Consider the following 115,343-nt stretch of genomic DNA (forward strand, 5'->3'; position numbering starts at 1 on the left):
GTTCACGTGGCCACCGCGTCGCCCGGCGACATGCCGATCGTGATTACCGCGCTCGGCACCGTCACGCCGCTCGCCAACGTCACGGTGCGCACCCAGCTTTCGGGCACGCTCCAGTCGGTGAACTTCAAGGAAGGGCAGATGGTGAAGCAAGGCGACGTGCTCGCCCAGGTCGATCCGCGCCCTTATGAAATTTCACTCGCGAACGCCGAGGGCCAGCTGGCACGCGACGAAGCGCTGCTCGCCACGGCACGGCTCGACCTCAAGCGTTATCAGACACTGCTCTCGCAGGACTCGATCGCGAGCCAGCAGGTGGACACGCAGGCCTCGCTCGTCAAGCAGTACGAGGGCACCGTGAAGTCCGACCGCGCCAACGTCGCCACCTTCAAGCTGGATCTGGCCTACGCGCGCATCACGGCCCCCGTCTCGGGCCGCGTCGGCCTGCGCCAGGTGGATCCGGGCAACTACGTGACGCCCTCGGACACCAACGGCATCGTCGTGCTCACGCAGATCCAGCCCATCAGCGTGGTGTTCACCACTTCGGAGGACAACCTGCCCGCCATCATGAAGCAGCTGCACACGGGCACGAAGATGTCGGTCACGGCCTACGACCGCAGCAACACCACGTCGCTCGAAGGCGGCTACCTCGAAACCGTGGACAACCAGATCGACACCACCACGGGCACCGTGAAACTGCGCGCGCTGTTCCCGAACACTGGGCTCGGGCTCTTCCCGAACCAGTTCGTCAACGCGCGCCTGCTCGTGGACGTACTGAAAAATGCGGTCATCGTGCCAACCTCGGCCGTGCTGAATGGATCGATGGGCCAGTTCGTCTATGTCGTGAAGCCGGACAACACGGTCACGGTGCGTCCGGTCAAGGTGGGGCCGGTGGACGGCGAACGCTCGAGCATCAAGTCCGGCCTTGCCGCGGGCGAGCGCGTGGTGATCGACGGCTCCGACCGCCTGCGCGAAGGCGCGAAGATCACGATCCCGGCCGACATGCCGCGCGGCGCGTCGGGCGCGCGGGGTGCGTCAGGCGCCTACGCAGCATCGGGTGCCTCGGGTGCCTCGGGTGCATTCGGCGCTCACGGCCACCGCCGCCATGCCTCGCAAGCCGCCGCCAACCAGTAACGCCGCATGAATCCATCCCGCGCCTTTATCCTGCGCCCGGTCGGCACCGCCCTCTTGATGGCGGCGATCATGCTGGTCGGCCTCGTCGCGCTGCGCTTCTTGCCGCTCTCGGCGCTGCCCGAAGTGGATTACCCGACCATCCAGGTTCAAACGTTCTACCCGGGCGCGAGCCCCGAGGTCATGACGTCTTCGGTCACCGCGCCGCTCGAGCGGCAGTTCGGGCAGATGCCGTCGCTCAACCAGATGTCGTCGCAGAGTTCGGCGGGCTCGTCGGTCATCACGTTGCAGTTCAGCCTGGACTTGCCGCTCGACGTCGCCGAACAGGAGGTGCAGGCCGCCATCAACGCAGCCGGCAACCTGCTGCCCTCCGACCTGCCCGCGCCGCCCATCTACGCGAAGGTCAACCCGGCCGACGCGCCCATTCTCACGCTTGCCATCACCTCGAAGACGCTGCCGCTCACGCAGATCCAGGATCTCGCCGACACGCGGCTCGGCCAGAAAATCTCGCAGGTGGCGGGCGTCGGGCTCGTTTCGCTGTCGGGCGGGCAGCGTCCCGCCATCCGCATTCAGGCCAACCCGCGCGCGCTCGCGGCCTACGGACTCAATCTGGACGACCTGCGCACCACCATCGCGAACCTCAACGTGAACACGCCGAAGGGCAACTTCGACGGCCCCACGCGCAACTACACGATCAACGCGAACGATCAGCTGACCGACGCCGAGGCCTACAAGAGCGCCGTGGTCGCCTACCGCAGCGGCCGGCCCGTCATGCTCACGGATGTGGCCAACATCATCCAGGGCGCGGAAAACACCAAGCTCGGCGCGTGGGCGAACAACACGCAGGGCATCATTCTCAACGTGCAGCGCCAGCCCGGCGCGAACGTGATCCAGGTGGTGGACAGCATCAAGCGGCTCCTGCCCACGCTGCAGCAATCGCTGCCGGCCTCGCTCGACGTGAAGGTGGTCACGGACCGCACCACGACCATCCGCGCCTCGGTGCGCGACGTGCAGTTCGAGCTCTTGATGTCGGTGGTGCTCGTCGTGCTCGTGATGTACCTGTTCCTCGCCAACATCTACGCCACCATCATTCCGAGCCTTTCGGTGCCGCTCTCGCTGATCGGCACGCTCGCCGTGATGTACCTGTGCGGCTTCTCGCTCGACAATCTTTCGCTGATGGCGCTCACCATCGCCACGGGCTTCGTGGTGGACGACGCCATCGTGATGATCGAAAACATCGCGCGCTACGTGGAGGAAGGCGACACGCCGCTCGAAGCGGCGCTGAAGGGCTCGAAGCAGATCGGCTTCACGATCATTTCGCTCACGGTGTCGCTGATCGCGGTGCTGATTCCGCTGCTCTTCATGGGCGACGTGGTGGGGCGTCTCTTCCGCGAATTCGCCATTACGCTCGCGGTCACCATCGTGATTTCCGCGGTGGTGTCGCTCACGCTCGTGCCCATGATGTGCGCGAAGCTGCTGCGCCACACGCCGCCGAAAGAAAACGGCGGCTTCGAAGCACGCGCCCACGCGTTCATCGACTACGTGATCGAACGCTATTCGGTAGCGCTGCGCTGGGTGCTGGATCACCATCGCCTGACGCTCTTCGTGGCACTCGGCACGCTCGTGCTCACCGCCGTGCTGTACGTCTTCGTGCCGAAGGGCTTCTTCCCCGTGCAGGACACGGGCGTGATTCAGGCCATCACGCAGGCGCCGCAGTCGGTCTCGTACCAGTCGATGGCCGAGCGCCAGCAGGCGCTCGCCGCCGAAGTGCTGAAGAACCCGAACGTGGAAAGCCTCACTTCGTTCATCGGCGTGGACGGCACCAACATCACGCTCAACAGCGGCCGCATGCTCATCAACCTGAAGCCGCGCGACGAGCGCAGCGACACGGCAAGCGAAGTGATCCGCCAGATCCAGCAGCAGGTGGCGCATTTCCCGGGCGCCTCGCTCTACATGCAGCCCGTGCAGGACCTCACGATCGACTCGACGGTGAGCCCCACGCAATACCAGTTCATGCTCACCACGCCCAACATCGCGGAATTCGCGACGTGGGTGCCGAAGCTCGTGCGCCGTCTGCAGCAGTCGCCCGAACTCGCCGACGTCGCCACCGACCTTCAGCAGAACGGCCAGTCCGTCTACATCGAGATCGACCGCGCCACCGCCTCGCGCTACGGCATCACGCCGGCCACCGTGGATAACGCGCTCTACGACGCGTTCGGCCAGCGCATCATCTCGACCATCTTCACGCAGTCGAACCAGTACCGCGTGATTCTCGAGTCGCAGCCGGACATGCAGCACTACACGGACTCGCTCAACTCGATCTACCTGCCCTCTTCCACCGCCACCAACGGGCAGGTGCCGCTCTCGGCCATCGCGAGCTTCCACGAGCGTGCGGCGCCGCTGCTCGTCACGCACCTCTCGCAGTTCCCGGCCACCGTGGTGTCGTTCAACCTCGCGCCGGGCGCCTCGCTCGGTGCGGCGGTCAAGGCGATCGACCAGGCCGAGAAGGACATCGGCCTGCCCGCGTCGTTCCAGACGCGCTTCCAGGGCGCAGCGCTCGCGTTCCAGGCATCGCTCTCCAACGAACTGTTCCTGATTCTCGCGGCCATCGTGACGATGTACATCGTGCTGGGCGTGCTCTACGAGAGCTTCATCCATCCCATCACGATTCTCTCGACGCTGCCTTCGGCAGGCGTGGGCGCGCTGCTCGCACTGATGCTGACGGGCCATGACCTCGACATCATCGGCATCATCGGCATCGTGCTGCTGATCGGCATCGTGAAGAAGAACGCGATCATGATGATCGACTTCGCGCTGGAGGCCGAGCGCGTGGAAGGCAAGCCGCCGCGCGAGGCGATCTACCAGGCGTGTCTGCTGCGCTTCCGCCCCATCCTCATGACGACGATGGCGGCGCTGCTGGGCGCGCTGCCGCTCATGCTCGGCACAGGCGCGGGCTCGGAACTGCGCCGGCCGCTCGGTATCGCGATTGCGGGCGGGTTGATCGTGAGCCAGTTGCTCACGCTCTTCACGACGCCCGTGATCTATCTCGGCTTCGATTCGCTCGCGCGCCGGCTGCGTGAACGCTTCGGCATGGAAAGCGGCGGCAGTAGCGGCAAAAACAACGGCACGGGCGGCGGCACAGGCGGCAGCGCGTCCGCCACGACGCCCGAGGCATAAGCCATGAACCTCGCGCGCCCGTTCATCGCCCGGCCCGTCGCCACCACGCTGCTCGCCATCGGCATCGCACTCGCCGGCCTCTTCGCGTTCGCGCGGCTGCCGGTCGCGCCGCTGCCGCAGGTGGACTTCCCCACCATCTCCGTGCAGGCCACGCTGCCCGGCGCCAGTCCGGAGACCGTGGCCACCAGCGTGGCGAGCCCGCTGGAACGCCATCTGGGCACCATTGCCGACGTCACCGAGATGACCTCGATGAGTTCGGTCGGCAACACGCGCATCACGCTGCAGTTCGGCCTGAACCGCGATATCGACGGCGCCGCGCGCGACGTCCAGGCCGCCATCAACGCGGCGCGCGCGGATCTGCCGTCGAGCCTGCGCAGCAACCCGACCTATCACAAGGTCAATCCGGCCGACGCGCCCATTCTGATTCTCGCGCTCACGTCGAACACGCTCACGGCGGGCCAGCTCTACGATTCGGCGGCCACGGTGCTGCAGCAGTCGCTCTCGCAGGTGGACGGCGTGGGCGAAGTGGACGTGAGCGGTTCGGCGAACCCTGCCGTGCGCGTGGAGCTGAAACCGCAGGCGCTCTTTCACTACGGCATCGGGCTCGAAGACGTGCGCGCCGCGCTCGCCTCGGCCAACGCGAACAGTCCGAAAGGCGCCATCGAGTTCGGCCCGAACCACGTGCAGCTCTACACCAACGACCAGGCAAGCCACGCCGCGCAATACCGCGACCTCGTGATCGCGTATCGCAACGGTGCGGGCGTGCTGCTCTCGGATGTGGCCGACGTGGTGGATTCGGTGGAAGACCTGCGCAACCTCGGCCTCTCGAACGGCAAGCGCTCGGTGCTCGTGATCCTGTACCGGCAGCCGGGCGCGAACATCATCGAAACCGTGGACCGCGTGATCGCGATGCTGCCGCAACTGAAGGCGTCGCTGCCGGCGGACGTCGACGTCACACCCGCAGCGGACCGGTCGGTGACGATCCGCGCCTCGCTGAAAGACACCGAGCACACGTTGATGATCGCGGTGGCGCTCGTCGTGATGGTGGTGTTCCTGTTCCTGCGCAACTGGCGCGCCACGCTGATTCCGAGCGTGGCGGTGCCCATTTCGATTATCGGCACCTTCGCGGCGATGTACCTGATGGGCTTTTCCATCGACAACCTCTCGCTGATGGCGCTCACCATCGCGACCGGCTTCGTGGTGGACGACGCCATCGTGGTGCTCGAAAACATCCAGCGGCACATCGAGAAAGGCCTGCCGCGCATGCAGGCCGCGCTGCTCGGCGCGCGCGAGGTGGGCTTCACGGTGCTCTCCATCAGCGTATCGCTCGTCGCCGTGTTCCTGCCCATTCTGCTGATGGGCGGCATCGTGGGGCGGCTCTTTCGCGAGTTCGCGCTCACGCTGTCGCTGGCCATTGCGGTGTCGCTCGTGGTCTCGCTCACGCTCACGCCGATGATGTGCTCGCGGCTGCTCGCGCAACCGCACGATGCGCGCAAGGAAGGCCGCTTTTCGCGCTGGCTCGAAGCGGGCTTCGTCGCCATGCAGAACGGCTACGAACGCACGCTCGGCTGGTCGCTGCGCCATCCGCGAACGGTGCTCCTCATTCTGATTGCCGCCATCGGCCTCAACGTGTGGCTCTACATCATCGTGCCCAAGGGCTTTTTCCCGCAGCAGGACACGGGGCGGCTCATCGGCGGTATCCAGGCGGACCAGGCCACGTCGTTCCAGGCCATGAAGATCAAGTTCTCCGAGATGATGCGCATCGTGCAGGCCAATCCCAACGTCGATACGGTGGTGGGTTTCACGGGCGGCCGGCAGACCAACTCGGGCTTCATGTTCGTTTCGCTCAAGTCCAAGAGCGTGCGCAAGGCAACGGCCGACCAGGTGATCCAGCAGTTGCGCGGACCGCTCTCGCACGTGGCGGGCGCACGCACATTCCTGCAGGCCGTGCAGGACATTCGCGTGGGCGGACGCCAGTCGAATGCGCAGTATCAGTTCACGCTGCTCGCCGACAACACGAGCGACCTCTACACGTGGACGCCGAAGCTCACCGAGGCATTGCAGGCGCGCCCCGAACTCGCCGACGTGAATTCGGACCAGCAGCAAGGCGGTCTGGAAGCGATGGTGACCATCGACCGCGCCACCGCGGCACGCTTCGGCATCAAGCCCGCGCAGATCGACAACACGCTCTACGACGCGTTCGGCCAGCGTCAGGTATCGACCATCTACAACCCGCTCAACCAGTACCACGTGGTGATGGAAGTGGCACCCGAGTACTGGCAGAGCCCCGACATGCTCAAGCAGATCTACGTGAGCACCTCGGGCGGCAGCGCGAGCGGCGTGCAGACGACCAACGCCGCCGCGGGCACCGTGAGCGGCCCGAGCACGGCCGCCACCGCCACCACGTCAAGCGCTGCGGGCGGCACGGCGGGCACCACCGCGTCGAGCGCGGCCACCATCGCGGCCGATTCGGCGCGCAACCTCGCGATCAACTCGATTGCGTCGAGCGGCAAGTCGGGGGCGTCGTCAGGCGCGGCGGTCTCCACCTCGAAGGAAACGATGGTGCCGCTCTCGGCCATCGCGAAGTTCGGGCCGGGCAACACGCCGCTTTCCGTAAATCACCAGAGCCAGTTCGTAGCCTCCACGATCTCGTTCAATCTGCCGCCGGGGCGCTCGCTTTCGCAGGCGACCGCGATCATCTATGACACGATGGCGCGCATCGGCATGCCGGGCACGATCCACGGCAGCTTCGCGGGCACGGCCCAGGCGTTCCAGCAGTCGATGTCGGACCAGCCCATCCTGATTCTCGCGGCGCTCGCGGCCGTGTACATCGTGCTCGGCATTCTCTACGAGAGTTACATCCATCCGCTCACGATTCTCTCCACGCTGCCCTCGGCGGGCGTAGGCGCGCTGCTCGCGCTGCTGCTCTTCAATACGGAGTTCAGCATCATTGCGCTGATTGGCGTGATTCTGCTGATCGGCATCGTGAAGAAGAACGCGATCATGATGGTGGACTTCGCGATCCAGGCCTCGCGCGAGGGGCTCTCTTCACGCGACGCCATCTATCAGGCGTGCCTGCTGCGCTTCCGCCCGATCATGATGACGACCTGCGCCGCGCTGCTCGGCGCGCTGCCGCTTGCGTTCGGACGCGGCGAAGGCGCAGAGCTGCGCTCGCCGCTCGGCATCTCGATTGTGGGCGGGTTGATCGTGAGCCAGATGCTCACGCTCTACACGACGCCGGTGGTGTATCTCTACATGGATCGGCTGCGCGTGTGGTGGGACAGCAGGCGGAGGCCGGGGACGTTCGAAGCGGGAGCGGTGAAATAACTGGCTTGGGAAGCAGGTCAAACCCGCTGCCTCGCACCTCGCAGGATGCGCAATAAAGAGTGGGCCGCGCCTGCCCCGCGCGGCCCACTGCATGACACGCTGAGGGCTATATCTGCCCCAACACCACCAGCACGACGACGATCACCACGATCAGGCCGAGCGTGCCGGTAGGCGCATAGCCCCATCCCCGGCTGTAAGGCCAGGCGGGAAACGCGCCGACGAGCAATAGCAGCAGTACGACGATCAGAATGGTTCCAAGCATAGACGCCTCCATACGCGGGCCACGGCCGTGAAGCGACGCCGCAGGGTCGCCGCGTCGCTGTCCTCTCCCCTGCCGCACCCAACGAACAAGGTGAGTGCCCATCATTCAGCAAGCGATGTACCCGCGTATGAAGAACCCGCTTAAGAATCGCGCGCGGACTCGTCTGCCCTGAAATTTTTTTCGGCCGAACAACGGCCTCGCTAACGCCCGTTCGCTTAAAACGCCTGCTTCCGCAAAAACAGACCGTCTTGCCACACAAGCCGGCCGCGTCGACCTGATTTTCAAACGGCGCCGCAGCAGGAAATCGTTCCATCTTTCGCGCAAACGATTGCACGGCCTCTCTTTGCACCGCTAAAGATTCGCGTCGGTCCTCCGTTGACGCATCCACGCAGCATCGCGACGCACCCCGGCGACCCGCGCCGGCCCCGCCCATGTCTGCGCTTGCCGTCCGCCGTCTGCGGACACGATCTGTCAGTCAAAGGCGTATCGACGTCGAAGGAAATCAATTGAAGCCGAAGTCTTTTATGGGCATTGCCTGCGCAATGCTGGGGGCCGCTTTTGCCCTCGCCGGACCCGCTCATGCCACGCTCGGCGAAAGCGCGATCAGCGTGAGCCACGATGTAGCGAGCCTGCGCGCCGTCGCGCATGCCGCGGTTGTTCAAGCAGCCTATACCGTGCACGAGATCACGCTCGCCTCGGGCACCGTGGTGCGCGAATACGTGGCGCCGGGCGGCATCGTCTTCGGCGTGGCGTGGGAAGGCCCCACGCTGCCGGACCTCAAGGCGACGCTGGGCGCCGCGTTCGACCAGTACGTCGCGGCCAACGCAACGCGCAAGGCCACGCCGCTTGCCGTATCGAACAACGAACTCGTCGTTTATTCGGGCGGCCATCTGCGCGCCTTCGCGGGTCATGCGTGGCTGCCGAGAGCAGTGCCGGCCGGCGTCGACGTCGGCGTCATCCAGTAAGGGCTGGGGCGATCATGTTTGCTCAACGTTCATCGCGCAGCGCGCTCAGCGCGTCTTTCATCGTGCTCGTGCTCTCTTTGATTCTTGCCGCCTGCGGCGGCGGTGGCGGCGGATCGGGGGCGAGCGCCAACACCGGCAGCAGCACCAGCACGAACACCGCTGCGCCGGCGCAGCCCGTCACCAACACGACGTCGTCGCAGCCTGCGCTCGCCGCCAACGCCGCGGCCGTCACCGTGGACCCCGGCGTGAGCGGCGTGCCGAACATGCCGTTCGTCAGCGTGACCGTGTGTGCCCCGGGCACTGCGCAGTGCCAGACGATCGACCACGTGCTCGTGGATACCGGCTCGTGGGGGCTGCGCGTATTCGCCTCGCAACTGCCCGCGTCCGTTGCGCTCCCGCAGGAGCAGGACGCCTCCGGCAACAAGCTCGCCGAATGCATGCAGTTCTTCGACGGCTACACGTGGGGCCCCGTGCGCATCGCCGACGTGCAGATCGCCGGTGAAAAGGCCGCGTCGCTGCCCATCCAGGTGATCGACCCGTCGTACAACACCACGCCCACGGACTGCACCAACGTGGGCGCGTCGCGCAACACGCCGTCGGCGCTAGCTGCCAACGGCATACTGGGCATCGGCGTGTTCAAGCACGACTGCGGCTACAACTGCGTGAACCAGGCGGTACCGGCCACCTACTACGGCTGCACGAGTTCGGGCTGCACGTCGATCCCGCTTGCCGAAGCGTTCCAGGTGGCCAATCCCATTCCGTATTTCGCCACCGACAACAACGGCTCGCTGCTCGCGCTGCCTGCCGTCACGTCGGGCGGCGAGGCATCGCTCACGGGACAGCTGATTTTCGGCATCGGCACGCGCAGCAACAACGGGCTCGGCAACGCGCAGGTGATCGGCGTGAGCGCGAGCAACGGCACATTCACGACCACGCACAACGGCACCACGTACTCGCGCAGCATCGTCGACAGCGGCTCCACCGGCGTGTTCTTCCAGACCGGCGCGCTGCCCGTGTGCGCGAGTCCCAACAGCGCGTATTACTGCCCGCCGTCCACGCAGCAATTGAGCGCCGTGATGCAGGGGGCGAACGGCATCACCGCATCGGTCTCGTTCGACGTCGGCAACGCCAGCGCGCTTGCAGAGACCTACGCGGGCGACGCCGTGATGCCGTTGCTCGCCGGGCCGGCGTTCGTCACGTCGTCGATCTTCGATTGGGGACTGCCGTTCTTCTACGGACGCACGGTCTACGCGGCCATCGAGCAGCAATCCACGCCCGGCGGCAGCGGTCCGTACGTCGCGTATTGAGCGATTCGCCAGGGCAGGTAATGGCGTAATAGCGGGTGATAAAGCCGGATAATCCGTAAGATTTTGACGTGCTAGCATCCGTTGGCATTCCAATGCAATACGGGAACGCCAACGGCACGTCGAATCGCCGTGGCCGGAATGCATGCGGTGAATAATCAATGCGCGGCAAGCGCGTACGGCCAACAGGCTTCGGGGAATCAGACATGACGCAAAGCGCATGGACGGCCGCACTGGCCTCCACCACGAATGCGCCGGCCGCTGCGGCCGTGCCGCCCCAGAAGCCGCCCTCTCGCACGGGCAACCTTCCCACCGGCAACCCGAGCAACGGTCCGCTGCTGGCCGCCATCGAACAAAGCCTTCAGCAGCTCGGTATCGATCCCGCTACGGTCGCCACGTCGGCATCCAGCATCACGAGTACCGCGGGCGGCACGATAACGAGCACGAGCGGCGCTTCGGCCGAAGACACGCAGTCCGCGAAGGAACGCTTTCTCGTCGCGCTCTACCAGGCGCTGGTGCTGCAAAGCGCATTGGCGGCGCAAGCGGGATTGAGCAACCCGCAGACGGGCGGAACGAACGATACGAGCGCGAGCAGCATGGCGGGCGCGGTGCATGAAGCCGGCGCCATCGACGCCGCAACAGGCCCCTACCGTGACCTCGGCACCTCGCTCGCTGCGCTTGCGGCGTCGGCTCGCGCGAATCCAGGCGCGCTGACTACGCCCGCAACGAACAGCAGCAACAGCGACGACTGGGAATGGGGTCTCACGACCACCCCGACCGTCAGCACCGACACGTCCGCCTCCACCACCACGGAAAGCGGCACGATGACGGGCGCCATCGGCCAATTGAACGGCGCGCTCAACGATTACCTCTCCACGCTCGATACGGGCAGCGCCGGAAGCGCAAGCAGCGTGACCTTGCCCGCATTGCTCGAAGCTTTGGCCCAACGCACGCAGAACATGCACTGGCGTGCAGCGGGCGTGATCGTCGATCTCACGGCCTGAGCCGAAAGACGGGAAGACCTCCGCGGCACGCGCCTCGCCGGCTTTACTGCTGACTGTGCGCGGCGGCCCACTCCTTGACCGCGCGCAACGTGTTCGCCACGTGCTGGTCCGGCGAGAGACTCGTGTATTCGTAGAGCACCTTGCCGTTCGGCGCGATCACGTACGAGACGCGGTTGGCCATGGCCGAGTGCATCGGCATCGACGCGTCATAGGCCTTGATGATTTTCGAATCGGCGTCGGCGGCCACCGGGAATTTGCTGCGGCACTCGCTCACGGAAAATTTCGTGAGCGTGTCGATGTTGTCGTGCGATACACCGATGACGGTGGCGCCGTACTTCTTGTACTCGTCCACGGCCTCGGCGAATTCGTGGGCTTCGATCGTGCAGCCTTTCGTGAAGGCGGCCGGATAGAAGTACACCACCACCGGGCCCTTCTTGAGCGCATCGGCGAGCGAGTACGTGTAGGTCTTGCCGCCAAGCGATGCTTCGGTGGTGAAGTTCGGCGCGGCGTCGCCGGGTTTGAGCGTGGCGGATGCACTCGCCGCGTAGATCGACAGGCCTGCGCCGAACACGGCCGCAAGGGCCGCGCAAGTCGCGCTGCGCTTGATGGTGCCGCGCCTGATGCTGCGCTTCATGTCGCTGCGTTTCATCTCGAAATTCCTCGCGGGGTGGGCGAACGGTCATTGAACCACAATGCGCCGGCACGTGTTCGCCACCGCTTCAGTCGCCAGCGTGCGCCCCGAACCACGCCGCCGCGGAGAGGCTCAACTCGGCCAGCACCTCGGGCCCAAGCTCCGTGCCCGCCACCGTCACGCGCAAGCATTCGCCGCGTTCGGAGGCCTCGGCGAGCGCAAGCAACGCGCCCAGTTCGCCCGCGTAATCGACGATGGCATCGCGAATGGGACGTGCAAGGCCGAGCTTGTGGAGCGCCCGCTCGGGCGTCGCGCCAATCACCACGTGAGCGAGCGAAAAGATGCCGGTCATGAAGGCCTGGTCCGCGAAGTCTTCGTTCGACGGCTTGAGCCAGCGCGCCGCCAGTTCCATGAAGCGCGAGCGCGTGCCCGCCAGTTGCACGAGCGGGTCGGAGCGCCAGGGCATGTCGCGCCCGTTCGCGTAGAGCAGCAGTTGCGCCCAGCGCGCAATCTGGCGCGTGCCCACCGCGATCACGGCCTCGCGCAGCGACGAGATGGGCCGCCCCAAACCGAACGCGCTCGAATTGACGAGCCGCAGCAACTGCACGACCACCGTGGGGTGGCGCTTGAGTTCGACTTCGAGCTCCGCGATGCCCGCGTCGCGCGCCACGAGCGCGAGTAGCCGCAGCAGCGCTTCGCGCGACGAACGCACGCGGCGCGCACTCAGCACCTGCGGCCGCGCAAAGAAATACCCCTGGAACAGGTCGAAGCCGAGGTCGCGCGCCAGCTCGAAGTCCTCTTCCGTTTCCACCTTTTCGGCGAGCAGCGTCTTGCCTTCGCGGCGCAGCGCCGCGGCGAGCGCGGGCAGTGCGTCGCGGCCGGTCTCCAGAAAGTCCACCTTGACGATGTCCGCGTGAGGCAGCGCCGCGAGCACGCTCGGCGTGAGCGCGCAGACGTCGTCGAGCGCAATCAGAAAGCCGTTGCGGCGCAATTCGTCGACACGCCGGATCAGGCGCGCGTCGAACGTCACGGTTTCGAGAATCTCCAGCACGAAGCGGTCGGCCGACATCAGATGCACGATGTCGTCGAACAGCAGCTCGCGGCCAATGTTCACGTAGCCGCGATGCGAGCCCAGCACCGCCGACACGCCGATGCTGCCGATCGTACGCACCACGACCTGCGCCGTGGCGCGCGCCTCGTCGGTTACTTCCGCGTAGTTGTGAAGGCCCGAGCGGAACAGCAGTTCGTAGGCATGCAGCGCACCGCTGCGATCGAGAATCGGTTGACGGCCCACGTAGACGAACTGCGTGGAGACGGGCTCGGCAGTGGCGGCGCCTGCGGCCGCCTGGGCAACGCTGCAGCACGCGCTGGCGATACAGCCGTCGACGCGGCACTGCGTGGAGCCGCTATCATCGGAGCCGCTATTGGAGCCGCTATCGGAGCCGGCAGCGGTGGCCGCTGCGTCGTCCACGCCGTCGGACGGACCGGCGGCCTCGGCCTGCTGATACGGTGCATCGCCCGCCGGGGCGCATGCGCATGGCGAAGGCGGCACGCTCGCGGTGTCCAGCGACGATGATTCAGACATGCTCAGGCTCTCCATCCAGTCTGCATACTGCCCTTACCGCCCTTGCAGCGGCCTTCACGGACCGCCCCGTCACGCGTCTGATAACGCCGGGACCCATGTGAGCCGGTGCGCATGCGTTCGGGCGCGCATGTGACCGGCAACGACCGCGCCACTTTAACCGAATCCATGCGGCACCGCACCGGGCGTATGGCGCATAGTCGCAGCGCCCCAAAATGTTTAAATCGAGTCTAAAGATTTATGCTCGCCGGTCGATAACCTGCTCTGATGGGCGGTGTCAACACGTACCTCGGGTACGCCCCGGCTCCGCCTCGAAGCACATCACGCGCCCGCAGACCGGGCCGTGCGGGAAACAGGGTTGCCGACCATACATGGAAGCGAACAGGAACACCGCGCCACGCCAGAACATACTGAGCACGGTCGTCGAGCGCCTGCGTGCGCTCGTTCGGCGGCCCCACGGCCACGCCGCGGACCCAACCGATCAGCTGCGCGGTGCCGGGCAGGCCGGCCATACCCCGGGCGACCAGAGCGCCCGAAACAGCCAGGGCAATGACAACGGCGGCTACGAGAGCCACGGCGCCACGGCGCGGGCACGGGACATAGCCGCGCTTCCCCCGGCGCCCAATCCGTTCGAACAGGCTGCCGGCGCCGTGGACTTCCTCGCCCAGGTGGACCGCGAATTACGCTTTCTCTACATCTCCGACGCGAGCCTGCGCTTCGCCGGCTATCACCGCGAATACCTGGAGACGGCCACGCTGCACGACCTCGTGGCTGCGTCGGACATCGCCCGCGTCGATGCGCTGCTGGCGCGCGCAGCCCAAAGCGGTGTGGTGGAAAAAGACACGCTCAATCTCGTCAAGTCGCTCACCTACCCCGTGGCCGTCGAGCTGCGCGTCGTGAAGAATCCGCACGACGGCGTGGACGGCTACGCCATTGCCGGCTTCGACGTTTCGGCCTGGCAGGCCACGCAGGTCCAGCTGACCCACGCGCTCAATCACGACAAGCTCACGGGCCTGCCCAACGTGACCGCGCTCGCGCCGGCGCTCGCCGCGGCGCAGCGCACCGCCGACGAGACCGGCCTGCCCGCCGCCCTGCTGCTGCTCGACGTGGACGACTATCAGCGCATCAACCGGGCGCTCGGCTACGACGCGGGCGACGCCATGCTTTGCGATACCGCGCGCCGGCTCACGCACCTCGTGGGCGAGCACGAAACCGTGGCCCGCGTAGGCAGCGACGAGTTCGCGATCCTGATTCCCTCGAACGCCATGCGTCCCGACGCGACGGCCGTCTCGCTGCACGCGGAGTCGCTCGCGCGGCGCATGCTGACCTCGATCCTGCAGCCGTACGCGTACCGCGACCAGCCCGTGCATCTGTCGGCGAGCATCGGCATCGCGCTCTACCCGGACGCCCGGCACGCCTCCGATACGCCGGACAGCCCCGGCACCGCCGCGGGCGACACGCGGCTGCAGCGCTGGGCGGACCAGGCGCTGCAGCAGGCCAAGGCCGCGGGCGGCAACACGCTCGCCTTCCACGTGCCCGACAACGACCCGAGCGACGCCCAGCGCCTCAAGCTCGAATCGGACCTTTACGACGGCGTGCGCAACGGCGAGTTCTCGCTGCACTTCCAGCCCATCACGAGCAGCCAGACGCGCGGCGTGGTGGGCGTGGAAGCGCTGATCCGCTGGCAGCATCCGGTGCACGGGCTCGTGCCGCCTTCGATGTTCATTCCGCTCGCCGAGTCGGTGGGGCTCATCAACTATCTCGGCAACTGGGTGCTGCGGGCCGCCTGCATGCAGCTGATCCAGTGGGACGCCCAGGGCATCGCGCTGCAATACGTGGCCGTGAATGTTTCCGCGCAGCAGTTCCGCAATCCGCGCTTCACCGACAGCGTGCGCGAAGCCATTCGCCTCACCGGGCTCGACCCGTGCCGGCTCGTGTTCGAGATTACCGAAAGCCTGCTCATGCACGACCCGGCGCACGCAAAAGTGCTGCTCGAGGAATTAACGGCTATCGGCATCCGTTTTGCCGTGGACGACTTCGGCACCGGCTACTCGAGCCTTGCATACCTGCAACGGTTTCCCCTCGCCAAACTCAAGATCGACCGGAGCTTTGTCGAAAATCTGCTAACCTCGCGCAACGATCAGGCCATCGTCAACGCGGTGGTGGGGCTTGCGCGCACGCTGGACCTCGAACTCGTGGCCGAGGGCGTGGAGACCGAAGCCCAGCGCACATTGCTGACCGAGATGGGCTGCGACCACATACAGGGATGGCTGGTGTGCAAGGCGTTGCCCTCCGACGAGCTCGCGCAGCGCTTCGAAGCGCGCGAACTCCATCTCCATGCGGCGGCCTGATGCGTGCAGCACATCTTATCGACGGCCGGCGGCGGCGCCTCGTGGTGCAAGTGGCCGGACGAGGACTGGCAGGGTTTTCGCGGAATTGACATGGGGCAGACGGTAAAGGCGGCGGTACTCGACAGGCTATGGGCGCGCATGAACGAGCGCGGCGACTTCCCGATGCTGTCGCAGTCGCTGCGCACGACAGTGGCGGCGATGGGCAACGACGACCTCGACTTCGCCGCACTCGTGCAGGTGGTGCTCTCCGATTTCGCGCTCACGCAGAAAGTGCTGCGCCTCGCCAACTCGGCCATGTACATGGCCTTCGGCGGCAACATCACCACCGTCACGCGCGCGCTGATGGTGCTCGGCATGGACGCCGTTGGCCACCTCGTGGTGGGCCTCAAGCTGGTCGATCACTTCCATCATTCCGCGCCGCGCCGCATCGACGCCAAGCTCGAACTGAACCGCACCATGCTTTCGGGCTGCGTCGCGCGCAAGCTCACGGAGCACGGCGACCTGCGCGTGGGCGAAGAAGCCGTGGTCTGCACGCTGATGCGCCAGGTGGGCAAGCTGCTCGTCGTGTTCTATCTGGAAGCGGAGTGGGACCAGATTCGCCGGCGCTGCAACGACGGCGCCGACGAGAACGAAGCGAGCGTTGCCGTGCTCGGTGTCACCTTCGACGAACTCGGGCTCGAAGCCGCGTCGCGCTGGCGCCTGCCCGAAACGATCCGCGCGGGCATGAGCCATTACGACCCGCACGCCGCCGACGAACCACGCTCCATCCAGTGGCTGCGCGCCACCACCAACTATTCGACCGACGTGGCGAGCGTGCTGATCGCGCCCGACATCGACCCGCGCGAACGCGAGGCGCACATCACCGATCTCGCGCACCGCTACAGCCGCGCCCTCTCCACTGACCCCGAAGTGCTCGTGGAAATGAGCGTGGCGCTGGCCCGCGAGGAAGCCGGCGAAGGCGTGATGCGCGAAATCATGGAACTGCGGGCCAACGCCGATGCGATTGCCCGCGAAGCGCTCGACCCCGAAGCGCGCATTGCTGCCGGCGTCGCAGACCTGCGGGCCTTGCCGCCCGACAACTCGTTGCAGCCCGCGCTCGCACTGGCCTCCGAAACCGTGCTCGCCGGACTCGGCTTCACGCGCACCATCGTGTTCGTGCGGCGCGGCTCGAACGCCTTCGAGGCGAAGTTCGGCTTCGGCCCAGGCGTGGAGCAGGCGCTGCCGAAGCTCGCCTTCGACGCCGCGTTCCAGCCGGACGTATTCCATCTCGCGATTGCGAACGCGGTGGGCATCTATATCGAGAATGCGCGCGATCCGAAGATGGTAACGCGGCTGCCGGCGTGGTTCCGCCACGCCTTCGATGACGCACGCGCGTTCGTGCTGTTGCCCGTGGCCGCCGAAGGCGGCGCGCCCGTTGCCCTGCTCTACGGCGACTGGTCCGACGCGCACGAGCCGCGCAAGATCACGCCGCAGGCCATGAGCGCGCTCAATGAACTGGCGCGCGAGCTGGGGCGGTTCTTCGTGTCGGTGCCGGCGCGGGAAATCGAGGTGCAATAGCGGCGGCGCGCGAGCGGTGCTGCTTGAAGTGCCGTTTGATGGGCTATACGGCGCCGCGATTGCGGCGGCGCGCTTTCCTCTCAGTGACTCATTCCTTCCACGGATCGACCGATCAGTCTTCGATCCGCTCCAACCCTTCCGCTTCGGCATGATGGTCCGCCATGCCCGCCCATTCGCCGGCAGCAAGCGCCAGCGCGACAGCGTCGCGCGTCGTGAAAGGCGCAAGCTCCGCGCAGACGGCATCGACCTCGTCCCACGCCGCGCGCTCCAGCCGTTCCACCACCGTCAACAGGCGTCCCAGCGGGCCTTCGCGATGCAGAATGGCCTCGCGGATGGTGCGTGACATCGTGAGTGCGTCGAGCGTGCTTTCCAGCGTGCCGCCGAACACCGCATCGACGAACGAAAACACGCCCACGAGAAACGCCGCGTCGGCCTCGTCGCGGCCCGCATCGGGCAACTGACCCACCGCCAGCTCCATGAAACGCGCGCGCGTAGCGGCGAGTTGCAGGAGCGGATCGTCTTCGAGCGAGACCTTGCGGCCGTCGGCATAGAGCAGCAGCTGGGTCCAGCGCGCAATGCGATTCGTGCCCGTGGCGTTGATGGCCTCGCGCAACGTCGTGACCTTGTGGCCCAGACCGAATGCGCTCGAATTGGCGAGGCGCATCAGGTGCATGACGAGCACCGGGTTCAGCTTCAGTTCGGCTTCGAGCTGCGCGACCGTGGGGTCCGCTGACAGCAGCTTCAGCAGGTTGAGCAGCGCGTGACGCGGCGCGCTGGGCCGCCGCGTGCTGGACGCATGCGGCAGCGCGAAGAAATAGCCCTGGAAGCGGTCGAAGCCGAGGTCGCGTGCCAGTTCGAAGTCGGCCTGCGAGTCGACGCCGAGCGCAATGAGCAGCTTGCCCGCGGACTTGAGCACGCTCGCGAATTTCGGCAATAGCGCGCGCGAAATGAGCCGCAGATCGATCTTGACCGCCTCCGCGTAGGGCAGCAGCTTCGCAAGCGTTTCGTCAGCCTGGGTCACCGCGTCCAGCACGAAGCGATAGCGGCGCGCGTGCAGCGTGACGAGACGCGCGATGAGTTCGCTGTCCACTTCGATGTCGGGCGCGAGTTCGAACGTGAAGCGCTCGGGCGGAATGCGTTGCACCAGTTCGTCGAGCAGCATCGCGCGCGTTGCGTCGACATAACCCGCGTGGCCGGCGAGCGCACCGCGCACGTCGCGATGCGTGAGCGCCTCGATGAACGCGGCCGCCGCACGCCGTTCGCGGCGGGCGAGACGCAGCTCGGGGGTATCGTCATCGTCGTCGCTGTCGTCATGCTCGGGCGCGACGATGCGGCTCTTGAACTCGAACGCGCAGAGCATGCCGTCGCGATCGAGAATGGGCTGGCGCGCGAACTCCACTTCGTAGCCGCCGTGCTGCTTGCCCGGTTCGCGGCCCGATTCTTCGCCCGTCTCGGCCCCTGCCCTTGCGGCTGCTCTTGTCGTCATTGCGGTCCCCCGGGAAGCGCGTCGCGCCTTGGTGTTCGTGTGAGTCTTTGTGGTGGTGTGTGCGGCTTTTCTGTGTATCGCGGTGCTTGCGTGCTTGCTTCGATGCGGTGTGACACCGCTTGCGTGCGGGCCAGGTGTGAACCGTTTGCGGGCCGCGAAAACAAGGTCAAATTCTATCCTGGCGGGTTGGGTGCTGGCAGCGGATGGCTAGTGGTTTCGACCTGTTTTTCCATGCCGCTTTCGTCTCGTTACGTGCCTTCGATTCGCTTACGTTTGCGTGGATACATTGCGACATCACGTTCTGGATTACGGCACAGTGGGAGGGAGGTTGAGGGTGGGGATGGGTCTTTACGCGGTTGCAGGTCCAATGCGCCATACGCTTTCGTGTTCATCACAGTGTCTTCTTCAAAGGCATTGGATGAATGCCATGTAGAGCGCTACTTGCCATACAGAAAATACATCTGTGGTAGCGGCGGAATATCAAATTGTCATGTCGAATTGGGCGGCTGCTTTTCCTGCAGCAGTCCTGCCCGTATCTCTATGAATTGTTTTCCATCGCAGGAATAAAGCCTCGTGGGCCGTGTTCGCCCTGCAGCAACATCCACCCATGAGGAGATGATGAATGCGATCCCTTAGGCCATGGCCGCAGGCCGCGGCCCTTCTGCTGTTCACTGCGCTCCCTCAGATCGATCAGGCAGCGGGTCTGGTACCCGGGCCGGAGGCGGCCTATCTGAAGGAGAACGACGTCGCCATGACGAAGATGATGGACGCCATGACCGTCAATCCCACCGGCGACATCGACCGGGACTTCGTTGCGATGATGGCTCCGCACCATCAGGGCGCCATCGACATGGCGCAGGCCGAATTGCGCTACGGCAAGAACGAGCAGTTGCGCCGTATCGCGCAGGAGATCGTCGTCGAGCAACAGCAGGAAATCGTAGCGATGCGTATGGCGCTGGGGCAGACGCTTCCGCCATCGGTCCCGGCTCCTGACCAGATCGGCGCCACTCGCGCCGCGTCGACAGCAAGTGCTGCGCACAGCAATAGCGCAATGCACATGCAGATGAACCACTCAGGCCAGATGTCACCCACCAGGGAAAACTGATGAAACCTCGCTTTTTCCGGCTCGATACGCTCGCGGGCACAATCGCGCTTGCGCTGTCCACTGCCACATTCGCCGGCCAGGCACCCGGCGCAGCATCTGTGCCGGACGTGCCGGTAAGTCACCACGATCGCGTGTACGCGGCGGAGCAGTTTTCAAACACCGTCTCCGTAACCGACCCGGCCGACAACCGGCTGCTCGGCGTGATTCGCCTCGGCGACCCTTCGCCGGGTAATTTCAGTCCGCTCTATCGCGGCCAGGTGCTGGTGCACGGCATGGGCTTCTCGCCCGACCACAAAACGCTCGCTGTCGTGTCGATCGGGTCCAACTCCGTGTCGTTCATCGATACCGCAACAAATGCGGTCAAACACGTGACGTACGTAGGACGTTCGCCCCACGAAGCGTTCTTTACGCCGGATGGCAAGGAAGTCTGGGTTACGGTGCGCGGCGAGAACTACGTCGCGGTGCTCGACGGAAAGACATTCGAGGAAAAGACGAGGATCACGACCCCGGCCGGCCCCGGCATGCAGATCTTCTCGCCCGACGGCAAGTACGGCTATGTCTGCTCGTCGTTCAACCCGGAAACAGACGTCGTATCGGTTGCGGATCATCAGATCGTCGCCAGGGTGAAGCAGGACAGCCCGTTTTGCCCGAACATCGCGGCGACGCCGGACGGCAAGCAGGTCTGGTTCACCCTCAAGGACGTGGGCCGCACGCAGGTATTCGAAGCAAAGCCGCCGTTCAGGCTGCTCAAGACACTCGACACGGGTCCCATTACGAACCACGTGAATATCGTCAGGAACGCCAACGGTATGTTCGCGTACGTGACGGTGGGTGGCCTCAATGAGGTGAAGGTCTTCCGGACCGACAACTACGCCCAGGTCGCGACGATTCCCGTCGGCAACCTGCCGCACGGGCTCTGGCCATCGGGCGATGGTTCGCGTATCTACGTGGGACTGGAAAACGGCGATGCCCTCGCCGCAATCGATACGACCACCAACAAGGTGATCGCGCAGGTGCCGATTGGTCAGGCGCCGCAAGCCGTAACCTATGTGCCCGACGCGGTGCCGGATGGCGACGGTACGCAGAATCTGCAACCGCTGGGCGTTGCGGGCAAGACGGCGCACATTCAAATGGTTTCGGCAGGTTCGAAAGCGCAATCGTCCGGGCAGTCGCCGACCAGCGTGGCGCTGTTCGACCAGGGACTGCTCCAGGTTCTGCAGGCCTCTGTGACCGGCCTCAACCCTAAACAGCCCTACGTTTTGGGTCTATCGAACAATCCAGACGGCAGCGGTGCGATCGAGAGCCTCGCAAACTTCATGACGAACCCGGCCGGCTCCGCCATCGTGAATGCCATAGGGCAGATCCGCCAGGTGGTTTCGGTCAACGATGCGCAAACGGACGGCACGCGACGCTATCTGGTGATCGCACCTCAGGTGGCGGGCCAGCCAGGACAGGTGGTGCAGGTACAGGCGCTTTGATTCCATTGGGTTACGAGGCTGCCCAAAGAAGCGGAACAAGATGTAATGGGAGGCGAAGCGCACCAAGGCCCTTCCCTCCCATGATTCGCGACCGCTTTGCGGTACCGACCTTCGTTGTCCCGGCTACCGGCAACGCTGAGCTTTCAGCGCCAAAGGCGATATTAGTCTTCGGCACCGCCGCCGCACGGCGATCAACTACTCAGGGTCAAGCAATGAAGTGAAAGTGAAAGACCCGTGCGCAGATTGAATATGCTCACGGCCTGAACGGTACAGCCGCGAAGGCGGCGCCGGCAAAGCAAGCCAGGGCGTAAAGCGGTCGAAGACGTCCGTTACCCGCGCACGAGCCGTGATTAGCTTGCCGAGCCAACGGACATCTGCGAAGGGTCCGTTAAGGAGTCCGTTAAGGGGTCCGCCAAGCGTCCGTCAAGCGCCATTCCCCCAAAAAACGGCCGCGTTCCCGCGGCCATCCTCACTGCTCTTCAACCAACAGGCAAACCCTACTTCACCACCACCTTCACATCAAAATACTTCCCCGCCAGCCGATCGATCGTCCCATCGGCCTTCAGCTCCTTGAGCGCGCCGTTCAGCGCATCTTTGAGCACCTTGTCGCCCTTGCGCACGCCAAATCCCACGCCCGCGCCCAGCAGCTTTTCGTCGCTCACGGGCGGTCCGGCGAACTCGAAGCCTGCGCCCTGCGGACGCCTGAGGAACCCCTTCGATGCCGCCTCGGCGTCCTGGAACGAAGCATCCAGCCGGCCCGCCGCGAGGTCCGCGTAGATCTGGTCCTGCGTCTGGTAAGGCACGACGTCCACGCCTGCGGGCGCCCAGCGCGCTTTCGCGTATGTTTCCTGGATCGTGCCTTGCAGCACGCCCACGTGCTTGCCCTTCAGCGACGCCGCCGTGGGCTGCAAGCCGCTGCCCTTCTTCGCGATCATCTGGTTGGGGATGGTGTAGATGGGATCGGTGAAGTCGATCGCCTGGCGCCGCTGGTCGGTGATCGTCATGTCCGAGTTGATCGCGTTGAACTTGCGTGCCTCCAACGCGGGAATCAGGCCGTCGAACGAATTCTCGACCCACACGCATTTGGCCTTCAGCTTCGCGCACACGGCATTGCCAACATCGACGTCGAAGCCTTGCAGGTCACCCGCCGGCGTCTTCGACTCGAACGGCGCATACGACGCCTCCAGGCCGAAGCGGATTTCCTTGATCTCGGCGGCCATCGCGCCGCTCGTTGCCAGTGCTGCCGCGCCGAACAACGCGCCGGCGGCCATACTCTTCCAGTTCAATTTCGAGTTCAATTTCATGAAGGCGCCCTTTGCGGGGTCAATGGATACGAAAACACAAACGGTTCGTGCGGCCGGAAGCGGCACGAGCTGACATCGGCCGATTCCGGTAGCGCAGCATCGCAACGACAAAATGTCCGCTCAAATGCGGCACGCCATTGTGATGCGCCGCAACAGCGGCGAGCGCGTGATTCTACAGATGCGTGGTTCGTATCGGTGCCTGAGCCAGCAAAGGCGATGGCGCGGAATTCAAATCTGGCCGCCCGACTCAGCACTTCGAAGCGCGCAAGCACCGTCTCACGAAGATGCAATTTCGCGTCGCGCTCAGGCAAGGCTCTACAAGGCTTGTAACGGCACGATCCGCGTGAGGGCGAACGAGATCGATCGACGCTCAGCGACTGAAGTCCAGCGATGAAGGTCCAGCAATAGAAATCGAGCCAAAGAAGCGGACCGCCGAAGCCAATCGCCTCAACTCAGCGACGCCAGCGTCTCACGCGTCGTATCGACTACGAGCAATCCCGCGCGCAGCCCCGGTTTCACAGTGGGATTCGGAAACACGATGCGCTCTTCGTCGTGGCGCACCGCGTAGTGGTAATCGCCGTCGCGCGCGAGCAGCGTGCCCTTTTCGAACGGCGTGAAGTTGGGCACGTCGGGCGCGAGAAAGAGTTCGAACGCTTCGCTTTGCTTCGTGATCTGGTCGATCACGGTGAAGACGCGCGGCAGCGGTGCCGCAGCCTCGCCGGTCCTGCCACTCACCAGCCGCCGCAGCGCGAGGTCCGCGCCCGCGAAGCGCGTGAGATCGTTCGCACCGAAGGGCCGCACCTTGCCAAGTTCCAGCGTGCACGCTATCGCCCCGCAACGTTCGGCCGTGTAGTGCGAATAGGTCGCGCCCTTCGCCGTGTGAATGAGCACGGCGGCAATGCGCGCGTCGGCGAGCCATTCGAACATCGTGCGCGTGGGCGGCGCACCCGTGTAGGGCAGCAGCGCGAACTGCTCGAATACGGAGGCGCGAATCGCCGTGTGCATGTCGATGTGCCAACGCGCGCCCGGTGCGGTGGGCGCATCGTCGAAGAAGCGGTTTGCTGCACGTTCGAGCGCGGCGGCGCGCGGCGCCTCGCGGCTTGCTTCAAGTTGCGCGTGCCTCCCACTGAAGAGCCGGTTGAGATCGTCGTCGAGATAGCGGCACGAAGCACGCATTGCCGCAATGTTGCCCAGCACGACGAGGAGGCGACACGCCAGCGCGGCGCGCCCCGTTGCGATGTCGCTGACGAACCGCGACAGCAGTTCGATGGGCGCAGTCTCGTCGCCATGCACGCCCGCCGAGGCGACGACGCTGCGCCCGCTGCTCGCGTTGTCAGCGGGTTCGAGTTGCAGCACGCCTTCGTCGTGCCAGCGCCAGCGCACGCCGTGCGCAGTGGCTCCCTGCGCTTCATGCGACGCGAGACGCCGGCCCGCCAGCGTGAACGCGAGGAAGTCTCCGAGCATCTCGGCCGGCGTGCCCCCGTGCGTGCTCAAGTGAAGCCTCCCGCCCGGCTCAGCGCTGGAAGTCATACAGCGAACCGAGACCGAGAATCTGCGTGAGTTCGTCGAGCGCCGTGCGCGATTCCACCAGCAGATGCGGGTCGGCCAGATCCGTGGGCGCAAGCCGGTCGCGATAGTGCCGCTCGATCCACGCATCGAGCCGCCCGAACAGCGCGTCGTCGATCCACACGCCCGGCGCCACCGCCGCCCGCTCCGCTTCGTTGAGCACCACGCGCAGGCGCAGGCACGCGGGGCCGCCGCCGTTCTTCATGCTCTCGCGCAGATCGAAAACCAGCACGTCATCAATGGGACCGCTGCCTGCGGCAAGACCATCCAGATACGTCGCCACGCGCGCATTCTCGCGGCACTCCTGCGGCACGACGAGCACCTGACGGCCGTCCGCACGCGTGAGCAACTGGCTGTTGAACAGATACGACGACACGGCGTCTTCCACGCTCACCGCCGCTTCGGGTACCTCGATCACCTCGAACGGCGCACCGAGTTTCGCGAGCTTCTCGCGCAGCGTGTCGTACACCTGCTGCTGCTCGACAAACGCGCGCTGATGGCAGAACAACGTGTGGCGATTGCCCACGGCGATCACGTCGTTGTGGAACACGCCCGCGTCGATCACGTCCGGATTTTGCTGGGCGAAGACAGTCGCGTCTTCGTCTAGCCCGTGGCGATGCGCAACAGCGCGGCTCGCCTCGAAGCTCTGACGCGCCGGGTAACGCTTCGGCTCGCGCTCGCGCCGGTATTCGCTGCGGCCATAGACGAAAAACTCGACGCCGTGCGAGCCGTATTCGGCGCAAAAACGCGTATGGTTCGCCGCGCCCTCGTCGCCCAGCGCGGGCGTGCCCGGCAGCGCGTCGTGCACTTCGAAATGCGCCGGGTCCGCGAAAATGGCGCGCAGCGTGCGGCGCGTGGATTCGTGTTCGATGGCGCGATGCAGCTTGCTGCACAGGTTCGCGGGCGTGAAGTGCACGCGGCCGTCGTGCGTGTCAGCGGACGGGCTCACCGTCGCGGCGTTGGCGGTCCACATCGCCGAGGCCGAGCTGGCGGCGGCGAGCAATTCGGGCGCGTCTTTCGCGGCGCGCGCCATCATTGCGGCTTCGTTGCCCGAGAAACCCAGTTCGCGCAACAGGCGCACGGAAGGCCGCTCCTGCGGCGGCAGCACGCCCTGCTGGAAGCCAAGGTCCGCGAGCTGCTTTATCTTGCGCAGGCCCTGCTTCGCGGCGGCCTTCGGGTTGGCAACGGACTTCTCGTTGTTCTTCGACGCCACGTTGCCGAACGAGAGCCCGGCGTAGTTGTGGGTGGGCCCCACGAGTCCGTCGAAATTCGCTTCAAAGGCTTGCATCGCGTCGATCCTCAGAAATGAAGGCCCGGCGAAACGCTCGCGGGCATGTGCAGCTCGGCGCTTTCCACCGACGCCATCGGGTAGGCGCAGTAGTCCGCCGCGTAATACGCACTGGGCTGATGGTTGCCGGAGCGCCCGGTGCCGCCGAACGGCGCGGCGCTCGAGGCGCCATTGGTCGGCCGGTTCCAGTTGACGATGCCCGCGCGAATCTGGCCGCGAAAACGCGCCCAGAGCGCTTCGTCGTCGGCGAGCAGGCCGGCCGAGAGACCGTAGGCGGTATCGTTGGCGCGCTCCATCGCTTCCTCGAACGTCGCGTAGCGCACGATCTGTGCGAGCGGGCCGAAGTGCTCTTCGTCGGGCAGGTCGCTCGCGTTCGTTACGTCGAGAATCGCGGGGCTCACGAAGCCGAGCGACGGGTCGCGCTGTTCCATCTTCAGCAGCACCTTGGCGCCGTTCGCGAGCAGATGCGTCTGCGCCTCCACGAGCCGCGCCGCGGCGCGTGCGGAGATCACGGCGCCCATGAACGGTTGCGGGTCGGCGTTGTACTCGCCCACTTCGATGCGTGAGGTCACGTCGCGAAAGCGTTCGACGAAGCGGTCGCCGAACGCATCGCGCGGCACGAGAATGCGGCGCGCGCAGGTGCAGCGCTGCCCCGCCGAGAGAAACGCGGACTGAATCGTGTGATGCACGGCCGCGTCGAGATCGGCCACGGGCGCCACCACGAGCGGGTTGTTGCCGCCCATCTCCAGCGCGAGCACGATCTCGGGGCGCCCACCGAACTGGCGATGCAGCAGCGTGCCCGTGTTCGAGCTGCCCGTGAAAAACAGGCCGTCAATCTGCCGGTGACTCGCGAGCGCCACGCCGGTGTCCTTCTCGCCTTGCACGAGGTTGAGCACGCCCGCGGGCAAGCCCGCGGCCTGCCACACTTCGACCGTGGCCCGCGCCACATCGGGCGCGAGTTCCGAAGGCTTGAACACCACCGTATTGCCCGCGATCAGCGCCGGCACGATGTGCCCGTTCGGCAAATGCCCCGGGAAGTTGTACGGACCGAACACAGCCACGACGCCATGCGGACGATGCCGCAGCACGGCCACGCCGTCGGCCATCGGCGTGCGCTTTTCGCCGGTGCGCTCGTGGTAGGCCTGAATCGAGATCTCGACCTTGGCCGCCATGGACGCCACTTCCGTGCGCGCCTCCCAGAGCGGCTTGCCGGTTTCGCGGCCGATGGCTTCGGCAAGCGTTTCCTTGCGTTCGTTGATGAGCGCGGCGAACCGGCGCACGATCGCGCAACGCTCGTCGAGCGTCGTGTGCGACCACGCGGCGAACGCGCGGCGCGCGCTACGCACGGCATAGTCCACGTCTTCAGCCGATGCGCTGCGGCCTTCCCACACGGTCTGTCCGGTGCCGGGGTTGCGCGAGGCGAAGGCGGGGCCGCTGGCGGCGGCCCATTCGCCGTCGATGAAAAGCTCGTTCATAGTCATCCCTGTTTCTGTTTGAGCGGCAGCACGCGCACGGGGTCGCCCGCGGCCACGCGCAGCGCGGCGGCTTCGTCGGGCGAGAGGCGGAACACGCCGTCTTCCACGACGCCCGGCGCAACGCCCACGCGAAAGTCGGCAAGCGACGTGTTCGATACCAGCGAGCGGACCTCCGCGGCAGCGCTCGAAGGCTCATGTGCCGCGACGATCTCCACCGGCACGACCACGCTTTCGCGCACCGTGCGCAGGTCCGCGATATGGCATTCGAGCACCGGACCTGCATCGAAGATGTCGACGTGGTTCTCGTAGCGCAGCCCTTCGGCTTCGAGCATACGGCGCGCGGGCAGCGTGTCGCTGTGCGTGAGGCCCACGGCGCGTTGCGCCTCCTCGGGCAGCAGTTCGACGTAGACGGGATAGCGCGGCATCAGCTCCGCGAGAAACGCCTTGCGGCCATGCGAACTCAGATAGTCCGCGGCGTTGAAGTCGATCTGATAGAAGTGCGAGCCCACCGCGCGCCAGAACGGCGAGGTGCCGTCCGCATCGAAATGGCCGCGCAATTCGGCGCAGATGCGTTGCGGAAAGCGCTCGCGAAACTGCGCGATGAACATGAAGCGCGAACGCGAAAGCAGCCCGCCCACACCGCTCGTGCGATAGCGCGGCGAGAGGAACAGCGAGCAGACTTCGGCGTAGCCCGTGAGGTCGTGCGAGATGTTGAGCGCGCGCATGCGCGTCCAGATGCCGAGGTCCTGGCTCGCGTGCACCACCGTGCTCACGCGGTAGTTGTAGAACGGCTGCTGCAGGCCCACGGCGGTTTCGATGCCGCAGACCCCCGCCACGTCGCCCGTGGCCGTGTCTTCCATCACGAAGAAGTAGCCCTTCTCGTACGGCTCGGCGCGGTCTTCCATCGTGCGCAGAGCGCGCGCGATGCGCGCGGCGAGCGCCTCGCGGTCCGGCTTGAACGTGGTGAGGCCCGGCCCCGTTTCCTGGGCGAGCCCGACGAGCGCGTCCACATCGCCCGTCTGCACGACGCGAACGACGATCATGGTGCGTCTCCCATCGGTTCATCCCTGGTTGGGTAGGGGCCGCTGTCTTGTGTGTCTTGCGCATCTTCCGCGCCTTCTTCGTCGCGATGCAGGCGCACGCAGCGCACGGCGTCGCCTTCCTGCACGCCGAGTACCGCGCGCGCGGCGGCGGTGAGCGGTGCGTTTGCCTCCCCGCGGTGACGGCTCGTGCATGCATCGCTGCGGCTCGCGTGGCTGTGGGTTTCCACTGGCACCGGCAATTCGGCCAGCACGCAGCGGAAGTCGTCGGCATGGTTGCGGGCCACGAGGTACGCTGCGGTGCTCGCCGACGCTTCACCGTCTTCGCGCACCGCACGCGTTTCGTTGCTGCGCACCGACGCCGTGCGATCCACCTGCGCCGTAAGTACGGGGCCGGCGTCGAAGATATCGACGAAGCGGTCCGTCTCGAAGCCTTCCTCCAGATGAATCTCCCACGCGAGCAGCGCCTTCTCGTCGGGCTCGCCCAGCACGCGCTGCGCCGCTTCAGGCAGCAGCGGCACGTAGAGCGGATAGCTCGGCATGACTTCGGCGATGAAGGTGCGGCTGCGCCCGCCCGAGGCCACTTCGATCTCGCGGAAGTCGCGCCCGAAAAACTTGCGGCCCACCGCTTCCCAGAACGGCGACACGCCCGATTCGTCCGTTACGCCGAGCAGCAGCGAGAAGACCTCGGGCGTGAAGCGCTTGCGGTTCGCCGCGATGTACATCATGCGGGCGCGCGACATCAAATGCGCCGCCGCCGTTGCCCGCAGCGACGGCTCGATATAGAAGCCCGCCAGCCGGCTCCTGCCCGTCAGTTCGTGCGACATGGTGAGCGCGTGAATCTTGCGGTTCACGTGCAGTTCGCGCGACGCGTGAATCAGCGCGTCGTTGCGAAACGCGTAGAACGGTTCGGAGTAGCCTGCGGCCGCCACGATGCTCGCCGTGCCGAGCAGGCTGCCCGTTTCGCTGTCTTCGAGCACGAACAGGTAGAACTCTTCGCCGGGGAAATCGACGTCGGCGCGAAACGAATCTTCGGAGAGCGCGATGCGCGCCTCCAGCGCCTGCCGGTCGTGCGGCAGCGAATGCAGCACCGGCTGCGCGGTGCGTGCCATGTGGGCGATCGCGTCCAGATCAGCCAGTCGCGCGGGGCGTACGAATAGCATCGTCGTTCCAGTAGGTAGATGAATGCGCGAAGCGCACCGTTCGGCGTGCCGTTCAGCGCGCCGCGGCTTCGGCCGCAACGCTCGAAGCGGTGCCGACCACGTCTTCGATAGCCTGTTCGATGCGCGCGAAGCCTTCGTTCAGGTCGTCCATCGGCATGATGAGCGACGGCGCGAAGCGCAGCACGTCGGGGCCGGCAATCAGCATCATCACGCCGCGCTTCGCCGCAGCGGTGAGGAAGTCTTTCGCGCGGCCTTGCCACGCTTCGGTCAGTTCCGCGCCGATCAGCAGGCCCTTGCCGCGCACCTCCCGGAAGATGCCAAAGCGTGCGTTGAGCGCCGCGAGCTTCGCGCGAATCGCTTCGCCGCGCTCGTTCACGCCGGCGAGCACCGCGGGGTCGCTCACGATCTCCACCACCTTTTCCGCGATAGCCGCGCCGAGCGGATTGCCGCCGTACGTCGTGCCGTGCACGCCCACCTTGAAGTGCGCGGCGAGTTCGTTCGTGGTGAGCATCGCGCCGATCGGAAAGCCGTTGCCGAGCGCCTTCGCCGTGGTGAGGATGTCGGGCGTCACGCCCGTGCCCTGATACGCGTAGAAGTGGCCCGTGCGGCCCACGCCCGTTTGTACCTCGTCAAAAATCAGCACGGCGCCGTGCGCGTCGCACAGCTCGCGCAACGTGCGCAGAAACACGGGGTCAGCGGGAATCACGCCGCCCTCGCCCTGCACCGGCTCCACGATCACGGCGCACGTCTTCGCGCCGATCGCCTCTTTCGCCGCCTCGATGTCGTTGTACGGCAGATGGCGAATGCCCTCGGGCACCGGGCCGAAGCCCTCGGAATACTTGGGCTGGCCGCCCACGCTCACGGTGAAGAAGGTGCGGCCATGAAACGACTGCGTGAAGGACACGATCTCGTACTTGTCGGCGCCGAAGCGGTCGAACGCGACGCGGCGCGCGAGCTTGAGCGCGGCCTCGTTCGCTTCCGCGCCCGAGTTCGCGAAGAACGCGCGGTCGGCGAAGGTCAGCGCTTCCAGACGCTTCGCGAGGCGCAACACGGGCTCGTTGGTGTAGCCGTTGCCGATGTGCCAGAGCTTGCCGCCCTGCTCGCGCAGCACGTCGAGCAGGGCCGGATGTGCGTGGCCGAGCGCCGTGACCGCGATGCCGCCGGCGAAGTCGATGTAGTCGCGGCCTTCGGTGTCCCACACGCGCGAGCCCTCGCCGCGGTCCGGCACGAATGCCGCGGGCGAGAACACGGGCACCATCACTTCGTCGAAGGTCTGTCGGGTCACTGTCAGGTCGTTCATGGCCAATCCTGTGGGAAGTCGCGCGAGGCGCTAATGAAAGTAGTGTAGGAAACCCTGCCGGTACCGTCTTGCGTGAAGGCGACGCGTTCTATCGGGCTTGCCGTTCCTGCATGCCGCGATGCGCGATGCACCCTCAGCGCTCGAAGCCGTCTTCGTCGGGCCGTTCGATCAGCGCCGTGGCACGCGGCTCGTCGGCCGTCAACCGGGTTGGCCGGCCGCCCTCGCCCGCCGCCCCGCCGTGCTGCTTTTCGATCCAGTTGCGCCGGTCCTCGCGCGGCGTCACGCCGAAGCGCTCGCGGTACGCGTTCGAAAAATGCGCCGCCGACGAAAATCCGCACGCGAGACTGATCTGCACCACCGACTTGCTCGTGCGCTGCAACTGCGTGCGCGCCTTGGCGAGCCGCAAGCCCAGGTAGTACTTCGACGGCATGGACCCGAGGTACTGCCGGAAAAGCCGCTCCAGTTGCCGGCGCGATACGCCGACGAGATTCGCGATTTCGTCGGTGGTCAGCGGGTCTTCGATGTTCGCTTCCATGAGCAGCAGCGCGTCGTTCAGGCGCGGATGCCGCTCGCCGGGCGCCGTCACGAACGGAATGCGCTGACGCTCCTCGCCGCTGCGAATCGCGCCCGTGCCCATTGCGTCGGCAATGCGCTCGGCCAGCTCCGGGCCGTGGTCGCGGCCGATCATCGCGAGCATGAAGTCGAGCGTGGCCTGGCCGCCCGCGCAGGTGGCGCGATCGCGGTCGATCTCGAAGATCTGCTGGGTGACGATGGAGCGCTCGAACTGCTCGGCGAACTGCTGGTAGGCCTCCCAGTTCACGCTCACGCGGTAGCCCGACAGTTGCCCGGCCATGGCGAGCCACCAGACGCCGTGATGAATGCCCGACACGAGCGGCGTGCGCTGCCCCACGCGCGCAAGGCTCGCGAGAAAGAGGCGATAGTCGGCGAACTGCTGAAAGCGCTCGCTCACGACGATCAGCCAGTCGCACGCGAGCGCGTCGCCGAACGCGGCGTCCGCGGCCCAGTGCGCGCCGCCCGCAAGCGGCACGGGCCGGCCGTCCCACGAGCACACCTGCCAGCGGTACAGCGCGCGGCCGTCGATCTCGTTGGCAAGATTGAGCGTATCGACAATGGGCCCCACGCCCGACATCGACACGGGCGGCAAGGCCACGATAGCCACCTGTGTGGTGCGAGCGGGGCTGGACGTGCGGGCCATCGTGAAGTCAGCGCGAGTGCGGTGTGGAGTGGGAAAACAGCGATGGGGAATGCTGCTCAAAAGACAACAGCGGCGACGGTGGTAACGGTGGTAACGGCCACCGCCGCGCGCCCTTACTTGAGGCTGCCCGACAGGAACTGGCGCAGGCGCTCGCTCTTCGGCGCGCCGAGCACTTCGCCGGGCGTGCCCTCTTCTTCGGTGCGGCCCTGGTGCAGAAACATCACGTGATTCGAGACGTTGCGCGCAAAGCCCATCTCATGCGTCACGACGATCATCGTGCGGCCTTCCTCGGCAAGCTTCTGCATCACCTTGAGCACTTCGCCGACGAGTTCGGGGTCGAGCGCGGACGTCGGTTCGTCGAACAGCATCACGTCCGGATGCATGGCCAACGCCCGCGCAATCGCCACACGCTGCTGCTGGCCGCCCGAAAGATGCGACGGATACTGCTTCTCCACGCGCGGCGCGAGGCCCACTTTTTCGAGGTACTCGCGGGCGCGGTCTTCGGCTTCGCGGCGCGGCACGCCGAGCACGTGGATGGGCGCTTCCATCACGTTTTCCAGCACGTTCATGTGCGCCCAGAGGTTGAAGTGCTGAAACACCATGGCGAGCTTCGTGCGGATGCGCTGCAACTGCTTGTGGTCCGCCACTTCGAGGTTGCCGTAGCGGTCGGCCTTCGTGCGCACGGTCTCGCCGTCGACGACAATCTGCCCCGCGTTGGGCCGCTCCAGAAAATTGATGCAGCGCAGGAACGTGCTCTTGCCCGACCCGCTCGCGCCGATGATGCTGATCACGTCGCCCTTCTTCGCGTTGAGGGTGACGCCCTTGAGCACTTCGTTGTCGCCGTAGCGCTTGTGGATGTCCTGCGCGCTCAGCTTGCAGGTTTCGGTTTGCGTGGTTTGGGGCAAGATGCTCTCCCAGTCAGAATGCGGGCCGGCAGCCATATGGGCCGGCAGGGTCAACCCGTTGACTCACTGCTTCGGTGTCTTGAATCTCAATGCTGCCGCACGGCGAGATAGCCGAGCCAGCGGCGTTCGGCGCGGCGAAACGCCGCCACGAGCGCGAACGATACGGCGCAGTAGATCAAGGCCGCGAGCCCGAACGACTCGAACGAGGCGTAAGTGGCGGAGTTCGCGTCGCGCGCCACCTTGAGCACGTCCGGCACGGTGGCCGTGAACGCAACGGTGGTGGCATGCAGCATCAGGATCACCTCGTTACTGTACAGCGGCAGGGCGCGGCGCAGCGCGGACGGTAACACAATCCTCCGGTACATCGTGAGCCACGTCATGCCGTAGGCGCGCGCCGCTTCCACCTCGCCGTGCGAGGTGGCGCGAATGGCGCCCGCGAAGATCTCGGTCGTATAGGCACAGGTGTTGAGCGCGAACGCGAGAATGGCGCAGTGAAAGCCGCTGCGAAAGAACGCGTCGAGCACGGTGTGCGAGCGCACGAACTCGAGGCTGTAGAGCCCCGAGTAGATGAGCAGCAGTTGCACGTAGAGCGGCGTGCCGCGAAACACGTAGGTGTAGAGGCGCACCGGCGTGGAGACCCAGCGCTTTTTCGAGACGCGCGCCACGGCGAGCGGCACGGCCATCACGAAGCCGATGCCCACCGAAGCCACCAGCAGCCACAGCGTCACGGCAAGACCCGAGAGGCGCTGCCCGTCCCAGTAGAGAAACGCGCGCCCGAATTGCGTGAGGATTTCGATCATGGTCGCCTGAGCCTTTACAGTTCCGCGTGCCGCACGCCAGTCGAATAACGGCGTTCCAGCCACAGCAGCACGACGTTCGAAACCGTCGTGATGGCGAGATAGATGAGCGCCGCCACGAGAATGAAGAAGAACATGTTGAAGGTGCTCTTGCCCGCGTCCTGCGCGGCCTTCACGACGTCGGCGAGCCCGATGATGGAGACGAGCGCCGTGGCCTTCACGAGCACCTGCCAGTTGTTGCCGATGCCGGGCAGCGCGAAACGCATCATCTGTGGAAAGAGGATGCGCGCGAACACGCGCGCGCCGCTCATGCCGTAGGCGTAGCCCGCTTCGAGCTGGCCGCGCGGCACGGCGAGAAAGGCGCCGCGGAAGGTCTCGGTGAAGTACGCGCCGTAGATGAAGCCGAGCGTGAGCACGCCGGCCACGAACGGGTCGATGTCGATCTGGTCCCAGCCGAGCAGGTCCGTCACGTTGTTCACCGCGATCTGGATGCTGTAGAAGAGCAACAGCATCAGCACGAGGTCGGGCACCGAGCGGATCAGCGTGGTGTAGGCCGTGCCGGCCGCGGCGAGCGGCCGGTTCGACGAGAGCTTCGCCGCGGCGCCCACGAGGCCGAGCAACACGGCGGCGGCAAGCGAGAGCACGGAAAGCTCGATGGTCTGGACCGTGCCGGCAAGAAGTATCGGGCCGAAGCCGTACAGGAACACTGGGTTGTCTCCGTGGGTGTTTTGTTCGGGGCGGGTTGCGCAGGTCGGGCCACGCAGGCCGGGCCACGTAGGCCGTGTCGGCCTTGCCGCAACGGGCCGCCGTCCGGCATGGCGCGGATACTCGCAAGCGAAAATGAATTGCTCAATCGGACGCGGTTGCGATGCTGCAACGCAATAAGTTCGCTTGACGCGATCGCTGCTCGCCAGGCCGCGCCACGGCGGGCTTCACCGCGCCGTCAAGCGACTGCAGCCAGTGTCGGTGCGCCGCAAATTCGCAAGTTTGCGGTCGCTTTTTCGATAGACCGGGCAGCGGCTGCGGGCGCACTGGAGCGCCCACGCCGCCTTGTCTTCTTCCGGTTTCCTGGTTTCCTGGTCTGCTTGCTTTCCGGCTTCGGCTTCGGCCTTACCCGTCCAGCCCCAGCCGCGCGCGGATGGCCGGCATCATGTAGGCCACAGCGGCTTTGCCCTCTTCGATGGCAGGCGCCGCGCGGTGAAAGTCGAAGATGCCCATGCCGCCCAGGCGCGGCTGGATCATGATGTCCGCGGGCTCGCCCGCAAGGCGACTGCGCGTGATGCGCACCTGCATGATGTCGATGCTCTGCGCAATGGAGTTGAGCAGCGACGGCACGCGTGCGCCCGGCGCGGGCCGCACGCGCACATCAGTAGTCTGCGGCCCGGGCTGGAGCCAGCGCGGAAACGGCTTGCCGTTGCGGCGCAGCGCGACGGGCGGCGGCGCGTCGGGGTCGGGCACGGGCGTGTCGTCCACGGCGCCGCCCAGATCGCGGCCATTGAGGATGTCGTGATTGAGATCCACGCCGATCACGCAGTCGGCGCGCAGCGCGCGCGCCGCCGAAACCGGCACCGGATTCGAGAGCCCGCCGTCCACGAGCCAGGCGCCGTCATGCCAGATCGGCGTGAAGATGCCCGGAATCGCAATGGAAGCGCGCACCGCGTCCACCACGCTGCCCTCCTGGAGCCACACCTCGCGGCCCGTATCGAGTTCGGTGGCCACGGCCGTGAACGGCATCTTCAACTCGCCGATCAGACAGCCGTCGAAGCGGTTGGCGAAGAGATTGATGAGCTTGCGGCCGCCCAGCAGGCCGCCGCCCGTGAAGCGCGGGTCGAGCAGGCGCACCACGGCCTGCCACGTGAGCCGGCCCACCCATTCTTCGAGCCAGTCGAGGTCGCCGTTCGCGTACACGGCGCCCACCAGTGCGCCAATCGACGTGCCGCACACGACGTCGGGCTTGATGCCTGCCTCGTGCAGCGCGCGGATCACGCCAATATGAGCCCAGCCGCGTGCGGCGCCGCCGCCGAGCACGAGCGCGATGCGCGGAGGTCGAATTCTGCGTTGCATGAGTCTGTGTGGTCCTCTTCGATCAGGCGTAGGTCGCGGGTCTATCCCCACATGTCGCCGGTACGCTGCCAGTATCGCTAATGTCCGCGGATGATGTCGGAACGCGAGGTGGTCGAGACTCGGCCATCGGGCCCGAAGTGCACGTTGAAGAACGCTTCTTCGTTGACCCCGCCTTCGCGCCACTTCCAGCTCCACACCGTTTCGGGCTTGAGCGGATACACCGCGATCTCGCCGGGCTTGCCGAGCAGGCGGCGCACTTCGTCTTCGCTCATGCCGGGGCGAATCTTCGCGAAGTTTTCGGCCGTGAGCACCTGCGTGATGGCGCTGAGCTTGCCGTCGCGATCGATATCGACCATGTAGGTGTTGAGCCCTTGCGGGCCGCGCGGATATTCGAGGCGCTTCGAACCATCGGTAAACACGCGTTCGGTCTCGGGCCGGCCCATCTGGTCGCGCACCTGCTCTTCGGTGGAAACGCCGGGCGTGAGGCCGCGCAGCAACAGGAAGTCGGGCTTGATGGCGTTGAAGATTGCTTTGAGTTTCTGCACGAGCCGGTCGCCTTCGCGGCTATCGCAGCCGCCTAGCGTGACGCTGGCGGCCAGCGCGGTCATGAGCATCACGCGCGCGAACCGCCTGCGAGGGTGTGGGTTGAACATGGTCGAATGCATGCACGAACGGGCGTGCGCCAAACGCAATGTCCGACAGCATAACCGTGTGCGGGGGAAAACAGCGAGAACGGACGAAGGAGGGGCAAAGAAGCGACCAAGAAGCGACGAACGCTTCAGGCTCGCGACATGCGCGAACCCAGGCGGCGGAAAGCGGATGAGCGCAGATGACGCACACGGTCGGAGGCGAATGCCTCCGACCTGCGCGCCATCCCCGTGATTGATGAGCCGTCTCACGCGGCTTGCTGGTCCCTCGACTATTCGGTGTGTCTCGGTGCCCCACAATCTAGACTCAACACCGGCATTTATCGAGACCGCGTTTACACCAATTTCGCGCATCTCCCGCGTACACGCGTGCATGCGGACCCACACGCCGACCCCCGGCCGTTCGACACTCAGATCACGAAAAAACCATGTGTGCCGTCGCGTGCGAGCTGCGCGACGAGCCCGCACTCCCATTCGAGGTAGGCGTTCATCGTGTCGCGCGACACGTCGGTGCCTTCATAAGGACGGTGGTAATGGTCGATGCGCGGCGAAGCGAGCCGCGTCTCGCCCGCTTCCACCGGCAGATCCGCGTCGATCCACGCAGCCGTGCCGCCCGCGAGCACGTGCACGGGCTTGCCGTCCACGAGCGCCGCGAGTTCCGGCGCGGCGAAGCGCGCAAGCGTACTGGTGCCGCACGTGAGCACGTAGCGGCGCGCCTGCGGCAGCTGATGCACGGCATCGGCCAGCAGCGAGCGAATGGCGAACCAGGCGCCCGGAATGTGGCGCTTCACGTAGTTCGTACTCGTGGTCAGATCGATCACGACGGTGCCCGGCTCGTGTAACCACGACGCGAGTTCCGCGGGGGTCACCTCCTGAGCGACGGGGGCGGCGAGGGCATCGCGCACGGCGGTAGTGGGGCCCTCCTCGCTGAAATCGCCGCGCGTGAGACCATCCGCGACGTACACCTCCACGCCCATCTGCGCGAGCCACGACGCGGTCATGTTCGCGCGCACGCCGTCGTTGTCCGCGAGAATCACGCGCGCGCCGCGCACGGGCGCGAACGTGTCGGTCTCCTGCACGAGCTGCCCGCCGGGTGCATGGCGAAAGCCGGGCACGTGGCCCGCTTCGTACTCCTCCTGCGAGCGCACGTCGAAGCGATAGATCGTCCGCACGCGCTCGTCGGCCCAGCGGCGTGCCTCGTCGCGCGTCGTGCGGCCCACCCGGGCGCGGTCCGCGAGGGCGCGGGCGTGGTCCGCGGCTTCGAGGCGCAGCACGTCGTCGAGCGCTGCGTCATAGCGGCGCGCGCTGCCATGCGCGAGCGGCTGCCCCGCCAGGCTCCAGCCGATGGTACCGTTGCGCAGCGCGCTGACCGGATTCGGCACGCGGGCGTTGATGAGCGACTGCGCACCGATGATGCTGCGCGTGCGGCCCGCGCAGTTGACCACGATGTGCGTCGAAGGGTCGCGCGCAATCTGCCGCGCGCGCAGCACGAGTTCCGCACCGGGCACGCTGATGCTGCCCGGAATGTTCATGAGCTGGTATTCGTCGAAGCGGCGCGCGTCGAGTACGACGACGTTCTCTTCGCGGTCGAGCATGGCCTGCAGGGTGCGCGCATCGAGCGACGGCGTGCGGCGCTCCGTGCCCACGAGTTCGCCGAACGCCTTGCTCGGCACGTTGACGTCGCGAAAAAGTTCGCCGCCGGCGGCGGTCCAGCCCTTCAGGCCGCCTTCGAACAGCGCTACGTCGGTATAGCCGAGTTCGACGAAACGCTGCGCAGCGCGCGCGGCAAGTCCTTCGCCGCTGTCGAGCACGACGATGGGGACCGAGCGGCGCGGCAGGCGCACGGGTGCGTCGAGTTCGAGCCTCGACAACGGCAGATTGGCAGCGAAAAGCGGGTGGCCCTGTGCGTGCGGATGCTCCTCGCGCACGTCGAGCAACGCAATTTCGCGTCGTTCGATCAGTGTGCGGCGCACGTCCTGAAAAGAACGGGTGTTGAATCGGGTCATGACGCGGAAAGCTCCTTCGAAATGTTCCAGAGAGTCGGCAACACGTGCTTCGAAATAGCGGGAAACAAGGGTTCGGTCTGGCGTCTTGCCTCGGCCCGCCCAGCGGCACGGGCGCGGTACTGAGCAAGACACCGGCGAAACCCGCCGCGGCCACGTATGCACCATCAGCGTGAATGCGGACCGTGCGCGGTCACCCCAGAGCGTCGAACAGCCCTGTTCAGGCGTCGTATGTCACCGATGCGAGGCATTCAAGCATCGACCATGCCTGTTTAAAGGCGTTTTTGCGCACCGCTTTCGCGCGTGCTCCACACAGCGGCGCGGGGTCGGTGTGCGAGAGGCCGTCGCAATTTCCGCACCGCACGGCGCGGCGTGTGCAATGGGCTGCGCGCCGATATCGTTCCGGATCGCACGTCGTGTTTCAGGCGAGAGAGGGGCTGCCGCCGCCGAGGGCAACAAAGACGAGGACGATCACCGCACGGGTTGATCGAAACCCAGATAGTGCAGATAGCACAGAAAGGACGTACTGAAAAACTACCGGACCTGCTCGCGCGTGCGCTGTTCGTCGTCGCGGCCTGACGCGCGTTGCGATTCGCTGGCGGCACGCGTGCCGCCAGCCGTGTGCGACGCATCCGCGCTCGCCGCGGCAACCGCCAGCGTCGCGCCTGCCGGCCGCACGTGCCGCCGGCCGCGCACGAGTTCGGCCAGTTGCCACGACGCCAACGCCATGCAGCCGAACACCACTTCGCGCATGCGCTTCACGAGCGCGAGCGAGAGTGCCACCTCGTGGTTCACGCCGAACATCTGCGCGAGCAGCACCACGGCGGCCTCCTGGATGCCGAGCCCTGCGGGCACCATGAATGCCGCGTGGCGCACGGCCTGCGTGAGCGCTTCGATGGCGAGCGCGCCGCCAATCGATACGGGGTGCCCGAGCAGCGCCAGCGCCCAGTAGGTCTCCAGCGCGCCCAGCATGTAGCCGCCCAGCTGCCACGCGAACGAGCGGAACAGGAGCCCTGTACGGCACATCAACGCGTCGATGTCGGCGTCGAGCTTCTGGCCGTCTATGCCTTGCAGGAGCGGATGCGCGTCGCCGAGCAACCGGCCCGCCCAGCGTTCGACGGCGTGAAAGATGCCGCCGCGACGCAGCAGCGCCACAGTAATGACCGGCACCGGCAGCGAAAGCAGCAGCGCGAGCCCGATGGTGCGCAGCGAATCCGAGTGATGCGTGCTCGCCACGATCAACACGAGACCGAGCGCCGAAAACGCGTACTGGACCGCGATGGTAATCAGCACCTCGACGATCACGGACGCGCTCACGCGGCTCGCATCGCGCACCTGCCAGCGCGCGAGCCGGATGCCGACGATCTCGCCGCCCACCCCCACGGAAGGCAGCAGGCGCGAAACAGCTTCGCGCACCGTCGCCACCCACCAGAGGAACGCGAGCGGCGCGCGACCGCCCAGCAAGAGCCGCCATGCGTGGGCGTCGAGCAGCAGCGGCAGCGCGTGGAACGGCACGAGCCACAGCAGCCTGGGACCGGCCTGCCCGATCACGTGGATCACGTCGCTTGCGCCTTCGTGCACGACGAGGGCGATCAGGATCGCAATACCGACGGGAAAGCCCATCCACTTGAGCCATTTCATGACGCGCGCGCTCCTCGCGCGAACACGTCGGCAAAGCCGCCGCGCACCGCACCCGCCGCTTCGATGGCGGCGGCCACGCGCGGCGACAGCAGGGCCGCGAGTTCGTCCGCGTGGCGGTAGGCATGCATGGAGGCCGTGATCGGGCCCTCGCCCGAATCCGCAGGCGCCGCAGGATGGCAGTAGATTTCGCCCACGCCGTCGGGCAGCCGCGCGAGCGTGTCGAGCAGCACCTGCTCGTCCATGCCGCCCGTGTTCGCCATGCCCACCACGTAGTCGTTGTGGTCGATACCGGCGCGCACGAGCCGCGCCCGCACGAGACTGATCCACGGCCGCAGCCACGCCGGCGCATCGGCCTCGCACGGCAGGCGCATGGCGCGCATGCCGTAGTCGCGGCCAATTTCGAGAATCAGCGAAAGCACCGTGGGATGCAGATGGAAATGCTTGTGCGTGTTGACGTGATCGAGCGTGAGGCCCGTGGCGGCAAACGCTTCGAACTGCGCGCGGATTTCACGCGCGAGCTGGCGACGCACATGCGGAAGAAAGAAGAAGCGCACGCCGTCCAGCACCATGTTGCTGCCGAAACGGCCGTTGGCATCGACGAGTGCGGGAATCTGCGCGGGCGGCAGCATGGCGTCGCTGTCGGCTAGCGCGAGGTGCAGGCCCACGCGCAGGTGCGGCAGACGGCGCGCGCGCTCCACCGCATCGCGCGCCGCCGGTGCGGCGACCATGAGGCTTGCCGCCGTGAGTACGCCGTCGCGGTGCGCGCGCTCTACGGCCTCGTTCACGCGCTCGTGCAAGCCGAAGTCGTCCGCCGTGATGATCAGCGTGCGGACCCGGCCGGAAGGACGCTGCGGCGCGAGCCCGGTGGACTGCATTACGCCTCGTGTGCGCGCAGGAAGCGGAAGAACTCCACGCCTTCGCGCAGACGCCGCTTCATCATGTCCCAGCTCGTCAGCATCTCGCGCACGATTTCCCAGATCTTCGAGGGACGGAAGTAGAACTGGCGATAGAACTGCTCGAGGTGGTGGTAGATCTCCTCGCGCGAGAGGTGCGCGTAGCCGATGGCTGCAAGCTGCACGCCTTCCTTGCTCACGAGGTTGATCGTCTTGTTCTCTTCCATCCAGCCGTTTTCGACAGCCTGCTTGTAGAGCGTCGTGCCCGGATACGGCGCGGCGAGCGACACCTGGATGGTGTGCGGATTGATTTCCTTCGCGTACTCGATCGTCTTCTTGATGGTTTCCTGCGTCTCGCCCGGCAGGCCGAGAATGAAGGTGCCGTGGATCTTGATGCCGAGCTTCTTGCAGTCCGCGCTGAAGCGGCGCGCGAAATCGGTGCGCACGCCCTTCTTGATGTTCACGAGGATCTGATCGTCGCCGGATTCGAAGCCGACCAGCAAGAGGCGCAGGCCGTTTTCCTTCATGACCTTCAGCGTCTTGTACGGCACGTTGGCCTTCGCGTTGCACGACCACGTCATGCCGAGCTTGCCGAGGCCAATGGCGATGGCTTCGGCGCGCGGCAGGTCGTCGGTGAAGGTGTCGTCGTCGAACATCAGTTCCTTCACTTCCGGCATGTTGTCGCGGATCCACTTCGCTTCTTCCAGCACGTTTTCGACCGAGCGCGTGCGGTAGCGGTGGCCGCTCACCGTCTGCGGCCACAGGCAGAACGTGCAGCGCGACTTGCAGCCGCGGCCCGTGTAGATGGACACGTACGGATAGTTCAGGTAGCCGATGAAGTAGTTGTCGATCTTCAGGTCGCGCTTGTAGACGGGCGCGACGAACGGCAGTTCGTCCATGTTCTCGAGGATCGGACGCGCCTCGTTGTGCTCGATGGAGCCGTCCTTCGCGCGCCAGCTCAAGCCCTTGATCTCGGAGAACGGCTTGCCTTCGGCGAGTTCCTTGCAGGTGTAGTCGAATTCCTCGCGGCATACGAAGTCGATGGCGTCGCTCGCCGTGAGCGAGTTGTGCGGATCGACCATCACCTTCGCGCCCACCATGCCGACCAGCAGCGACGGCTTCATCTTCTTCAGGTCCTGCGCGAACATCGCGTCGGTCGGGAACGACGGCGTGCTCGTGTGGATGATCACGAGGTCGTAGTCGTTGGCGATCTTCAGCGTTTCCTCGACCGACAGGCCGTCGGCCGGCGCATCGACGACGCGGCTACCGGGCACGAGCGCAGCCGGCTGGGCGAGCCAGGTGGGATACCAGAACGAGCGGATCTCGCGCTTGGCCTGATAGCGCGAACCCGCGCCGCCGTCGAAACCGTCGTAGGACGGTGCCTGCAAAAACAGCGTTTTCATGAATGCTCCGGCAACCTGCGTTGTAACTGAAGACTCTTGTTGAATGGCGCCCGTGCGGGCGCGCCTGCTTTTATCGACGTCGTGCCTCGGCTTCGCGGCGCTTGCCTGCACGTGGGGTGCGGGCGCCTGAAGGGGCAGCCTACGTCGTCCTGCTTAACCGATGCTGATGGGCGCGCGGCGCACCGCGGCCTCGTGTTCGGGATCGCGCTTCGGGCGTGGCGCCAGCGCCTTGCGACAGCTGGCCGCCCTCGCCTTCGGGACCTTTTGCCCCTAAGCGCCGCCCCCAAGCGCTGCCCCTCAGCGACCGTCCGACACCTCGACCACGGAAGGCCGCGGCTGCGCGGTCACCGGATTGGCCACCGCCATCCGGGCGCCGCGCCACACCACGTGGGTGCCGAACACCGCGCCGAGCCACTGCAGCGCAAGCAAACCATCGCGCAGCGGCACGAGCGGCAGGTCGCGCCAGAACGCCCGGGCATGCCGCGCGCTGCGCGCATGCAGCAAAACACGCGCGATGATACCCGCAACCGTGCTCGCCACCAGCAGATTCGCCGCAAGCGGCTGCCCCGCCGTGGCACCGCTGCCATCCAGCAGCCAGGCGAACAGCGCACCAGCGAGCAGCCACGGCGACGTGAACGTGATGAACAGGAACGCAAACCCGGACGGGTTGACCGAGCGGATGGTACGCAACCAGCGCGTTTCGCGCAGCCAGAGTGTGCGCAGGCTCGGCTCGATGACGTCGGTTTCCACCATCACGGGCGCGAGCACGGTGGCAAGGCCTTGCTCGCGCGCGTGTTCGGCCAGCATGTAGTCGTCGGCGAGGCAGTCTTTGAGCGCCTCGAAGCCGCCGATCTTCGCGAGCGTCGAGCGGCGCAGCGCAAGCGTGGCGCCAAAGCCGAAATCGCGCGAACCCGCCGCGTGGGCCACCCGCACCGAGGGCGCGAACCACTCGTTGATGAAAAGCGAGCCCACGCGCGGCCAGAAGCCGCCAATGCTCTTCGCGTGGTACAGGCACGTGACCACACCCACCTCGGGGTTGGCGAGCGGCGCCGTAACCGTGCTCAGGTAGTCCGGTTCGACCGCGATGTCGCTGTCCGCGATGATGATGGCCTCATGACGCGCCCGCGCCACCATGTTCATGAGGTTGCTGACCTTGAGGTTGCTGCCGTGCACGCGCGGGTCCACCACGAGTTCGATGTCGAGGTGCGGATAGGCGGCTTCGAGCCGGCGCACCACGGCAATCGCGGGGTCCGCAGGCGACGACACGCCGAACAGCAGCTGGAAGCATGGATGCGACTGCTCGCAGAAGCTTGCAAGGTTTTCGTAAAGACGCGGCTCCGCGCCGCACAAGGGCTTGAGCACGCTGACCGACATCGGCGTTTGCGCTCGGGCACGCCGCACGGCTTCGCGCGTGAAGCGCGCGGTACCGAACGACGGCATGGCGAGCGCCGCGACAACGGCGTAGAGCGTGGCCACACAGCACAGCGCAATGGCGAGCCACTCCAAAACAGGCAACGATGGAAGCGTCATTGGCCGCTACCCCGCGCGGCGCGCCGCCCTCGGGCCGCACGGCCGTTCGGTAAAACATTGCTGGGAATGCTCTTTCGCACGATCCCGACTCCTTCTGCTTGCGCCCCGCACATGAGCTGCCGCGCCAGCATGGCGCCGGCAGCCTGCCGGGTTGAAGGCGTGCGATCCGCGTTCCCGTAATTGACCGTAATATTGATTCGGCCACCTGACAGGCAAATGAAAGCACAACGGCACTCGGTCCTGCCGGATGGGCGGACGGGCTCAACGCGCTTTCCGTGGCTCGACGGAAAAAAGGGGCTACGAATACGGGGCAGGCAGTGCAGACCCACTTCGCGCCGCACTTCCTGTTGAATGGCAACCGCACGCCCATTCATGGTGGCGAAATTTTAACAGGGCCGCGCGCGGCTTGCCTGATGGCCCGCATGAACTGAGGCTTTTACACGACTTTTTGCGCACTTTTTACAACGGTGCAACAACGCGGCTAAATCGGGCGTGATTAGTTTCCAAAATCGCGCGGATGAAATGGCGAAAAATTCCTGCCCGCATAGACAGCCGTTTTATCGCCCCGCATTTATGGGCGAGCGTAGTGGTCACCCCTCGAGCCACCCTATTCCGGCTCGCCGACCCTGAAGCCCGCAGGGGCATCGGGCGGCCGTCAGCGCGATCAGGGCCGCTTTGGCACAATCGGTTTTCCTTCACCTTGCTACGCTGCGCCGGCCGTTCGCCACCGCTTCGGGTCCACAGGTGCCGCCTCTGCGCCCTTTTGCTCAAGCCCGGACGCGATCAACGGCTCACGGACACGCACGGCAAACGATCCGGCTCGCCCTTTCCATGATTCCCTTTTCGGTTCTCGACCTCGCGCCCATCGCCACCGGCTCCACCGCGACGGACGCGCTGCGCAACACGCTCGACCTCGCCCAGCACGCCGAGCGCTGGGGCTACCGCCGCTACTGGCTCGCGGAGCACCACAACATGCCGGGCATCGCAAGCGCCGCAACCTCGGTCGTGATCGGCCACGTCGCCGGCGGCACGCGCACCATCCGGGTGGGCTCGGGCGGCATTATGCTGCCCAACCACGCGCCGCTCGTCATCGCCGAGCAGTTCGGCACGCTCGCCGCGCTGTACCCGGGCCGCATCGACCTCGGGCTCGGCCGCGCGCCCGGCACGGACCAGACGACCGCCCGCGCCCTGCGGCGCGACCTGCAGGCCAGCGCCGATTCGTTTCCCGACGATGTGGTGGAGTTGCAACGCTACTTCGCCGAACCGGTGCCGGGCCAGCGCATTCGCGCCGTGCCGGGCGCGGGGCAGGACGTGCCGCTGTGGCTGCTGGGTTCGAGCCTCTACAGCGCGCAACTCGCCGCGGCGCTCGGACTGCCGTTCGCCTTCGCCTCGCATTTCGCACCGGACTACCTGCTGAACGCGCTGCGGCTGTACCGTGCCCAGTTCCGGCCGTCGGCGCAACTGGCCAAGCCCTATGCGATGGTGGGCGTCAACGTGTTCGCGGCCGAAACCGCCGACGAGGCGCGGCGGCTCTTCACGTCGCTCCAGCAGCAGTTTCTGAATCTGCGTCGCGGCACGCCGGGACTGCTGCCCCCGCCCGTCGACACGCTCGAAGCCACCGAACTCGAATTCGCGGGCGTCGCGCATTCGCTCTCGTACTCGGTGGTAGGCGAGCGCGAAGACGTGCGCGCGGGGCTCGCGTCCATCATCGAAGCGACCCGCGCCGACGAACTGATCCTCACTGCGCAGATCTTCGACCACACCGCGCGCCTGAGATCGTTCGAGATCGCGGCGCAGGTGCGCGATGAAATCGCGGCAGCGAGCGCGGGCGCCTGATATCGGGCCATCGAACGACCATCGAACGACCATCGAACGACCATCGAACGACCGTCGAACCACCATCGAACGACCGTCGAAACTCAGCGCGCCGCGGGCAACTGCGCGAGTCCCTCGAGCAACGCCTTGTGGAACGCCTGCGGGTCCTGCATCTGCGGCGCGTGGCCCAGATCGGGGAACTCGACGAGCGTTGCATGCGCAATAGCGCGCGCCGCCGCCTTCGCAAGCTCGGGGTAATGGCCGATTTTCGCGCGCACCTCGGGCGGCGCTGCATCCTTGCCGATGGCGGTCGTGTCCTTGTCGCCGATCAGCAGCAGCGTAGGCGGTTCGATCAGTCCGAACTCGTAGACCACCGGCTGCGTGTAGATCATGTCGTACAGCAGCGCCGAGTCCCACGCCACCTGTTCCTTCCCGGGCCCGCGATAGAGGCCCGCCAGCATCTGCACCCACGGCTCGAAGTCGCTGCGCCACTCGCCCGCGTAGTAAGTGGCCTGCTCGTAGCGGCGAATGCCCTCGGCGGTGGTCTTCAGTTCGCGCGCGTACCAGTCGTCCACGGAAAGCGAGGGCACGCCCTTCGCCTTCCAGTCCTCCAGTCCGATCGGATTCACCAGCACCAGTTGCTCCGTCTCGCGCGGGTACATGAGCGCGTAGCGCACGGCGAGCATGCCACCCGTCGAGTGTCCGACGACAGTGGCGCGCGCGACGCCCAATGAAGCGAGCAAGGCATGCGTATTGCGGGCGAGCTGCTGGAAGCTGAACTGGTAGTGCGCGGGCTTGCTCGATTTACAGAAGCCGATCTGGTCGGGCGCGATGACGCGGTAGCCCGCGTCGGTGAGTCTGCGGATCGTGCCTTCCCACGTCGCCGCGCAGAAGTTCTTGCCGTGCAGCAGCACCACCGTGCGGCCGTTGGCCTGCGCGGGCCGCACGTCCATGTAGGCCATGTGCAACGCCACGCCTTGCGAGGTGAATTCGAACTGCTGCACGGGCGCGGGATAGTCGAAGCCCTGCAACTCGGGGCCATAGGCGGGGCCGTCGTTGGCAACCGGCGAGGCGGCGAAAGCGGCCGGCGCGGTCGCTGCGCATACGAGAAGGCAAACGGCAACGCGCGCACCCAAAGATGCCGCACCAAAAGATGCCGCACACAACGGACGGCGCAACCGGGCGAAGCAAGAAGACACGGACATGAGGGCACAGACTCCTGACGAACGACAGCACGGGTATCAGCCAGAACGACCGCGCCGATTCTAGCGGGCCTCGCCCGCTCCTGCAGCGGCGTGCAGCGTCCCCACAGCGCTCCCGCAGCGCCGCGTGTTGCGCCGCAACGACCGCCTGCCCGTGGCAAATCCGCCTTTCCGTGGGCGGGCATTCGGTGCTAGAACTAACGGACGTGGCTGCGCCGTGACAAAACACCCGACGAAACAACGAAACGCCAAAAGCACGCACGACGATTCCGCACAACAAGAACAACCGGCAGCCGCACCGCCGCAGACCTGATCCCGGGGGCACAACAAGGAGACACCCATGGACACTCCGGCACGCCTCAACGATCTGCAGCGCACGACGCTCGCCATCGTCCTCGCCGGCGGACGCGGCACGCGGCTCGGTCCGCTCACCAACAAGCGCGTAAAACCGGCCGTCTACTTCGGCGGCAAATTCCGCATCATCGACTTCGCGCTCTCGAACTGCCTGAATTCAGGCATCCGGCGCATCGCCGTCGTGACGCAGTACAAGGCGCATTCGCTGCTGCGCCATCTGCAGCGCGGCTGGGGTTTTCTGCGCGGCGAGTTCAACGAATTCATCGACCTGTGGCCCGCGCAACAGCGCGTGGAGGGCGCGCACTGGTATCGCGGCACGGCGGACGCCGTGTTCCAGAACCTCGACATCGTCCGCTCGATCGGGCCGAAGTACGTGATCGTGCTGGCGGGCGACCACGTCTACAAGATGGACTACACGCGCATGATCGCGGACCACGAAGCGAGCGGCGCGGACTGCACCGTGGGCTGCATCGAGGTGCCGCGCATGGAGGCCACCGCGTTCGGCGTGATGGCCGTGGACGAAAACCGCCGCGTGACGGGCTTCGTCGAAAAGCCCGCCGACCCGCCCGCCATGCCGGGCCACCCCGACGTGGCGCTCGCGAGCATGGGCATCTACGTGTTCAACGCCGACTACCTTTACCGGCTGCTCGAAGAAAACATCGCGAGCGTGGCCACCGATCACGACTTCGGCAAGGACATCATTCCGCGCGTGGTGACCCAGGGCGAAGCGCTGGCGCATCCGTTCAGCCTGTCGTGCGTCTCCACGCGGCCCACCGACCCGTCGGCGCCGGCCGTCGAGCCGTACTGGCGCGACGTGGGCACGGTGGACGCCTACTGGTCAGCCAATCTCGACCTCGCCTCCACCATTCCGGCGCTCGACCTCTACGACCGCAACTGGCCCATCTGGACGCACCAGGAGCAACTGCCGCCCGCCAAGTTCGTGCGCGACCTCAACGGGCTGCAAGGGTCGGCCACGAACCTCATCGTCTGCGGCGGCTGCGTGATCTCGGGTTCGCAGATTTCGCGCTCCGTGCTGTCGTCGAACGTGGTCGTGAGATCGTTCTGTAACATCGCTGAGGCAGTCTTGCTGCCGCAGGTCACCGTGGGCGCGAGCTGCCGGCTGCGCAAGGTCGTGATCGACCGCGGCTGCACGGTGCCGGACGGCACGGTGATCGGCGAAGACCCCGTGCGCGACGCCGAGCGCTTCTATCGCACCGAAAGCGGCGTGGTACTCGTGACGGAAGAAGCGCTCAGGCGCCAGCAGGCGCACTGAGCAGTCGCACTGAGCCGCCACCCCAAGCCCGCAAGGAGCTTTGCCCGATGACGATCCGCGCCCTGCACGTTGCGAGCGAGCTGTATCCGCTGCTGAAAACCGGAGGACTCGCCGATGTGACGGGTGCGCTGCCGCCCGCGCTCGTCGAGCTGGGCGCCGACGTGCGCGCGCTGCTGCCTGGCTTTCCTCCCGTGCTCGCGGGCCTTGCGGATCTACGCCCCGTGGCGCCGCTCGCACGCCGCTTCGGCGCACGCGAGGCCACGCTCGAACTGGGCACGCTGCCGGGCACGGGCGTAGCCGTCTACGTGATCCGCGCCGACGACTTCTACAACCGCCCAGGCAATCCCTATCTCGACAACGAGCACGTGCCCTACGGCGACAACGCCCAGCGCTTCGCGCTGCTCGGCTGGGCCGCGGCCCAGCTCGCACAGCATCTCGACGCGGCCTGGGCACCGCAGATCGTGCACGCTCACGACTGGCACGCGGGCATGGCGCCCGCCTACCTCGCCGCTGCGGCACAGGAGCGCGGGCATGCCCCGGCGCGCTCGGTGTTCACCGTGCACAACCTCGCCTACCAGGGCATCTTCCCGGCCCATCAGTTCGGCCAGCTTGGTCTGCCGCCAGCCTTCTTCGACATGCACGGCGTCGAGTTCTACGGTCAGCTTTCGTTCCTGAAAGCCGGCCTCTACTACGCAGACCGGCTCACCACGGTGAGCCCCACCTATGCCCGCGAAATCCAGACGCTCGCGCAGGGCGGCGGGCTCGATGCGCTATTGCGCGGACGCACGCGCGACCTCACGGGCATTCTCAACGGCGTGGACTACAGCGTGTGGAATCCTTCGACGGATACGCTGATCGCCGCGCGCTACACGCCCATACGACTTGCGCGCAAGGGCGCCTGCAAGGCCGCGCTGCAAAGCCGGTTCGGGCTCGCGGAGAAAAGCGATGCGCTGCTGTTCGGCGTCGTGAGCCGGCTCACCGAGCAAAAGGGCCTCGACCTGCTGCTCGCCGCGCTGCCCGAGATCGTCTCGCGCGGCGGGCAACTCGTCGTGCTCGGCACCGGCGACCCGGCGCTGGAGCAAGGGCTCGTGCGCGCGGCCCACGCGCATCCCGAGGCAGTGGCCGTGGAGCGTGGTTTCGACGAAGCGCTCGCGCATCAGATCGTGGCCGGCAGCGACGTGATGGCCGTGCCCTCGCGCTTCGAGCCTTGCGGTCTTACGCAGCTCTACGCGCTCGCCTACGGCGCGCTGCCGCTCGTGCATCGCGTGGGCGGCCTCGCGGACACGGTGATTGACGCCTCGCTCGAAAATCTGGCCGACGACCTTGCCACCGGCTTCGTGTTCGAACGCTTCGAGCCCGACGCGCTCACCGCGGCGATCCGCCGCGCCTTCGCGCTGTATGGCCGCCACCGCGAATGGCGCGCCACGCAGCAGCGCGCCATGCGTCAGGACTTCGGCTGGGGCGCCTCCGCGCAGCGGTATCTCGCGCTCTACCGCGAGCTTGCCTGAGCGGACCAACTGAGCCGGCCAACTGAGCGGATCACCTGAGCAGATTGCCCTGGCAAGGCAGCACCGATGTCGTACATGCGTCACGCCGGCCCGAGCCTCAAATGGCTTGAACATTCCTGAAGTTTCCGTACAACACCGGCAGCCGGAAGCGCCTTGCGGTGCGGTTTTCGGGTATCGTTCACCGCATACCGCAGGCGTTTCGAGTCAAGCAGCACAGACGGCGGCAAGCTCTGGTCACACGTTTGAGCGGCGCCCGCCAGCCGGCCCGACCCGCCCCCGCCACGCCAGCGGGCCCCACTCACGATGGACTCCAGACCAACGAAGCCGCATGGCCATGAGCGCATCATGAAGAACGTTCTCAGCATCCAGCCCCACGTCGTGTTCGGACACGCCGGCAACAGCGCGGCCGTGTTTCCGATGCGGCGGCTCGGCGTGAACGTCTGGCCGCTCAACACCGTGCAATTCTCGAATCACACGCAGTACGGCCACTGGACCGGCAGCGTCATCGATCCGCCGCAGATGCAGGACCTCGTGGAAGGCATCGGCGCCATCGGCATGCTGCCGCGCTGCGACGCCGTGCTCTCGGGTTATCTCGGCACGCCGGGGCAAGCCGAAGCCGTGCTCGAGATCGTGCGACTCGTGAAAGCGGTCAATCCGCGCGCGCTCTATTTCTGCGACCCCGTCATGAGCGCGAGCGCGGGCAGCGCCCCCGATCCCGGCATGGCGGCCTTCATCGCCGAGCACATGCCCGCTGCCGCCGACGTGCTGCTGCCCAACCATGCAGAGCTGCAACGCCTCGCGGGCCGCGAACTCGAAACGGCGGACGAGGCCGTAGCGGCCTGCCGCGAACTGATCCAGCGTGGACCGAAAACGGTATTCGTGAAGCAGCTGCTCGACCGCAACAGCCCGGCGGATACCTACAGCATGCTCGTCGTGACCGCGCGCGAAGCGTGGGTCGGCCAGCGTCCGCTCTATCCGTTCGCGCGACAGCCCGTGGGCGTGGGCGACCTCACGAGCGCCGTATTCGTGGCCTGCCTGATGAACGGCAACACGCTGCGCGTGGCATTCGAGCACACCCTCGCCGCCGTCAACGCCGTGATGCGCGAGACGTGGGACGCGGGCCGCTACGAACTCGAACTCGTGGCCGCGCAGAACGAGATTGCGCAGCCGCGCGACTGGTTCGAGGCATGGCGGCCCGATGCGCCTTGAAGGCGCAGATGGTGTTAATGGTGCTGAAGGCGCGAATGGCGCTGAAGACGCTAATGCCGCTGAAGGGCTGAACAGCATCGGCGCCCGCATTCGGGCGGACCGCCTATAATGCGGGCCCGCGCGCCATAAGGGCTCCCCACGCGCTCCACCGCCGCATTCCACCATTCCCCGCTTCACGCATCAGACGACGAGATTCACGATGAGCCACCCCATCCGCAGCGAACAGGAAGAGTATTTCGAGCAGTTGTGCCTGAACGTGGACGCGGGCGAAACGCACGAGCAAGAGGCGATCGAATACTTCGAGAGCCAGATGGAGAGCGAAGAGTTCGACGCCGCGCAGTGGCTCGACATCGCGCTCTATCACGCGCCCGACGTGGCGCGCGGCATCATCGACTTCGTCCCTGAAGAAGATCGCGCACGCAGCGACATCGCCGCCGTGATCGCAGAAAACCTCGACATCGCCTATGGCGACGACGACTGCGAGCGTTTTGCCGCGACGCTGCGCTTTGCGCTCGCCAACGGCGTGGCCGTCGATCTCGACGTGGTGCTCGACGGCTGCCAGCGCGCGCTCGACGACCTCGACACCTGGGCCTCCGACGATACGAAAGAGCCGCTCATGCGTCTGCGCGAGACGCTGCTCGAACTTCAGGCGGACCGCTGAAATCGTCATGCTATTGGGCGGGTAGCGACGCGGCGGTCTGCGCCACTTCGGTCTGCGCCGCTTTGTCACACCGCTTTACCTGACTTCTCCCCGCCGCCCCTTCGCTCGCGCCACGCCTCCAGGCACCCGCTTCCCGCACCGCCTGCAAGTCCGCGGCGAACACTTCTTCTTCCTGCCTCTTTGCGCCCTCGTACGCTGTGCCGAAATGCGCAGCCAAAACGAGGGCTTCGACCAAGACGCAAACAATTTGGCTTCCTATATTCGTGCCAGACTGCCAGCCAGGCACCGGCGACGAGACCACACGCACGGCACGACGCGCGGCGAATCGGGACACGAAACCGTTTCACTCCGTTGAGCTCCGTTGCGCTCCCCCAGGGGACGTCTGGATAACACCGTCCGTGCCCTGCTGGCAGACTGCCTGCGCGCACTGCATGACCGCGACGTGCCGCGACGCCTCAGGGGGGCGCCGCGCATGCGGCCCGGCGCAGCTGCAATCGCGTCTTTCACGAACCGCCGACAAGAAGGAGCACAACATGAGTCTTCGCAAGACCCTCCAACCCTTCGCCGTGCTGCTGGGCGCGCTTGCGATGTCGCCGCTCGCGGCACACGCGCAGGACACCGACGTCAAGATCGGTTTCGCCGCACCGCTCACGGGCGCCAACGCCGGCTACGGCAAGGACCTGCAGAACGGCGTGCAGCTTGCGCTCGACGAGGCCAACGCGCAGAAGATCAAGATCGGCGACAAGGTCGCGCACTTCGTGCTCGTGGCCGAAGACGACCAGGCCGACCCGCGCATCGGCGTGCAGGCCGCGCAGAAGCTGGTGGACCAGAACGTGTCCGCCGTGGTGGGCCACTTCAACTCGGGCACCACGATTCCGGCCTCGCGCATCTATGAAGGCGCCGGCATTCCGATGATCGACCCCGCCGCCACCAATCCGACTATCGTGAGCCAGGGCTTCGCCAATGCGTTCATGGTGATCTCTACCGACGCGCAGAACGCCGGCACCGCAGGCACCTACGCTGTCGAAGTGACCAAGGCCAAGCGCATCGCGATTCTCGACGACCGCACGGCCTTCGGCCAGGGCGAGGCCGAGGAATTCGAGAAGGCCGTGAAGGCCAAGGGCGGCACGATCGTCACGCACGAGTACACGAACAACCAGGCCGTGGACTTCCGCACGCAGCTCACCAAGATCAAGTCGACGGATGCCGACCTGCTGTTCTTCGGCGGGCTCGACACGCAGGCGGCATCGGTCGCCAAGCAGATGAAGCAGCTCGGGCTGCGCGCGCAGCTCGTGGGCGGCGGCGGCGTGATGGACCCCGAGTTCATCAAGCTCGCGGGCGACGCAGCCGAAGGCGTGATGGCCTGGGAATACGGGCGTCCGCTCGCGGCACTGCCCGGCGGCAAGGACTTCTCGCAGAAGTTCAAGAAGCGCTTCGGCGTCGACATCCTCTCGTACGCGCCGTTCGGCTACGACGCGGCGTGGGCCGCCATCAAGGCGATGGAAGCGGCAAAGTCGACCTCGCCGAACGTCTATCGCGCCGCGCTCAAGAACATCAGCTTCGACGGCGTGACGGGCCACATCGCGTTCGAGAGCACCGGCGCGCTGAAGCACGGCTCGTCCACGATGTACCAGGTGAAGAACGGTGCGTGGGTGACGGTCGTGACCAAAGGCAGTTGATCTGCTGATCTGCGGCTGATCTGCGGCTGCCGTCCGGATCGCTCCGGGTCACGGCAGTCCTGGTCAGACGAAGCGGGCGGCCCGGTTCACGGGCCGCCCGTTTTTTTTGCGCGGGCAATGTCTTCGGGGCGCCGCGCTTATTCCTCCGCATTCATTCCTCCGCATTCATTCCTCCGCATTCATTCCTCCGCATTCATTCCTCCGCATTCATTCCTCCACGTCCATTCCTTACCCTTTCTTGCAAAACCCCTGGCGGAATTGCAGAGCCACTGTCCGCCGCCGCTGCCATTGCGCACCGCAATACCCCGATTAGAACGTCCTTTCGGTGCCCTCTTCCCCCTTGCGCCGCCTCGCGTTGCACCCTGGGCGCATGCGCTCGTGCCATGCGTGGCACACCGATTGCGCTTGTGCCGCCGTCCAAACGATGTTCGTCGAGCGCCGCTCCCGCAGCCTTTCGCGCGACGAACAACAGGGATAAGAACGCGCGCCGTCCATTTGCGATGCTGCCAGGGGGACAACACGCGTGCCTATGCACGCATGGCACCCGGCAGCGACGGCCGCACGACAAACATGGGCGGCTCGCCCTCTTCGATGAGGTGACAACATGAAGGCATTTCGTACATTGGGCTCGGTCGTGGCCGTGGCTGCGCTCGTGGCCGCATGCGGCGGCAGTGGCCACGACGTGGGCAAGGAACTGGGACTGCAAAACCCCGAGATTCATTTCGTGCACGCCATCGCAGGCGGCCCGACCGTCGACTTTCTCGTGAACGGCAGTCCGTTGCAGACCGGCATCTCGTACAAGCAGGTCACGAACTTCGCGAACATCAATACGGGCGCAACGGCAGTCGCCTATGCGAACACGGGCACCACGACCGCACTTGCGAGCGGCAATTTCCCCGACGTCGCCAAGGGCCACGAGTACACCGTGCTCGCGCTGCCGGGGCTCGCTGCGCCCGACATCGGCCTGATCGACGATCCGTTCGACAAGGGCCTGCTCTCCAACGACGCCCGCGTGCGCGCCTTCAACGCCACGGCCAACGCGCAGAACGTCGACCTCTACATCGTGCCGCCCAACACCAACATCAACACCGTGAGCCCGACAATGGCCGGCGTGTCGTTCAAGAACGCAGTGCCGGCAAGCGGCCAGGACTCCATCTATCTCTCGGGCGGCAACTACGTCGCCATCGCGACCACCGCGGGCAGCAAGACGCCGATCTTCCAGTCCAGTACCTTCAGCCTCGCCAACAACGCGGACTGGCTCATCACCACGGTGCCCGTTGCCGGCGTATTGAGCCAGCTCGCGCCAAACCAGATCCATCTGCTCGTCGCGCAGGGCGGCAACACCACCACACCGGCGCTGGAGTTGACGAATACGCTGACGGGTTCATAAGCGGGTTCATGAGCGGGTTCATAGGCAGGTTCATACGCCGCTTCATGAGCCGAACGACAAACGGGGAGCTCGCGCAGTCCCCGCCTCGCCCGTCTCAATGCGGCGCGTGAGCCGGGCCGCCCGGCTTCGCCCGCACCACGATCTGCGAGAGCGCGTCGCGTTCGATTGCGACGAGCGAGGCGCGCATCGCGTCGAACGTTTCGGGCGTGCAGAGTTGGCGCCCGAAGTGCGTATGCAGCCGGCGCTCGATCTGCAGCGTCTGCGACGCCGCGTCGAACACATAGTGCGAGGCGTAGTCCACGAAGCCGTCATGCGCTTCGGTATCCGTGGGCAGATCTTCCACATGCACGGTGCGAGGCAGCGAAATCTGCGCGGTCTCATCGAAATCGCCGTCGATGCAAACGAACGGCTGCGTGCGCCGCGGCACGGCGAGCCACGCCTGAACCTGGCTCGCGATGCCGCCGGCGAGGCTCGACAGCGCCGGCATCGCCGTGGTGCCGTCGGGCCAGACGGCGTGCTCGATGGTGCCCGTCGTCGTCGTGGAGAACGGGCCCTCCGTGGGCGCGAGCGGCGCCGTGCGAATCTTCGCGGTGCCTGTGAACCCCGTTTGCCGCAGACGGTCCGCCGCTATCTGCTGCGCGCGCTGCCGCGTGGCGCGGCGAAACATGTTGCGCTCCAGTTCGGCGCTCACGCCGTCGTCGTCCACGTGGTACGCGTAGGCCGCGTTGCCGTCCGCGCCCACGTCGACCGACAGATGCACGCTGCGAGCACGCGGTTGCGTGGCCGGCGTGCGCGTGAGTACGCCTTCGTCCACGAGCAGCGCGGGCCGGTCCATCACGATACCGGGCAGATAGCCGAATGCCGTGCCGCCTGCCGTGGTGTCGGCGAACAACTGCAGGTCAGGCATCCAGACGATCACGTGATTGATCGCGCCCGAGCCATAGCCCGGCACCGAAGGCAGCGTATAGACGGACCCGAGCCCGATCAGCGCAGCCTCGGCGCGAATGCCGGCCGCCGCGAGCAGCGCGGTGAACACGGCGACGTGGTCCTTGCAATCGCCGTAGCGGTTGCGCAGAACATCCGTCACGCGATGCGGCACGGTCGCCGTTTCGCCCAGAAACAGCGCCACGTAGCGGATGTTGAAGCGCACCCAGTCGTAGATCGCGCGGGCCTTCTCGCGCGGCGTGGCCGCATGCGCCGTGAGCGCGGCCGCCAGCGCGGCCACTTGCGGATCGGTCGCGGTGGGGTCCGCGGCGGCATCGCGATAGAGCGCTGCGAACGCCGCGTAGTCGCGCACCGTCGAGACCATCAGGCGGTCGCCCCACGTGACGTAGCCGGCCGCACCGGCCTCCTGCGGCGCATAGGGACCGTGGCGGTACTCGAACGTGTAGCGGGTGCGGCCGTTCGCCGTGACGGGCGCAAGCGCCACGTAGCCGCGTGCGTCCGCGTAAAGCGGCACGTCTTCGGGCAGGTCGTAGATCAGTTGCTGGAACTCGACGGGACCGCCCGTGGGCTCCACGAAGTAGGCAAACGTCGCGCCCGTTCGCGGCGCCACGCGCGTCTTGCGAAACGCAAGATGCACGCGCGCGCCGGGTTGGACGCCCGGAAAGATCACGGTACGCAGCACGCCGTCTTCGAAGGTGGGCGCGCCCGACGAACGCGGCTCCTGCACGTCGCGTATGCCTTCGGGCTCCACGCGCCGCACCGTGCCGTCGGGCTCGATGGTTTCGGCGGCGAGCAGCGCCACGCGCTCCGTGTCCTTGTTGAACCAGACGTAGCGCTGGGCGATTTCGTCGACGCCCGCGTTCGTGTTGGCGCGCAGCACGGTGTCGTCGTGCTCTTCCACGGAACCGTCTTTCTGGACGACGAAGAGATGCACGTCGCGTTCGACCGTGGAAGGCGGCACGTCTTCGGGCTCGGGCTCAGGTGCCGAAGCGGCGTATGCGCACGGCAGGACGAGCAGCGCGAACATCACGGCGGCGAGCGCGCGCGTGAAGGCGCACACGAAGGCGCCCGCAGAACGTGGCATCGATGCGATGCCGGCGCGAGACGGTGCGGCCGCATGCGGCGTCGGCATCGTCGGCGCGCGGTTCATGCGCGCGTCGTCCCGGGGGGCTCTGCCGTGACCGCGCCCGCGGCACTGACGCTCGCCGATGGGCCTCGCGCCGCGGCACGCCAGGCGCGCGGGCTCATGCCGAACTCGGCGCGAAACGCGTGATTGAAATTGGAGACGTCGTTGAAGCCGCAATCGAGCGCGATATCGAGCACCGTCGTCCCGCCCGCCTCCGGGCGACGCAGGCGCAGCGCCGCGGCCCGCAGACGGGTGCGCAGCACGTACTGATGAGGCGTGATACCCGTCACCTGCGAAAACGTGCGCAGGAAGTAGAACTCGCTCACGCCGGCACGAGCGGCAAGCGTGGCGAGCGTGTGGTCTTCGCCCGGCGTCGCTTCGATGAGTTGCACGGTCTGCGCCACCCGCGACCACGCCGTGGCCGTGCCGCGCGCGGCATGGGACGTGGCGCGTCCCTTCTCGTGCTCGTTCATCACCGCGAGCGTGGCCGCGGCAAGCTGCACGGCGAGTTCGTGCCAGGCGACGCCGGCGGGTGCCGCGGCGCCCGCCATCGCCCGCGCAACCAGCGGCGCGAGTCTGCGCGTGGGCGGCACGCGCGTGGCGCGAAAGGCCAGGCTGCCGCTGCGCACACCGAGGTCGGCGGCGAGCCGTTCGAACCATGCGGGCGTGTAGTGAAACGACAGGCAGCGGTCGCCGGCCCCATGGCGATGGCCGCATTCGAAGCAGGCGCCGGCGTTGCCGAGCATCAGCGAACCCGGCGTCATCAACTCGCGCCCCGCTTCCGACCGGTAGCCGAACGACCCCGCCGCCACGACCGCAATGCAAACGCTGCCGTGCCGTTCCTCGAACGGCTGATCGCGCGGGCCGAAGGTGCAGAGCACGTCGTCCACGCGCCAGCCCTCGGCCGCCGCCAGGTGGCGCGCCGTCGTGCGGCCGGCCGCGCCGTCGCGTGCGCGCATCGCCAGTGCCTGCTGCAGATCCGCCGCAATTTTCACCAGGAAGTCCCCCGCGAGGTCTCGTATGCTCGTTTTTAGCACATCGACGCGGCCGGCGTGACGCCCGGCACGCACCCTCAAGGAGACTGCCAAATGAGCCCGCAGAACGCCGAGGCCACGCGCCTCGACTCCGCTTCGCACGCATTGAATCCGCTGCGCGCCGACGCATGCGAGGGCGCGCTGTGGCCCGCACTCGGCGCACAAGCGCGCGCTGCCGACATCGCCGCAAGCGACGACCTCTACGGCTGGCTCCTGGGCAGCTGGACGCTGGAGGTGCTGCACTACCGCACCGACATGCGCACCGCGCCGATGAAGGCCGAGGCGCACTTCGGCAGGGTGCTGGGCGGCCGCGCGATTCAGGACGTCTGGATCTTTCCCGCTCGAAGCGAATGGCAGGGCCGCACGCGCGACACGCAAGCCGCGGGGCCGCTTGGCTACGGCACGACGCTGCGCGTATGGGACGCCGCGCTGCGTGCATGGCGCGTCACGTGGATCGACCCCGTGGACGGCCAGCGCAGCGAACTGATCGGCCGCCGCGTGGGCAACGACATCGTGCAGATCGGCACACGCGCGGACGGCACGCCGATCCGCTGGAACTTCACCGACATCACGGCCGACACGTTTCGCTGGACCGGCACGTCGCTGGACGTAGACGGCGCGACGTGGAAAGTGGGCGGCGATTTCGTCGCAACACGCATGCGGGGGTGAATGGCTGCGCGGTGCGTCGGATGCACCGCTTCATTCACGTTGCCCACTTGCGTTGCTCCAGGCCCACCGCTTCAATCACGCGCCTCGTCGATCGCCCGCAGCAGCGACACCGCAATGCCCTGCGCCGCGAGCCGAACCTCGTCGAGCGAAGGAAACGACGGCGCGATGCGCAGATGCGTGTCGTGCGGATCGCGTCCGTACGGAAACGCGGCGCCTGCGGGCGTGAGCACGAGCCCCGCCTCGGCCGCGAGCGCAACCGTGCGCTTCGCGAGCCCATGCGGCGCGTAGAGGCTGATGAAGTAGCCGCCTTCGGGCCGCGTCCACGTGACGCCGGGCACGCCGGCCAGCCGCTCGGCGAACGCTTCCAGCACCGCATCGAACTTCGGCTGCAGCAGCGCGCGATGCCGCGCCATGAGCGCATCCAGCGCGGCGCGGTCCGGCAGAAAGCGCACGTGACGCAACTGGTTGAGCTTGTCCGGCCCGATGGTGCGCACCGATACGCAGTGCTGCCACCACTCGACATTGCGCGGCGACGATGCCAGAAACGCCACGGCGCCGCCGCTGAACGTCACCTTCGAGAGCGACGCGAACACGAGCGCGCGGTCAGGGTGCCCCGCCTCGGCGCAGGCGCGGATCACGTCGAGCGTCTCGTGCTTCGTACCAGTGAGGTGGTGGACGCGATACGCGTCGTCCCAGAAGAGCCTGAAATCGGGCGCGGCCGGCATCGCGGCGAGGCGCCGGATCGTCGCGTCCGACCAGATTGCGCCGCTCGGGTTGCTGTAGAGCGGCATGCACCACATGCCCTTGATGGCGGGGTCGCGACGGAGTTCGCGTTCGACCGCGTCCATGTCCGGACCGTCGTCTTGCATGGGCACGCTGACCATGCGAATGCCCAGCGCCTCGCAGATCGCAAAGTGCCGGTCGTATCCGGGCACGGGGCACAGGAACGCGACGTCGCCCTGCGCGCGCCATGGGGCTGAACAGGCTGAACCGGCCGAACCTGCTGCGCCGCTCGTGCCACTCATGCCGCGCAGCATCGCGAAGGCGATCGCGTCGTGCATGAGTTCGAGGCTCGAGTTGCCCGCCGCCACGACCTGCGCTGCAGGCACGCCGAGAAACGCCGCGCCGAATTCGCGCGCCTCGGGTAGACCAGGCAAGTACCCATAGTTGCGGCAGTCGATGCCGTCGCGCGACAGCCAGCCTGCGCGCGGCGCGTCGTCCACGAGCGCCTGCGAAAGCGCAAGCTGTTCGGGCGCGGGCTTGCCGCGCGACATGTCGAGGCGCATGCCCCGTTGGCGAAACTCGTCGTAACTCATCGGCATTGCATCGGTCTCCCGCCGCGGCAGCGGCACGTTGTCAGGACCGGGCCAGTATGCAAGCCGCGGGCGGGTTCAGGCAAACGCGTTATATTGAACGCTACAATCAGATTTCCTGATGGCAGATTCAACGCCCTTCTCCGTTATCCAACCCGATTTCCCGCTCATGAAGGCTCTCGATCTCGATGTACTCGCGATGGTGGTCGCCGTCGCCGACGCGGGCAGCTTCGTGCGCGGCGCCACGCTCGTGCATCGCTCGCAATCCGCGGTGAGCATGCAGATCCGTTCGCTCGAAACGTCGCTCGGCAAAACGCTGTTCGTACGCGGCCCGCGCAACGCCGTGCCCACCCAGGACGGCCAGATGCTGATCGGCTACGCGCGCCGCATGCTCGCGCTGCGCGACGAAGCCTGGGCGTCGATGGCGCACCCCGAGGTGAAGGGGCGCGTGTCGATTGGCGTGCCGGACGACTACGCGTCGTCGCTGCTGCCGCCCGTGTTGCGCCAGTTCTCGGCGAGCTGGCCGAAGGTGGAGATCCAGGTGATCGGGCTGCCGAGCCACGCGCTCGCCCCGCTCATCAAGGACAATCGCATCGATCTCGCCTGCGTGACGCGCCTGAAGGGACTGCCCGGCGAACTCATCCGCTTGGAGCCGATGGTGTGGGCCGGTCCGGGCCGCGTAGGTCCAGGCCGCGCAGGTCCGGGCCTGGCAGGCTCTGCGGCAGCAACGACGACAGGCCGTGAAATCTGGAAGGAAAGGCCGTTGCCCATCGCCGTATTCGGCACGGGCAGCGTCGCACGCGCGAATGCGTTGCGCGCCCTGGAGCGGGCCCGCATTCCCTACCGCACCTCCTACGAGAGCCCGAGCTTGATGGGCCTGTGCAGCATGGTGGCCGCGGGTCTTGCGATTGCGCCGCTCGCGCGCTGCGCCGTGCCAGAGGCGTTCACGCAACTCGGCCGCGCGCAGGGTCTGCCGAAGCTCCCCGAACTCGAAATCGTGCTCGCGCGCAGCGGCCGTTCGAACCGACCGCCCTGCGACTTCCTCGCGGAACAGATCCTGACAGGATTGAGGCGCTGAAGCGGGCCACGCCGTCGCGATCGATGTGCCAGCGCGGCGCGTGTTCGTCAGCCGATCACGGTTCGGTCTCGCCCACCCGCGCGAGCAACGCATGCAGCTTTTCGACATGCCGCAGCAGCAACTCGCGATGCTTCTCGATCTGCTCGAGCCGCCCCGCGAGATCGGCGCGCACGCGCGCGTCAGGGTCGGCGGCGGCGATCACGTCGTCGATGCGGGTGCGCAACGCCGCATGCTCGACAGGCAGCAGCGTGAGATGCCGCTCGATACGCTTCACGTCCTGCACGGCAAGCTCGCGCACCTTGCGCAGGCCGGCGAGCCGGCGATGCGCTTCGACGTCGGCGGGCGGGTCGTCGCGCTTCGCGGGCGCGGGCTGGCCGAAGATGGGCTCGGGCGCGCGCAGCACCGACTTCTTGCGCACCGGCGCCGCCGTGCCGCGAAAGCGTGCGTGCGGGATTTCGTTGTCGATGGAGGCGCGCGTGTCGTCGGGAATGTCCGCGTCGTCGCGGGGCGCGTCCATCCAGCCCGCGGGCAAGCCGGTCACCGCCTCCACGCCGCGCACGAACTCGTCGCTGAAGTCGCGCTGGCCCGCGAGGATGAGCTTGAGATAGGACTCGGAGAACGTCATCATGCGCGCGAGGCGCGTCGCCGCGCCGACCTTGCGCGTGAGCAGCACGAGGTTGGCACGCCAGACCGGAAGCAGCGATTCACCGGATTCGTCCATTGCTGGGTCGTCCATGTGGGTCCGTCCAGGTTTTTGCCAAAGAGGCTGGGCGCCCGCGCAATGGGGTCATACCTCGGGGTCATACCTCGGGGTCACACTCCGGCAGGTCCGCGCGGCGCTTCGTCGTGAAAGGGTAGCCGTTTTGCGGTGCGGCACGCAACCGCCCGGCAGGGACCGACGATCGGCGCGCCGCTCAGCAGCCCGCCATCATTACGCCGTTACCCGCGCGAGCGCCGCCTTCACGAGCGACTCGATGAGCGGCGCCACCTGTGCCGCGCGCGTTTCGTCGTAGGCGTACGGCATCTGCTCCTGCATGTAGGTGATCTGCGTGAGTTCGAGCTGGATGGCGTGCACCCCCTCGGCGGGCTTGCCGTACTCGCGCGTAATGTAGCCGCCTTTGAAACGGCCGTTCGCCACCGCCGTATAGCCGCCGTGCTGCGTCACGAGCACGGCCATGTCCTCGGCAAGTCCGGGCAGCGCGCTCGCACCGTTCGCCGTGCCGAAGTTGAAATCGGGCAGACGTCCCTCGAAGAATCGCGGCACGTGCGAACGGATGGAATGCGCCTCCCACAGCAGCACGCGGCCATGCTGTCCCTTCAACGCCGCCAGTTCGTTTTTCAGCGCGTCGTGATACGGACGCCAGTACGCCTCGCGGCGCCGCGCCATTTCGGCGTCGTCGGGCAGGTGTCCATCGCGGTAGAGCGGTGCCTTGTCGAACGTGTCCACGGGCAAGAGCCCCGTGGTGTCCTGGCCCGGATAGAGACTCGCGCCGTCGGGCGGACGGTTCAGATCGATCACGTAGCGCGCGTAGACGGGCGTGAGAATCGACGCGCCCAGTGCCTTCGCAAACGCGTACAGACGGTCCAGATGCCAGTCGCAGTCGTCCACGCGCGCCGCGACGGGCGTCATGGTGGCCGCAATGTCGTCGGGAATGCGCGTGCCCAGGTGCGGAATGGAGATCAGCAGCGGCGCGCTGCCGCGTTGCAGCGAAAAAACCGGTGCGGCAGTTGCAATTGAGGATGCGTTCATGTCGGTCCAGTAACGGCGAAGTGCGCAAACACGCAGCTGTGAATGCGCAGCATGGGAGACTTGCGCAGGTCATGCTGCATGCGCGGTTTGCCTCGGCGATTCACGTCTGCCGCTCAATTGCGCTCGCTCATTGCAGCAACTTACCTGGCACCTTACTGCAACAACGCCGCGAGCGCTGCGCGGTAGCGCGCATAGGCCTCTTGCTCGTCGCGATGGCGGCGGTTTTCCACCACCTTCGCGCCGCCCGCGTAGACGTCGCGCACCGGCGATTCGCCGTGCTCGCAGAACACCACGCCCGAAAGCCATGCACGCGGCTCGTGCCCCGCGATGCTCGCGTGTTCGCCGTCGAGCACGATGCAGTCGGCGCGGCGCCCCACTTCGAGCGCACCCACGGCGCGGCCCGTGGCCTGCGCGCCGCCGGCGAGCGCATCGGCGAAGAGCCGGTCGGCCACGTGCGTGACCTGAGCCGACGCCAGCACGTTGCGCTCGCGCCGCGCGAGACGTTGCCCGTATTCGAGCAGCCGCAATTCGGCGCGCCAGTCCACTGCGATGTGGCTGTCCGACCCCACGCCGAAGCGGCCGCCCGCCGCGAGGTAATCGTGCGCGGGGAAAATGCCGTCGCCCAGATTGGCCTCCGTGGTCAGACAGAGCCCTGCCACGGCGCCGCGTTTCGCCAGCGACTCCACTTCGTGCGCATCGACGTGCGTGGCATGCACGAGGCACCAGCGCGCATCGACGTCGAAGCCATCGAGCAGCCATTGCACCGGGCGCGCGCCTTCCGTCGCGAGGCACGCATGCACCTCGGCGGTCTGCTCGGCAATGTGGATATGCACGGGCGCGCCGGGAAAGTGCGCGTCGAGCCCTTCGAGTACTTCGCGCAGCGACGCCTCCGACACCGCACGCAACGAATGCGGCGCCACGCCGTAGCGCAGCCCCGCTTGTTCGGGACACGCGCGGCGCAAGCCGTCGAGCAACGCAAGCAGGCGCTCGGGCGTGTTGATGAAGCGGCGCTGATCCTCGCGCGCAGGCTTCGCGCCAAATCCGCTGTATTGATAGAGCACGGGCAGCATCGTCATGCCGATGCCGGTTTCATGTGCCGCGCCCACCACGCGCTGCGCGAGTTCGGCCACGCTCGCATACGGCGCGCCGTCTTCGGCGTGGTGCACGTAATGGAATTCGCACACCGACGTGTAGCCCGCCTTGAGCATCTCCACATAGAGCCAGCGCGCGATAGCCGCCAGCTGATCGGGCGTGATGCGCGCAGCGAAGCGGTACATGAGGTCGCGCCAGCTCCAGAAGGTGTCCGTGGCATTGGCCCGATATTCGGTGAGCCCCGCCATGGCGCGCTGGAATGCGTGCGAGTGCAGGTTCGGCATGCCGGGCAACACCGGGCCCGCTGCGTGCGGCACGTCGGCGGGCGCGGAGCAGTCGGGCGTGATCGCCGTGATCGTGCCGTTGCTGTCCCATTGCAGCAGGACGTTGCGGCGCCACCCGTCGGGCAGGAACGCGTGCGCGGCAAACAGAGATTGCTGTGTCATGGTGAGGTGTGCCTTGTGAGGCGCTTGATCGTAAAAGCTCGCCGGCCAGTGTCGAAGGCGCTGCGCGGTTCAGCGCCCGAAGGGCAGTTCGTGCCGCGCAACGCCATACGCGGGCCGCTCATAAACGGTCGCCCCGCCGCGCACTACGCGCGCGCACAGCGGACGCCCCATCGTGTACACGAGTTCCGCGAGCGTATCGACGCGCCACACCGCGAAATCCGCGCGCCGCCCCACCGCGAGCGCGCCGTGCACGTCGGCTTTGCCGAGCGCACGCGCCGCGTGGCGCGTCACGCCTTGCAGCGCCTCGGGCACGGTCATGCGAAACAGCGTGGCCGCCATGTTCATCATGAGCAGCAGCGACGTGGCGGGCGACGTGCCCGGATTGCTGTCCGTCGAAATGGCCATGGGCACGCCGTGGCGGCGCAGCAGATCGAGCGGCGGCAACTGCGTTTCGCGAATGAAGTAGTACGCGCCCGGCAGCAGCACGGCCACGGTGCCCGCTTCCTTCATCGCGATCACGCCGGCCTCGTCGAGGAACTCGAGATGGTCGGCCGAAAGCGCACGGTAGCGCGCCGCAAGCGCTGCGCCACCCGAGAGCGACAACTGCTCGGCATGCATCTTCGCCGGCAGGTTGTGCCGCGCCGCGGCTTCAAAAACACGCTCGCTCTGCGCGAGCGAAAAACCGATACGTTCGCAGAACACGTCCACGGCATCGACGAGGCCTTCGTCCGCGAGTGCGGGCAGCATGCTGTGGCAGACCTCGTCGATATAGTCGTCGGCGCGGCCAGCGAACTCAGGCGGCAAGGCGTGAGCGCCGAGAAACGTCGTGTACACGGTCACGGGATAGCGCTCGCCCAGTTGCCTCGCCACGCGTAGCGTCTTGCGCTCGCTGGCGAGGTCGAGGCCGTAGCCCGACTTGATCTCGATAGCCGTCACGCCTTCGGCGAGCAACGGTTCGAGTCGCGCGGCCGCGGCCGCGTAGAGCGCGTCTTCGCTCGCCGCACGCGTGGCGCGCACCGTCGAGACGATGCCGCCGCCCTGACGCGCGATCTCCTCGTAACTCGCGCCCGCAAGCCGCATCGCGAATTCGTCGGCACGCTGGCCGCCATAGACGAGATGCGTGTGGCAATCCACGAGTCCCGGTGTGACCCACGCGCCGGCCAGATCTTCGCGCGGCCACGCCGCGTATTCGGCAGGCAAGGCCGCGCGTGCGCCGAGCCATACGATCGTGCCGTCCTGCACCGCGAGCGCCGCATCCGCGATGGACTCGCCGGGGTCGCCCTGCGGGCAGAGATTCAGGTGATGCCAGACAGTCTGGTTCATGGCGTTCCTGGAGTTCGTCGGATTCGGATTGAGGGGCGCCCGGCGGCCCGCGTGAATGCGCGAGGACGCGCCGCGTCAGACATGCCGCACCGTCACGGCCAGCAGCGCGCCTTCGCCTTCGGCGCTCACGAGCAACGCTTGCGTGCGGTCCACGCGCAACGTGTCGTCGGTCGAAAGTTCGACAGGCGCCATGCCGCGCAGCGTGACGCGCATGGGGCCCACCGCGCAGAACAGCAGCACCGTGTCGCCCGAAAGCTCGCGCTGCACGTTGCCGCGCCATACGTCGAGGCTCGCCGTGGCCGCACCCCGGCGCACCATCAGGTTGAAGTCGCGCGTGGGACCGTTCACGAGCCTTGCGTCGATGCGGGCCTCGCCCGCAAAACGCGCGACGTCGAGCGGCTCATCGAGCGCATGCGTGTGCGTCGTGCTGGATGTGTCATCAGCGTGCACGTCGAGCAGCATGCCCGCGCCCGCGAGCAACACCAGCGTGCGATCGATGCCCGGAAAACGCGAGAACGGCCCGGCCGCAGCCACGTCGGCGATGCTCACGCGCCACGCGAACGTATCGAAGCCGGCGCCTTCCGGCGCGGCCGCCACTTCGCGCGTCACGCCGCCGCCGTTCTTCCACGGCGACGCGACGAGCGTCGCGGCACGCATCAGCGTGATGTCGTTCATGGCGAGGCGATTGCGATCCGCGGGCTGCACGCCGAAGCCCTCACCGGCCCAGCATCGGCAGCTTGAGGCCCACTTCGCGCGCGGTCTGCTGCGCGAGTTCGTAGCCGGCGTCCGCGTGGCGCATCACGCCCGTGGCCGGGTCGTTGAACAGCACGCGTTCGATACGCTTCGCCGCCGCGTCCGTGCCGTCGCAAACGATCACGACGCCCGCGTGCTGCGAGAAGCCCATGCCCACGCCGCCGCCGTGGTGCAGCGAAACCCACGTCGCGCCGCCCGCGGTGTTGAGCAGCGCGTTCAGCAGCGGCCAGTCGCTCACGGCGTCCGAGCCGTCCTTCATCGCCTCGGTTTCGCGGTTCGGGCTCGCCACGGAGCCCGTGTCCAGATGATCGCGGCCGATCACGACGGGCGCCTTCAACTCGCCCTTCTTCACCATCTCGTTGAACGCAAGACCCAGACGATAGCGATCCTTTACGCCCACCCAGCAGATGCGCGCCGGCAGCCCCTGGAACGCGATGCGCTCGCGCGCCATGTCGAGCCAGTTGTGCAGATGCGTGTCGTCGGGAATCAGCTCCTTCACCTTCGCGTCGGTGCGGTAGATGTCCTCGGGGTCGCCCGACAGCGCCACCCAGCGGAACGGCCCCTTGCCTTCGCAGAAAAGCGGCCGGATGTACGCCGGCACGAAGCCCGGGAAGTCGAACGCGTTTTGCACGCCCATTTCCAGCGCCATCTGGCGAATGTTGTTGCCGTAGTCGAGCGTGGCCGCGCCGCGCTGCTGCAGCGTGAGCATCGCGCGCACCTGGTGCGCCATCGACTGCTTGGCCGGCTGCACAATGCTCTGCGGGTCGGTCTTCTGGCGCTCGCGCCAGTCTTCGATGTTCCAGCCCTGCGGCAGGTAGCCGTGAATCGGATCGTGCGCGCTCGTCTGGTCCGTCACGCAGTCCGGCGTGATGCCGCGCGCCACCAGTTCGGCGAACACGTCCGCGGCGTTGCCGAGCAGGCCGATCGAGACCGGCTGGCCCGTGCGCTTCGCCTCGTCGATCATCGCGAGCGCTTCGTCGAGCGTCTTCGCCTTGCGGTCCACGTAGCGCGTCTTGAGGCGGAAGTCGATACGCGTCTCGTCGCATTCCACGGCGATCATCGAGAAGCCCGCCATGGTGGCCGCGAGCGGCTGCGCGCCGCCCATGCCGCCGAGACCGCCCGTGAGAATCCAGCGGCCCTTCGGGTCGCCCTTGAAATGCTGGTTCGCCACCGCGAAGAACGTTTCGTAGGTGCCCTGCACGATGCCTTGCGAGCCGATGTAGATCCAGCTGCCCGCCGTCATCTGGCCGTACATCATGAGGCCCTTGCGGTCGAGTTCGTGGAAGTGGTCCCACGTGGCCCAGTGCGGCACGAGGTTCGAATTCGCAATGAGCACGCGCGGCGCGTCGGCATGCGTGCGGAACACGCCCACCGGCTTGCCCGACTGCACGAGCAGCGTCTCGTCATCGTTCAGGTCCTTGAGCGACGCCAGAATCTGGTCGAAGCAGTCCCAGTTGCGCGCGGCCCGGCCAATGCCGCCGTACACCACGAGCGCGTGCGGATGCTCGGCCACTTCGGCATCCAGATTGTTCTGGATCATGCGATACGCGGCTTCGGTAAGCCAGCTCTTGCAGACGCGTTCGCTGCCGCGCGGCGCGCGAATGGTGCGGGTGGGATCGAAACGCGGATCGATGTGCTTCGGGTCGTTCATGATGTCGGCTCTCTCAGGTTCGGTTCGGCTCAGGCGGGTTCGTTCAGTTCAGTGAGTTCGGTTCAGTGAGTTCGGTTCGGCTCGCTGCGCAATGCTCGATGCGGCCTTTGTGTCGCTCAAGCACCGCTCAAAAGTGACCGGTAAAGCGGTAGCGGCTGCCCGGATGCCAAAGGTTGGCCACCGACGCCACCTGCCCCTTCGACCACGTGCGACGGTGCAGCACGAGACACGGCTCGCCTTCCTCCATGGTCAGCAGCGCGCGCGTGGCGGCGTCGGCGGCGAGCGCCTCGATGCGGTATTCCACACGCTGCAGCGGCGCCACGCGCACGAGGTACTGGTTCGGCGTGGTGTTCGTGAAGTCCTGCAAGGCATAGTCGGGCGCCACCGCGGGGTTCACCCAGCGTTCTTCCAGTTGCACCGGCTCGTCGTTTTCGAAGTGCAGCACGCGCGAGTGGAACACCGGGCTGCCGGGCTTCATCTCCATCTCAGGCGCGAGCGTTTCGTCGGCAATGGCCGCGCCCAGCAGCAGCACGTCCGCGTGATAGCGATGGCCACGCGCGGCGATTTCGTCGGAGATGCTGCGAATGGCCACGAGCGTCGACTCGTACTTGGGCCGCGCAACGAAGGTGCCCGCGCCCTGCACACGCGTGAGCACCTGTTCGGCCGTGAGTTCGCGCAGCGCGCGGTTCACAGTCATGCGCGCCACCTTGAACTCGCGCGCAAGCTCGTTTTCCGACGGCACCTGGTGGCCCTCCGCCCATTCGCCCGCATGAATGCGCGCAAGGATGAAGTCCTTGATGCCCTGGTAGGCCGGTGCGTTCATGCTGTTATTGCGCCTCTTGCGTCGCTTGCATCTGTTCCGACTCGAATGCGAACGGGCAATGCGAGGCAATCGCGCCGTTCTGCACGAGGCGCGTGATGGCGGCGATGTCGGGCGCAAAGTAGTGGTCCAGTTCGTAGTGCGCCACCTCGCTGCGTACCGCGTGCATCACGCGCTGCAGCGCGGGGCTCGTTGCGTGCGGCGCGCGCAGGTCCACGCCCTGGGCCGCGGCGAGCAGTTCGATGGAGAGAATGTTCGCGGTGTTGTCTGCGATGTCGGCGAGCTTGCGCGCGGCGAACGTCGCCATCGAAACATGGTCTTCCTGATTCGCCGACGTGGGCAGCGAATCCACCGAGGCGGGATGCGCGAGCGTCTTGTTTTCCGACGCGAGCGCCGCGGCCGTGACGTGCGCGATCATGAAGCCCGAGTTCACGCCGCCGTCCTTCACGAGGAAAGGCGGCAGGCCCGAGAGCGTGGCGTCGATCAGGAGCGCGATGCGGCGTTCGGCGAGCGAGCCGATTTCCGCGGCGGCAAGCGCGAGGTTGTCCGCGGCGAAGGCCACCGGTTCCGCGTGGAAGTTGCCGCCCGAGAGCACCTCGCCCGTGTCCGGGAAGATGAGCGGGTTGTCCGATACCGCGTTGGCTTCCACGAGCAGTACCCGCGCCGCGTGGCGCATCTGGTCGAGGCACGCGCCCATCACCTGCGGCTGGCAGCGCAGCGAATACGGGTCCTGCACCTTGCCGCAATCGCGATGCGAGAGATTGATGGCCGAGCCTTCCAGCAGCGCACGATACGCGGCCGCCGCTTCGGTCTGTCCTTCATGGCCGCGCAGCGCGTGAATGCGCGCATCGAACGGTTTCACCGAGCCGGCTGCGGCATCCACCGCGAGCGCACCCGAAACAAGCGCCGTGCGATACAGGTCTTCGATAGCGAAGAGGTTGTAGAGCGCAAGCGCCGTGGAAGCCTGCGTGCCGTTGAGCAGCGCGAGGCCCTCCTTCGCCTGCAGCGTGAGCGGCTTGAGGCCCGCTACGCGCAAGCCGTCCTGAGCGCTGGCCCGCTCGCCGCGAATGAACACTTCGCCGATGCCGAGCAGCACGCCCGACATGTGCGCGAGCGGCGCGAGGTCGCCTGAGGCGCCCACCGATCCCTTCACCGGAATAACCGGCAGCACGTCGGCGTTGAAGAGCGTGATGAGCGCGTCCATGACCTCACGGCGAATGCCGGAGTGACCACGGCCGAGACTCGATAGCTTGAGCGCCATGAGCAGACGCACCACCGGCCGCGACATCGGCTCGCCCACGCCCACCGCATGCGAGAGCACCAGATTGCGTTGCAGCAGTTCGAGCTGGTCGTGCGGAATGTGCGTGCTCGCGAGCCGGCCGAAGCCCGTGTTGATGCCGTAGGCGGGTTCGCCCTTCGCGGCGATCTCGGCAACGGCGCGCGCGCCGGCGTCGATGGCGGCGAAGCTCGCGGGGTCGAGCTGCAACGTAACCGCTTCGCGCGCGATCTGGCGCAGTTGGGGCAAGGTGAGGTGGCCGGGGGTGAGAATCATCGTCATCGCGTCCTGTCTATACAAGTTGGCGAAAGTCTAGCGGGCCGAGCTTGTCTATACAACCGGTTTTTCAAAAATCCCGGCCTGGGGATTTCCATGAGATGAAGGCGTCGCCGTGACACTCGCGCCCTTCTCCCACGGTTACGGCACGATTTTTCTGGAGGTGCGCGGAGGGTCGCGTCGGGCGTTTAGTGGCGGCTCGGGCGGTGGTCTCAAAAGCACTTCGCGCTGCCCCATCACTTGTATATACACATCGGCCGACCAGGCCGCAAGCCGACAAAATTCGGCCCCAATGAAAGACCGCGCCGCGCGGGCTGCCGGTGTTGCCGTTCCGTAATGTGGACAGACTAGAATCCGGGCGACCTACGGCCTTGTCCGCTTGATCGAAAACGAAGCGGCGCTTCCGTTGCCCGGATGCTGAGATGACGCTCGAGTTGAATTTCGAATGGCTGACCAACCTGCTCGCGATTCTGTTCGTGGTGGCGTGCGTCTATGACTCGTACCACGACGAGTACGGCACGCTGACGCTGGCCGCGGGCGCCATGGGGCTGATCGTGATGGCCATCGAGGAACTGCTGAAGCCGGCGTTCGCCCTTTCGCTTTAGTTTTGCTTCTGGTTTGAGCGTCAGGGCGATAGCCGCGCGGTCGCGACGTGGGAAAGAGAGATCGAACCGGAGCTAGATGGCCCAGCCGCCCAGATAGAACGCCGCGAGCGCCACGGCAATCACGACCGTCCCCACATTGAGCTTGCGATACTCGCCGCTCACCACGCGGCCAATCACGAGCGTGCAGAAGCCCAGCATGATCCCCGTGACGATGTTGGCCGTGAGCACGATGAACACGGCGCACACGAGTCCGGACATGGCGTCGATGGTGTCGGCCATGTCGAGCCGGCTCACGTTCGCGAGCATCATGAGCCCCACGTACATGAGCGCAGGCGCCGTCGCGTACGAAGGCACGAGGCCCGCGAGCGGCGCGAAGAACATCACCACTAGAAACAGCAAGCCCACCACGGCCGCCGTGAGCCCGGTCTTCGCGCCCGCGGCCACCCCCACCGTCGATTCGATGTAGGCCGCTGCGGGCGCGCCGCCCATGAAGCCCGAAAAGATGGACGACAGCGAATCCGCGGTCAGCGCGCGTCCGCCGTTGACGATGCGTCCGTTCGCATCGAGCTGGCCGGCCTGGCCCGCCACCGCGCGGATGGTGCCCGTCGCATCGAACACGGCGGTCATGACGAGCGCGAGCACGCTCGGCAGCACGGCGAGCGAGAGCGCACCCTTGATGTCCATCGCGCCGATCAGCGACGCATGCCCGGGCGCCGCGAGCGAAGGCCACGCGAAGACGCCGTGAAACGCGACGCCCGGATCGAGCACGAGCGCCAGCGCCGAGATGGCGACGATCACGAGCAGGATCGAGCCCGGCACGCGCCGCCGCACGAGGCCGAAGATGGCCGCGAGCCCCGCCACCGACATCAGTACCGGCAACGCGGTGACGTGCCCCAGCGAAACGGGCAGCCCCGGGCCCGGGTTCTTGACGACGAGACCCACGTCATTAGCCGCAATGAGCAGCAGGAACAGCCCGATGCCGATGCCCGTGCCATGCGCAATACCGTGCGGCAGATTGCGCAGGATCCACGAGCGCACGCCTGTTACTGAAATCGCGGTGAAGACGATGCCCATCAGAAACACGGCGCCCAGCGCCACGCCGGGATGCAGCCCCTTGCCCAGCACGAGTCCGAACGCGGTGAACGCCGTGAGCGAGATCGCGCAGCCAATCGCAATGGGCAGCCTCGCCCACAGACCCATCAGGAGCGAGCCGAACGCCGTGGTAAGACACACGGCGACGAACACCGCGCTCGTATCGAAGCCGGCCTTGCCCAGCATGCCGGGCACGACGAACACCGAGTACACCATCGACAAGAACGTCGTGACGCCCGCCACGACTTCCTGCCGCACGGTGCTGCCGCGCGCCGCGATGCCGAAGTAGCGCTCGACGATCCCGCCGCCGACATGCCCTGCGTGCTCTGCGCCGCCGTCAAGGCGCTCTGCGCCGGCGTCTGCAATCGACTGGGACTGAGGTTCCATCATGATGCGTGCCTCCTTGATGAGCATGCTGAAACGGTGCGCCGCGGCGCACCGTCGTCAGGGGTGTCCCGTTTCGTTTAGTGTTTTCAACCGCAGGCTGCGGCGGGCCATTCTTCGTCTACAATCGCCCTGCCCTGCGATGTCCGCTCCCGCCCGCCACGTCGGACAAAACGCGTCCGGTGCCGTTTTCGTGTTGTTTTTGCGTTGTTACGGAGCGTAGGCGAACACAATAGGGGCTCCCATCGCAGGGTCCGCATGCCGGCCATGCCGCGATGCTTATATCGCCGCCCGCACGGCGGCACGCGCGGCGGCTCCGCGTGTTTACACCTACGCGGGTTAAACTCTCCCGCACGTTACGTTTCAATTGCACCGGCCACGGCGCGCACCTCGCGCGACGGGCCCGGCTCAAGGAGTGTCAGTTGATGAGACGCGGTCTCACACGTCCCGGCAGCGTTCCTGGTTGTGTTTCGGGTGATGTTCACGGTGGTTCGCTTCTCAACGCAGTCTGGTTGGCTTTCGTGGTCGCCGCGTTCGCGCTGCTGTCCGGTTGCAGCATGGTGCGGCTGGGGCCGCCCGCGCCCGTGATCGACAAGTCCGAAGTGCTGGAACCCGAAGAGCCCGCGAGCGAACCCGTGGTCGCCGAGCCCATGGAGGAAGCGAGCGCGCCCGAAGAAACCAGGCCGCCCGCGCCGAAGAAGCCGCACCACACCATCTTCAAGCCGCGCAAGCCCGAGCCGGCTCCGCCGCCGCCCGCGCCGGCGCCTCCCCCGCCCGCACCGGCGCCGCTCATCACGACGCGCATGATCGATCGCGCCACCACGCGCACGCTGCTCGACGCCGAAGTGCAGAAGCCCGACGGCAAGGTGGTGGGCCGCGCTGTGGACATGGTCGCCGACGCGAACGGCAAACCCGTGCAGATCGTCGTGAATCTGCAAGGCTTCATGGGTATTGGCGACCGCAAGGCGAGCTTCCCGTGGAGCGCGATCCGCGTGAACCCGGCCGCCAAAACGGCGCCCATCACGCTCAATCCGTCGCCCGGCCAGTTGCCCGTGCCGGACCGTCCGCGCCCTGCGCCCACGCCCACGGCGCCGCAAGGGGGCCAACTGCCGGTCACGCCCGTACAACTGCCGATGCTCGACGCCACCGTGGAGCGCCCGAACGGCGCGAAGGTGGGCCGCGTGGTGGACGTGCTGATCGACGGCGCCGCGCAGCCGCAGGCCGTCGTGCTCGACGTGAGCGGCCTGATCCAGCAGCGGCGCACCATTGCGGCGAACTGGTCGGCGCTGCGCTTCGTCACGAAAGACAAGGAGTTGCATCCGCTCATCGATCTGTCCGAGGCGCAGATCAACGCGTCGCCGCCCTATGCCGCGAACCGGCCGATCCAGGCCGTTTCACCGGCCGTGCCGGCCGTGCCCGCCGTGACCACCGCGTCGCCGCCACCCGCTGCGCCCGCCCCGCCTGCCTCCCCAGGCGAGGGCGACAAAGGCGCCGCCGTGGCGCGCAATCCGAAATGACGGGCGGCGCCATGGTCAACGCACGCAGTCTCCGCGCTCTCGACTGGGTCAACTTCTTCGTCGCCAACGTGCAGACGGGCTTCGGTCCGTTCATTGCGTCGTATCTCGCCTCGCACAAATGGACCCAGGGCGAGATCGGGCTCGCGCTTTCGGTGGGCACGATCAGCGCGATGGTGAGCCAGGTGCCGGGCGGCGCCGCAGTGGACGCGCTGCGCAACAAGAAGGCCGCTGCCGCGTGGGCGATCGGCGCCATCATTCTCTGCGCGGTGCTGCTCGCATCGAGCCCCACGGTGGTTCCCGTCATGGCGGCCGAAGTCTTTCACGGCTTCGCGAGCTGCATGCTCGTGCCCGCCATGGCCGCGATTTCGCTCACGCTCGTCGGACGCCACGATCTGGGCGACCGGCTGGGCCGCAACGCGCGCTGGGCGTCGATCGGCAGCGCGGTGGCCGCGGGGCTGATGGGTCTCACAGGGCAGTACTTTTCGGCGCGCGCGGTGTTCTGGCTCACGGCCGCGCTCGCGCTGCCCGCGCTCGTCGCGCTCGCGATGATCGAGCACACGGGGCCGCCCTCGCGCCTGCTGCACCGCGGCCCGAAAGACGTGCCGAAGCCGCCCGCCGAGGAACGCGAGTCGCTGCTCGATCTGCTGCGCGACCGCCGCATGCTGATCTTCGCGGCGTGCGTCGTGCTGTTCCATCTCTCGAATGCGGCCATGCTCAACCTCGCCGCGGGCGAAGTCACGGCGAGCATGGGCGACAACGTGCAGCTCGTGATCGCCGCGTGCATCATCGTGCCGCAGGCCATCGTCGCGCTCATGTCGCCGTGGGTGGGACGGTCCGCGGAACGCTGGGGGCGCCGGCCCATCCTGCTGCTGGGCTTCGCCGCGCTGCCCGTGCGCGCGCTGCTGTTCGCCGGCGTGGCAAGCCCGTATCTGCTCGTGCCGATCCAGATGTTCGACGGCATCAGCGCCGCCGTGTTCGGTGTGCTGATGCCGCTCATCGCTGCGGACGTGGCAGGCGGCAAAGGGCGCTACAACCTCTGCATCGGGCTCTTCGGACTCTCGGCCGGCATCGGGGCCACGCTCAGCACCGCGGTGGCCGGTTTCATCGCCGATCACTTCGGTAACGCGATCAGCTTCTTCGGGCTTGCCGGCGCAGGTGCGCTTGCCGTGCTGCTCGTGTGGGCCGCCATGCCCGAAACGCGCGACGCGGTGCTCGCCGAAGAAGGCGCGGGCGTGCCGGCCGTGGACGCCAGCGAGGCCTCGCCGGGCAAGGCGCGCTGAGCCGAACCCGGCTGAGCCGTGCGGGCACGCACGAAGCCCCGGCGTAACCCGAGGCCCAGGCCTCCTCATCAATCCAGAAACTGCGACGCGCGGCGCTTGAGCATGGTGCCGAAGTCGTCGAGCCAGCCGATGGAAAGCCGCCAGCTCTGCCAGTAGAGATCGACGTCGAGATGGCGGCCCGCTGCCATCTCGACGAGTTCGCCGCGCGCGAGGTGCTCCGCCACCATGCGCTCCGGGCACATTCCCCATCCCATGCCGTTCAGGCAACTGCGCAGAAAGCCCGCGACGTGCGGAATCCAGTGCAGCGGCGGGTCCACCTCGGCGCGCGTGATGCGTCGCACGAAGCGCTTTTGCAGCTGGTCTTTCGGGTTGAACTCGATGCACGGCGCGCGGCGCAGCGAATCGCGCGTCACGCCCTCGGCGAAGTAGCGCGCCATGAAGGCCGGCGAACACACGGCGAGGTAGCGCATGCGGCCAAGCCGCGTGGAACGGCAGCCCTGCACCGGCTCGGCCTGGGTAGTCACCGCGCCCTGCACGCTGCCGTCGCGGATGCGCTGTGCCGTGTGGTCCTGATCGTCGATCACAAGGTCGAGCAGCATCTCGCGCTCCACACAGAACGCCGCCACGGCGTCGATGAACCACGTGCCCACGCTGTCGTCATTCACGGCCACGCGCAGCGTGGGCCAGGCCTCCCCGAGCGCAGCCGAAAGCGCGGGCACGTGCCCCGTGAGTTCCGCTTCGAGCAGCCGCACGCGTTCGGTATGCCGGCACAGCAACGCGCCCGACGCGGTCGCCACGCACGGCTGCCCGCGCTTCACGAGCACGCTGCCCATGCGTTCCTCCAGCAGCTTGACGCGCTGCGACACCGCCGACGGCGTGACGTTGAGCGCGCTGGCGGCACGGTCGAACGAACCGTGGCGCACCACGGCCGCCAGCGCGTCGAGCAGGGCGTAGTCGAGCATTAGCGTTCCTTAATCGGGTTTAAGTAAATTAGCTTCTCTTACGACAGCCGATTGCGCAGACTAGCGCCATCTCATGTTGTTCGTCTACTCACCGGACCCGCTATGAACTGGAGCGCTTTTTCGCACGGCGCCGCGCTGTGCGCATCGCTGATCGTCACCATCGGAGCGCAGAACGCGTTCGTGCTGAGGCAGGGCATCATGCGTTCGCACGTGGGCAAAATCGTGGCGCTCTGCACGCTGTCGGACTTCGTGCTGATCGGCGCGGGCGTGGGCGGTGCCTCGGTGCTGGTCGCGCGCTATCCCACCTTCGTGCACGCGCTGCTCTATGTGGGGCTCGCATATCTCGCGTGGTTCGGGTTGAGCGCGCTGCGCCGCGCGGTGCAGCCGGGCCATGCCGTGCTCGACGTCGAGGCGCGCGGCGCCGCGGCGCCTGCCGCGACAAGCGCGGGGGCCCCCGTGGCGCAGGCCGCGCTACCCATCGTGCTGATGACGCTGGCCTTCACGTGGCTCAACCCACACGTCTATCTCGACACGTTTCTGCTGATCGGCACGGCGGGCGCACGCGAGCCGGAAGGCGCGCGGCTCGCCTTCGCGCTCGGCGCGATGGCCGTGAGCGCGGTGTGGTTCGTGGGACTGGGGTACGGCGCGCGGGCGCTGGCGCCGCTGTTCCGGCGGGCCGCGGCGTGGCGCGTGCTGGATGGCGCGATCGGCAGCATGGTGTTGGTGCTGGCTGTGGCGCAATTGCGTGTGTAAAAATTGCGTGCTTAAAGTTGCGTACCTGAAGTTGCACACCTAAGCGTGCTTAATGCAGTTACGCAGTTGCGTGCCTAACGCAGTTACGTGCCTAACGCGGTTACGTACGTCACGCAGTTACGTCCGTCACGCAGTCGCCTTCGCCAGGCAATTGCACACCACTGCGTTAAAGCAGATTCAGGGCAATGGCGCGCTCGCGGGCGTGGCCGAAGGCGTCTCCGACGCAGCGCCTACAGCGCAGTGCCCCGGCACACCGACGCCCACCGTCGTAAGCCCGCCATCCGTCACGTACGGCACAAGCCCCGCGTCGCGAATCTTCGCCACTGTGTCGCGCGCGCATTGACGGTCCTGCGGATCGCAGTAATCGATCGATATCACCGGCAGGCCGTACCGCTCGCGAATCGTGCGGGCCTGCCCGAGCAGCCATGCGCGGTCGTCGGCCGGCACCGCGACATAGCGCTTCTTCGCCTGATCCCAGCCGCTGAAAAGCGACTCGAACGCCACGGCATACACGAGGCCGTGCACCTGCGGCAGGATCTCGAAGCCGCGATTGAAAACGAGCCGCGCATCGGGATAGCGGGCCTTGATGGCGCGCACTACGGCCACGAGCCCCGCCTGCTGCCGCGCGCGCGCCGCGTCGGTCTTCGCGGCAAGCTGATACGAATCCAGCGTGTCGAGAAAGAAGCCGCGATACCCGCGCGCCCAGAGCGGCGCGATCACGTGCTTCAGATAGAACGCGGGCCAGCCCGGCGCGCTCTGGTCCACCACCGTCGATTCCCACACGGTATTGCTCGCCAGCAACCAGTGCTTCGGCACGGCCGTGTAGTAGCTGCGCTCCTTCGTCACCTCGCCCACGCTCACGTACGCGAACCATTGCGTGCACGGCGTGCGCTGTGCCGCCGGATCGAAGCCGCTGTCCGGCTCCACCACCACCGTGTCGAACGCGGCGAGCTGGTCCACGGGCGGTTGCACGCCGTAGTAGAGCGCGATCGAAGGCAGCGGCGCACTCGCGCTGCCGACCGACGCTTCGGGCTGCGCCGCCGTGGCGCCCGCTGCACCGCCAGCCGGACCAGGCTGGGCAACGGCCACCGCGGCGCTCGCCACGAGCCCGGCCCCGCACGCCATCGCGTGACCAACGAGGCGTCGCCCGAAGACGCGCATCAGGACGCGCCTCGGGACGCACATCAGCCAACGCATCGTTGCATCCGCCACGCCGCGCTCACCACGAGGCTCGCCATCAGCCTCCACTTCACGCCCGCAGCATGTACGTTTCATATTCGAGCGCCGCGAACTTGCGGTCCAGCAATTGCACCGCCGCAATCACGAGAATCATCAGCGCGAAGGCGAAGCCGTAGCCATACGTGTTCGGCGAAAGCCGGAGCGTGATGGCCGTAAGCACACCGTTCAGCACGACGAACGCCGCACAGAGCCTCAGCACCGTGCGCCGCATGTCGAGGTAGAAGAAGACGTTCAGGAGCCCGAGGAACAGCACCTGAAGGCTCGCGGCCACCACGTCCACGATCAGAAGCGGCATGTAGAGCACCGAAATGTGCAGCTCTTCCAGCAGCCCCGCGCCGAACGCGAAGATGAGCAGCAGCACCACGGCCTGCACCTTGATGATCTCGTAGAGGCCCGCGCGCACGCTCGTCACCATCATGTCGCGCATCTCGCTGATGTGGTGCAGCGTGGCGCCGCTGCGCACGGCATCGTAGAACGCGTCGTAGTATTCGACGAAATCCGCCTCGATGCGCACGAGAAACGCCGCCATGCCCGGCATCACGCACACGTAGGCGATGAACACCGGAATGTCGTAGATCACCGACGCATGCAGCGGCCCGATCACGACCGAGCCCGTGGCCGGCGCGTACCAGAACATCAGCTTGTCGATCCACACGCCAAGGTTGAAGAGCAGCCCCACGAGTGCGAGCCGCGGGTACGCGTAGCGGCGCTCGAACACCTCGAACGAGATGAGCCGCGGGCTCACGAAGTTGCGATAGATAAGCCCCGAGAGCCCGCCCAGCAGCACGAGGTGCCCCGCCACGAAACCGCCCAGCAGCCCGACAATGCCGTGACGGTTCAGCATCAGCGCAAAGCCCACCGTGCACGCATAGCCCACGAAGAACGCCAGCAGAATCTCGCGGTACTGCTTCACGCTCGACAGAAAGATCACCGCGATCCAGATGTTGCTGAGCAGCACGAAGCCCGCCACCATCAAGAGCCGGTAGCCGAGCGGCTCGGCGCGAAAACCGATCGCCATCACGGCCACGCCGATCACGCCCGCGGCAAGCGTGGCCACCAGCACGACGCCGTTGTAGTTCGAGAGAACGAGGTCGCGGCGCTTCTCGAAGAGGCGGTCGGAGATGAAGCGCGTGAACGAAAGCTGCAGCGGCCCCGTGAGAATCAGGCTGAACGCGATCAGATAGGTGACGGACACCTGAAACTGCACGATCGCGTATTGCGGAATCACGAACGCCAGGCTCATCACGCCGATCACGAGAATGCCCACGATCGAGAGAATCAGCGGGCCCGAGCTGATCAACCCCGCATACGCGTACGCACGCGCGACGCCCGTGAGCGTCTCGCGCTTCATGATCTTGCGCAGTTCGAAACCAATGCCGGCCATTAGCGTGCCTCCTGCCCGTGCGAAGCGCCGCCGTGTACGGGGCAGCCTGCGGCGCGGGCCGCCGAACCGGACGCGCGTCCGCGATCCGGTGCCGCGGACAAGCGTTCGTAAAGCGCCCGGTAACGGTCGATCATCTGCGGCTTCGTGTAATAACGGCGCACGCGCGCGAGCCCCGCTTGTTGCGCCGCCTGCCAGCGCGCGTCGTCGGCGAAGAGATCGAGCACGGCCGTTGCAAATGCGGCGGGGTTCGCGATGGGCACCACGGCTCCGGCTACACCGAGCGCGCGGTCTTCCTCGTCCATGCCTTCGATCAGCTGGCGGCACGAGCCCACGTCCGTCGTGATCGACGGCACGCCTGCGGCGAAGCCTTCGAGCACCACGAGCGGCAGCGCCTCGCTGATCGAGCTGAGCGCAATCACGTCCACCTTCGGCAGCACGTCGTCGATGCGCTGAAAGCCCAGGAACTTCACCGTCGAAGCCAGCCCCAGACTCTCGACCAGCGCCCGGCATTCGAGCGCGTACGCCTTGTCCTCTTCCTCAGGCCCGATGATCCAGCCTTCGATCTCCGGCATGCTGCGCGACGCGATGAACATGGCGCGAATGAAGGTCTTGATGTCCTTGATCGGCACCACACGGCCAATCAGCCCCACCACGCGATGCGGGCCCCCCTGGCGCTTCGCGACGAGCGGCGCGAGGCCTTCCACGTCCACGCCATTCGGAATGTTCTGCGTGCGCTCGGCGGGCGCACCGTCCGCAATCTGGCGCTGGCGGTTGGTCTCGTAGAGCGCGACGATGTCGTCGGCGGCGTCGTAGGCAAGCTTGCCGAGCGTGCTGAAAAAGCGCACCCACAGTTCGCGGAAGTAGCTGATCTGCGAGATGTCGCGCTCGAACGCGCCGCGGTTGTCGCGAATCCATTCGCTTTGCAGCAGGTCGATCTTGCGTTCCTTCGTATAGATGCCGTGCTCGGACACCAGCAGCGGCCGGCCCGTGCGGTAGTGCATGAGCGCGCCCAGAAAACCGGCATAGCCCGTGGACACCGTGTGATAGACGCGCGCCGGCACCAGCTTTTCCGCCACGCGCGCGAGGAGCCACAGCGGCTTGTGCATGATGCGCACGGTCCAGAAGTAGTCGGTGAACGACGGGTCCGTGCAGTGCGTGTTGTACTGCTCGACGATGTAGTCCCACGCGCGCCGGCTCGAGGTGAACTGCGCTTCGTTGAGCGCGCCGTGCTCGCCCAGCATCGGCATCATGTGGACCAGCAGCGAGCCGGCGTCGTCGCCGTGGCGCAGGGCCGCGTGCAATTCCGCGGAACGCGCGAAGGCCGCCGCGTCGCCGGGCACAGCGTTCGTGGCGAGCGCCTCGGCTGCCGCCGTTTCGTAGAGGTAATGCGCCTCGAAGTGCACGACGTTGTCGGGCAGCGCATAGGCCGCGCCCGCATAGTCTTCGGGGCGGCTGCCGATGAACACGATGCCGAAGCGAATGGACGGGTACGCGCGCAGCATCTCGTTGACCCAGCTCGACACGCCGCCGCGCACGAACGGAAACGTGCCTTCCAGCAGCAGGCAGACATCCACGGCGTCGGCGCGGCGTTTGAGCGACTCTTTCATGACAGCCAGTACCTCGCAACGGGTTTCAACGTCGGCAGCGCCGCGGCATGGCCGAGCGAGGCGACGAGCGCGGTCACCTGCCGGTAGTCGCCGCGCAGGTAGGCGGCCTCGGCCAGCCACGGAATCAGGCGTTCGCGCGGAAAGCCGAGTTGCTGCGCGAGTTCGATGTAGGCCGCCGCTTCATCGGGCTTGCCGTTAGCGAGCGCGAGCCGTCCGCGGATCAGCCACAGCGCGGCATCGCGGCCGTCGCTCGCAAGCGCCGCTTCGGCATGGCGGTCCGCCTGTTCGAGCGTGTGGCGATACACGGCGCCCTGCACGAGATTCTGATAGATGAGTTCGAAATACAGCTCGGCGAGGTGACGGTTCAGCGCATGGCGTTCCGTGCCGCTCGTGGCTGTTTGCAGCGTGTTCGACGCCTCGAAGATCTGCTGCATGATTTCGTTCTCGGCCTTGTCGAGCGTGCCGTAGGCGATGAGCCGCACGTCTTCGAGCGGATCGGCCAGCAGCTCGCGCAACAGCGTGCCCGTGGTGCGCGTGGGCATGCCCTGGATCGCGACGAGCGCGGAGAGCCGGTCGTCCGAGGCCACGCGCGTATTGACGAGGCGCGCCTGCAGGCGCGCGCCGCCGCCGTGCGTGACGCGCGAGACGAGATACGAAACGAACTCGGGACGCGGCACTTCGGCAAGACGCTCGCTCTTGTGCGAAGCCGGCAGCCAGATGGCCCAGATCGCGCTTGCCAGCACGACGAGGCCGCCCGCGAGCGGCACGAACGTGCAGAGCGCCCACAGCAGCACGATGGCCGCCGTGCGCGGCTCGCGGTAGCGCGCCGGCAATACGCGGCGCAGCGCGAAGGCCTGGATCAGGCCCGCGGCGAGTTGCAGCGGCACGAACGCGAGCAGCGGGTCGATGCCCGCAGGCGGACGCAGCACCGCGGCCAGCGCCACGAATTGCGCGACGAGCGCAACGACGACGGCGAATACCGTCATGGCGAGATCAGCGGGCTTCGGCATCGACGCCCGCCCGTTTCAGAAGACGCCCAAGCGCCGGCCCCGGATCGCCGTGTTCCAGATGCAGCGTATGCACGCCGATGCGTGCGCCTTCGAGGTCCGTATCGAACTGGGCCTTCAGGCTCGCCTCGATGCGCGCGAGGTAGCCGTCGATGCCCGTGGTGTCCGTTGCCGGCATCAGGTTGATGAGCACGGAGCGGTCTTTGCTCTGCACCGGCCACATCACGTCGAGCGCGCGGCGCCGGCGCATGACGTGCTCGAAGAGCGACTCGCCCGCTTCGTCGCGCATGAACGTGAGCGCGACGAGCGACGAATCGATGCCCGCCGAACGCTTGAGGCGCGCAAGCCGCGCGAGGTCGAGCGCGAAGTCGTAGGGGCAGCCCGGCACGGCATCCAGCACGCCCTGCACGAGGCTCGTGTGCTCCACGCCGTCCGCGTAGTAGCCGAGCAGCACGAGCAGCAGTTGCAGATTGTCGTAGTTGAGCGAGAGGAACGGCATGCGCTTCACGACGACGAGCGCGATGAGTTCGCCGTCGGCGGACACCACGGGCGCGCAGACCACGTAGCGCGTGCTCGTGATGGTCGCCTCTCCGTTCGTGCCGTTCTGCACGCTCTTCAGATGCGCCACGCCCAGCGTTTCGACCGCGTGCGCGACGAGTTCGTCGTGCATGTCCAGATCGAACGGCTCGCCGATGCGCGCCGCCGCCTGCTCCGCGATACGGCCGCCGCGCACGGGATGCAGCGCGGCGATTTCGATCTGGCACGCCTGTGCGACGAATTCGAGCAGCGGCTGCGCACCGGGCAGCGCGTCCGCACGAACTGCCGGCGCAACGCCCGGCTGCCCGCCGCCGTTCGACTGCCCCACCGACTGGGCCACCGACAGCCGGCGCAGTTCGGTAATGGAATCGCGCAGCGTGGTGGGCTTCGAAAGCAGGTCCTTTTCCAGGCGCTCGTGCGAGAGGCGCATCAGATAGTGGCTGTTCGTGATCGCGACGAGCCGGTCGTTCAGGTAGTCGTTGAGTGCGCGCGAACGGGCCGCGCGGCTGCCCCACGTGTCGCCGAAATGGCCCGCCACGATGCTCTGGATGAAGCCGCCCGTGAAGTACATGAGCGGCCACGCGCTGCCGCGCGGATAGAGCCCGTACCAGGCCGCCACCACCACGCCACCCGCGAGCAGCCCCAGCAAGGTGCCGTAGCGCAGCGCGACGACGAGCGGCGCGAGCCACAGCCACGCGAAGCCGGCGTGCAGCATCAGCGGGTCGGCGTGGTCGTACGCCCAGGCGAGGCCGATCGCGATCGCCATGAACAGCACCGTCTCGACGATGGCGAACGGGCCGGGCACCGCGGGCGCCACGAAACGGCGCACGGGGCTGAGGTTGCCCAGCGGGTTGGCGCTACGCGCCCTGGACTCGCGGGTTTCGGTTGAGGCAGCAGCGCTGTTCACGGCTGATTTCCTGTGAGCGATCGGACAACGGGGCGTGCGCCGCGCGGCACCGGCTGATGTGCCACGTCGTGTGGCATACGAGGCACCGCGCAACGTCCCACGAGAAGCAAGATCAACGGCGCACCGAGAGCGGCGAGAGCACGTTGCCGATCAGCGACGTCGCCACGCTCGCGAGGCTCGAACGGCTCCAGCCGCTCTTCGAACCCGTCGAACTCCACACGATGTGGCCCGACTGCACGTCGACGAGTTCGAACGTGAGGCCCACCACGGGCTCGCCGTCCACGCCGGCCTTGTAGCGCCACTCTTCCACCGCGCCCGTCAGCACGTAGCGGACCTGCTGCGAGCGCGCCCATTCGAGCTGCTGGTCCATGTCCGCGCGCTGCGCCGTATCGAAGAGCGCTGCGCCGCCGCCCGTGCCGGCGGGCGCCACGCGCACGTCGGTCAAGCCGTTGGCGCGCAGCACGCTGGCCGCGATAGCTTCGGTGCTGCGACCCGCCGCGGGCGTTTCAGTGTAGTTGGCGATAGACGCCACCGCCACTGCATCGCGTGCCGAAAGAGCCGGCGCGCTGGTCTGCCGGACGGTGCCGCACGCGGCGATCAGTGCCGCCGCGGCGACGAACAACGACGCGCGCGAGACCATCGGAACAAACCGCGCGAACCACGAACCACGTTCTTCTTTCATTGATATTCTCCTCAAGATACTTCGCATCTGGCCGGCTCGCGGGCAGCGCCATTCGACGGTCTGCCCGGGTCTGCCAGTTTCTGCCAGTTTCTGCCGGAGCGGTCCCGCGAACCTTCGCCTTCGCCGCTCCGCTCGCCTGCCTCAATAGAACCAGCTGTAGCGCCCGCCGATCACCCGGACCGAAGTGCCGAGCTGCGACACGCGCTGATACTCCACGTAGACGGCGGCATGGTCTCCGCCGAACACACTGCCCGCCACGCCCGCGCTCAGCTGCGGGCCCCAGCCCTGCAGCGAGTCGTGGACGATGCCCACTTCCGCGAACGGACGCCACGCGTGCGTGTACTGCTCGCGCAGCGCGCCGCCCACACTGGCGAAAAAGCCGTACTGCGCGTAGGTCTGGGGCACGAAGGTCGCGGCCGTCGCGGGCCCGGCCGTAGCGGGCAGGAGCCGCGAAATCAGCGCGTCCGCGGCGCCGCTTGCGCCGTAGCTGCCGCGCGTGCCGACCACGCGCAGCGTGTAGTCGGGGTACGTGGTGCGAATGCGGTAGCCGATCTCGCCGGTCGTCAGCACGCCGCTGCCCAGGTAGTTGCGCGCCTGGCTGTAGAAGCGGTCGGCCTCCACGTTGCCCGACACGTACCAGCGCGGCGTGACGTTCCAGAGCAGCGTGCCGGCCACGTTGTCCTTCATGCCGCCCACCAGCAGCGCCTGCGATTCGGTCGCCGTCTGGTTGCGGCCCGCGCGCACGGTGAACGTGACGGGCGAGTTGCGGCCCACTTCCGCCTCGACGTTGGCCGTATAGAAGCTGTCGAGCCCTTCGCGCCGGCCGCCCGTGAGCGTGACCGACGTGTCGTTGGTGCGCCGCTCCACGTAGAAGCCGATCGAGCGGTCCTGCGCGGGCACGTTCACGAGCTGGGTATCGTCGGCCGAATGCTGGAAGCGCTGCACGCTCGTCACGCCCACGAGGTAGCGCCCCGTCAGCTTGCGGCTCGCCGACAGCGCAAGCTCCGTGTAGTCGAGCGGATGCTCGATGTGGTTCGAGATGTCGGCGTCGATGGATTGCGGCCAGGCGAGCGCCGTGTCGGTCAGGCGCGTCTGGTAGTCCGTGTTGTCCGGCGCGCCTTCGAGCGCATTGAAGGCGAGCTGCTCGGCATCGGTGGGACGATCCACGGCAATCGACGCATCGATGCGCGACGTGACGGGCAGCTTGCCGCCCTCCTCGTCGAGCAGACGTTCCATCGTGGCCGTGTCGCCGTCGGCGAGCGCGAGCGTGAGCCGTGCGTCGGCAGGCTGGGCGAGCCGGTTGGCGTACTGCTGCGCGAGCCAGCGCTTGGCAAGCGGATTCGCTTCCTGCGAGAGCGCCCACGCGAGCGCCACGTCCTTGGCGACCGCCGACTTCAGGCGTTGGGGGTCGACGGGTTGAGCGGCTGCTTTGCCGCCCGTGTTCGCCGGATGCAACGGCAGCAGGCCCGGCGTGTTGCCCAGCAGCGTGCGCTGCTCCGGCTGCGGCTGGCCGTTGCTGCCTTTGTCGCTCCCGGCGCGGCCCGCGTCCGACGCAATCAGGTCATTGAGCAGCGCCAGCGAAACGTCGGCACGTTCGAAGGTCTGTGCGAGCGTCACGCGCCGGCCGCTCAACTGCTCGCGCATGTCTTCGTCCTGCAGCAGCCCGGTCTTCGCCACCTGCCCAGTTGCCGCGAGCGCCGCCGGGTTCTCGCGCTGCAGCCGGCGCCACACATGACGGCGAATGGAGCGCGCGAGGTCAGGGCGCCCCGCCTGTTCCTCGGCATCGGCGTAGGTGAGCAGCCAGAGCGGGTCGCGCTGCATCGTGGCCGATTGCAGGCGCAACAGACGCAATGCCGCCACGGGCCGGTCCATGCGCATCAGGGCCGCCGCGCACGGTCCCCACAGCGCGGGCAACTGCTGCGCGTTCTCGCACCACTGCCAGCGCGCGCTCTTGAGCGCGGTGTCGTTGCCGTCGTCCACGAGCGTCCACAAGAGCGCGGCGCGGGCGTCGTCCGTGGCGCCCGGCAGCGTGACCGCGCGTTCGAGGTCGCGCAGTGCGTCCGCGACGTGGTCGATCTGCCGTTCGTACTCGGCGCGCGTGGTGAGAAATTCCACCGACGCTTCGGCCTGCTCGCGCTGCTTCGGCGTGAGGCTTGCGAGCAGCGCGGCCGCGCGGTCCCAGGCACGCGCGCTCGTGTAGTTGAAGAGCGCGAGCTGCAGCGCGCGCACGGTGCCGTCGCGCCGGTACTGAAGCTCGGCGGTGCGGCCCGCATCGAGCGGCCAGGCGCTGTAGAAGTAGGTCATCGCGGCGAGGTCGTCGGGGCTTTCCTTGCCGCCCGCGAGCAGATGGCGGTAGGCGTCGTTCGCGCCGCTGTCCTTTTGCAGCAGCCGCGCGACCTGCGCGTAGTTGCGCCAGTAGAGCACGTCGTCGTCTTTCGCCGCATCGTGCGACTTTTGCAGCGTCGCGTAGGCACCCGCGAAGTCGCTGCGGCGAAAGAGCAGGCTCGCGGCCCGCACGGCATAGAGCGTGTTGCCCGGATGACGCGCGAGCAGCTGCCGGTAGACGGCGAGCGCCTGATCGTCATGGCCCGCGCGCTCGGCAAGCGTGGCGATGCGTTCGTCAACGGCATCGCCCGCGCCGTCGCGCGGATGGGCGCGCAGGAACGCGAGCGCGTCCTCGGGGCGGCCCAGCCGCTCGTAGGTGGAGGTCACGGCGTCCACGAGTTTCATGTCGGCGGGCGCGGCGGCCGACGCGTGGATCATGGCGGCGAGGTACGCTTCGTCGTCGTTGAGCATGGGCGCCATGCGCTGCACGGTCTGCCACGCCTCGGCATCGTTTGAGGTGCGCGCGTAGGCAAGCCACGTCTTCAGCGCGAGCGCGGGCGCGTGGTTCCATTCGGCCACCTGGGCGAGGCGCTTTAACCACAGCGCCGAATCGGGATGCCGCGCCACCTGTTGTTCGGCGATCTTCTGCGCGTTGTCGAGATCGCGCGATTCGACAAACGAGGTGAAGACGAGGCTCGCGACGTCGTCGGTCGAGCCGGGGGCGCTGGAAGCCGCGGGCTTTGCGGCTGCAGTGGCGGCTGCAGTGGCGGCTGTGGTGGCGGCTGTGGTGGCGGCTGCCGTCGCGGCTGTATTGGCGGACGCAGCCGAAGCCGGCGCTGCGGCCGAGGCCTGCGGTGCCGGCGTCGACGCCGCTACCCGCACGATGCGTGCGCCGAATCCCTCACGCCACGCTGCGACGTACAGGCCCGCCGGCTCGCGCATGCCGCGCGCGTTCGCCACCACGACCGGGCCATCCATGTAAGCAAACTGCGCCGCACGCTGCGTGTCTTCCGGCAATGGCAATGGCCGCGCTGCCGCGTATTTCGCCAGCGCCTTCGCATAACGGTCCACGAGATCCGGCCGCTGCGCGGCACGCGCCAGGTTGAGCAGCACGATCAGCGTCGCTTTGTCGTTTTCGAGCGCGCCCGCGTGTTGCTGGGCCGCCTCGAGCGCATCGGCGAGCAGATTGCCCGCCTGCAGCGTACGAATGCCGGAGAGGAATGCGCTGCGCCGCGCGTCGAGCGTCGTCGCGCTGTCTTGCAGGCGGAAGTACGCGTCGGCCGCTTCGCGATACGCGCCCGTTTCCACAGCGTAGCGGACCAGCGCTTCATCCCACTGGCGGCGCCCGGCCGCGTCCTGCTGCGAAAGCCGCGCATACAGATCGCGTGCGAGCGCGGGCGTGCCCGTGGCCGCGGCGCGCGACGCGAGGTGTTGCAGGTCGTCCGTGTCCCATTGCATGGCCGCGGCGGCGTGCAGTTCCTCGCGCACCTGTTCGAGCGCTTCCTCGCGCTCGCGGCTGCCTTCGGGGTAGGCAAAGGCTTTCTGCTCGTCGATGCCGAGGCGCAGCAGCAGCGCCGCGCGTCGCATGTCGGGACTCTGCGAGCGCGCCATGCGCTGCGCAACGCGAAGCGCGTCGTCAAGCCGCCCCACTTCGCGATACTGCGTGCCGAGCAGTTGCAGGAACTCCTCATTGTCGGGCTGTACACGCAGCCACGCTTCGAGATAGGCGACGCTCAGCGCGCTCGTGGGCGACGTGGCCACGCGCGCCCGCAGGCCGCCGCCCGGCCACGCGGCGTAGAGCGTGAGCACCACCACGCCGGCCATCAGCAGCACGAGCCAGAGCGGTGCGATGCGAGGGCGCTTCGCGGGCAACGCCGCGCGCACCTGCACGGCGCCATGCGCGCCCTGGACGGGACGAAGGGATGAGCGCTCAGTTGCCACAGGTCACGCTCACGGGTTGATAGTCCACCGTTTCGCCCGCCACGCCCGGCGTATCGAAGCGCAGGAACGACCCGTCGCGCCGAGCGGCCACCGCGCGACCCGCGACGCTCGCCGTGCAGCGCGCACCGTTGGCAATGCGCACGAACGGTTCGTAGTAGCCGCCGAAGTCGAAGGTCATGCCGTTCGCGGTGCGGCGGAAGTTGCGCACGAAGCCGTTGGCCTCGGCGATGTAGGGCAGCGCGCGCGGGCCTGCATCCGTGCCGCTTTGAGTGCCCGCGGGTTCGAACGCGAAGCGCGCGCTGCCGCCGTCGATGTGCACGTAGGTGCCGTCCGGTCCGTCGCTATAGCCCGTCACGCCCGTGGCCGTGGCGAGGTCCAGCGCCTGCGTCTGCGGCCAGCGCAGCTCGCGCACTTCGCCGTTGCCGCGCACGCGCCAGCCGCTGCCGTCCACCTCGCGCGCCACCGCGAAAGTGCGCCAGTCGAGCGCCTTGCGCGCGTAGTCCGTGATATGCACGGGCAGCACCGGTTGCTTCAAGACCGCCGCGAAAATCTGGTCGAGCGCCCGCAGCGACGCGATCTTCGTGCCGCTGTACATGTGGTAGTAGACGTCGATGGGCTTGAAGCGATACGGGCGATCCGTCATGTCGAACGTTTCGAGCACGCGCGTGAAGCCGTAGAACGGGCCGAGCCAGTCGTTCGTGTAGACGTTCTCGTCCTGGTTGGGTGCGTAGAGCTGGAACGAGTCCGGCCCCGTGCCCTTCTCCACGCCGATGGGCGCAATGTTCGTCCAGCTGGGCGCCGACTTCGTGATGATCGTGTCGCCGCCGTTGATGTTGTAGACGTGCGCCGCGTAGACCTTGCGCACGATCACGCCCGGCGGCTGGCAGTCGCCCGGCCACTGCAGCACCATGGTGCGCTTGCCGGGGGGCGCGAGCTGCGAGTTGATGTAGTCGATGGTGCCGGTGATCTCGCGGTCGATGTTGAACTTGTAGCCTGGGATGTTGAGCGAGAAGCCGTCGTCGGATTCGCCGTTGTCGATGCGCTTGCCCGTGACGAGGTCCAGCCAGTCCCAGCGGAACGGATGCGAGTACGTGTGCGAACCGATCTCCACGTACGGCAGCGCGAACATCTTGCGCGCGATCTGTTCGAGCCGCGGCGAGATGTCGGGATGCAGGCCCGCGGGACCCACTTCGCCTTCGATGACGGAGAGCGTCATCGGCACCTTGTACTTCGTGAAGATGCGCTCGTAGAGCGCTTCGCCCGAGAAGTCGGGGCCGGGAAACTCGGTGCGCGAGGCAAAACCGTCGCCGTCCACGTGCGACATGAAAAGGCGTCGGCCGTTTTCGGTGGTCACGTTGGGCGACGGCATGGGCGACAGGCGCAGCGCGTCCTTGAGGAACGCCATCGGATTGATGGCCCAGCGGTCCTGCGAAATGGCATCGAGCGTGTAGACGGCGTAGGGGTCGAGCGTAAAGCCGCCCCACGGCGTGATGGCGGCCTGATCGAAGACCACGCCGTCGCCCGCCGACAGCCGCAGGAGCGGCCGGCTTTTCGCGCCCGCGCGCAGGCCTGCGAGGTCGCGCGGATCGGCACGCGGGTCCACTTCGAAGCCCATCATCGGGTCGCGTACCACCACCGAAAGCGCGCCGGCCGGCCTGCCGGCCACCGGCTGCAGGTCGAGCTGCGGGCCCATGTCGTTGGCGGCGTCGAAGCCGAAGTGGCCGAACACCGCCACCTTCACGTGGTCGGCAATGCGCGCGCCGAGCCAGCGCTCCCACTGCACGGGGTTCGACACCGAGTTGCCGGTGATCCACACCACGACGCCCGCGTAGCGGTCGGGCGTCACGTCGCGCGGCAGCGGCGCGTTGAAGTCGGCGAACTCGACGTCGTAGCCCAGGTAGTTGAGCGGCGTCGACACGTAGTCTACGCCCGGCGTGATGTCGAGATTCGCCTTCGGGTCGCGGTCCTGCACGACGAGCACCTTGCGCGGCAGCACCTCGATGGCGCCGATGCCCACGATGTCGCGCGCCGGGTCCGTTGCGTAGGGCAGCACGCCGGCCGCAAGGGCCTTCGCCGCCGTGTCGCGCGCGCAGGCGCGGTCGGTACGCTGGCAGTAATCGATGGAGATGACGGGCACGCCGGTTTGTTCGGTGAAGGCGCGTGCCTCGGCGAGCGTGGGGGGCTGGTCTGTTGTGCCGGCCGATGCGTTGTCCGTAGATGCGTTGTCCGCGGAGGCGCCGCCCTTCACGAGCGAGCCGCCCACCACGGCATACAGGCCGCCGGCCGCGCTCGCACGAAGGCCGCCGGCCGCGCTCGCATGAGGCCGCGCGGCCTGCAACGGATGACTGCCGCCGATGATGAGGCGCGCTTCGGGATGCGCGGCGTGAATGGCGTCGAAGGCTTCGACGGCGGCGGGCGTGTCGAGCAGAAAGCCGCGATAGCCTTTCTGCCAGAGCGACTCGACGTAGGGAAGAACCTGCGTGCCCGCGTTCGCCGTGTCGGTTCGGGCCAGCCAGAGCGTGTGCGGCAGGGGGTGCGCGGCGGGATCGAAGCCGCGCGAGGGGTCGAGCACCACGGCGTCGAATGCCTGCAGCAAATCGACGGGCGGATCGGCACCGTCGAAGAAGGCAATGTTCGGACGCGGGCTTTCCTTGCTTTCCTGCGTGCTTGCGTGGGCGCGAGATTCGCCACCGGCCGCCGTCACCTGCGCTTCTTGAGCGAGCACACGCGACGGCACGGCATTGACAGCGAGCGCAATGAAAAATGCGGCCGAAAAGCCCGCAGCCGCGCGCTGAAAATGAGTCCCCCGGCACCTGCTCTCATTACCGCCGTATTGCCCGGCGTTCTTCTTCGTCGTCAACATCCTGCCCTTTTATGGTCGCCGGGCGCTCATCAAATTCGCGCAATGCGATTGCGGCAAAATTCGAATGCGGCCGCGTGCGTCCGGAATGTTGCTTATCGTGAATCCAGGTCTTCGCAATTCGTGTATTTCACCGGAAATTCGCTACTGCGTCCATTTTTCCGGTGCGCTGGCAATATCCCCGCCGCACCCCGCGGCGAGCCTCTGCCGGCCTCGTCCTACCGAATCGCGCCTCGCGCCTGTTCTGTCCTGCGCGTGGATTCTAACCGCATGAGCATGGCGGAGTATTTTGTTCAAGCGTCAAACTTTGTTAGCTGACGTGGTTTTCGCCCATCACGCGGTTTTAACAACCCGCTTCAAATACTTGAAACTAAACAAGCGCAAACGTTTTCGCATTTGCGCATTTCGACCGCGCCTTTTCTTTTGAAATGTCGCGACATTACAACACCGGCGTTTCGCATTGGCGAACATCCATTCGCATGAACCCTGGAATTTACGTGGGAAATGTGGCCGGAAATGTGACCAGAAATGGGGCGGCAATTCGAGAGCGGATACGTCAATGCGTCCCCGAAAAGCCGCAAATGGGGCGAACCGGCGCGTGATGGCGACGGCACCCGCAAACGCTGCTGAAGTCTGTGCGCTTCGCGTTGTGATTCATGCGTGGCACGAAACCGGCGAGCATGAAGCCGCGACGGATAGCTTTCAGTCGACGCCCGAGGACACGTCCGCGCCCGGACCGTGCCGATAGTCCCCATGCGCCGCCGCCTCACCGCAGAGTAAAATTCATCGCATATCCCGTTGCCCCCTTGCCGCGCATTGCGCCGGAACTGCGATGAAGACGTCTTCCAAAGAGGAACGACCGCGCTGGCGCCCGTCGAACCTCGTGCTCAATATCCTCACGGTGCTCGTGGGGCTCGCCACGCTCGGTGCCGGAATCGGCTGGCTGGTCTATAGCTGGGTCGTGGACCTCGAAGTGCCCTACTTCGCGATTCCGCTGGTGCTTTCCGTGCCGGTGATCGCTGCGGTGGCGTTCAGGAACTGCTTTGATTGAGTGCTTCGGCTAAACGACGCGGCTGAACGGGTCGACCGGGAAGCGGTGCACCCGCCGCTTCTTTCACACGTCTTTCACGCTCCTTCCCCGCTTTTTCTCTGTTTTTTCGCTGTTTTTTCACCGCTCCCTGCACGGCACTTTCCCCCCGCCCTCCTGTCGTACGCAGCACGCCGCGCGCTGTGCCAGATGGCGCCGCCGCGACTTGCAGCCCGATGCCCACCGACAGGAGAACGCCCCATGGCCGCGAAATCGACGTCGAAAACGCAATCGAAGAAAAGCGCAACCGCAGCGAAAGAAAAACGCCGGCCGGACAGCGGCACAACGCCAGGTGCGAGCACGAACACCAACGCGGGTATGAACGCGTTCGCCGCGCCGCGCGTGCTCGACCATCCGGTGTTCGCGCAGCCGCAGCCCACGCCGGACCCCAGCGTGTTTCGCGTCCCGCATCCTTCCGACGACGCGGCCTACAAGGAAATCGACAAGCTCAACGCCGAGCACAAGCTGTTTGCGCTACCGTTTCCCGCGCCGCGCGGCGGCGTCGAGCCGCAGGTCGCGCTCGCGGATGTTTTCGGCGGCAACCAGAAAGCGATTGATTCGATCACGTCGGCGGGGCAGCTCGTCTTTCACGCCACAGGCGACTGCGGCAGCATCAAAGGCCCTGCCACGCAAAACGAAGTCGCGGACAAGATGACCGCCGACTTCACCGAAGCCGACCCCGCCGAAGTGCCGCAGTTCGCGCTGCTGCTGGGCGACATCGTCTACAGCTTCGGCGAGGGCCAGTATTACTACGACCAGTTCTACGAGCCTTATCGCGACTATCCCGCGCCCATCCTCGCCTGCGCGGGCAACCACGACGGCATGGTGTCGCCCGAGGCGCACGCAACCAGCCTCGATGCGTACCTGCGCAACTTCTGCGCGTCGGACTTCGCGGTGACACCCGAAGCGGGCGGCCTCTCGCGCACCGCGCAGATCCAGCCCGGCGTCTTCTTCACGTTCGAAGCGCCGTTCGTGCGCGTGCTGGCGCTCTACAGCAATACGCTCGAAGACCCGGGTGTGATCGCCGATCCGCACATCGGCACAAGCCAGCTCGATTTTCTCGACGCGGCGCTCAAGCGGATCAAGGACGAAGGCTACGAAGGCGCGCTTCTCTTCGCGACGCACCACCCGCCCTATGCAATAGGCCGGCATAGTTCGAGCGTCGATATGCTCGCGCAGATCGACGCCATCTGCGAACGACACGGCGTATGGCCGCACGCGTTCCTGTCGGGGCACGCGCACAACTATCAGCGCTACACGCGCACGCGCGGCTCGGACGGCACGCAGATTCCGTATGTGGTGTGCGGCAACGGCGGACACGGGCTCGTCAAGCTCGCGAAGCCCGGCTCGCCCGCGCCGCGCGCCCCGCAAGTCGTGCAGACCGCATCGAACGACACGGACCAGGTGGTGCTCGAAAACTACGACGACACGCACTACGGCTACCTGCGCGTGGTGGCCACGCAGAGCCAGTTGCGCATCGAGTACCACTCGGCCGCCGACGGCGCGCAGACCAAGGCGCCCAACGACTACGTGAACGTGAGCCTCGCCGGGCGCAAGATCGCGCACTTCGTGGCACGCGACCTGGGGCATCCGCAAGCGGCGGCCGAGGCGCGCGCGAGGCTGGCCCGTCAGCCTGGGAAGCGGCGCGGCAAGTAGCGATGTTGTCGACGCCGGCGCTGGCGATGGCGTGCGCATTAGTGCGAGCGTTGGTGCACGTATGGATGCAGGCAGGACCGCAGACCACCACGCGCTTTCGCTTCAGCCCACGGCTCACGGCGCCCCATGCGCGCAAACGACCCGCACTGCTGACGAGCAACACGCACCCGGCAAGGAGCGCCGCGATGATGCCGATCGCGGCCTCATACGCGTACGCGCAGACCGACGACGTTGCGCGCGACGCCAGTCATCGTTCGATGGCCCGCCGCCGCACCTTTTGCTGGCCCTCTCTCCGCCCCTCTCTCTGACCTTCGTTCCGTCACGCCACTACGCCTTCTTCGCCGGCCCGAATACCCCGCCGTCGTACGCCTCGCAATACGCGCGCCAGTCGTCCTGCACCTGTTTTTCGCATTGCAGCGCCAGTTCGATGAGCGGCATCTGCCAGTCGGTCTTCTCGCCAAAGGCGATCATCTCGTCGGCAATCGCGGAACCCTGGCGTCCGCCGCTGCGCAACTGCGCCCATGCGCAGAGTTCGGCCATCGTATTGACCACGCCTTCGAGCCGCGGCAGTTTGCTGTCCCAGCCCGCGAGCGCCACGCGGTCCTCCGAAGGTTGCAGGCCGCGCAGCACATACGGGCGGCCGTTGAACGTGACGGCATGCAGGAACGCCTGCGAGACAGCCTGCATGCGCTGCTGCACGGCCACCACGCGCTGCGCTTCGGTGGGCCAGTGCGGCTGCTTCGTCTTCAGGTTCGGCGCCACGGAGGAAGGCAGCGCCTCTTTCAGGTCGATCAGATAGTTGCCATCCGGCGAGCCCTTGCCTTCCACCAGCACGACGTATCGATCCACGCCGAGGCTGCCCGTACCCGCGATGCGCCGCGCCACGTCGATCACACGATAGAACGCGGGGGCGTCGGGTGTCTGGGCCTCTTTCGCGAAGCTCTCCATGAACGCGGTCACGGCTTCGCGGGTGGGGTCGTCCACGGGCAGCGCCTTCTTGCCGTCCACGCGCAGCACGCGCTTTTTGCCCTTGAGTTCGGTGCGCCGGTCGAGGTGATCCACGCGTGTACGTTTGGCGAGGCCGTCGAAGAGTTCGCGCACCATGCCGTCCGACGTCTCGGGCTCCACCCAACGCGCCTTGCCGAACGCGAGCGCACGCGCGTAGGCGTCCACGGCCGAATGGCACAGGCCCAGCGCCTCGGCGCGCGAGAGCTTCAGGTCCGCGGCGCCCACCAGCACACTCGTGAGGAGCCGCACCATTTCGTAGAGCGCGGGCGCGAGACAGGCCTCGTCGAAGTCGTTGATGTCGAAGTAGACGAGCCGGTTGTCGGCCTTGTAGCTGCCGAAGTTCTCCAGATGCATGTCCCCGCAGATCCACACCGGGGGCGCCTGGGCGAGCACGCCTTGCGCCGGCACGCGGCGGTAGAACAGATGACACGTGCCGCGCAGGAACACGAACGGCGAGGTGCGCATGGCGCGGTATTTCATGGCGAGGCGCTCCGGCTCGCGGTTGGCGTTCCAGTCCGCGATTTCCTTGACGGCATCGATCATGCGGGCTCCCTGTCTTGTGGTTATGGGTGCGACGACCGGCGCAGCGCGCCGAACGAACAACGCCCACGCACGCACTGCACCGACGCGCCGAAAACGGACACACCGAAGCCCGACCATACCACCAACGCACGCCTGCTCGTGCCCTTTCGGGTCCTGTCGCGCCCTCTGCAGACGGCTCATACCGTACGCGATACAGGACTCACATTTCGTTGCAATGTCGTGCACGGCGACGGGTTCGCGCGTGTCATCGCGTTTAACAATCACGGCGTTAGCAGACGTGACGACGCAGGTGAAGCCGGCCTGATTCCGCTTGCGACGGTCCACGCTGACAGATCCATAACAACGGAGCTTCCAATAATGACAACAAGCTTGCATCGCATCCACGCGGGCGCGCTATCGCTATGCGCGGCGCTCGCCCTCATTGCCCCACCTGGATTTGCTCAGGACACCGTGCCATCGCCGGCAGCACCGGGCGGCGTGCCGGCAGGCGCGGCGGCCGGCGATCCGCCGGGACGCGTCGCGCGTCTCGACTACTTCAACGGCACGGTCACGATGGAGCCTGCGGGCCTCACCGACTGGTCCTACGCCGTGCTGAACCGCCCGCTCACCACCGGCGACCAGCTCTGGGCCGACAGCGGCGCGCGCGCCGAACTGCATGCCGGTTCCACCGCGCTGCGGCTCGACCAGCAGACCGCGCTCGACATCGTCGACCTCACCGACACGGTCACACAGCTCAAGGTCACGCAAGGCTCTCTTTCGGCGCACGTCCGCGCGTTGCCCGCCGGCCAGAGCTTCGAGATCGACACGCCGAACGTCGCGCTCGTCGCCACGAACGCCGGCCTCTTTCGCGTCGACGTGGCGCCGGACGGCAGCGCCACGACGGTCACGCTGCGCTCGGGAACGGCCATCCTGTACGGCGACGGCGGCTCGTATGCCATGAGTGCGGGCGAGCAGATCCGCTTCGTCGGCACGAACCTCCAGCAGCAGGCGGGCGGCGCGGCCCCTGCACCGGACAGCTTCGACCGTTGGGTCGCCGCGCGCGACCGCGCCGAAGACGCGTCGGTCTCGGCCCGCTACGTCTCGCGCGAGATGCCGGGTTATGAAGCACTGGATACCAACGGCACGTGGCGGCACGATCCGACCTACGGCGAGGTGTGGGTTCCGACGGTCGCCGTCTCGGCCGGCTGGGTGCCGTACCACGCCGGGCACTGGGCCTGGATCGCGCCATGGGGCTGGACCTGGATCGACGACGCGCCCTGGGGCTTCGCGCCGTTCCACTATGGACGTTGGGCATATATCGACCGCGTGTGGGCGTGGGTGCCCGGCCCGGTCGTGGTCGCGCGGCCGCCCTGCTATGCGCCGGCGCTCGTGGCCTTCGTGGGCGGCGGGAGCAGTGGAGGGGGCGGCGTGCATTGGGGGATCAACCTCACCATCGGCGCGGCCATCACCGCAGGCGTGGCGTGGCTCCCGCTCGGCCCGGGCGAGCCCTGGCATCCGGCCTACGGCTACAGTCCGCGCTACTACGAACGCGTGAACAACGTGAATGTGACGAACGTCCACAACACGACGATCGTCAACAACATCACCAACGTGCACAACACGTACATCAACCAGACGGTGCCCGGCGCGGTGACCGCCGTCCCCGCCAACACCTTCGTGCACGGGCAGCCCGTGGCCATGGCCGCTCATGCACTCACGCCGCAGCAGCTGGCGCATGCGCAGGTCGGAGCAGGTGCGCCCGCCGTGGCGCCGGTGCGGGAAAGCTTTGCGGGCGGCATGCGCGCCGCGAAGATCGGCGCGCCGGCTGAGGCCGCGCAGCGGCAGGTCATCGCCACGCGTGCGCCGGCCGTGCCCCCTGCATTGCACGACACGCTTGCGCAGCGCTTCGCGTCAGCGGGCGGACGCGTGGAAGGCGCGGGCGAACCGGTCGTGCACCGTGCCGCGCCCGAAGCCGCGCACGGCGCACCGGCGAGCCGCGAACCGCAGACGCAGGGCTTTCATGTGATCGATCGCGAAACGGCGCGGCCGGTCGGCCGGCAGCCCGGCCTACAGGCGCCCGTGCAGGGCGAACCGCGCGGTGAACCGCAAGAAGCACCGCAACACGGCGGCGAGACGGCTCGTGGGCAGGGCGCGCCGCAAGCGCCCGCGGACGGGAACAGCCGTGAAGCGAGCCATGGAATCGACCACGAAGCGCACCCCGGCGAGCCGGCACCGCACGCGCCCGCAGCCGCCGACAATGGCGTGCCGCACCCGACGGGCGGCGCCTCGCACGCGCAGGAGGAAGCGCGCAACGGACATACGGCGCAAGGCGGTTTCGACGCACCTCAGGCCGCACCTCAGGCCGCACCTCAGGCGGAAGGCCCGCGTGCGCCGCAGGCCGGGCGGATGCAGCCGCATGAAACCGCGGCGCCACGCGAACCGCAGCAGCAACCCGAGCACGACGCCGTGCGGCAGCAAGAAGCGCCGCGCGATGCGCAGCCGACGCAGCACGCCGAGCCTCACGCCGTGGAAGCACCGCACGACAATCCGCGTCCGGCCCAACGCGCCGACGCGGCGCCACGGCCCGCGCCGCACACCAACGCCCATCCGGCGCAGCCGCATGCTCATCCTCAACCGCACCCGCAGTCTCATCCACCCGCTCACAAGGCGGAAGAACACCACGGTTAGGAGTCGGGCGCGCGACGAGCAGTAAATGCCGCGGCCCGGTCGTGAGAGCCGGGCCGTGGACAGTCCCATGCGGCGGAGTGGCCTGCTTCTACCCCACCCGCGTCAGTAATACCAGGGTGCCGGAGGCGCGTAGTAGTAGACCGGCGGAGGCGGCGCGCGATAGATCACGGGGGGCGCCGCGTACATCGGCTGACCGTAGACGGGCTGGCCGTACATCGGCGTGGCGTAGGCGGGCGGCGAAATCGTGTTGCCCTTCGACGTCATGCATTGCGCGTAAGCCGCGTCGTACCGGGCCTGCAAGCCGCCCGACGCATATTGCGCACCGTTCGCGCCCACCGCCGAGCCGAGCAGCAGGCCGCTGCCCGCGCCAATTGCCGCGCCGGCTCCCGCGTTGCCCGCGGCCGCGCCCAGCAGCGCACCGGCCGCCGCGCCGCCCACCGTGCCGAGCGCCGCGCTGTTCACGCTATTGGCCGTCGCGCCCTGAGCCGCACCCGCCGAGTCCGTGGAGCGGAAGGCGTAGTCGCGGCACGCATAGTCTTCCTGCTGGAATTCCGTGAGCGACTTGCCCTTGGGCGGCAACGCCACCACGCTCGGGCCGCTGGGCGGCATGACCGTGCAGCCCACCAGCGCCACCGCCACACCGGCCATGGCGGCGGGCACGGCAAACCGCGACCACGCCGGCAGCCGGCGTGCCCTTCCGAAGGCCGACAAACTGGCTTTGCGTTTCATGATTGCCTGACTCCTTGCATTGCGATGGCGACACGATAGGACACCTGCTGCGCGTGTTGGTTACTCGATCGTTACCGGTGAAATGTTTCGGTCACGACCTGTAACAAGGTGCCGCTTCGCATCGCCCGAATGCGGTATGCCGCGCCCTTCCCTCGCCTTGTTCGGGCCCGGCTGCCATTCGGTCTGCGATCCCTCGCCTGCAACCCGATCCGCTACCCCGCTACCCCGCTACTCCGCGGGCTCCACGCGCGAGCGCGCGAGCAGTTCCGTCACCTGCGCGTCGGCGGTCTGGGCGAAGTCGCCGTAGAACTGCCCTACGCCCTGGAAGACGCGCGGCACGTAAGCGCAGATCACCTCGTCCGCGAGCGGCCCAACGCGCGCCACCGTGTCGCCGGGCGCCACCGGCACCGCCACCACGACGCGCGCGGCGTTGCCCTTGCGCAGCAGCTGGACGGCCACACGCATCGTGGCGCCGGTTGCCATGCCGTCGTCGACGACGATCGCGGTGCGTCCCTCCGCGACGAGCGGTGCACGCCCTCCGCGGTACAGCGCCTCGCGGCGCTGGAGTTCCGCGCGCTCTGCGGCCAGCACGCGATCGATCTCGTGCGGCGACACGCCGGTTTCGGCAACGATGTGCCGATCCAGATACACGGTATCGCCCGGGCCCACCGCGCCCATTGCGAGTTCCGGATAGTTCGGCACGCCGAGCTTGCGCACCACGAGTACGTCGAGCGGCGCGCCGAGCGCACGCGCCACTTCGTAGGCCACAGGCACACCGCCGCGCGGCAGGCCGAGCACGATCACGTCATCGCGCCCCGCATAACGCGCGAGCCTTCCTGCTAGCACGCGGCCGGCGTGGGCACGGTCGTCGTAGAGAAATTCCATGGCAGATCATCCCGACAGTGAAGGGCGCAGCAGAGGCGAAAGCGCGTTGCGCGCCCGGTCGTCGCACGCTACGTCACGAGAGGCCGCGAAGGCGATGAAGACCGTCAGAACGGCGAAGGAACGGTTCGCAGCACGCCGGTCTGCAACACCACGAAGAAATTCTGCGCGTGATCGGGGCGAATCGCTTGAGGTCAATCAAACGGCGGGAACGGTGCGCCGCGGCCGAGGGCGGCCGAACACAGCTATGGCGACTGTGGCGGCACGCGCCTGGCATCTGCCCCCTCCTCCCCGGCCAAGGCACCCTGGCTATTCCGAAGCCACCCTCAATCCGCGGGCACCGGCACCTCGTCGCGCGCCAGCACCGCAAGGGCCGCCTCGTAGCCGCGCGTCTGCAGGCGCGTCACCGTCGAGGCCGAAAAATCGAAATCGCTCGAGAGCGACAACGGCCCGCCGTCCAGCGCGATTCTCGCAATGCGGATCGGCGCGCGGTTGCCCATCAGGCGAATGAAGTGCGGGCGCTGGCGGATGCGCCGCGCCGTGGGCTCGTCCACCTGCTTGAGAATTTCGTCGACGAGGTCGCTGAAGTCGTTCGCATACTCTTCGAAGCGCAGGTCGTTGCGCACGCGGTCGGTGTAGACGATCTCGTCGCGCCGCAGCATCACCTCGAGCAGATTCGACGGCATCGCGCGCGTGCCCGAAAACAGGTCCACCGCGAAGATGCGTCCGCCAATGCGCCCGCAGCGCTCGATCACAAGGTCGAGCGGCGAGTTGCTCACGATGCCGCCGTCCCAGTACGCGCGTCCGTCCACCATCGTCCACGGCATACCGGGCGGCAGGCTGCCGCTCGCGAGCAGATGTTCGGGGCCGATGCGGTCCACGTAGCTGTCGAAGATGCGCGGCTCGCCGGTGGCCACGTCCACGGCGCTCAAGAGGAGCCGCGTGGGGCTGGCGGCAAGCGCGTCGAAGTCCACGTAGCGCTCGATCAGCGTGCGCACGGGCGAGGTGTCGTAGAGACTCGTCCACCAGGGCAGCCATGCCGCAAGCCCCAGGTTCGGATTCCACCAGCGCGGACGCAGGAAGTTGGGCACGCCGAACCACAGCACGTACCAGGAAAGCAGCGCGCCGTGCAGCGAGTCGTCACCGCAGGCGAACGGCGCCGGTAACGAAGGCAGCGCAGGCAGCGGAATCGACACGTCCCGCCAGAACGCGGCGAGCGCGCGCGAGGCATCGCCCGGATGACTCGCGACGATCGCCGCATTGAAGGCGCCGATCGACACGGCCGAAATCACATCGGGCCGCACGCCCTTTTCTTCCAGCGCGCGGATGGCCCCGCATTCGAACGCGCCCAGCGCGCCGCCGCCTTGCAGGATCAGCACGGTCTGCTCGGGCAGGCGGTCGAGCGGAAACGTGGTGTCGGCAAGACGCGGTTTCGCGCCGTGCAGGCTGATGCGCAGGCGGATCAGTTCCTCGGCGGCCGAGGTCTCGCCCGCGGTTCGCCCCAGCGAGAAGATGGCGCGCAGCACGTCGTGCTTGAGGTACAGCAGCGAATACGAGCCCGCTTCGAGCGAGCCGCGCTCCACCGTTTCCGTCACGCCGTGCGGGAAGCCCATGAAGTTGTACGGCTGGCCGAACGCGTCGCCGAAGAACATCGACACGTCGCGATACGGAAAGCGCCCGCCGCGCATGTTGCGCGCAGCGATGTTGCCCTGGCGGCGCGCGTTGTCCCAGTGCTCGATGCGCCGGCGCACGCCGAACACGGGGTCGAAGAAGCTGGCCACGTCGCCGGCCGCGTAGATGTCGGGGTCGCTCGATTGCAGGCAGTCGTCCACCACCACGCCGTCGGCGAGCGCCACGCCGCTGCCTTCCAGGAACGCGCAGTTCGGCGCCACGCCCACCGCCGCGACCACCAGATCGCAGGCAATGGTTTCCCCTGTGCTCGTCACCACGCCTTCCACTACCTCCGCGCCCTCGCGCCCCACCACGCTTTCTACGAGGCAATCCGTTTTCACATCGACGCCGTGCTCAACGCAACGTTTCGCGAAGTAAGCCGAGAGCACCGGCGCGCGCAGTTGCGGCATCACCGCGTGCTGACGCTCGATCACGGTGACGTCGAGCCCCAGCGCGCGCAGCGACGCGGCCGTTTCGATGCCGACGAAGCCCGCGCCGATCACCACCGCGCGCCTCGTTCGCCCGCTTTGCGCGCTCTGCAACGCGGCATCGCGCACCGCAGAGGCATCCGCGAGCGTATGCAGGCTGTACACGCCCGCGAGCCCCATGCCCGGCAGTGCGGGCGCGCGCGGCGATACGCCCGTGGCGATCAACAGCTTGCCGTAGCCCATCGCGCTGCCGTCCGCGAGATGCACCACGTGGTCTTTGGCATCCACGCGCACTGCACGCGCGCCCAGCATCAAATCGATGCGCTGCTCCGCGTAGAACTCGGCGGGCCGAATCGCAATCTGCAGCGCACTCACCGAGCCGTCCAGAAAACCCTTCGTCAGCGGCGGACGCTGGTACGGCAGCACCGCCTCGCCGCTCAGAATGGCGATGCTCGCGGCAGGATCTTCCATGCGCAGCGTGCGAGCCGCCGTGACGCTGGCAAGGCCTGCGCCCACCAGCAGAAAGTCGACATGGCGCATCGTCATGAAAGCGGCTCCGGCAAGAAAACAAAGCGGGACGGAAGACAGCCCGGGGATCACTCCGTACCGTACCGGCGCGCGGGTCCGCCCCGTTGATCCACGTCAATCGGGCCAGGCGCCCGGGGCGAGGCGGATCAGCGCGACGTCAGAGCAACCCCAGCGCAACGTCAGAGCAACCTCAGCGCAAAGTCAGCCCGCTGTCAGCAGATGGCAGTGTCATCGCAAAACCGGCACGCGCGAAGTCACAACTGGCGCGGCGAAATCGTCATGCATCGATGGGCGCGCGCCGCCCACCCAAGAGCATGCACCGCGTGATTTAGTCGCCGTTTTCTGCGACGATCCGCATTGCGCCAAGCCCTATAAGGTCAATCAATGACAGCTCGTGCTTGCCAGACCCGTCACCCTCCGTTCTGGTGCGCCGCAATAACGCACTGCGCCACCCGCCGCCTCTTTGCCGTCTTCACCCTCGTTATCCACGTAGTTCGCGCTGCCCCCGCTGCCCCCGTAGTTCGCCTGACTCGCCTTGCCCGCCGTGCCGGCCTCATTTATGCGGTCGGCGTGGGCATGAGCCTCGGACTCGCGGGCTGCATGGTGGGCCCGAACTACCATGCGCCCGCGCCGCCGACGGTGGACCGCTACACGCCGGCGCCCATGCCCGACGAAACCGCATCGTCGCCGGGCGCCGCCGGCCTCGCGCAGCGCTTCGCGCCCGGCGGCGACATTCCCGCCGCGTGGTGGACGCTCTTTCACTGCGAGCCGCTCGACACCGTGATTCGCGCGGCGCTTGCCAACAGTCCGAACATCGCCGCCGCGCAGGCCGCACTGCGGCAGGCCGCCGAGAACTATCGCGCCCAGGTGGGCGGCTCGCTCCTGCCTTCCGTGGATGCGCAGCTCGGCGCCACGCGCCAGAAGTTCAGCGGCTTGAGCGTCGGCCAGCCGGGCGTGGTCGAAGAGTTGAATCTCTACAACGCCTCGGTCAGCGTCTCGTACAAGCTCGACCTGTTCGGCGGCGCGCGCCGTCAACTCGAAGGGCTCGCCGCGCAGATCGACTACGAGCGTTTCCAGTTGCAGGCCGCCTGGCTCGCGCTCACGGCCAACATCGTGACGGCCGCAGTGAAAGAGGCGTCGCTGCGTGCGCAGATCGAAGCGACCGCGGGCATCGCGCTCGACGAAGAGCAGCAGTTGAAGCTGCTCCAGCAGCAGTTCGAACTGGGCGGCGTGGCGCGCACCGCCGTGCTCGCGCAGCAGACGTTGCTCGCGCAGACGCGCGCCACGCTGCCCTCGCTCCAGCAGTCGCTCGACCAGGTGCGCCACCAGCTCGCCGTGCTCTCCGGCAAGCTGCCTTCGGAGGCCGCGTTGCCCGAGTTCCGGCTCGACATGTTCTCGCTGCCGCAGACGCTGCCCGTGAGCGTGCCGTCGTCGCTCGTGAAGCAGCGGCCCGACATCCTCGCCGCGGATGCGCTGCTGCATCAGGCGAGCGCGCAGATCGGCGTGGCGACGGCGGCCATGTATCCGCAACTCACGCTTTCCGCGAGCTACGGCGCCGAGGCGCTCACGCCGGCCCAGGTGTTCCGCGCGGGCAGCACGATCTGGAGCATCGGCGGTAGCCTGCTGCAGCCCCTCTTTCGTGGCGGCGAGCTGCTCGCGCAAAAGCGCGCGGCGGTGGCCGCCTACGAACAGGCCGACGCGCAATACCGCGAGACGGTGTTGCAGGCCTTCCAGAACGTGGCCGATTCGCTGCGCGCGCTCGACAACGACGCGAACGGCCTCAAGGCGCAGACCGAGGCCTGGCATTCGGCCAGCGACTCGCTCGACCTCACGCGCGCGCAGTATCGCGTGGGCGCGGTGAGCTACCTCGCGCTGCTCGACGCGCAGCGTCAGTACCAGCAGACCGTAGTGAGCTTCGCGCAGGCGCAGGCGAACCGCTATGCCGACACGGCCGCCCTCTTCCAGTCGCTTGGGGGCGGCTGGTGGAACGCATCGGCAAGCGACGCAGCAAGCAATACAACGGCGCCCGCGAGCCCTCCCGTGAACTGAATCGAAGTCAATACAGAAGCGCTATGTCTCGTTCGACGATTTCGTCCCACGCCGTACAGGAAAAACGACAATGAATCAGAAACGACCCATGACGAGGCGGATGATCGTGATGCTGGTGTGCGTGGGCCTGCTGGTGGCCGCGCTCGTCGGCTTCAACCTGTTCCGCGCGCACATGATCGCGAAGTTCATGGCGGGCAATGCCGCGCCGCCCGCCACCGTCACCGCGACCGTGGCGCGCTATCAGGCGTGGCAGCCGCAGCTCGCCGCCGTGGGCAGCCTGCGCGCCGTGCGCGGCGTGGACGTGACGACGGAGATGGCGGGCCTCGTGCGCGACATCGCGTTCCGCTCCGGGCAGGACGTGAAGGCGGGCCAGTTGCTCGTCGAGCTCAACGCGGATACCGACAAGGCCCAGCTCGCCGCACTCGAGGCCGCGGCCGAACTTGCGAAGACCGTCTACGAGCGGGACCGCGCGCAGTACGAGATCAAGGCCATTGCGAAGGCGCAGCTCGACGCCGACGCCGCGGACCTCAAGAGCAAGCTCGCGCAGGTTGCGCAGCAGACCGCGCTCGTGGCGAAGAAAACGATCCGCGCGCCGTTCGCCGGGCGCCTCGGCATCACCACCGTGAATCCCGGCCAATACCTGAATCCCGGCGACACCATCGTCACGCTGCAAACGGTGGACCCCATCTATGTGGATTTCTATCTGCCGCAGCAGCAGTTGGGGCAGCTCGCCATCGGCCAGAGCGTGATCGTGGAAACCAACGCGTATAGCGGCCGCACCTTCACGGGCAAGATTCTTTCGATCAACCCGAAGGTGGACACGAACACGCGCAACGTGCAGATCGAAGCGCTCGTGGACAACCACGACCGCAAGCTGTTGCCCGGCATGTACGCGAACGTGAAGGTGGACGCGGGCGCAGGCCAGCGCTACCTCACGCTGCCGCAGACGGCGATCACCTACAACCCCTACGGCGCCACTGTGTTCGTGGTGAAGAACGGCAACGAGCAGAGCGCACAAGGCACTGCCAAAGGCAAACAGACGCAGGGCAAAACGCTGCCCGTCGCGCAGCAGGTGTTCGTCACGCCGGGCCCCACGCGCGGCGACCAGGTGGCGGTGACCAAGGGCATTGCCGAAGGCACACAGGTGGTGACAAGCGGCCAGCTGAAGCTGAAAAACGGCACGCCGCTCGTCATCGACAACCGCGTGCAGCCCGCCGACAGCCCCAATCCCACGCCGCAGGAACAATGACGGGACCCGCTCGATGAACGCCAATTTCACCGACCTCTTCATCCGGCGCCCGGTGCTCGCCTCCGTGGTGAGCCTGCTGATTCTCGTGCTCGGCCTGCGCTCGCTCGCGGCGCTCAAGGTGAGCGAGTATCCGCAGACGGAGAACGCCGTCGTCACCGTGACCACGGCCTACTACGGCGCGAATGCGGACACCATCGCCGGCTTCATCACGCAGCCGCTCGAAGCCGCGATCGCGCAGGCGCAGGGCATCGACTATCTGTCGTCCACGAGCACCACGGGCGTCTCCACCATCACGGCCACGCTGCGGCTCAACTACGACGCGAACCGCGCGCTCACGCAGATCAACACGCAGATCGCCTCCGTGCGCAACCAGTTGCCGCCGCAGGCGCAGCAGCCGGTGCTTACGGTGCAGACCGGGCAGACCACCGACGCCATGTACATGGGCTTCTACAGCGACGTGCTGCCCACCAACAACGTGACGGACTACCTGCTGCGCGTCGTGAAGCCGAAGCTCGATTCGATCGAAGGCGTGCAGACCGCCGAAATCCTGGGCGGCCGGCAGTTCGCACTGCGCGCGTGGCTGGACCCGGCGCGGCTCGCCGCACACGGCGTGACGGCGGCGGACGTCTACACCGCGCTCGGCAACAACAACTACCTCGCCACGCTCGGCGCGACGAAGGGGCAGATGGTGAGCGTGGACCTCAACGCGGCCACCGACCTGCATTCCGTGGACGACTTCAAAAAGCTCGTCGTGAAGGAGAAGAACGGCGCCATCGTGCGGCTGGAGGACGTGGCCAACGTGGTGCTCGGCGCGGACAGCTACGACTTCAACGTGGCCTTCAGCGGCAAGCGTTCGGTGTTCATCGGCATCAAGGTGGCGCCGGACGCCAACATTCTCGACGTGGCCAAACGCGTGAAGGCCGTGTTCCCCGACATGCAGAAGCAGTTGCCTATCGGCATGACGGGCGACATCGTCTACGACGCCACGGACTTCATCAACACCGCCATCTACGAAGTCGTGAAGACGCTCGTGGAAGCGCTGCTGATCGTCACGGTGGTGATCTTCCTGTTCCTCGGCAGCCTGCGCGCCGTGATCGTGCCCGTGATCGCCATGCCGCTTTCGCTGATCGGCACGTTCTTCGTGATGCAGCTGCTCGGCTACTCGATCAACCTGCTCACGCTGCTCGCGCTGGTGCTCGCCATCGGGCTCGTGGTGGATGACGCGATCATCGTGGTGGAAAACGTGGACCGCCACATGAAGGAGGAAGGCAAGAAACCGTTCGAGGCCGCGCTGATCGCCGCGCGCGAACTGGGCGGCCCGATTCTCGCCATGACCGTGGTGCTGGTCGCGGTGTACGTGCCCATCGGTTTTCAGGGCGGACTCACGGGTGCGCTCTTCACGGAATTCGCGTTTTCGCTGGCCGGCGCCGTGGCAGTTTCGGGCATCGTGGCGCTCACGCTTTCGCCCATGATGTGCTCGCGCTTTTTCCGCGCGGAACAGGAATCGGGGCGCTTCACGCAGTTCATCGACCGCCAGTTCGACCGCCTGCATCGCGGCTACGGCCGCGCGCTGCACTCCATGCTGGACACGTGGCCCGTGCTCACCGTGATGGGCGCGCTCGTGCTCGCCTGCGCGGTGTACCTCTTCATGACCTCGCAGTCGGAACTCGCGCCGCAGGAAGACCAGGGCATCGTGCTTTCGCAGATCCAGGGGCCGCCCGACGCCACGATCCAGCAGATGCAGACCTACGCCGACCAGGTGTTCGACATTTCGAAGAAGCTGCCCGAGTACTCGCAGATGTTCCAGCTGACGGGCTCGCCTACCCTGAACCAGGGCATTGGCGGCGTGCTCTTCAAGACCTGGGACCAGCGTCACCGCAGCGCCAACCAGTTGCAGCAGTTGCTGCAAAACGAATGGAACGGCATTGCGGGGGCGCGCGTGGCGGCCTTCCAGTTCCCGCCGCTGCCGGGCTCGCAAGGCTTGCCCGTGCAGTTCGTGATCAACACCACGGAGCCGTTCCAGAACCTCAACGAAGTCTCGCAGGCCATCTTGCAGAAGGCGCGCGCAAGCGGCATGTTCTTCTTCGTGGATAGCGACCTGAAGCTCGACAAGCCCCAGGTCACGCTCGTGGTGGACCGCGACAAGGTGGCCTCGCTCGGGCTTTCGCAGAGCGACGTGGGCCAGTCGCTCGGTGCGGGGCTGGGCGGCAACTACGTGAACTACTTTTCCATTGCGGGGCGCTCGTACAAGGTGATTCCGCAGGTGTTGCAGGTGGACCGGCTCAACCCGTCGCAGGTGCTCGACTACTACCTGCGTACGCCGGACGGCAACGTGATTCCCGCTTCCACGGTCACGCATCTGCAGCACACGGTGGTGCCGGAATCGATCAACCACTTCCAGCAGCTCAACTCCGCGACCATTTCGGGCGTCACGGTGCCGGGCGTCTCGCAGGGCGAGGTGCTCGACTTCCTGCGCAAGACCACGGCGCAGGTGGCGCCCTCGGGCTACTCGGTGGATTTCTCGGGGCAGTCGCGCCAGTACGTGCAGGAGTCGGGCGGGTTCGTGCTCACGCTCATGTTCGCCACGATCATCGTGTTTCTCGCGCTCGCCGCGCAGTTCGAGAGCTTCCGCGATCCGGTCGTGATTCTGGTGTCGGTACCGATGGCGCTCTTCGGCGCGCTCGTGTTCATCAACATTGGACTCGCCACGCTCAACATTTACACGCAGGTGGGACTCGTCACGTTGATGGGGCTCGTGAGCAAGCACGGCATTCTGATCGTGCAGTTCGCCAACGAATTGCAGCGCGCGGGGCGCTCGAAGCGCGAGGCACTGGAAGAAGCCGCGGGCGTGCGGCTGCGCCCGATCCTGATGACGACGGCCGCGATGGTGCTGGGCGTGCTGCCGCTCGTGATCGCATCGGGCGCGGGCGCGGCGGGCCGCAACGCAATGGGGCTCGTCATCTTCACGGGGCTTTCCATCGGCACGCTGTTTACGCTCTTCGTGGTGCCCGCGATGTACATGCTGCTTGCGCAGGACCATCACGGGAAAGGGCGTGGGGCGCGTGAGGCGGCAGTGGCAGAGGGCTGAAGCGGCGCGGCGCTTTAGTCCTTCGCTTTAAGCCCTTCGCTTTAACCGCGCTTCACTGCCGCGTCAGTCCTGCACGAGGATCGTGACGCGGCGATTCGCGGCACGCGCGGCCGCGTCGTCGCCGATCACGAGCGGCACGTTGTCCGCGCGGCCCACGGCGGCGAGCCGATGCGGCTCCACGCCGCGCTCCACGAGAAAGCGCACCACGGCGCCGGCACGCGCCGACGACAGCTCCCAGTTCGATTCGTATTTCGCGTTCGCGATGGGCACGTTGTCCGAGTGCCCTTCCACCAGAATGTTGCGTGTGGAATGCCGGGCGAGCGCGAGCGCCACCTTGCTCAACTCGTCGAACGATGCGGGCCGCAAATGCGCGTCGCCCGAATCGAACAGCACCTTCGCGTTGATCGCAATCTCCACGCCCTGCGCAACGGGCTCAACCGAAATCTCGCTCGTTTCGCGCAGCGGGGCGAGCGACGCCATCAGCTCACGCCGCGCGTGGTCGCGTTGCACGAGGGCCGGCGTGGGTGCCGCATCTGGGTGCGCATCCGGCTGCGCGCCCGCGGTGCGCTGGCCGGCCACGTGCGCGTCGAACACCTTGATTTCAAGCGCCTTGTTCTTCGCCAGTTGCAACACGTAGAGCGCGAGGAACAGCACCATCATCGTGGTGATGACGTCGGCGTACGAGATCAGCCAGCGGTCGGAACGGCCGTCCTCGTGGCCTTCGTGGTCTGCGTGATCGTGACCCGACTTCGCGGAAGCGCGTCTGCTGGAAGAGGAGGTGTCCATGACGGGAGCCCTTGGCCCGAAGCTAAGCGCTCACGCGCTCAGACGAGCGATTCCGCCGAGCGGCCGCGCACGTCGCCCGCGAGCCGGGTTTCGATCATCTGCGGCGACTCCTTGCGCGAGATCGCGAGCAGGCCGTCCATATAGAGCCGCCGGAAGCGCAGTTCGCTATCCACCTGGGCCTTGATCTTGCCGTAGAGCGGCAAAAACACGAGGTTCGCGAGGCCGAGCCCGTAGAGCGTGGCAATGAACGCAACGGCAATGCCTTCGCCCAGCCGTTCCGGTTCCAGCACGTGGCCCGTCACGTGAATGAGGCCGAGCACGGCGCCCAGAATGCCGAAGGTGGGCGCGTAGCCGCCCGCCTGCTGCCAGATGCGCGCGGCGGCCATGTGGTTGCGCTCGTAGGCATCCAGTTCGCGCTGCAATGCGTCTTCGATCACGGCGGTCGGCACGCCGTTGGCCAGCAGCTCGAGCCCGCGTTTGGCAAAGAGGCTGATGCCGCTCGCGTCGATGGATTCGAACGCGAGCATGCCGTTCAACTTGGCCTGGTCGCCCCATTCGAGCAGCACGGAAAGACTTTCGCGATCCACCTGGCGCGCCTTCACGAACGCGAGGCGCAACTGCTTGATGCCGTCGAAGAAGCGCGCCCACGTGTTCTGGATCATCACGGCGCCGAGCGTGCCGCCCGCCACGATGACAAGCGCCTCGGGCTGCACGAGCGTGGCGATGCTGCCGCCTTCCAGCGAGAACCCCACGATGATGGCGGCGGCGCCGAACAGCACGCCGAACAGGGTCAACAGGTCCATGCTTCATCGGGCTGCCGTTCGTGCGCAGGGACCGTTGCTTGCGGCCCACTACGCGCGAAAGCGACGCGCCCGCCTCCCGATAGTCTCAAACGTTTCTCTACGGCCCCAGACGGGTCGAGCGCCTCAAGTACCTCAAGCGCCTCAAGTACCTCAAGCCCCCGGCTGGGTGGAAGACGCCGCATTCACGGCGGCCGCCTTGATGGCCTTCACGGTTTCCACGAACCGCTGTTCGATTTCGCCCACCTCGATGGGGTCGATCTTGATGTCGCGCCGCATGACCCACGACACCTCGTTCTTGCGCGTCTCGGTCATGACGGAGAGCAGCCGCTCGGCCACGGGCTGGCCGCCCAGCGAAGCGAGCAGTTTCGCGAGATCGTAAGTGTCGAACGCGCTCACGGCTTCGAAGAGCGTGCGCTGGTCGACGAACGCGAGGTCGTCGATCGAGGTGATCTCGCCGCCCGGCCGTGCGTTGCGTCGCGAGAAGTAGCTCACGCCCTTCTCTTCCACGTAATCGAGCACGCGGGTCTTGCGGAACGCGAAGACGTCCTCGGCAATCTCGGCGTGCGAGAGCTTGTTCAGGATCACGGACTTTTCAACGCCGATCAGCGCTTCGAGGTCGTCGAGATCGATCAGCTCCAGCTCGCTCGCGAGCGCCACATCGAGTTCGCGATCGGCCACCTGCTGGGCGCGCTCGGTAATGCGCGTGGGGTCAAACGTGACCTGCTGGCGGCTTGATGCGCTGTCCTGGCTCGCCAGCCGGCTCGCGGCGCCGGCCAGATGTTCGGCGCGCCCGCCTTCCAGCGTGACGAGGTTGAGCTTTTCCATGCGCTTGAGCATGGCCATGACGTGCAGCCGCGAATGGCCCGCAATGGCGCGGCACTTCTTGATGACTTCGGAAAGCGGCACGGACACTTCCTCGCCGCGCCCGCGCCGGCCGTTGCCGTCCCAGCGGTCGCCGCCGCTCTCCGCACCACCCGCCATCAGCGCGAGCACGTGGGCATACGAGAGCACGCCGGGCAGGAAGTCCGCGTGGGTATAGGTGGCGAGCAGGTCGTCGCGCTTCTTCACGCGGCGAATCAGCGTGCGCACCATGTGGCGCAGCAGCGGCGAGGCGCGTTCCAGCTCCTGTTCGATGAGGCTCGCCTGCACCACGGTGAGCTGGCAAAAACTCAGCGCGCGGGCCGTATTGCCGCGCGGCTCGCCGGGCAGCAACGCGGCTTCGCCGAAGAATTCGCCCTTGCTGAGGGTGCCGAGCACGACCTTGCTGTCGTCGCAGACGGCGGAAATCTCGACTTTTCCGTCCGCGATGACGTAGACAAGGCCGTCGCTTGCAAAGCCTTCGGAATAGATGACCTCGCCCGGCGCGGCGGTGCGCGGCCATGACGATCGTTGCTGGTTCACGATGAATTCCCCGTAGCGTGTTATGGCCGCGCCGGTCCGTCCGCCCGCGGGTCGCCATTCGACCTGCAGACGCCTCCTTGACCGGCGCGGCGGTGTCGTTACATTTCGTTACTAGTTCTGGTAACGACAACGCGCGGAGATTTCTTTAACGCAAAAGGCTGATCGAAGTCACGGATTGACTTCGTGAGGTGTCGCGGGCGGTAGGGGGAAGCCGGCGCCGCCCGCATGGGTTCGCCGCCCGTGCCTGCCCGTGCCCGCCCGTGCCCATTTAGCCGGCAAAGACGAACGGGCCGGCTGACGCCCTACCCCGCCAGTTTCCGGAACGTTTCCAGCACCGCCTCACCCTTGAACGGCTTCACGATCCAGCCCTTCACGCCCGCGGCCTTGCCGCGCTCTTTCATCGCGGGGCTGCTTTCCGTCGTGAGCATGATCACGTTCACGGCCGTATTCGCGAGTTCGCCGCGAATCTTCTCGACCATCGTGAGGCCGTCCATGTTGGGCATGTTGACGTCGCTGATCACGAGCCGGATGCCTGGGTTGCCCCTCAGTTTCGTGAGGCCGTCCTTGCCGTCCACCGCCGTGTCCACGTCGAGGCCGTTCTTGCGCAGGAAACCGGCCACCTCGTCGCGCACCGTACCCGAATCGTCCACCACCAGAATTTTCGCCATCATCCTTCCCCGTTGCTTCGTTACCTTGCTTGCCAACCTGTAGGTACTGCCTAGAACAATTCCAGCTCGCCGCTGGTTTCCTCGACTGTTTCGACGTTCGCCGCGAAGTCGAGCGGCGCGTTCGCGCAGACGCAGAGCGTGGCCGCGAGCGGCACGTTGCCGCCTATCGTGAGTTCGTACGACGCCACGTGGTCCGGCTTCAGCTCGGCCAGATGCGCGAGGCTCGCGCTGCCCAGCACGTAGGGCGTGGACATGCCCAGATCCGGAAAATGGCCGACGAGCGCCTGGTTCATCGCGCCGCAGCACAGGTTCGCCACTTCCATGAACGCTTCGCGCAGCGGCTGGCCGCCCGCCGACGTCTCGCGCGCGAAGTAGCGGCGCGTGGCGTCGTCGTCGGTGAAATGCAGGCCCACGAGCAGGCGGAAAAAGAGCGACGAGATGGTGAGCACCACGACGCGCGCTTCCGGGTCCGCTTCCATGGCGACGTGGTCGGCGCGCACGATTTCGCACGTGTCGTCGGCGTGAATGACGAGCCGCGTGCGCGCCGCCTTGTGGAAAATCTGTTCGAAGCTATGCTTCGCCTGCTCGGTAATCACGTTGTTGCCTGCGCCTGAAGTTTCGCCTGAAGCTGGTTCGCGAGCACCTCGACGCTGCCGAGCGACGCCGTGATCATCTTGCCGCCTGCCTGGATGTCCTGGAACGTGGCGGCCGTGACGAGGTCGTTGCGGTCGAGGCTGTCCTTATAGCTCTTCGAGAGTTCCTGCGAGCGCGACGCGAGCGTGCGCACTTCGCTCGCCACGATCGAAAAGCCGCGGCCCGCCGCCCCCGCGCGCGCCGCCTCGATGGACGCGTTGAGCGAGACGATCAGCACGTGCGCGACGATGGACGACAGCTCCTGGTTCTTCGCGTGCATGTCGTGGTTCTGCGTCATGAGCGAGATCATCTGCTCGTGCCAGCGCTCGAAGGTGCCCGACATGCCGCGCAGACGCGCGGCTTCGTCGGCGATGCGCCGTCCCAGCGCGAGCCATTCGTCGCGTTCGCGCCGCGCGACTTCAAGTTCGCCGCGCGCGGCTTGCGCTTGCTCCGACTGCTGCGCGAGTTGCGCTTCGAAGCGCGCCGTATCGGCGTCCCGCTGCGTCGTTTCGCTTTCGAGTTGCAGCGCAAGCGTCTCTTCGCGCGCCTCGGCCGCCGCACGCGCCGTGCGTTCGCTTTCGAGTTGCGTCGCGAATGCCGCTGTCGCGCGGCCCATGCGCGCCCGGTGCACGAGCACGGCCACGATCAGCACGAGCACGCCGCCCGCCAGCGCGGCGGCGATAGATGTTTCGATCACGTCGGTTTCCTCACTGCCACTGCCGCTTTCCTTGTCTGCTACGCCCCGCGTGACGGGGCCTTCGTCGGGCGCGTGATTAGCTCACGTAGTCCGTGTTCGCGGCCGGGTGTGCCGTCTTTTGCACGCCTACGCTGTCCACCGCCAGATGCCCGGGCAGACACACCACGGTCTGGAAGTGCCGCCAGGCCGCTCCCTTGTTGTTGTCCGTGAAGCGCAGTTCGATGCTGCCGTGCTCGCGCGTGAGGAAGTTGCGCACGGCGTCCATGCCCACGCCGCGGCCCGAGACTTCGGTGACGCGCTCCGCCGTCGAAAAGCCCGGGCGGAAGATGAACTCGGCAATGGCTTCGTCGGAAAGTTCGGCATCTTGATCGATCCAGCCTCGCTCCATCGCGATGCCGCGAATGCGGGCAAGCGCGAGGCCGCGGCCATCGTCGGAAAGCGTGATCTGCAGCACGTGGTTGTCCACGCCGGCTTCGATTTCGATCGTGCCCGCCGCGTGCTTGCCCTGCGCGAGGCGTTCCGCGGCCGCTTCGATGCCGTGGTCCATCGAGTTGCGCACGAGGTGCATGAACACGTTGCGCAGCGTGCCCACGGCCTGGCTGCGCACGCGATAGCCGTTGTCGTCGATGCGCACCTGCGGCGCTTCCTTGCCCAGTTCCTTCGCGAGCGACGGCAGCGACTCCACCACGCCCGAGAGCGCCTTGCCGAACGTTTCGGTGCCGAGCAGCCGCAGCGTGTCGCGCACCGACTCGCGCATCGTCAGCAGGCCGCGCAGGTCGGCCGTGTCCGTCTCTTCGATCAGGCGCAGGCTTTCCTGAATGCGCGCCTTTTCCACCACGAGGTAATGCTCGGGGTTGCCCGCGCCGCCCGGCCCCTTGCGGCCCAGGCTTTCCTCGTTGATCACGGCGTAGCTTTCGATCGCCTCGCGCACGCGCACGAGGTCCTGCATCAGCGCTTCCTGATCCCACTTGTGTTCGCTGTCGGCGCGACGCAGTTCTTCATAGACCTGCTCGGCTTCGTGAACGATGTTGGTGAGGTGCTGGAGGCTATACGTACGCGCATTGCCCTTGATGGTGTGCATGTTGCGGAACAGCTCGGCAATCGCGGAGCCGTCGGGCCGCTCGTACTGGCGGATGATGCGTTCGTTCTCGCTGATGAAGCCCGTCGCGCTTTCCACGAAGTGATGGAACTTCTCCTGGCTCACGGCAAGAATCTCGCCGATCATCTCGAGGCGCCGCTGCTGCTCGCCGGCCTGCGCCGCAAGCTGGCGCAGTTCCGTCACGTCGCGCACGCAGAGCATGAGGCGCACCACCGTGTCGCTTTCGTCGGTGATGGCAGACCACGAGAGGTCGAGAATCTTTTCGCGGCCATCGGCCATGCGCTTCGTGATTTCGTTCACGAGCAGGTGCTGGTTGAACTCGAAGTTGATGCTGTCTTCGCCGAGGCACGCGTGAAT

83 protein-coding genes and 1 pseudogene (1 of these 84 running past the window's edge) are annotated in these 115,343 nt (G+C 66.9%); 29 read left to right on the forward strand and 55 right to left on the reverse strand.

The features are described 5' to 3' along the window. The 3 genes from PXJ20_RS09895 to PXJ20_RS09905 form a co-directional block, all read left to right on the forward strand. Nucleotides 1-1,128: MdtA/MuxA family multidrug efflux RND transporter periplasmic adaptor subunit (locus PXJ20_RS09895; protein ID WP_421057420.1), on the forward strand; the 1,128-nt coding region annotated here is incomplete at its 5' end. Between the two features lie 6 nt (nucleotides 1,129-1,134). Then, on the forward strand, nucleotides 1,135-4,302 hold the full coding sequence (locus tag PXJ20_RS09900) for an MdtB/MuxB family multidrug efflux RND transporter permease subunit (RefSeq protein ID WP_421029474.1): 3,168 nt from the start codon (nucleotides 1,135-1,137) through the stop codon (nucleotides 4,300-4,302). Nucleotides 4,303-4,305: 3 nt separating this feature from the next. Beyond that, nucleotides 4,306-7,629, forward strand: a complete 3,324-nt coding sequence (locus PXJ20_RS09905) for an efflux RND transporter permease subunit (protein WP_421029475.1) — start codon at nucleotides 4,306-4,308, stop codon at nucleotides 7,627-7,629. Between the two features lie 106 nt (nucleotides 7,630-7,735). On the opposite strand, the gene PXJ20_RS09910 is transcribed toward PXJ20_RS09905, so the two are convergent. Beyond that, nucleotides 7,736-7,891 carry a DUF3309 family protein gene (locus PXJ20_RS09910; RefSeq protein ID WP_421029476.1) on the reverse strand — a complete coding sequence of 52 codons (156 nt, stop codon included), beginning with the start codon at nucleotides 7,889-7,891 and terminating at the stop codon, nucleotides 7,736-7,738. Nucleotides 7,892-8,415: 524 nt separating this feature from the next. Here PXJ20_RS09910 and PXJ20_RS09915 point away from each other — a divergent pair. From PXJ20_RS09915 to PXJ20_RS09925, 3 genes are all read left to right on the forward strand, one after another. Beyond that, complete coding sequence (locus PXJ20_RS09915) at nucleotides 8,416-8,856, forward strand: DUF2844 domain-containing protein (RefSeq protein WP_421030924.1); 441 nt, start codon at nucleotides 8,416-8,418, stop codon at nucleotides 8,854-8,856. Nucleotides 8,857-8,870: 14 nt separating this feature from the next. Next, nucleotides 8,871-10,163, forward strand: a complete 1,293-nt coding sequence (locus tag PXJ20_RS09920; protein WP_421029477.1) for a DUF3443 domain-containing protein — start codon at nucleotides 8,871-8,873, stop codon at nucleotides 10,161-10,163. Nucleotides 10,164-10,366: 203 nt separating this feature from the next. Next, on the forward strand, nucleotides 10,367-11,164 hold the full coding sequence (locus PXJ20_RS09925) for a hypothetical protein (protein WP_413212053.1): 798 nt from the start codon (nucleotides 10,367-10,369) through the stop codon (nucleotides 11,162-11,164). Nucleotides 11,165-11,207: 43 nt separating this feature from the next. On the opposite strand, the gene PXJ20_RS09930 is transcribed toward PXJ20_RS09925, so the two are convergent. Together PXJ20_RS09930 and PXJ20_RS09935 are read right to left on the reverse strand one after the other, a co-directional pair. Continuing rightward, complete coding sequence (locus PXJ20_RS09930) at nucleotides 11,208-11,798, reverse strand: peroxiredoxin (protein ID WP_126876336.1); 591 nt, start codon at nucleotides 11,796-11,798, stop codon at nucleotides 11,208-11,210. An 85-nt stretch (nucleotides 11,799-11,883) separates the two neighbouring features. Next, the gene (locus tag PXJ20_RS09935; protein ID WP_421029478.1) at nucleotides 11,884-13,380 is read right to left on the reverse strand and encodes an EAL and HDOD domain-containing protein; all 1,497 of its coding nucleotides are present in this window, start codon (nucleotides 13,378-13,380) and stop codon (nucleotides 11,884-11,886) included. A 596-nt stretch (nucleotides 13,381-13,976) separates the two neighbouring features. Between PXJ20_RS09935 and PXJ20_RS09940 the strand changes: the two genes are divergently transcribed. Then, a complete protein-coding gene (locus PXJ20_RS09940) occupies nucleotides 13,977-15,728 on the forward strand; it encodes a putative bifunctional diguanylate cyclase/phosphodiesterase (protein WP_325101032.1) in 1,752 nt (583 codons plus the stop codon). A 90-nt stretch (nucleotides 15,729-15,818) separates the two neighbouring features. Continuing rightward, complete coding sequence (locus PXJ20_RS09945; protein WP_026121794.1) at nucleotides 15,819-17,285, forward strand: HDOD domain-containing protein; 1,467 nt, start codon at nucleotides 15,819-15,821, stop codon at nucleotides 17,283-17,285. Nucleotides 17,286-17,397: 112 nt separating this feature from the next. Here PXJ20_RS09945 and PXJ20_RS09950 read toward each other — a convergent pair whose 3' ends face one another. Then, a complete protein-coding gene (locus tag PXJ20_RS09950; protein ID WP_411828912.1) occupies nucleotides 17,398-18,771 on the reverse strand; it encodes an EAL and HDOD domain-containing protein in 1,374 nt (457 codons plus the stop codon). Nucleotides 18,772-19,393: 622 nt separating this feature from the next. Here PXJ20_RS09950 and PXJ20_RS09955 point away from each other — a divergent pair. Continuing rightward, complete coding sequence (locus PXJ20_RS09955; RefSeq protein ID WP_126876212.1) at nucleotides 19,394-19,876, forward strand: DUF305 domain-containing protein; 483 nt, start codon at nucleotides 19,394-19,396, stop codon at nucleotides 19,874-19,876. Further along, on the forward strand, nucleotides 19,876-21,354 hold the full coding sequence (locus PXJ20_RS09960) for a YncE family protein (RefSeq protein ID WP_126876211.1): 1,479 nt from the start codon (nucleotides 19,876-19,878) through the stop codon (nucleotides 21,352-21,354). Before PXJ20_RS09955 ends, PXJ20_RS09960 begins: the two co-directional genes overlap by 1 nt. Nucleotides 21,355-21,851: 497 nt before the next feature. Here the strand turns inward: PXJ20_RS09960 and PXJ20_RS09965 are convergent, their stop codons facing one another. From PXJ20_RS09965 to hpnI, 18 genes are all read right to left on the reverse strand, one after another. Continuing rightward, nucleotides 21,852-22,658, reverse strand: coding sequence for an ABC transporter substrate-binding protein (locus PXJ20_RS09965; protein WP_421029479.1), 807 nt, complete (start codon nucleotides 22,656-22,658; stop codon nucleotides 21,852-21,854). 447 nt (nucleotides 22,659-23,105) lie between these two features. Continuing rightward, nucleotides 23,106-24,188 (reverse strand): succinylglutamate desuccinylase, encoded by a 1,083-nt coding sequence (gene astE, locus PXJ20_RS09970; protein ID WP_421029480.1) that lies wholly within the window; start codon nucleotides 24,186-24,188, stop codon nucleotides 23,106-23,108. Then, on the reverse strand, nucleotides 24,172-25,512 hold the full coding sequence (astB, locus tag PXJ20_RS09975) for an N-succinylarginine dihydrolase (protein ID WP_421029481.1): 1,341 nt from the start codon (nucleotides 25,510-25,512) through the stop codon (nucleotides 24,172-24,174). The genes astE and astB overlap by 17 nt, the downstream gene beginning before the upstream one ends. An 11-nt stretch (nucleotides 25,513-25,523) precedes the next feature. Continuing rightward, the gene (gene astD, locus PXJ20_RS09980; protein ID WP_421029482.1) at nucleotides 25,524-26,987 is read right to left on the reverse strand and encodes a succinylglutamate-semialdehyde dehydrogenase; all 1,464 of its coding nucleotides are present in this window, start codon (nucleotides 26,985-26,987) and stop codon (nucleotides 25,524-25,526) included. A gap of 2 nt (nucleotides 26,988-26,989) precedes the next feature. Further along, the gene (gene astA / locus PXJ20_RS09985; protein ID WP_421029483.1) at nucleotides 26,990-28,030 is read right to left on the reverse strand and encodes an arginine N-succinyltransferase; all 1,041 of its coding nucleotides are present in this window, start codon (nucleotides 28,028-28,030) and stop codon (nucleotides 26,990-26,992) included. Then, a complete protein-coding gene (gene aruF, locus PXJ20_RS09990; RefSeq protein ID WP_421029484.1) occupies nucleotides 28,027-29,190 on the reverse strand; it encodes an arginine/ornithine succinyltransferase subunit alpha in 1,164 nt (387 codons plus the stop codon). The genes astA and aruF overlap by 4 nt, the downstream gene beginning before the upstream one ends. A 52-nt stretch (nucleotides 29,191-29,242) precedes the next feature. Beyond that, entirely contained in the window at nucleotides 29,243-30,490 is a 1,248-nt protein-coding gene (locus PXJ20_RS09995) for an aspartate aminotransferase family protein (protein ID WP_421029485.1), read from the reverse strand. 133 nt (nucleotides 30,491-30,623) lie between these two features. Further along, nucleotides 30,624-31,706, reverse strand: a complete 1,083-nt coding sequence (locus tag PXJ20_RS10000) for a GlxA family transcriptional regulator (RefSeq protein WP_026121790.1) — start codon at nucleotides 31,704-31,706, stop codon at nucleotides 30,624-30,626. Nucleotides 31,707-31,819: 113 nt separating this feature from the next. Further along, entirely contained in the window at nucleotides 31,820-32,611 is a 792-nt protein-coding gene (locus tag PXJ20_RS10005; RefSeq protein ID WP_017776465.1) for an ABC transporter ATP-binding protein, read from the reverse strand. A gap of 86 nt (nucleotides 32,612-32,697) precedes the next feature. After that, the gene (locus tag PXJ20_RS10010; RefSeq protein WP_421029486.1) at nucleotides 32,698-33,411 is read right to left on the reverse strand and encodes an ABC transporter permease; all 714 of its coding nucleotides are present in this window, start codon (nucleotides 33,409-33,411) and stop codon (nucleotides 32,698-32,700) included. Between the two features lie 14 nt (nucleotides 33,412-33,425). Then, nucleotides 33,426-34,115 (reverse strand): ABC transporter permease, encoded by a 690-nt coding sequence (locus PXJ20_RS10015; protein WP_017776463.1) that lies wholly within the window; start codon nucleotides 34,113-34,115, stop codon nucleotides 33,426-33,428. Nucleotides 34,116-34,518: 403 nt separating this feature from the next. After that, nucleotides 34,519-35,472: a patatin-like phospholipase family protein gene (locus tag PXJ20_RS10020; RefSeq protein WP_017776462.1), complete on the reverse strand. Its 954-nt coding sequence runs from the start codon at nucleotides 35,470-35,472 to the stop codon at nucleotides 34,519-34,521. Nucleotides 35,473-35,549: 77 nt separating this feature from the next. After that, nucleotides 35,550-36,125 carry an outer membrane protein assembly factor BamE domain-containing protein gene (gene bamE / locus PXJ20_RS10025; RefSeq protein ID WP_421029487.1) on the reverse strand — a complete coding sequence of 192 codons (576 nt, stop codon included), beginning with the start codon at nucleotides 36,123-36,125 and terminating at the stop codon, nucleotides 35,550-35,552. Nucleotides 36,126-36,529: 404 nt separating this feature from the next. Beyond that, nucleotides 36,530-38,125 carry a rhodanese homology domain-containing protein gene (locus tag PXJ20_RS10030; protein WP_277596378.1) on the reverse strand — a complete coding sequence of 532 codons (1,596 nt, stop codon included), beginning with the start codon at nucleotides 38,123-38,125 and terminating at the stop codon, nucleotides 36,530-36,532. A gap of 531 nt (nucleotides 38,126-38,656) precedes the next feature. Then, on the reverse strand, nucleotides 38,657-39,763 hold the full coding sequence (locus PXJ20_RS10035) for a lysylphosphatidylglycerol synthase domain-containing protein (protein ID WP_421029488.1): 1,107 nt from the start codon (nucleotides 39,761-39,763) through the stop codon (nucleotides 38,657-38,659). Continuing rightward, nucleotides 39,760-40,638 carry a hopanoid biosynthesis-associated protein HpnK gene (hpnK, locus tag PXJ20_RS10040; protein ID WP_017776458.1) on the reverse strand — a complete coding sequence of 293 codons (879 nt, stop codon included), beginning with the start codon at nucleotides 40,636-40,638 and terminating at the stop codon, nucleotides 39,760-39,762. The genes PXJ20_RS10035 and hpnK overlap by 4 nt, the downstream gene beginning before the upstream one ends. Further along, a complete protein-coding gene (hpnJ, locus tag PXJ20_RS10045; RefSeq protein WP_126876198.1) occupies nucleotides 40,638-42,059 on the reverse strand; it encodes a hopanoid biosynthesis associated radical SAM protein HpnJ in 1,422 nt (473 codons plus the stop codon). Before hpnJ ends, hpnK begins: the two co-directional genes overlap by 1 nt. 297 nt (nucleotides 42,060-42,356) lie before the next feature. Beyond that, nucleotides 42,357-43,589 carry a bacteriohopanetetrol glucosamine biosynthesis glycosyltransferase HpnI gene (hpnI, locus tag PXJ20_RS10050; protein ID WP_277596382.1) on the reverse strand — a complete coding sequence of 411 codons (1,233 nt, stop codon included), beginning with the start codon at nucleotides 43,587-43,589 and terminating at the stop codon, nucleotides 42,357-42,359. 831 nt (nucleotides 43,590-44,420) lie between these two features. Here hpnI and PXJ20_RS10055 point away from each other — a divergent pair. Further along, nucleotides 44,421-45,425, forward strand: a complete 1,005-nt coding sequence (locus PXJ20_RS10055) for an LLM class flavin-dependent oxidoreductase (RefSeq protein WP_199539819.1) — start codon at nucleotides 44,421-44,423, stop codon at nucleotides 45,423-45,425. Between the two features lie 83 nt (nucleotides 45,426-45,508). On the opposite strand, the gene PXJ20_RS10060 is transcribed toward PXJ20_RS10055, so the two are convergent. Continuing rightward, nucleotides 45,509-46,609, reverse strand: coding sequence for an alpha/beta fold hydrolase (locus PXJ20_RS10060; protein ID WP_421029489.1), 1,101 nt, complete (start codon nucleotides 46,607-46,609; stop codon nucleotides 45,509-45,511). A 337-nt stretch (nucleotides 46,610-46,946) separates the two neighbouring features. On the opposite strand from PXJ20_RS10060, the gene glgC reads away from it, so the two are divergent. From glgC to PXJ20_RS10090, 6 genes are all read left to right on the forward strand, one after another. Further along, the gene (glgC, locus tag PXJ20_RS10065; protein WP_017776453.1) at nucleotides 46,947-48,233 is read left to right on the forward strand and encodes a glucose-1-phosphate adenylyltransferase; all 1,287 of its coding nucleotides are present in this window, start codon (nucleotides 46,947-46,949) and stop codon (nucleotides 48,231-48,233) included. A gap of 47 nt (nucleotides 48,234-48,280) precedes the next feature. After that, nucleotides 48,281-49,741, forward strand: a complete 1,461-nt coding sequence (glgA, locus tag PXJ20_RS10070) for a glycogen synthase GlgA (protein ID WP_421029490.1) — start codon at nucleotides 48,281-48,283, stop codon at nucleotides 49,739-49,741. Between the two features lie 345 nt (nucleotides 49,742-50,086). After that, the gene (gene pdxY, locus PXJ20_RS10075; RefSeq protein WP_421029491.1) at nucleotides 50,087-50,950 is read left to right on the forward strand and encodes a pyridoxal kinase PdxY; all 864 of its coding nucleotides are present in this window, start codon (nucleotides 50,087-50,089) and stop codon (nucleotides 50,948-50,950) included. 199 nt (nucleotides 50,951-51,149) lie between these two features. Then, a complete protein-coding gene (locus tag PXJ20_RS10080; protein ID WP_126876193.1) occupies nucleotides 51,150-51,611 on the forward strand; it encodes a hypothetical protein in 462 nt (153 codons plus the stop codon). 533 nt (nucleotides 51,612-52,144) lie between these two features. Further along, nucleotides 52,145-53,290: a branched-chain amino acid ABC transporter substrate-binding protein gene (locus PXJ20_RS10085; protein WP_199539815.1), complete on the forward strand. Its 1,146-nt coding sequence runs from the start codon at nucleotides 52,145-52,147 to the stop codon at nucleotides 53,288-53,290. A gap of 604 nt (nucleotides 53,291-53,894) precedes the next feature. Beyond that, on the forward strand, nucleotides 53,895-54,680 hold the full coding sequence (locus PXJ20_RS10090; protein WP_017776446.1) for a DUF4397 domain-containing protein: 786 nt from the start codon (nucleotides 53,895-53,897) through the stop codon (nucleotides 54,678-54,680). A 94-nt stretch (nucleotides 54,681-54,774) separates the two neighbouring features. Here PXJ20_RS10090 and PXJ20_RS10095 read toward each other — a convergent pair whose 3' ends face one another. Together PXJ20_RS10095 and PXJ20_RS10100 are read right to left on the reverse strand one after the other, a co-directional pair. After that, nucleotides 54,775-56,709 carry a DUF3857 domain-containing transglutaminase family protein gene (locus PXJ20_RS10095; protein WP_421029492.1) on the reverse strand — a complete coding sequence of 645 codons (1,935 nt, stop codon included), beginning with the start codon at nucleotides 56,707-56,709 and terminating at the stop codon, nucleotides 54,775-54,777. A 62-nt stretch (nucleotides 56,710-56,771) separates the two neighbouring features. Next, nucleotides 56,772-57,746: a helix-turn-helix domain-containing protein gene (locus PXJ20_RS10100; protein WP_421029493.1), complete on the reverse strand. Its 975-nt coding sequence runs from the start codon at nucleotides 57,744-57,746 to the stop codon at nucleotides 56,772-56,774. Between the two features lie 93 nt (nucleotides 57,747-57,839). On the opposite strand from PXJ20_RS10100, the gene PXJ20_RS10105 reads away from it, so the two are divergent. Beyond that, on the forward strand, nucleotides 57,840-58,454 hold the full coding sequence (locus PXJ20_RS10105) for a hypothetical protein (RefSeq protein WP_421029494.1): 615 nt from the start codon (nucleotides 57,840-57,842) through the stop codon (nucleotides 58,452-58,454). A gap of 71 nt (nucleotides 58,455-58,525) precedes the next feature. Here the strand turns inward: PXJ20_RS10105 and PXJ20_RS10110 are convergent, their stop codons facing one another. Next, entirely contained in the window at nucleotides 58,526-59,776 is a 1,251-nt protein-coding gene (locus PXJ20_RS10110) for an aminotransferase class I/II-fold pyridoxal phosphate-dependent enzyme (RefSeq protein WP_421029495.1), read from the reverse strand. A 160-nt stretch (nucleotides 59,777-59,936) separates the two neighbouring features. Between PXJ20_RS10110 and PXJ20_RS10115 the strand changes: the two genes are divergently transcribed. Next, nucleotides 59,937-60,845: a LysR substrate-binding domain-containing protein gene (locus tag PXJ20_RS10115; RefSeq protein WP_421029496.1), complete on the forward strand. Its 909-nt coding sequence runs from the start codon at nucleotides 59,937-59,939 to the stop codon at nucleotides 60,843-60,845. A gap of 55 nt (nucleotides 60,846-60,900) precedes the next feature. Here PXJ20_RS10115 and PXJ20_RS10120 read toward each other — a convergent pair whose 3' ends face one another. The 8 genes from PXJ20_RS10120 to hutH all read right to left on the reverse strand — a co-directional run bounded on the left by PXJ20_RS10120 (nucleotide 60,901) and on the right by hutH (nucleotide 70,232). Then, nucleotides 60,901-61,566: a hypothetical protein gene (locus tag PXJ20_RS10120; RefSeq protein ID WP_421030925.1), complete on the reverse strand. Its 666-nt coding sequence runs from the start codon at nucleotides 61,564-61,566 to the stop codon at nucleotides 60,901-60,903. A gap of 210 nt (nucleotides 61,567-61,776) precedes the next feature. Further along, on the reverse strand, nucleotides 61,777-62,595 hold the full coding sequence (hutG, locus tag PXJ20_RS10125) for an N-formylglutamate deformylase (protein WP_421029497.1): 819 nt from the start codon (nucleotides 62,593-62,595) through the stop codon (nucleotides 61,777-61,779). Nucleotides 62,596-62,747: 152 nt separating this feature from the next. Next, the gene (locus tag PXJ20_RS10130) at nucleotides 62,748-64,133 is read right to left on the reverse strand and encodes a formimidoylglutamate deiminase (RefSeq protein WP_421029498.1); all 1,386 of its coding nucleotides are present in this window, start codon (nucleotides 64,131-64,133) and stop codon (nucleotides 62,748-62,750) included. A gap of 69 nt (nucleotides 64,134-64,202) precedes the next feature. Continuing rightward, nucleotides 64,203-65,456, reverse strand: coding sequence for an imidazolonepropionase (gene hutI / locus PXJ20_RS10135; protein ID WP_421029499.1), 1,254 nt, complete (start codon nucleotides 65,454-65,456; stop codon nucleotides 64,203-64,205). Nucleotides 65,457-65,531: 75 nt separating this feature from the next. Further along, nucleotides 65,532-66,131, reverse strand: coding sequence for a HutD family protein (locus PXJ20_RS10140; RefSeq protein WP_421029500.1), 600 nt, complete (start codon nucleotides 66,129-66,131; stop codon nucleotides 65,532-65,534). A gap of 40 nt (nucleotides 66,132-66,171) precedes the next feature. Beyond that, nucleotides 66,172-67,860: a urocanate hydratase gene (gene hutU, locus PXJ20_RS10145; RefSeq protein ID WP_421029501.1), complete on the reverse strand. Its 1,689-nt coding sequence runs from the start codon at nucleotides 67,858-67,860 to the stop codon at nucleotides 66,172-66,174. A gap of 127 nt (nucleotides 67,861-67,987) precedes the next feature. Beyond that, nucleotides 67,988-68,683 carry a histidine utilization repressor gene (hutC, locus tag PXJ20_RS10150; RefSeq protein WP_421029502.1) on the reverse strand — a complete coding sequence of 232 codons (696 nt, stop codon included), beginning with the start codon at nucleotides 68,681-68,683 and terminating at the stop codon, nucleotides 67,988-67,990. 4 nt (nucleotides 68,684-68,687) lie between these two features. After that, a complete protein-coding gene (gene hutH / locus PXJ20_RS10155) occupies nucleotides 68,688-70,232 on the reverse strand; it encodes a histidine ammonia-lyase (RefSeq protein ID WP_421029503.1) in 1,545 nt (514 codons plus the stop codon). A gap of 422 nt (nucleotides 70,233-70,654) precedes the next feature. Here hutH and PXJ20_RS10160 point away from each other — a divergent pair, with 422 nt between their 5' ends. Continuing rightward, on the forward strand, nucleotides 70,655-70,837 hold the full coding sequence (locus PXJ20_RS10160; RefSeq protein WP_017776432.1) for a hypothetical protein: 183 nt from the start codon (nucleotides 70,655-70,657) through the stop codon (nucleotides 70,835-70,837). Nucleotides 70,838-70,909: 72 nt separating this feature from the next. On the opposite strand, the gene PXJ20_RS10165 is transcribed toward PXJ20_RS10160, so the two are convergent. After that, the gene (locus PXJ20_RS10165) at nucleotides 70,910-72,319 is read right to left on the reverse strand and encodes an NCS2 family permease (protein WP_421029504.1); all 1,410 of its coding nucleotides are present in this window, start codon (nucleotides 72,317-72,319) and stop codon (nucleotides 70,910-70,912) included. A 506-nt stretch (nucleotides 72,320-72,825) separates the two neighbouring features. On the opposite strand from PXJ20_RS10165, the gene PXJ20_RS10170 reads away from it, so the two are divergent. Both PXJ20_RS10170 and PXJ20_RS10175 read left to right on the forward strand, forming a co-directional pair. After that, nucleotides 72,826-73,830 (forward strand): PRC-barrel domain containing protein, encoded by a 1,005-nt coding sequence (locus PXJ20_RS10170; protein WP_421029505.1) that lies wholly within the window; start codon nucleotides 72,826-72,828, stop codon nucleotides 73,828-73,830. Beyond that, nucleotides 73,827-75,110 (forward strand): MFS transporter, encoded by a 1,284-nt coding sequence (locus tag PXJ20_RS10175; protein ID WP_017776429.1) that lies wholly within the window; start codon nucleotides 73,827-73,829, stop codon nucleotides 75,108-75,110. The genes PXJ20_RS10170 and PXJ20_RS10175 overlap by 4 nt, the downstream gene beginning before the upstream one ends. Before the next feature lie 68 nt (nucleotides 75,111-75,178). Here the strand turns inward: PXJ20_RS10175 and PXJ20_RS10180 are convergent, their stop codons facing one another. Continuing rightward, nucleotides 75,179-76,072: a LysR family transcriptional regulator ArgP gene (locus tag PXJ20_RS10180; protein ID WP_017776428.1), complete on the reverse strand. Its 894-nt coding sequence runs from the start codon at nucleotides 76,070-76,072 to the stop codon at nucleotides 75,179-75,181. A 102-nt stretch (nucleotides 76,073-76,174) separates the two neighbouring features. Between PXJ20_RS10180 and PXJ20_RS10185 the strand changes: the two genes are divergently transcribed. Beyond that, nucleotides 76,175-76,825, forward strand: coding sequence for a LysE/ArgO family amino acid transporter (locus PXJ20_RS10185; RefSeq protein WP_421029506.1), 651 nt, complete (start codon nucleotides 76,175-76,177; stop codon nucleotides 76,823-76,825). Between the two features lie 252 nt (nucleotides 76,826-77,077). Here PXJ20_RS10185 and PXJ20_RS10190 read toward each other — a convergent pair. From PXJ20_RS10190 to PXJ20_RS10225, 8 genes and pseudogenes are all read right to left on the reverse strand, one after another. Next, nucleotides 77,078-77,950: pseudogene (locus PXJ20_RS10190) on the reverse strand (endo alpha-1,4 polygalactosaminidase); the annotation flags it as partial. Nucleotides 77,951-78,074: 124 nt separating this feature from the next. After that, nucleotides 78,075-79,448, reverse strand: a complete 1,374-nt coding sequence (gene pelG / locus PXJ20_RS10195) for an exopolysaccharide Pel transporter PelG (RefSeq protein WP_126876181.1) — start codon at nucleotides 79,446-79,448, stop codon at nucleotides 78,075-78,077. Next, on the reverse strand, nucleotides 79,448-81,055 hold the full coding sequence (gene pelF, locus PXJ20_RS10200; RefSeq protein WP_421029507.1) for a GT4 family glycosyltransferase PelF: 1,608 nt from the start codon (nucleotides 81,053-81,055) through the stop codon (nucleotides 79,448-79,450). Before pelF ends, pelG begins: the two co-directional genes overlap by 1 nt. Continuing rightward, entirely contained in the window at nucleotides 81,052-82,065 is a 1,014-nt protein-coding gene (locus PXJ20_RS10205) for a tetratricopeptide repeat protein (protein ID WP_017776423.1), read from the reverse strand. Before PXJ20_RS10205 ends, pelF begins: the two co-directional genes overlap by 4 nt. Then, on the reverse strand, nucleotides 82,049-83,506 hold the full coding sequence (locus PXJ20_RS10210; protein ID WP_126876179.1) for a PelD GGDEF domain-containing protein: 1,458 nt from the start codon (nucleotides 83,504-83,506) through the stop codon (nucleotides 82,049-82,051). Before PXJ20_RS10210 ends, PXJ20_RS10205 begins: the two co-directional genes overlap by 17 nt. A gap of 112 nt (nucleotides 83,507-83,618) precedes the next feature. Beyond that, nucleotides 83,619-84,146 (reverse strand): penicillin-binding protein activator LpoB, encoded by a 528-nt coding sequence (locus PXJ20_RS10215; RefSeq protein WP_126876329.1) that lies wholly within the window; start codon nucleotides 84,144-84,146, stop codon nucleotides 83,619-83,621. A gap of 183 nt (nucleotides 84,147-84,329) precedes the next feature. Beyond that, complete coding sequence (locus PXJ20_RS10220) at nucleotides 84,330-88,454, reverse strand: tetratricopeptide repeat protein (protein WP_421029508.1); 4,125 nt, start codon at nucleotides 88,452-88,454, stop codon at nucleotides 84,330-84,332. Continuing rightward, entirely contained in the window at nucleotides 88,444-91,317 is a 2,874-nt protein-coding gene (locus PXJ20_RS10225; protein WP_421029509.1) for a sugar ABC transporter, read from the reverse strand. The genes PXJ20_RS10220 and PXJ20_RS10225 overlap by 11 nt, the downstream gene beginning before the upstream one ends. Nucleotides 91,318-92,146: 829 nt before the next feature. Between PXJ20_RS10225 and PXJ20_RS10230 the strand changes: the two genes are divergently transcribed. Both PXJ20_RS10230 and PXJ20_RS10235 read left to right on the forward strand, forming a co-directional pair. After that, on the forward strand, nucleotides 92,147-92,365 hold the full coding sequence (locus PXJ20_RS10230; protein WP_017776418.1) for a hypothetical protein: 219 nt from the start codon (nucleotides 92,147-92,149) through the stop codon (nucleotides 92,363-92,365). 237 nt (nucleotides 92,366-92,602) lie between these two features. Further along, nucleotides 92,603-94,057 (forward strand): metallophosphoesterase family protein, encoded by a 1,455-nt coding sequence (locus PXJ20_RS10235; RefSeq protein WP_421029510.1) that lies wholly within the window; start codon nucleotides 92,603-92,605, stop codon nucleotides 94,055-94,057. A gap of 327 nt (nucleotides 94,058-94,384) precedes the next feature. Here the strand turns inward: PXJ20_RS10235 and PXJ20_RS10240 are convergent, their stop codons facing one another. Further along, a complete protein-coding gene (locus PXJ20_RS10240; protein ID WP_421029511.1) occupies nucleotides 94,385-95,608 on the reverse strand; it encodes a DUF2252 domain-containing protein in 1,224 nt (407 codons plus the stop codon). A 357-nt stretch (nucleotides 95,609-95,965) separates the two neighbouring features. Here PXJ20_RS10240 and PXJ20_RS10245 point away from each other — a divergent pair, with 357 nt between their 5' ends. Continuing rightward, nucleotides 95,966-98,275, forward strand: a complete 2,310-nt coding sequence (locus PXJ20_RS10245) for a DUF6600 domain-containing protein (protein WP_421029512.1) — start codon at nucleotides 95,966-95,968, stop codon at nucleotides 98,273-98,275. Between the two features lie 102 nt (nucleotides 98,276-98,377). Here the strand turns inward: PXJ20_RS10245 and PXJ20_RS10250 are convergent, their stop codons facing one another. From PXJ20_RS10250 to PXJ20_RS10260, 3 genes are all read right to left on the reverse strand, one after another. Continuing rightward, nucleotides 98,378-99,004: a glycine zipper family protein gene (locus tag PXJ20_RS10250; protein ID WP_126876174.1), complete on the reverse strand. Its 627-nt coding sequence runs from the start codon at nucleotides 99,002-99,004 to the stop codon at nucleotides 98,378-98,380. A 228-nt stretch (nucleotides 99,005-99,232) separates the two neighbouring features. Beyond that, nucleotides 99,233-99,889: a phosphoribosyltransferase gene (locus PXJ20_RS10255; RefSeq protein WP_421029513.1), complete on the reverse strand. Its 657-nt coding sequence runs from the start codon at nucleotides 99,887-99,889 to the stop codon at nucleotides 99,233-99,235. Nucleotides 99,890-100,212: 323 nt separating this feature from the next. Continuing rightward, nucleotides 100,213-102,525: an FAD-dependent oxidoreductase gene (locus PXJ20_RS10260; RefSeq protein WP_421030926.1), complete on the reverse strand. Its 2,313-nt coding sequence runs from the start codon at nucleotides 102,523-102,525 to the stop codon at nucleotides 100,213-100,215. 564 nt (nucleotides 102,526-103,089) lie between these two features. Between PXJ20_RS10260 and PXJ20_RS10265 the strand changes: the two genes are divergently transcribed. The 3 genes from PXJ20_RS10265 (at nucleotide 103,090) to PXJ20_RS10275 (ending at nucleotide 108,899) form a co-directional block, all read left to right on the forward strand. Next, nucleotides 103,090-104,562, forward strand: coding sequence for an efflux transporter outer membrane subunit (locus PXJ20_RS10265; RefSeq protein ID WP_421029514.1), 1,473 nt, complete (start codon nucleotides 103,090-103,092; stop codon nucleotides 104,560-104,562). 70 nt (nucleotides 104,563-104,632) lie between these two features. After that, a complete protein-coding gene (locus PXJ20_RS10270; RefSeq protein WP_421029515.1) occupies nucleotides 104,633-105,811 on the forward strand; it encodes an efflux RND transporter periplasmic adaptor subunit in 1,179 nt (392 codons plus the stop codon). 13 nt (nucleotides 105,812-105,824) lie between these two features. Next, a complete protein-coding gene (locus PXJ20_RS10275; protein ID WP_421029516.1) occupies nucleotides 105,825-108,899 on the forward strand; it encodes an efflux RND transporter permease subunit in 3,075 nt (1,024 codons plus the stop codon). A gap of 63 nt (nucleotides 108,900-108,962) precedes the next feature. On the opposite strand, the gene PXJ20_RS10280 is transcribed toward PXJ20_RS10275, so the two are convergent. The 7 genes from PXJ20_RS10280 to PXJ20_RS10310 all read right to left on the reverse strand — a co-directional run. Then, complete coding sequence (locus tag PXJ20_RS10280) at nucleotides 108,963-109,685, reverse strand: OmpA family protein (RefSeq protein ID WP_421029517.1); 723 nt, start codon at nucleotides 109,683-109,685, stop codon at nucleotides 108,963-108,965. Nucleotides 109,686-109,723: 38 nt separating this feature from the next. Then, nucleotides 109,724-110,488 carry a flagellar motor protein gene (locus tag PXJ20_RS10285; RefSeq protein ID WP_017776406.1) on the reverse strand — a complete coding sequence of 255 codons (765 nt, stop codon included), beginning with the start codon at nucleotides 110,486-110,488 and terminating at the stop codon, nucleotides 109,724-109,726. A gap of 150 nt (nucleotides 110,489-110,638) precedes the next feature. Continuing rightward, a complete protein-coding gene (locus tag PXJ20_RS10290) occupies nucleotides 110,639-111,889 on the reverse strand; it encodes a Crp/Fnr family transcriptional regulator (protein WP_421029518.1) in 1,251 nt (416 codons plus the stop codon). A gap of 302 nt (nucleotides 111,890-112,191) precedes the next feature. Beyond that, nucleotides 112,192-112,557, reverse strand: a complete 366-nt coding sequence (locus PXJ20_RS10295) for a response regulator (protein ID WP_026121776.1) — start codon at nucleotides 112,555-112,557, stop codon at nucleotides 112,192-112,194. A 50-nt stretch (nucleotides 112,558-112,607) separates the two neighbouring features. Further along, nucleotides 112,608-113,153 carry a hypothetical protein gene (locus PXJ20_RS10300; protein WP_126876167.1) on the reverse strand — a complete coding sequence of 182 codons (546 nt, stop codon included), beginning with the start codon at nucleotides 113,151-113,153 and terminating at the stop codon, nucleotides 112,608-112,610. Continuing rightward, a complete protein-coding gene (locus PXJ20_RS10305; RefSeq protein WP_199539793.1) occupies nucleotides 113,150-113,887 on the reverse strand; it encodes a methyl-accepting chemotaxis protein in 738 nt (245 codons plus the stop codon). Before PXJ20_RS10305 ends, PXJ20_RS10300 begins: the two co-directional genes overlap by 4 nt. 76 nt (nucleotides 113,888-113,963) lie before the next feature. Next, nucleotides 113,964-115,343, reverse strand: the 3' portion of a protein-coding gene (locus tag PXJ20_RS10310; RefSeq protein WP_421029519.1) for an MCP four helix bundle domain-containing protein. 996 nt of this gene lie beyond the right edge of the window; 1,380 of the gene's 2,376 nt are visible here — the last part of the coding sequence; its start codon lies beyond the right edge, outside the window; it ends in the stop codon at nucleotides 113,964-113,966.

The organism is Paraburkholderia sp. A1RI_3L (genome assembly GCF_048957895.1).
GTDB lineage: Bacteria > Pseudomonadota > Gammaproteobacteria > Burkholderiales > Burkholderiaceae > Paraburkholderia > Paraburkholderia kururiensis.

Coding starts and splice junctions, on each gene's coding strand:
- PXJ20_RS09900 (WP_421029474.1), top strand. CDS start 1,135: ATGAATCCATCCCGCGCCTTTATCCTGCGCCCGGTCGGCACCGCCCTC.
- PXJ20_RS09905 (WP_421029475.1), top strand. CDS start 4,306: ATGAACCTCGCGCGCCCGTTCATCGCCCGGCCCGTCGCCACCACGCTG.
- PXJ20_RS09910 (WP_421029476.1), bottom strand. CDS start 7,891: ATGCTTGGAACCATTCTGATCGTCGTACTGCTGCTATTGCTCGTCGGC.
- PXJ20_RS09915 (WP_421030924.1), top strand. CDS start 8,416: ATGGGCATTGCCTGCGCAATGCTGGGGGCCGCTTTTGCCCTCGCCGGA.
- PXJ20_RS09920 (WP_421029477.1), top strand. CDS start 8,871: ATGTTTGCTCAACGTTCATCGCGCAGCGCGCTCAGCGCGTCTTTCATC.
- PXJ20_RS09925 (WP_413212053.1), top strand. CDS start 10,367: ATGACGCAAAGCGCATGGACGGCCGCACTGGCCTCCACCACGAATGCG.
- PXJ20_RS09930 (WP_126876336.1), bottom strand. CDS start 11,798: ATGAAGCGCAGCATCAGGCGCGGCACCATCAAGCGCAGCGCGACTTGC.
- PXJ20_RS09935 (WP_421029478.1), bottom strand. CDS start 13,380: ATGTCTGAATCATCGTCGCTGGACACCGCGAGCGTGCCGCCTTCGCCA.
- PXJ20_RS09945 (WP_026121794.1), top strand. CDS start 15,819: ATGGGGCAGACGGTAAAGGCGGCGGTACTCGACAGGCTATGGGCGCGC.
- PXJ20_RS09950 (WP_411828912.1), bottom strand. CDS start 18,771: ATGACGACAAGAGCAGCCGCAAGGGCAGGGGCCGAGACGGGCGAAGAA.
- PXJ20_RS09955 (WP_126876212.1), top strand. CDS start 19,394: ATGCGATCCCTTAGGCCATGGCCGCAGGCCGCGGCCCTTCTGCTGTTC.
- PXJ20_RS09960 (WP_126876211.1), top strand. CDS start 19,876: ATGAAACCTCGCTTTTTCCGGCTCGATACGCTCGCGGGCACAATCGCG.
- PXJ20_RS09965 (WP_421029479.1), bottom strand. CDS start 22,658: ATGAAATTGAACTCGAAATTGAACTGGAAGAGTATGGCCGCCGGCGCG.
- astE (WP_421029480.1), bottom strand. CDS start 24,188: ATGACTTCCAGCGCTGAGCCGGGCGGGAGGCTTCACTTGAGCACGCAC.
- astB (WP_421029481.1), bottom strand. CDS start 25,512: ATGCAAGCCTTTGAAGCGAATTTCGACGGACTCGTGGGGCCCACCCAC.
- astD (WP_421029482.1), bottom strand. CDS start 26,987: ATGAACGAGCTTTTCATCGACGGCGAATGGGCCGCCGCCAGCGGCCCC.
- astA (WP_421029483.1), bottom strand. CDS start 28,030: ATGATCGTCGTTCGCGTCGTGCAGACGGGCGATGTGGACGCGCTCGTC.
- aruF (WP_421029484.1), bottom strand. CDS start 29,190: ATGCTATTCGTACGCCCCGCGCGACTGGCTGATCTGGACGCGATCGCC.
- PXJ20_RS09995 (WP_421029485.1), bottom strand. CDS start 30,490: ATGAACGACCTGACAGTGACCCGACAGACCTTCGACGAAGTGATGGTG.
- PXJ20_RS10000 (WP_026121790.1), bottom strand. CDS start 31,706: ATGGCCCGCACGTCCAGCCCCGCTCGCACCACACAGGTGGCTATCGTG.
- PXJ20_RS10010 (WP_421029486.1), bottom strand. CDS start 33,411: ATGATCGAAATCCTCACGCAATTCGGGCGCGCGTTTCTCTACTGGGAC.
- PXJ20_RS10020 (WP_017776462.1), bottom strand. CDS start 35,472: ATGCAACGCAGAATTCGACCTCCGCGCATCGCGCTCGTGCTCGGCGGC.
- bamE (WP_421029487.1), bottom strand. CDS start 36,125: ATGTTCAACCCACACCCTCGCAGGCGGTTCGCGCGCGTGATGCTCATG.
- PXJ20_RS10030 (WP_277596378.1), bottom strand. CDS start 38,125: ATGACCCGATTCAACACCCGTTCTTTTCAGGACGTGCGCCGCACACTG.
- PXJ20_RS10035 (WP_421029488.1), bottom strand. CDS start 39,763: ATGAAATGGCTCAAGTGGATGGGCTTTCCCGTCGGTATTGCGATCCTG.
- hpnK (WP_017776458.1), bottom strand. CDS start 40,638: ATGCAGTCCACCGGGCTCGCGCCGCAGCGTCCTTCCGGCCGGGTCCGC.
- hpnJ (WP_126876198.1), bottom strand. CDS start 42,059: ATGAAAACGCTGTTTTTGCAGGCACCGTCCTACGACGGTTTCGACGGC.
- hpnI (WP_277596382.1), bottom strand. CDS start 43,589: ATGACGCTTCCATCGTTGCCTGTTTTGGAGTGGCTCGCCATTGCGCTG.
- PXJ20_RS10055 (WP_199539819.1), top strand. CDS start 44,421: ATGATTCCCTTTTCGGTTCTCGACCTCGCGCCCATCGCCACCGGCTCC.
- PXJ20_RS10060 (WP_421029489.1), bottom strand. CDS start 46,609: ATGTCCGTGTCTTCTTGCTTCGCCCGGTTGCGCCGTCCGTTGTGTGCG.
- glgC (WP_017776453.1), top strand. CDS start 46,947: ATGGACACTCCGGCACGCCTCAACGATCTGCAGCGCACGACGCTCGCC.
- glgA (WP_421029490.1), top strand. CDS start 48,281: ATGACGATCCGCGCCCTGCACGTTGCGAGCGAGCTGTATCCGCTGCTG.
- pdxY (WP_421029491.1), top strand. CDS start 50,087: ATGAAGAACGTTCTCAGCATCCAGCCCCACGTCGTGTTCGGACACGCC.
- PXJ20_RS10080 (WP_126876193.1), top strand. CDS start 51,150: ATGAGCCACCCCATCCGCAGCGAACAGGAAGAGTATTTCGAGCAGTTG.
- PXJ20_RS10085 (WP_199539815.1), top strand. CDS start 52,145: ATGAGTCTTCGCAAGACCCTCCAACCCTTCGCCGTGCTGCTGGGCGCG.
- PXJ20_RS10090 (WP_017776446.1), top strand. CDS start 53,895: ATGAAGGCATTTCGTACATTGGGCTCGGTCGTGGCCGTGGCTGCGCTC.
- PXJ20_RS10095 (WP_421029492.1), bottom strand. CDS start 56,709: ATGCCACGTTCTGCGGGCGCCTTCGTGTGCGCCTTCACGCGCGCGCTC.
- PXJ20_RS10105 (WP_421029494.1), top strand. CDS start 57,840: ATGAGCCCGCAGAACGCCGAGGCCACGCGCCTCGACTCCGCTTCGCAC.
- PXJ20_RS10110 (WP_421029495.1), bottom strand. CDS start 59,776: ATGCCGATGAGTTACGACGAGTTTCGCCAACGGGGCATGCGCCTCGAC.
- PXJ20_RS10115 (WP_421029496.1), top strand. CDS start 59,937: ATGAAGGCTCTCGATCTCGATGTACTCGCGATGGTGGTCGCCGTCGCC.
- PXJ20_RS10120 (WP_421030925.1), bottom strand. CDS start 61,566: ATGGACGAATCCGGTGAATCGCTGCTTCCGGTCTGGCGTGCCAACCTC.
- hutG (WP_421029497.1), bottom strand. CDS start 62,595: ATGAACGCATCCTCAATTGCAACTGCCGCACCGGTTTTTTCGCTGCAA.
- PXJ20_RS10130 (WP_421029498.1), bottom strand. CDS start 64,133: ATGACACAGCAATCTCTGTTTGCCGCGCACGCGTTCCTGCCCGACGGG.
- hutI (WP_421029499.1), bottom strand. CDS start 65,456: ATGAACCAGACTGTCTGGCATCACCTGAATCTCTGCCCGCAGGGCGAC.
- PXJ20_RS10140 (WP_421029500.1), bottom strand. CDS start 66,131: ATGAACGACATCACGCTGATGCGTGCCGCGACGCTCGTCGCGTCGCCG.
- hutU (WP_421029501.1), bottom strand. CDS start 67,860: ATGAACGACCCGAAGCACATCGATCCGCGTTTCGATCCCACCCGCACC.
- hutC (WP_421029502.1), bottom strand. CDS start 68,683: ATGAACGCACCGGCCTACCAGGGCATCAAGGACTTCATCCTTGCGCGC.
- hutH (WP_421029503.1), bottom strand. CDS start 70,232: ATGATTCTCACCCCCGGCCACCTCACCTTGCCCCAACTGCGCCAGATC.
- PXJ20_RS10160 (WP_017776432.1), top strand. CDS start 70,655: ATGACGCTCGAGTTGAATTTCGAATGGCTGACCAACCTGCTCGCGATT.
- PXJ20_RS10165 (WP_421029504.1), bottom strand. CDS start 72,319: ATGATGGAACCTCAGTCCCAGTCGATTGCAGACGCCGGCGCAGAGCGC.
- PXJ20_RS10175 (WP_017776429.1), top strand. CDS start 73,827: ATGACGGGCGGCGCCATGGTCAACGCACGCAGTCTCCGCGCTCTCGAC.
- PXJ20_RS10180 (WP_017776428.1), bottom strand. CDS start 76,072: ATGCTCGACTACGCCCTGCTCGACGCGCTGGCGGCCGTGGTGCGCCAC.
- PXJ20_RS10185 (WP_421029506.1), top strand. CDS start 76,175: ATGAACTGGAGCGCTTTTTCGCACGGCGCCGCGCTGTGCGCATCGCTG.
- pelG (WP_126876181.1), bottom strand. CDS start 79,448: ATGGCCGGCATTGGTTTCGAACTGCGCAAGATCATGAAGCGCGAGACG.
- pelF (WP_421029507.1), bottom strand. CDS start 81,055: ATGAAAGAGTCGCTCAAACGCCGCGCCGACGCCGTGGATGTCTGCCTG.
- PXJ20_RS10205 (WP_017776423.1), bottom strand. CDS start 82,065: ATGCCGAAGCCCGCTGATCTCGCCATGACGGTATTCGCCGTCGTCGTT.
- PXJ20_RS10215 (WP_126876329.1), bottom strand. CDS start 84,146: ATGGTCTCGCGCGCGTCGTTGTTCGTCGCCGCGGCGGCACTGATCGCC.
- PXJ20_RS10225 (WP_421029509.1), bottom strand. CDS start 91,317: ATGTTGACGACGAAGAAGAACGCCGGGCAATACGGCGGTAATGAGAGC.
- PXJ20_RS10230 (WP_017776418.1), top strand. CDS start 92,147: ATGAAGACGTCTTCCAAAGAGGAACGACCGCGCTGGCGCCCGTCGAAC.
- PXJ20_RS10235 (WP_421029510.1), top strand. CDS start 92,603: ATGGCCGCGAAATCGACGTCGAAAACGCAATCGAAGAAAAGCGCAACC.
- PXJ20_RS10240 (WP_421029511.1), bottom strand. CDS start 95,608: ATGATCGATGCCGTCAAGGAAATCGCGGACTGGAACGCCAACCGCGAG.
- PXJ20_RS10245 (WP_421029512.1), top strand. CDS start 95,966: ATGACAACAAGCTTGCATCGCATCCACGCGGGCGCGCTATCGCTATGC.
- PXJ20_RS10250 (WP_126876174.1), bottom strand. CDS start 99,004: ATGAAACGCAAAGCCAGTTTGTCGGCCTTCGGAAGGGCACGCCGGCTG.
- PXJ20_RS10255 (WP_421029513.1), bottom strand. CDS start 99,889: ATGGAATTTCTCTACGACGACCGTGCCCACGCCGGCCGCGTGCTAGCA.
- PXJ20_RS10260 (WP_421030926.1), bottom strand. CDS start 102,525: ATGCGCCATGTCGACTTTCTGCTGGTGGGCGCAGGCCTTGCCAGCGTC.
- PXJ20_RS10265 (WP_421029514.1), top strand. CDS start 103,090: ATGAGCCTCGGACTCGCGGGCTGCATGGTGGGCCCGAACTACCATGCG.
- PXJ20_RS10270 (WP_421029515.1), top strand. CDS start 104,633: ATGAATCAGAAACGACCCATGACGAGGCGGATGATCGTGATGCTGGTG.
- PXJ20_RS10275 (WP_421029516.1), top strand. CDS start 105,825: ATGAACGCCAATTTCACCGACCTCTTCATCCGGCGCCCGGTGCTCGCC.
- PXJ20_RS10280 (WP_421029517.1), bottom strand. CDS start 109,685: ATGGACACCTCCTCTTCCAGCAGACGCGCTTCCGCGAAGTCGGGTCAC.
- PXJ20_RS10285 (WP_017776406.1), bottom strand. CDS start 110,488: ATGGACCTGTTGACCCTGTTCGGCGTGCTGTTCGGCGCCGCCGCCATC.
- PXJ20_RS10295 (WP_026121776.1), bottom strand. CDS start 112,557: ATGGCGAAAATTCTGGTGGTGGACGATTCGGGTACGGTGCGCGACGAG.